This window comes from Peribacillus huizhouensis (assembly GCF_014138605.1).
Classification (GTDB): Bacteria; Bacillota; Bacilli; order Bacillales; family DSM-1321; genus Peribacillus; species Peribacillus huizhouensis.
Window position 1 is genome coordinate 1 of the sequence record NZ_JACJHX010000002.1, and the last position, 101,805, is coordinate 101,805.

The following is a 101,805-nucleotide window of genomic DNA, read 5'->3' on the forward strand; positions in this document are numbered from 1 at the left end:
TTTTCCCGCAGGAGTCTCGCACCTTCCACTACAATCAACATCTGTTCGAATTGGTTTCTTGCTAAAAACAACAATCTTTACGAAAAGAGCCTTTACTAATTAAATCTCTTCATCAATATTTCTTTGATACTTTGCAATTTGCTCATATTCTTTTTCTAATGTACGAGCAACATTGATAAAAATCGGCATTAAATCCCGGTATTCCTTCACATGATCAGGATTTGGTTTATGTTCATGTGTTTGACCTATTAATTGTTCTACGACATTGAAATCTTCAATCTTACCAAGTCCGTATAAACCTAAGATACAAGCACCTAAGCAAGAAGACTCATAACTTTCTGGAATAATTACTTTTTGATCAAAAATATCAGCCATCATTTGGCGCCATACTTCTGATCTAGCAAATCCGCCTGTGGCTTTAATACTAGTGACAGGCTCATCCATGGCCTCAACCAAAGCTAAAAATACAGAATAAAGATTGAAAATAACACCTTCTAAAGCTGCTCTAATCATATGTTCCTTTTTATGACTTAAAGTCAATCCGAAGAATGATCCACGAACATCTGAGTTCCATAATGGTGCACGTTCACCTGATAAAAACGGATGGAATAGCAAACCGTTTGCTCCAGGTCTCACTCTACTCGCAATGCGTGTAAGCACTTCATATGGGTCAATCCCGAGTCGTTTTGCCGTTTCAACTTCACTTGCGGCAAACTCATCTCTGATCCAACGTAAAATCATTCCACCATTATTGACTGGACCACCAATTACCCAATGATTTTCAGTTAATGCGTAGCAAAAAATTCTCCCTTTTGGATCGGTCTGTGGTTTAGGAATGACCGTACGAATTGCTCCACTCGTACCGATCGTAATTGCTACTTCACCTCCTTTAATAGCGTTTACACCGATATTCGATAAAACACCATCACTTGCTCCTAACACAAAAGGTGTTGATTCTAAAATACCTAATTCTTGCGCTAATTTCGGGTCACAACCTGTCATAACTTTTGTAGTCGAAACAAGTGTTGATAATTGATCAGCTGTAATTCCCGCAACTTCTAATGCTTCTTCATCCCATTCTAGCTTTTTAAGATTTAATAATCCCATTGATGATGCTAGAGAATGATCGACTACATATTCGCCAAAAAATTTGTGGAATAAGTATTCTTTAATCCCGATATATTTTTTTGTTTTACTTGCAATTTCCGGACGATCATGCGTTAACCAGGTAATTTTACTTAAAGGAGACATTGGATGAATAGGTGTCCCTGTTCGCAAATATATTTCATGGCCATTCAGTTCACGTTTAATTTTCTTTGCCCACTTTTCACTTTGATTATCTGCCCATGTAAAGCAACGTGTTAGAGGTTTATCGGATTCATCCATCGCGATAAGACCATGCATAGCAGTACTAAAAGAAAGAAATGATAAATCTTTTGGATCAATTTGTGATTTCTTCATTACATTCCGAATAGATAGAACGACAGCATCAAAAATCTCCTCTGGATCTTGTTCTGCTGTTGAAACATTAGGTGTATATAATTGATAACCATTATTTTCTTGAGCGATAATTTCTCCTGTTTCACGAAACAGCACTGCTTTTGTACTCGTTGTTCCTACATCTACACCAAGCATATACTTGTTAGTATCCATTTTTATTCTCACCTTTCCTAACAATCCTTTTGATTTAATTTTTAATGATTTTCTTGAATATCTAACGCTATTTTTGGATAATACTTCCTAATTAAAGTCTTCTTAGTTCATCAGTAAACCGTCGTATCATTTAATAGATTTATGCAAGCCAGCAGCGGCTGCCATTTTGACCCAGATGATTAGTAATCTATTATGTTTGATTATATGTCGGTTTAATAATTGAAAATATAATTCATAATTTTTATTATTCTAAAATATGGTAACGCTAACAACCTAGCCAGAAATAATTTATGCCAACCTTACCTCTTCGGAAGTTAACGCTTTTATAATATTATCTAGATAAAGTTAAACTTCAATCAGTGGGGCTTCTTCATCCCCCACTGATTGTTAGTTTAACCAATCGGGCTTTTACGGGATAAAACGATTTCATTTTCAAAATTAACTTGTATACAAGTATACTATAATACAATTTTGTAAATGTAAACCCTTTATTTCATAATTTTTTTACTAATTGATTAAATATAAAAGTCAAGCAATATTTCATAGATTTGATCCTTTTACAAAGATAGCTATGCTATGGATAGCCACTTTTAAGGTAAATCCTAAACACAAGTTTTTGTTCACCCACAACTTCTTCCCCGGTTTAAGTAATAAAGTTAAACTTCAATCAGTGGGGTTGTCTTCATCCCCATTGATTGTTAGTTTAACCAATCTGGCTTTTACGGGCAGTTATCCCCCACCTACGCTTCCTCGATTCCTATAGGGGGTACTGCCAGTTAAAGCGGGATAAATTAAAGCCTTCTGTTCTTTCAAATTTATTAAGCTTTGCTCAACTTAATCTTAGTTAAGCTAAACTACTTTAACTTGTGCATATCTTCACATTTATACAGTGTAAACCTAAAGGTAATAAAAAAAAGAAGCTGTCGAGGGATTCTCGACAGCTAGAGTAGTTTTAGCTTCCTTATTTCTTAGTCAAAAATAATGACAGCTTTCCTAACTTTCTCAGGATTTTTTTCGACGAATTCAAACGCTTCTTTTGCTTCACTTATATGAAATTTATGAGTGATTAAACCAGCATGGGTTAATTTCTTTTCATTAATCAATTGTACAACTTTACCAAATTGATTTGTTTGTAGTCTAGAACCCGTAATCGTTAATTCTTTTTTCGTAATTGGCAATAGAGCAATTGAAGATGGTTTTTCATTGAAACCTAATGTAACCACATTACCAGCAGCTGAGGCTACTTTAACACTTAATTCAAACGTTTGTGGTGTACCGACTGCATCAATAACAATATTTGCCCCTTCGTTGTTAGTAATTTCATAGATTTTACTTTCTAAATCAACTTCAGTAGGATTTATCGTGTAGTCGGCGCCATTTTCTTTAGCAAATTCCAATCGATTATTCGTAATATCTGAAATAATAACCGTTGCTCCATTTAGTTTAGCCATTTTCAAAACACAAATACCGATTGGTCCTGCACCTTGAATAAATACAGTATTTCCTTCTTTCACATTCCCTCTCCATACTGCTTGAGCACCAATTGTATACGGTTCAGCCATTACTGCTTCATCCCAGCTAATTTCTGGATCCACTTTATGTAGTTGTTTTTCTGGTAAAACTACAATTTCTCTCATACCGCCATCTTCATGGACACCGAAAACCGAAACCTCTTTACATACATTTGGTCTGCCACTTTTACATGCATAACATGTACCACAATAGCTAATTGGTTCAATGACCACATGATCACCTACTGTTAAACTACTAACATTGGAACCGATTTCGATAACTTCACCAGTCACTTCATGTCCAACAATCCTTGGGTATGTAGCAAGTGGATTCGTTCCGTGGTAAATATGCATATCTGAACCACAGATTCCAACCCGTTTAATTTTCACTAATACCTCATTGTCTTGTTTAATTTCTGGTTGAGGTACGTCCAATACTTCAATTTTATGTGCTTCGGGAATCATTACAGCTTTCATTATCTTCTCTCCTACTAAAAATTTTTTATACACATGTATCTTACATAACTAATCAGAAAATGGAAAGAACTCTTCAGTCACTTCTTTTTCAAGATGGTAACCCTTTCAAAGGACATTCCATTTAATTTGTTTAATAAACAAATTATTCATTTACACAATACCATTTAAGTTTTTTCTCGTCAATTGATAATTATCACGTGAAGGACGCCCCATTTATAAAAAAATGTTGGGTAAATTATGAAGCTAATGCATAGGTGATGTGTTTAGACTATTCAATGATGATTAGTATTGGAATAAGAACAACTTTTCTATTTTTCTTCGCTTTTATAGACAGAAAAACATATCAAAGTCAAAAAGTTCCGTTTTTTCTGATGCTCTTCTCGTAAAGATTGTTGTTATTAGCAAAAACAAATTTGAGCAGATGTTGATTGTAGTGGAAGGTGCGAGACTCCTGCGGGAAAAGCGTGTTGAGGGAGACCCCGCAAGTGCAAAGCACTGAGGAGGCTTCTGAGACCGCCCGCGGAAAGCGAGTACCTGCAACGGAAGTCAACCCAGGTTGTTAGTTTAAATATTATTGAAAAGTAACAAAGTATGTGAAAACAGCCTTAGTAAAAAACATATTTAGTGGGGAGAAAGAGATATGCCGTTATTAATTGTGATTTTGTTAAACTACCTCTTTATCATGAGACAGTACTACAAGAAATAGAGGCTACTTACAAATAAACATTAACACAATTACACTAATACCTTTGGTTAATTTTATGAAAATCCGAACTTTATACACTATACAGTCAGGGTTTAACACCAAAAGCTACGAGTAAGGCACCCAAATCTGCCTCTAAAAACATAAAAGGGTCAGTACCCCACATCTACTATCTATCGTTTATAACGTGAACATGACACGATAAACGGTGTATAGAGTGTGAGGTCTGACCCTCCTTTTTACAGTTATGATTGATAACGTAATATTGGTTTACGAGCTGCTAGTGTTTCATCTAGACGTTTAATTACTGTTGTATGTGGCGCTTCTTGAACGATTTCTGGATTCTCTTCCGCTTCCTTAGCAATTTGGATCATCGCCTCAATGAAAGAATCTAAGGTTTCTTTCGATTCTGTTTCAGTTGGTTCGATCATGATACATTCCTCAACATTCAATGGGAAATAAATCGTAGGCGGATGATAACCGAAATCAAGCAACCTTTTAGCAATATCAAGGGTCCGCACGCCTAGTTTCTTTTGGCGTCTGCCGCTTAATACGAATTCATGCTTACAGTGCTTATCGTATGGAAGGTCATAGTACTCAGCGAGCCTTCTCATCATATAATTTGCATTTAGAACCGCATTCTCTGTCACGGCCTTCAAGCCATCCGGCCCCATTGAGCGGATATATGTGTAGGCTCTAACATTAATGCCGAAATTGCCATAGAAAGGCTTAACGCGTCCAATCGATTGAGGTACATCATTTTCAAACATATATTGACCATCTTTTTTTACAAGAACAGGTTTAGGCAAGTATGGGATTAGGTCTTGCTTTACGCCAACTGGCCCAGATCCAGGGCCACCGCCGCCATGTGGCCCGGTGAACGTTTTGTGTAGATTTAAATGCACAACATCAAAGCCCATATCACCAGGACGTGCTTTGGAAAGTACAGCATTTAAGTTTGCTCCGTCATAATACAGTTTACCACCTGCATCATGGACAACTTTTGCCATTTCTAAAATATTCTCTTCGAACAATCCTAATGTATTAGGATTCGTTAACATTAACGCAGCTGTATCGTCACCTACTACGCGTTTTAAATCTTCAAGATCAACCAAACCGAATTCATCCGATTTGACTGTGATCGTTTCAAACCCAGCAACAGTTGCAGAAGCAGGATTCGTTCCATGGGCAGAGTCTGGGACAATGACCTTCGTACGTTTCGTATCTCCGTTTGCCTCATGGTAAGCACGAATCATCATTAATCCAGTCCACTCACCGTGTGCCCCTGCGGCAGGTTGTAGTGTGACTTGATCCATGCCCGTAATTTCCACAAGATGTTCTTGAAGATCATACATTAGCTCAAGTGCACCTTGCACAGTGCTGGCATCTTGAAGCGGGTGAATATGAGCGAAACCGGCAATTCGAGCTACATTTTCGTTAATTTTCGGATTATATTTCATCGTACAAGAACCGAGTGGATAAAAACCTGAATCCACACCATGGTTACGATTCGAAAGAGCCGTATAGTGACGCATAATATCAAGCTCAGATACTTCTGGTAATTCTGCTTCCTCAATGCGGATATAGTCAGTTGGAAGCAACTCTTCAAGCGAGATCGCTTCTACGTCCATTTCCGGTAGGCTATAACCGATGCGTCCTTCGGTACTCATTTCAAAAACTAATGGTTGATCCTGATTATTCATGGCTATCCCCCAATTCTTGTACAAATGCATCAATTTCTTCTTTTGTTCTCAACTCTGTTACGGCCACAAGCATATGATCTTGCAGTTCTGGGTAAGTTAAACCTAGATGATAGCCGCCAATCATATCTTGTGCAAACAATTGATCATTAATTTCCCGATATGATCTTGGAAGTTTTATCACGAATTCGTTAAAAGAAGGTCCTTCGAACACGACTTCCATTCCTTTAGCTTGTAAAGCTGTTTTCGCATAATGAGCTTTTTGAATATTTTGTATTGCCATTTCCTTTACACCCTTTTTGCCGAGTGCCGTCATAGCAACAGAGGCAGCGAGAGCATTTAACGCCTGGTTTGAACAAATATTAGAAGTCGCTTTATCACGCCGAATATGTTGTTCTCGAGCTTGAAGTGTCAATACAAAGCCACGTTTGCCATCTTCATCAACAGTCTGCCCGACAAGTCTACCTGGAACTTTACGCATTAATTTATTTGTAACTGCAAAATAGCCACAGTGTGGTCCGCCAAATGCCGCAGGAATTCCAAATGGCTGGGCATCACCAGTAACGATATCAGCACCTAGTTTTCCAGGTGGCGTTAGGGCACCTAACGCTAATGGGTTACTTGAAACAATAAACATCGACTTTTGTTCATGAACGATTTTTTCAATCTCTTTCAAAGGTTCAATGCGGCCAAAGAAATTTGGATATTGAATGATGACCCCCGCAATATCATCGCTGATTAACTCTTTTAGTGCATCCAAATCGGTTACGCCATCACGATGAGGTATTTCCACCACTTCAACTCGCTGGCCCTTCGCATATGACGCAACAACATCACGAGACTCAGGATGAACCGTGTTAGAAATCAAGATTTTCTTACGTCTTGTATGTCCGCTGCTTAACATCGCTGCCTCAGCAAGAGCAGTTCCACCATCATACATAGAAGAATTGGCAACATCCATGCCAGTCAATTCACAAATCATCGTTTGAAATTCAAAGATTGCTTGAAGCTCCCCTTGAGAAATTTCCGGCTGATATGGAGTATACGCTGTATAAAATTCAGATCGAGAAATCACATGGTCGACGATAATTGGTTGATAATGATCGTACACACCAGCACCTAGAAATGAAGCATACCGCTTTGCATCAGCGTTTTTCCCAGCCAATTTAGTAAGCTCTTTTAAAAGAGCGGGTTCTGATTTAGCAGGTTTAATCTTGTATTCACCTTGGAAACGTACACTCTGTGGAATATCACTGAATAGCTCATCTATACTAGAAACACCAATTGCATCTAACATTTCATTTTGATCTTTGTCAGTCATCGGTAGATAGCGATGTTTAGTCATGATTTTCTCCCCCTCATCCTCTTGGTCGTTTATAAAATGGTGTCTTAGCCACTACCGCTTTCACACGTTTGGAACGAATTTCAACTTCAACTTCTGTTCCAATCCCTGTATACTCTTTTTTCAATAAGGCAAGACCGACGTTTTTCTTCAATGTGGGCGATTGTGTCCCAGTTGTCACTTCGCCAATCAATTCAGAACCGTAGTAAACAGAATAGCCATGACGTGGTATGCCGCGTTCGATCATTTCGATGCCGACGAGCTTACGAGGTGCACCTTGTTCTTTTTGCTTAGAAAGAACAGACTTACCAATGAAATCAGCCTCTTTGTCAACTTTGACAGCAAAACCAATTCCCGCTTCAATCGGCGAAATATCAGGTGACAACTCTTGACCATATAACGGAAGCTTAGCCTCGAACCGGAGCGTATCACGAGCACCTAGACCGATTGGTAGAACGCCTTCATCCTTACCTGCTTCAAGAATCGCTTTCCAGAGAGTTTTTGCGTCTTCGTTTTTACAATACATTTCAAAGCCATCTTCCCCCGTATACCCTGTGCGTGAAACGAGAGCCAAGACTCCATTAAGTTCCACATTTTCTTTGAAAGTAAAAAAGTCAATCTCACTCAAATTCGTGTTTACAGCTAATTTCTGAAGGATTTTTTCAGCCGCAGGGCCTTGAAGAGCAAGCAAAGCTACTTCATTTGAGATATTTGTCAGTTCAACATCTTCAATCAAGTGATCGTGCAGCCAATTGTAATCCTTCTCGATATTGCCAGCATTCACAACTAATAAATAGTCATCTTCCGCTTTCTTATAAATAATTAAATCATCGACAACACCGCCATTTTCATAGCACAATGCGGCATATTGCGCATGCCCCACATCAAGCTTGAGAAGATCGTTCGTAATCATTCTTTGTAAAAAGTCAGTGCTTCCTTTTCCTTTTACAACAAACTCTCCCATATGAGAAACATCGAACAAGCCTGCCTTTGTTCGTACTGCTTCATGTTCTTCTTTAATGCCAGAAAACTGGACTGGCAGCTCCCAGCCACCAAAGTCAATCGTTTTACCACTATAATCTGCATAGATCGTAAATAATGGCGTCCTTTTTAATTCAGTCATACTACGCCTCCTCACATTTTTTAGGGCATAAAAAAAGACAGAGTAGCCCCTTAGAAGCTTTTTCTCTGTCCTGAAACCTGAAAGTTTACCTAAAAAGGCTTTCCCCTTTGGTGGTCTTAAAAGCTTCTGCTTCTAGACACTCTCCAGAGTTGCGTCCAACAAGGGTTCTTTTGCCTGAGAGATTCGCTGCTAAGCTTGCTCCTTCGGCGCTACAATTGTAGTCTCTCCCCCAGCCTTCATCCGCATATAATATTATCTTTTTTGCACATACTATGTAAATAAGGGTTGCACCATAAAAATGGTCTTTGCCGACTTTACACATTTTTTTAATTCGCAGTAAATGAGGCTACTTCCGCCAAACACTTAGAATACCGTTATTACTATAGTAATAAAACAGTGGGATTCTTTCAAATAAAAATTATATTTATTGATAGAAAATTTCAAAATTTAACACTTACGTTCATACTACCATTAATAATGCTTGAATCGCAATCATTTTTCGTAAAATCCTAACTTTTATTATATTTTAGCCTATTAACGTTCGTATTTAACCTTTAATTGTTTAGAAAGGAGCATTGTTTATGCAAATTCAAATCACATTTGATGATGAATGGTCAGAAGAATTTTTAGATAAAGTGGAGAATGATGGTCCCTGGGCGAATTGGGAACTGTATAAGCTTGCCGTTCAAGCGGAAAAACATCTGGCCATTCCAGAATTTGAAGGATTGCAAGCACCTAATCACCTTAATCAGCTAACACCACTTCCTCATCAGCTTGAAGCCGCCCGACAAGTTGTCGAGAATATGAATGGCAAAGCGATTTTGGCTGATGAAGTAGGGCTTGGGAAAACAATCGAGGCCGGTTTAATCATTAAAGAATATATGATTCGCGGTCTAGTAAAAAAAGTACTCATTCTCGTTCCAGCTTCACTCGTTTCACAATGGGCATTCGAGTTAAATACAAAGTTTCATATTCCCGCTGTTGTTCAGAGAAAGAGCTATGTATGGGATTCATGTGATTGCATCGTATCATCAATTGATACAGCAAAGCGTAACCCACATAGAGACATCATTTTTAAACAAGAATACGATTTAATCATTATTGACGAGGCTCATAAATTAAAAAATAATAAAACGAAAAACTATGAATTTGTTCAAAGTTTAAAAAAGAAATTCTGCCTATTGTTAACCGCAACACCCATTCAAAATAAGGTAGAAGAAATCTTCCATCTTGTTTCCCTTCTTAAGCCCGGACATTTAGGGAATGCTGCTCTTTTTTCAGAGAAGTATAAAGGAAAAGGTCGGACGATTTATGAAGATGAGCACCTAAAGAAGCTAGTGAACACGGTCATGATTCGAAATCGCCGTGCTGATACTGGAATCGAGTGGACAAAACGACATGTTGAAACAATTATTATTAAGTTTTCACCTACTGAGCAGGCATTATATGATGCTATAACTGCATTCCGACCGCATTCTGAAGGAGCAGGAAGTTCATTTTCCAGCCTAACCCTCCAAAGAGAAGCTTGCAGTAGCAAAGAAGCGGTCTTTACCACTTTAAAAAACATGTCTCAAAAACATGAAAATCCTGCACCTGAATTCATAGAAAAGTTGAATAGTCTCTTTGAAACAGCAAAGCAGGTTGAACGCAATTCAAAGGCAGAGAAGGCGTTGGAATTAATACAGAAAATCAATGATAAAGTCATTATTTTTACGGAATACCGAGCTACACAACTTTATTTACAATGGTTTTTACAGCAAAACGGCATAAGCTCAGTGCCTTTTCGCGGCGGATTTAAACGTGGTAAAAAAGATTGGATGAAAGAGCTTTTTCAAAATAAAATTCAAGTACTGATTGCCACAGAAGCCGGCGGTGAAGGAATCAACCTACAATTTTGTCATCATCTAATCAACTTTGACTTACCATGGAATCCGATGCGTCTCGAGCAACGAATAGGCAGGGTACATCGGCTCGGTCAAACGGAAGATGTCATGATTTATAATTTCGCTACAGAAAATACAGTGGAAGAACATATTTTGAAACTTCTCTATGAAAAAATTCATTTATTTGAAAAAGTAATTGGCGAGTTAGATGATATTTTAACAAAATTAGATATCGGCAATATTGAAGATTACTTAGTGGATGTAGTAGAAGGATCAAAATCAGAAGGGGAGATGAAAATCAAAATGGATAATCTTTCGTCCATAATTCAATTTGCCCAAGAAATGAAGGAGGGAAATCTTCATGCAGCAACAGGAAATTCATGATTTTTTGCTCACCTATTTCAAAGCGAATCATTGTGAAATCATAGAAAATCACCCTGCATATTTAACAATTCAGTTAACAATTGAACTCGATAAGGAATTGATGAATCGTCCCTTTTACTGGCACTACCTTGAAAAAACCGGTGGCGTTCCCAACCCATCTCAGCTCACTCTTATAACAGATCCGCAGCAGGCACCTGCTGACTTAAAAGGAGAATTGATCCATTTCGGTTCACAACGACTTCATCAGATTTTTGCGTCTACGAAAAAGCTTGCCGGATTTATCCGCTTATACGAGGAAATTATCCAGTCAGGTCCTGCTCAAAATCCTTTATATCCATGGCTTTCTATCAATGCAAAAATATCCTATCAAAGTGATCGCAAGAAGGATATCCTGTTGTCTGCAGGCCTAAATTTAATCACAGGAGAAATCGTTGAACAGTTTCATGAAAAACTTTTACAAATACAAGTAACTCCGAAAATTCCAGATTACTCATTTACCTTATCGCCGCTCATCAAACCAAAAAGCGGTCTGCTCAGACTTGATTCATATATTCGGCGAACATTTGAAGGAGATGATCATACTTGGGCTGAAAGAGCAATTGAGCGATGGGAAGATGATTTACGGTTACTTGAAAATTTTTATCAAGATATGGAAGACAAAGCTGAGAGCTACTATACCGAAAAGGAAGCATTACAAAATCGTTATGAACCGAATATTACCATTTCTATTGTCAATGGCGGATTATTTTACTTGTCCAACCAAGCGATTTAGTTTCCTTGAAACGAAAAGAGGTTGTACCATAAAGGTCAAGACTCCTCAACTACTATATATTGTTTATATGATAAATCCATAGCATGATAAACAATATATAGAGAATGAGAACAGACCCTAATAGGACAACCTTTTTCGTTTATTTTCTTTTTAATAGCATACTTATTGCAAAAGGGATAATTCCAAACCATTGACTCAGAAATGTTGGTCTATTTTCTTTTTTATGTTTGCGTTGTTCTTTTCGAACAGATTTCGGAACTTCGAAGTATGTGACGAATTGCTGGGTTAAATACTTAATATAATCATTTGTAGACATAGACATCACCTAGTTTTCAGTATGGACAGAGTCAGATTTAATTATGCAAGAGATCAAAATTACTTTATTCACATTAAGTAAATACTTCTACCCATTCCAATATCTTTGCTTCCTGTTTGTCATAAAGGATCGTCACTTTCCTTATTAGATCTTGCGTTGTTAATACCGATAATTTAATCGAAAGATAACGCTCTTCCCTGCTGATTACCACATATTCAACAGTCCCATTCAGATAATGAAGGACTCCCTCATCCATATGGTCATCTACGACCAAGCTTGGAACCTCATGAATGGCCAACAACAGAAGATGATCAAGTACTAAACCATTTTCAACATCTTTATAAAACATTTTTTCAATTTTGAATTTTTCTACGCCATAGAAAGTGAACACAATCAAAACCGTAGCTACAACTAGTGTGACAGGCAGCACTGCCCCTTTCTCATTCTTGAACATGTTCAAATCCACTTGTCACAAAGGGCCTCAGCACCTTTGTATACGTATCGCCTATTAAATCTGTTACAGATATAATCAGCTTAAATCCTTCTACCCTACAATGAAAACTAGAGACGTTTTGCAGCATGATTTGATGTCCCGTATGATTCACTCGCCTTCGTAAAATATGATTATATTTTTCTATACTGACAATATCTTCTCCTACAACAAGATAAATACTACCATTTGCTATCGTCTGACTGCTAGATCGCCAAAGTTCTTCCTTAATTTGATGCAGAAAAATTTCCCACTCCATTTGATTTAGCCGTTTATCTTGCTGAACTTCTTTCCCTACTACAACATAGAGCTGAACAATCATTGCAGCAATCAGGATAAACACTGACAAAGATAGCAGCATCTCGATGAGTGTAAACCCTCGATTATTCCACTGAATCACAAATCGCTTCATATGAACCCTCTACATTTTTATATTCTATACAACCCATTAGCTTTGCCGATCCGTCCGCATTCTTCCAATTGAAACGGTACTCGTCCGTTATTTCAGTTGACACTCCTTCATCACTGTCAAGATAGGAGGCCAATTTTTCATAAAGATGATGAAGAGCAACAGATCTATTTTTCAGATTTGCACGATCATTCTTGATTTCATGGACGATAGGCAAAATTGTACCGACGATTATTAAGCAAATAACAAAAGCAACCATTGTTTCTAGAAAGATATACCCGTTAGAGTTTCTCAATTTTCATCCTTCCTGACCCAAGATAAATAGTAAGTGTATGCACTGAGTGCTTTGTCCGAATCAGCCAAGTGCCTGACAAATTAGGTGCTCCTTTTTGATAAAAAGAAATTTCTAAATTCATACTCCCTTTTTCGATTTTAATATCATTTGGAATCGAGCGCTGAACAAGTCTTTTCTTTTTATACTCAGTACTTCCATAGTATTCTTTGTTTTTCAAATCAATCGAAAAAATCGTTTTCCTATTATGAGTCATTGCATAATGCTGAACATAATGCAAATCATCCATCAGCTGATCCATGAAGAGCCGATTCTCCATACTTTTTGAAAAGCCTGGGAGAAAGCCGACACTAAGCGAAACAATCAACATAAAAATGGACAAAACAAGCAACATCTCCGAAAGAGTATATCCCTGTTCGTTACTTGTACTCGGGAACTCATTCTTCATCTTTACTTCCAGTTACTAAGCTGACTTCTCCATCCGTATTCATCACGATATCTCCTTCTTTCTTGCAATAAGTCTCTTTCAGATATCCTTCATCTTTCAATTCTGCTAAACTATTCGGTAGTGTATTATGATCGATTTGATACGCCTGTACCTGACTTTGAGCCATTTTCACATAAGCATCACAGCCTTTCGACTGAATGGAGTTTTGATTTTTCAAAATGTTAGGGATGGTAATGATTAGTAAGATGGAAATAACAAATAGTACAATCAACATTTCAATAAGTGTAAAACCTTTTTCATTCATGCTTTCTTCCTCCTTAAAGTCCTTTCATAAGTGAAAACATTGGTAATAAAACCGCCAAATAAATGGAAACAATCACAAGACCAATGAGCGAAAATAAGGTTGGCTGAATGATCTGCATCAATCCCTTCATCTTCTCTTCCGCTTGATCTAAAATAAACCGGCTATACATATATAATTCTTGCTCAAGCCTTCCAGACTTCTGCCCATTTGCAGTAATGACCCCCAATCTCTTTTCAAAATAGGGCAGATCGCGAAAAATGGCGTCAAGTGGCTTCCCTTCTGTTAATTCATTTTTTATTAATCGACAAATATCATGATAAAAAGGCTGGACTCCACTTTTTGCGAATAGAGTAATACTTTCATTAATAGACAAACCACCTGCTAATAGGCCACTTAACTGGCTTGCGAAAAAATGGGTTTCATACAATTTTATAAAAGTGCCAACAAGGGGAATTCTTAATAGCAAATTTTGGCGTTTGAAGGGTGAGAGTTTCTTCAAATAGAAGGAGTGAAGTAGCAAATAGACAATAATCGCAAAAACGAGGAAGTAAGGAAGCAAATCTAAAAAAGTCACGAATACAAGGATGACTTGTAACAACAACGTTTCATCTGCATTCATCGTTTGAAAGAGTAGTTGAATTTTTGGTAGAAGCGCAGTTTTCATCATATAAAATACAAGCGTTACAAAGAAAATAAGGAAAAACGGGTACAGAAAGATTTTTTTTAGTTTCTCAATGTCATCATTTCTTTGTCCCCAATACAGCCCTGCTTCCTGAAGTGCTTTAGGTAGGTTTCCATATGCTTCAGAAAAATAAATAAAATGGACCAGTTGAGGATGAAAATTCATCATCGTTAAGACGCTGTGAAAGGGATTGCCACTTCGCAACGCTGAAATCGAACGCTGCAAATCCGTTTCTTTCTTTTTATTATGTTGAAGCATCAGAAATTGGATCGCCTCAGCAAGCGGGTAACCAAATTCTAAAAGCTCTCCTAATTTAAGTAGAAATTGTGATTGCTCCTTCATATTCCAATTACTTCGTTTCATATTCAAACACCAATCTTGTAAATTCTTCTTGATTGACATAACCAAATGCAACTGCTTTGCCGATTTCATTCCTCAATTTCCGATACGAAACATCATTACCTGCTCCTTTGGCTGCTTGCAATACTGCTGACAGCTCTTTCCCGGTAATTAGTTCGTAGGCACTCGCTCTTTTTCTTCTTTGAATACCACACTTACCTTTACATTCATTTCTTTCACAAATAGGACATTGAAGTTCTAATAATCTTTGAGCTGTCACAGCTAGTAGTGTTTGTTGAATTTCAATCCAACTAATTCCGAATTCTAGCAGTCGATAAACAGCACCTTGTGCATCCCTTGTATGCATCGTTGTTAAGATGAGATGGCCCGTCATAGCCGCCCTCACAGCGATTTCTGCCGTTTCTGCGTCACGAATTTCGCCAACCATTATCACATCAGGATCGTGCCTCAAAACTGCCTTTAAGCCTACGGAATACGTAATGCCGGCTTTTTCATTAATTTGTACTTGCAGGACTTGTTCTGATTCGTTTTCAATGGGGTCTTCTAAAGTGATGACATTGCGGTTCATCATAGCTTTTGCGTGGTGAAGTAGCGAGTATAAAGTAGTCGTTTTGCCGCTTCCGGTCGGTCCAGTTAGAATAATCATCCCGTGAGAGTGTTTTACTAGAGCTGAAAGTTTGTCAGCGGTGTTCTTAAAGATGGAAAGATGTTCGATAGGGAGAATGTTGTGCTTGGGAATGAGGCGAATCACAAGGCTTTCGGAAAAAGTGGCGGGTAAAGTAGATAATCTTAGACCAATCATTTTGTTTTCCATCTCAATTGTGATGGCACCGCTTTGTGGTCGTCTCTTTTCCCCAATATCCATCGAAGCAAGAAATTTCAAATGAGATATGAGGCGTTCACTTTCGTCTTTCGTTAATACTTCCTGAGGATATAGCTTGTTGTCGATACGGAATTGGATGAGAGGACCATCTTTTCTAGGTACAATATGAATATCAGATGCTCCTAGACGGACAGCGCGCGAAAGAATATCATCAGCTGTCTTCTCAATTGATTTCAATTACAAATCACCTCCTATTTTGGATACTTGTACAATTCGACGCCATTTGGCAAAATCCTTCTAAAAAATAAAACTTTTTTATTATTTTTAGCAAATGTTGTTGCTATGTAGCTTTATCTGATTGGGCTTGATTGAATTGTATGACTTGCTGACTCTTTTACTGCCAAAAGAATTTCCATATATAATAATGGGCAAATTAAATAAGACATTGGACCAAATGTTGAGAGAAAAATGACCCAAAAAGGAATATGCTAAACAGATTACATCAAATGATTGTAGCATTGGCAGAACAAGCGAGTAATTCCTATTTGTTGTAAACCTTCCAACCAACACATATTTGGTAGTGTTTACAAACTAAGCTTTACAGGTCGTGAGCAACTATTCTATAATTACGTTAGATGTAACCATCATTGGGAATTAAAGGGGGTATTAAAGTGGATCGTATGTATCGCGTTCTAGGTTTTTGGACAGCCATTATGGCAATCTTTTTCTACCTTGGAGACATGTATGGATTATCTTTACTTTTCTTCGGGCAAACTGGTTTTTTTGTACTTTTAAGTTATCTTCGTCTTTCAGAGCGTATGTATATCTATGTGTTTGGCGCTTATTTAACCGTTTTCTTCGTTGGATACAGCTATTACACAGTATTTTTACTGCCTGTGGGCGGGGCAGCACATTAAGTGCTACATAGCAAAGGGGCCAAGGGTCATACCTCACACTCTATACACCGTTTATTATGTCATTACACGACAAATAAACGTTATATAGTAAAAGTGGGGGGCTGACCCTTTTTTATTTGGGAACTCTTTTTTTTTAATCGCACTAGAGCAAAAAGCCCCCTATAGTTTGAAATTTCTCTTTATTTTAGGCTGTTTTCACATACTTTGTTGTTTTTCTATCATTTTTACACTAATAACCCGGGTTGATTTCCGTTGTAGAGGCGGTCTCAGAAGCCTCCTCAGTGCTTTGCACTTGCGGGGTCTCCCTCAACACGCTTTTCCCGCAGGAGTCTCGCACCTGTAACGAAGATCAACATCTGTTCGAATTGGTTTCTTGCTAAAAACAACAATCTTTACGAAAAGAGCCTTATTTTAAAATCCATTCAGAAATGGGTTTTGATCCATTTCATCAGCAATATTCGTAATCGGTCCATGTCCAGGCAAGACAATAGTATCTTCTGGCAAGGTTAGTAGCTTATCGTGAATGCTTCTCAGCAATTGCTGTTCATTGCCACCTCTTAGATCTGTTCGGCCTACGCTTTGTTGGAAAAGGACATCCCCTGAGAAAATCATCCCTTCATCTCGTAAATAATAGGAAACACTTCCTGGTGAATGTCCTGGCGTTTCCAATACAGTAAAATTGAATTCACCGAGCACTAAGTCAAATTCTTTAGTAATCATTTGATCTGCTGGTTTTATTTCGATTGGATGCGCTGGTGTAAATGATTGTGAGCCATTTAGTGATGCATCTGCAAGCCATTTTGCTTCTTTTTCATGTAAATATACGGGAATCTGGTAATATTCTCTGATAACATCCACAGCCCCGATATGGTCAAAATGAGCATGTGTTAATAAAATCGCAATGGGTTGCCATTGTTTCGTCTGGATGTACTGAATTAATTTATTGCCTTCTCCACCAGGATCAACAATCACACACTTTTCTGCTTTTTCCATTACATAACAATTTGTTTGTAACGGTCCTAAAGGAATCTGATTCCACTTCAATATCTTCCACTCCTATTCTAATCACAATACGTATTATTCATTTTACACAATTAATAGTAGATTCACGAGTAAGCTGTACCGTTTTAAACCTATCATTTTTGAAAAAATAAAACCATTTATTTAACTTACTGAAGGAATCAATTCAGAGATACAACAATCAAAACATACTGGAATTCTAATGGCTTAAAATAATTATAGGTATGAGTGTGATGTCATTTATAGTGCGCACTTAATTTATTGAAGAACATAAATGAAATAACAAATATAAATTAACCCGCAAATTAAGTGGTGAAAAACTTGCGATTGCGCCAAACAAATTGCCATGTTTTTTCCCCCACAAGTAAACCCGTTATGAACTTGCAAACAAGGTTCATTTTTTAACCTCGACAAACATCCAAAAAAACATTAAAATGTTAATATATGCAATCAAAATTACATATTCTAAAGTTCATTAGCTAATCTTTGGGTACATTTAGGTAAGCAAAGATTAAGAACAAAGGGGGCTAAAACATGGGATTAGTAATTATTTTCGCTCTAGTCGCGTTACTAGGACTAGCTGCTACACTTCGTGCATTTAAAGATAAAAACATTCTAGCAATTTTGTTTGCTGGAGGAAGTACTGCCGTATTTGGCTGGTTTGCCGTAATGACTCTAGTTAATAACGGCTTTCCAACACTTGTACACTGATCAATTAAAGCGTAAGAAAAAAGAGGCTGCCAATCCGGCGGTCTCTTTTTTCTTAGCTTATTTCAAATATAGTGAAACTTCAATCAGCAGAGGACTTACTGTCCGTTAATGCGGAATAAATGCTTTACTGTTTTATTATTCAAATTAATGATTTTTTCAAATTGATTCCCATATAGGCACCAATTGCCATTCGGTGAACAGCTTATTGGTTCATTCTTTGTTTTAGTGAGAATCACTTCTTCTTTTTCCGTTTTCCAGTTGAATACCTGTAAAGAAAATCCCCCAGCATATTGTCCAACATTCGCAGCTTTTTCCGGTATGAAAGATATAAACTGAGAAGATTCTTCTCTCATATCAAAGTAAGGAATCAGCCAATTTGAATAGTTCTTTAAATGAGGAGCTGAAAAACTAGATATAAGTTTGTTTTCATCATTAAAAAAGCTATACGTAGCTTTATCATAGTTCTCACTTTGATCTTGAATGGTCATTAATGTATGTGCTGTTCTAGAAAAGTAAATTACATCAAGCATGATACTTTCCCATTGCTTAGTATAGAGATTCTTCTTCATCAGCGGCGCTTTTAAATTGGGCTCATCTTCATTCCAATCAAGATACAGCAATTCTTCCTTACTTCCCCACTTCACAAAGGGCTGTGGAAACTCTATCGCTTCAATCTTTTGTTCTTTCGTATTGACGATGTATGTTCGAAATGACCAATCTTCAAAAAAACTAGAAAGAAACAATACACCTGGGTCATGAATATTCCATTCATACGCTAATTCAATGGATGGAACTGAAGCTGAAAAAGCTTTCGTGCCGTCATGATTCAAAACTTCAATTATTGCTTTATTGGCTAACGGAGCTAAACGAACGAGCACATATGAATGATCCGGACTAATACTAACGTCCACAATATCATCGGTAGGTAAATAAAAAACGAGCTTTTCCTGAGTCTTAAAATTCCAACTCATTAATTGCAACGAATCGCTTTCATCAAGTTTTGACGCATAAAGAATGGTGGAAGAATCCAGCCAACCATACACTTTTTCAATCTGTTCATGAGAGTCGATTAGAAATTCTGGTATCTCGTCATTGTCTTTAACGGCGATGGGGTTTTCTAAGTCTTTTTCCGGTTTCAGTGTTTCTTCATTATTCGTGGCCTCACAAGCCGATAGGAGAAGGAAAGTGGAGATGATACATAAGATTAAACGAATGTTTAAACGATTTGCCACAAATCTTGGCTGCAGCAATTGATAAGCTACTGGCCTAAAAAACTTTTCAACCTCCACACCTCCTATTTTTACTAATGGTATAGATATTCATTATAAAACAAAATATCTACGAAAGCCCCTAAAAACTGTCACAAAAATAAATTTTTATTAACTTACGTACAAAACTAATATTGCGTTAAAACGCCACCATTTACCATGAAGGACCAATCAAGTAGCACGCTACACTCACCTAATCACAATGGTGGCGGTGCGAAGCCAAATTTCAAGATGTTTTCTATAAAAATAAGTATACTTGCTAATTAGAAGGCTTATTAATAAGTTACGAAATCCTGAACCCCATGTCCTTCATACAAAAAGATGTCCCAAAATAAAATGCCAGCTCTTACAAGGACAACATCCAGTTTAAATGTCGATAAACTGGATAGTAAATGCTTGGACTGACCGTTTTGGAACATCCGTTTATTGTCATAATTTATCTAAAGTGTTTAATTAGCAAATTGTTTTTTCACAAGCCATGCGGCGCCGATGACACCTGCATCATTTCCAAGTGTAGCCAAACTAATGGTTGTCGATTTGCGAACACGTTTAAATGCGTACAGTTCGAAATATTCCCGTACTGGCTTAAGCAGTAAATCACCTGCTTTAGAAACACCTCCGCCAATTACAATCTTTTCTGGATTCAAGATATTACCTGCTTGTGCTAATGCAAGGCCTAAGTACTGACTAACTTGTTGAATAACCTTTAGTGATATCGCATCTCCTTGTTCCGCACATGTAAAAAGTAGCTTCGATGACAAGCTCTCACCACCAAATATCTTTTCTTGTAGTAAGGAAGGTTCGTCTGTTTTTTCCAAAGCTTCTTTTGCCAAACGAACGATTCCTGTGGCAGAAGCTACCGTTTCAAGACAGCCTGTTTTACCGCAGTTACAAGGAGCACCTGCGTCCGGCACAACTGTAATATGCCCCAATTCTCCGCCTGCACCGCTTACACCATGAACCATTAAACCGTTTGCAATGACGCCACCACCAACGCCCGTTCCAAGTGTCACACAGACGATATCTTTTGCCCCATTCCCAGCACCTTTCCACATTTCACCGAGAGCCGCGATATTCGCATCATTATCAATAACAGCTGGTAATAAGGTTTCCGCCTCCAACAAGTCCTTTAACGGGTAGTTGTTCCAACCAAGATTAATAGCTTCATAGATTGAGCCATTAGCAGCATTAACAGGGCCTGGTGCCCCCATACCAACGCCCAGCAACTTACTTTTAGACTCGCCTAATTCCGCTAATTTATCATCAATCGCTTTGGCTATATTAGTAGTAATACGTTGACCACTATCTGAAATATCAGTGGCAATTTCCCATTTATGAAGCATTTCTCCGTACATATTAATAATTGCGAGTTTTGTTGTAGTTCCACCCAAATCCACGCCCATTAACCATTTATCCATTTTAGTCACCTTCTATTTTTAATATTGAATATTTTTATGCATCAACTTGACTACTTCTCATTCTCAGCCTGAATCTCCTGCCTTAACAACAAAATAGCCATCTGAAATTCTTTAGGTTCCATCATACCTAACTTATACATTTCTCGAATTTCTACTTCCATTAATTCAAGATCTGCGATTCTGTCACCTGTATAGATGAACGTTCCAAATCTTTTTAAGTATGTTTTAATATCATATATTGTTTTCATGAATTCCCCTTTCTAAAGTTGCTTTACTTAGCTTTATTTAAATTCTATTAAAAGTATAGCGAATGCATGATTAACCAACAAGTGAAAGCGTTTTTTCGGAAAAGGGGCGGTACTTCGCAAATTCAACTCCACACCGCCACCTTCATAAAGTGATACAGTTTATAAAACTGGAACCTTTTTATCCTGCATTAATGAGCAGTAAGCCCCCACTGATTGAGGTTTCACTTTATCGATTGTTTTTAGAGCAGGCCCTCATGGATGTTTTATCTTTGAAAAACAAAATCTTTTTTCATAGTTGTCCATCTAAATTCATAAGATGGAGTACCGTGATCTTTTGGAGGTGAACGATGAAAATTGAATGGAAGCATACAGCCATTATATTAGTAACAGCTCTATTAGCTGCATTCTTTTCATTCGGATCAAAATCTGTCGAAGATACTATTATCTTTTTTCCGATAGATCCAGACCTCAGATTTAATACAGTTGCTACCAATTTACTTGCAAGGCAAGCAGGTACCTCTCAATATCAAGTATACTGGAAAATCGAATCAACTTTAGTTAAGCCGGTTTATTTACGCCAAGATATATCTTTATTATATAAAAACGGCCGATTAATAGGAATACTTAAGGATTGGAAACAAAATCAAGCAAATTTATTACAAACAAAATCTTTTACTGAACAAGAAAGTGGTCTCTTCGAAAGTGTTAGTTATCATTACGGAGAAGTGCATCCGAAAGCAAACACCTATACTAGTGTGCAAAAAATGAGTAAAGATCATCTTTATGCAATACTCACTCCCAAAAAGGACTTTCAAGCGTTTCACGATTCAAGCAATAATGAGCAAAGAGCATGGCAGCATACGTTTGACAAGTACACAAAATCGATTGTAGAAACAGCTTTTACTGACGCACTAAAACAATTTGGCATCCTAGAAAATCATTACATCGCTTTACCATTAACGGATCTGGCAAGTAGATTCGATGAACTGCTTAAAAGTTTTCCACCGGAACAGAGAGAAGAAATAATCGGTAAACTGTGGGAAGGGTTATATAAAAATTATGTTATGGGGATCAAAAAAGAAGACGGTAGCATTCTAAATCCAATTGGCAGTACCGTCCCTATTGTGCTTGTTGCAAAAAATCACAGCGAGCTTCTCATTCTATTTCAAACTAGTGACGGTACCCCTATTTTGCTTCGTCAAAGTTTATAAAAAATGGTTCAAAATCACAGAAGGGTCAAACACCGCAAAAATGAATGAAACGCTTCATACTGATTTAGAGTGTGTGGTCAGACCCTTCAGTGATACTATTGTGGCTTTTTAAAAGGATTAGCTTTTATACACGGACTAATAATTTTCAATCAGGTTTCCTCGTATTGCATACGTAGGACACTTTATGGCGCTTCGTTTAACAAATTCAATATTTTTTGATATTCTTCTTGATTTGGAGAAAGATCAACCGCTTTTTGAATCTGCTTCTTCGCTTCTTCAATGCGATTCAGTTTATAAAAGCATAAACCTAAATAATAATACGCTTCATGAAATTCTGGTTTTTGCTTTACAGACTCTTCATAGTTGATTGAGGCATCTTGATAATTTCCACGCTCAAATTCAATATTTCCTAAAACAAATGATGACCATGGATGATTTTCCATTTTATCAATACTAGCCTTTAACAAATCGTATGCTTTATCAGTCTCTCCAGCTGTCATATATTCTTGGGCTAGACTCGCTGTCGTTTCATCAAAATATATGGATTGATTCCTATCACTATAGGCGTATTGAAGTAATCCATAAGTAAGGATAATCGTAGCACCCGCAAATAACAGTTGTTTAATGTTTAGTCTATGTTTAGGCAGATGAACGATTCCTGCAGCCAAGAAACCGCCAATCAACCCGCCAATATGCCCGGCATTATCAATTCCTGACACTGAAAAGCCATAGCCTAAGTTAACAGCAATCAGAATAATGATATTCATACCCATCGTTCTAAAAAATAGCTTCGGGTATATCATTCCAAAATATAATAAAGCCCCAAAACAACCAAAAATCGCTCCACTTGCTCCTGCAGAAACGGACGGCGTGATGATCAAACTTGCTAACGATCCTCCAAAACCTGCAACGAGATAGATGATCAAGAAACGGATATTTCCATAAAGCCGTTCAACTTCCGTTCCAATAAAATAAAGAGACATCGTATTCATCAATAAATGCATAAAGCCAATATGTACAACAATCGGTGTAAAAAAGCGCCACCATTCCCCAGACATAATATAAGGAGAATATTTCGCTCCATAATCCACTAATGTTTTTGTATCCGTACTACCACCATTCATTTCCATAAGTAAAAAGATGATAAGCTGAATTGCCATAAAAAAATATGTAAATAGAGGTTTCCCTCTTTGGAATAGCTGTTGTTCTTCCTTTGCCTGTTGAACAGAACCCGCTAGTGCTTCCTGTTTTATCTTATTAATCTTTTGTTCGTCGATTTCCTCATCAGGAGATAATTCAATGAAAAGAGACTTAGTAAACATCGTATCAAGCTCATTTATTCTGGCAGAATAGGATGCTGTACTTACAATTTGTGAAGTGACAGTCGTTTTGTTTGCCGTCCTTTTCTTGTCAATAAATTCATAATCATCTACAGGTTCAAAAGCTGTAATATAAATATTCAAAACATCCAACGGCTTTTTAACCAGTTTCTTTCTTATTTGTTCACCTATTAGAGTAGCTCTTTCAATATCACGCTTTAACCAATTCGCCCAATCAAGATCGTGACGAATGATTCTAACAACAGGAAACACTTTGTCTTTATCTGTTTCAAGCCAGATTTCTTGATGATTGTCAGATATCGTAACCATTCGATAATGATATTGAACTGAAAGCTTTTTTACGATTGACCAATATAAATAGTCCTCCTTAAATCCCAATACTTTCCCCACTTTCTTACTGCTAATTTATGTAGTCTTGCTTACCCTTCCTCTTCACTATAGTAGATTTAATTGTAATTGTACAAACATAGATACATGAATTGTTATGCTTTTTATAAATCTAAAGACTTAGAAAAATCTAGATCGCAATCAGATTGATGGACTCTTACTCTCGAAAAGATGCAATTCATCCCGTTAGCCCCTAAAAAAGGGCTGATCCTCACTCCTCTAAATTAAGGAGATACAGAATCAGACCCAAAACTTTCCTTACGTATAATTGGAGCCATTCCCTTCACTAAATAGACTTTGCATCATCTTTTCACGCACAACACGTGATCCAAATGTTCCCGAAACGAGCAATTTACGCAAAAAAGAATTGGCTAATACTAGATTTATCAGGCGGTACCGATAATGATACCCAAAATACACAGCCGTGCCAATCATCGCAATTTTCATTATTGTTCGAAGCATAATAATCCCTCCTACTCCTAGTGTGGCGAAATCGGGATTTTTTATCCCGGTTTAACTGTTCGTATTAAATCTAACGGCTGTGTACTTCATTTATGCTTCCTAGTCATGTCCGTTATATCCACTTTAATGAAACATACGAGCATGATGTTAAAACAGTACAGCGCGACTACCTTTCAATAGAATGACACTCTTTTGATGGATGTGCCTCTGTACTAATGCTTCGTACTATACACATGATTTGGTGTGATAATTTGGGCAACAGGGATATCGTGACCTTCAATTGGCAAGTATTCCATTAACTGAAGTTCGAATGCAAGTGACAGTAGCTTACCTTTATAATCAGTAAGAAAACGGTCATAGTACCCGCCACCGAAGCCTAAACGGTACCCTTGTCTAGTAAACGCTAAACCCGGGACAACCAATAAAGAGAGGTCTTCCTTATTTGCATGCTCCGTCTGCAATACTGGCTCAAGCAAGCCAAAATAAACCGTCTCTAATTCCGAGAAGCTGGTTATGTACCTGAAATCTAATTGTTTACTGCTTGGTATACATTTCGGAACCGCTACGCGTTTTCCTTCGAGCCAAGCTTGTTCGATTATAAATTTAGTTTCAGGCTCCGGATGAACCGCTACAGTAATACCAATCGTTTCTGCCTGCTTCCATTCTTTTAACGCGAATACGTTCTGTGCAATATCACGTGAAAACTGGGTATGCTCAATCGTAGATAAACTTGATAATCTACGTTTCATTTCTTCACGGATTTTTCGCTTAATATCTGTCATGTATAACCCTGCCTTTCTATTGTTTCAACATGCAATCCTTAACATAAATAAAGTGAAACTTCAATCAGTGGGATGTTTCTACCTGTTAATGCGGGATAAAGATCGCTCGTTTTTGTCAGATCTATTCAAATTTTCAATTAATTAACTTCGTATTGTGCTACGTTTTGCATAGCAAAACCATTTACTTCATAAAAAAAACAACAGGAGAAAACCCTGTTGCTTACTTTGTTTCACGGTGTGTAGTTGAACGTTTTTCTCTTGAGCAGTACTTTTTAAGCTCAAGACGATCTGGATTGTTACGTTTATTTTTTTTAGAAATATAGTTACGATCTCCACATTCAGTGCAAGCTAATGTAATATTCACGCGCATGTGTATTTCCCTCCAAACATATTGACGTTTTCACATAGGACTTTTCTATAATAGCATTTTTTCTATGCAAATGCTAGTCTGTTTTTTGAGAAATATCATTATTAAATCCAACTATCCATCAGGAGATTTATAGGTTGTTTATCATCCACCTATTATTTCATTATTTCTCAAAACAAAAGCTGTTGTGTGGGATTATAGCCTGTAAAACCCGGGCAAAACACTATTATTAATCGGGAAGTGCAGAGAGTAGTTGATCATGCATAAACAATGCTTCCTCTTTCGTCTTTGTATGGATGACCCAAGCGACTGCTTCAATACATTCATCAGGTTGAATTTCCGGTTCCAAGGAAAAAATGCTGCTCACTTCTCCTTTTGCAAGCGGTGAATAGGAAAGAATTCCGTCTTTAAGCGATTTAAAACAGCCATACTGATACAAGCTTCCTTTCCCTTGAATACAATACTGCGAGATTCCCTTTCCTTTTACAAGCCCACCAAGCAAGGCGACTGACTTTTTGCCAATGTGTAAGATAGCCTTCTCACCTGGGCAATAAAAGGCAACATTTTGAGGATCCCGCATGTTTTCATAATGAAATACCATTTTAGGTGATTTTAAAAAAGCAGATGTATTTTTTATCGTACATCTCACAAATGAGATATGCTGTTTTGAAAAAGATTGGATCAACGAGCGCATTTTCCCCCCTGAATTGACAGCCATTTCTTCTTCAGAATACCAGTCAAATTCTCCGTCAATCCATATGCCGGTTTTTAATTGCTTCTGGAAACCATATGACTCATTTCCCTTTGGTAATGTTTCGTAAGCAGATAATGTGTTCATCATGATTCTCTCCTTTTCAATAAATGTAAGCGCTTCAATCTATCAGTACAAAATGAGACCTACAACCTTAAAGCTGTGCGTCCGTTCAATAGTTAGAATAATCAGTTTTTTATTACTCTAATGGTAGCACTGAATAGCATTCCGTACAATAAACGCATTTTGTCGAATTTCATGACTCCTTTTCCTTCTAAGTAAAATAGTAAAAAATTTTTTCTATAACAAAGCATTTTGTTTTATTTAAGTTGAATTCGACAACGTTTCAGACAAATACCGGTTTATTTTTTATTATTATGCTCAATGTTTCGGAAACTTGCCCAAATTTGCAAAAAAATGTGGTAAATTAAGAAAAGTGACTGAACGGTTAACGCCAATTCCCTTTGTTTTTACCGTCCTTGAACAGCATCCTTTGCTCAATGAATGGTCTATTTATCGAGATATCAGGATAATTAAACAAACAAATGACCCAATTAATAAATACAGAGGTGAACGTATGGAATATCTACTAATTGGTCTTTTTACATTTTCGATTATTCTTTTACTAATTTCCTTCTTCAAAAAAGATCATGTAAAACTTGAAGAAGAAATGGAACAAATGGCCATTACGCATATGCAAGAAATGTATCAAATTAAAAAGAAAATAAAAATATTGGAAGAAGAACTACTTATTCAAGAAACTCCTTCATCGTATGCAGTACAACAACCAACCAACACTGTATTACAGATCAATGAAATTCTTAAAAGCCAGGTGCTCTCACTATATCACCAAGGACTATCTCTTGAGCAAATAGCCAAACAATCTACCTTATCAATGGATACGGTCATCACTGTCATTGAAGAAGCAACAAAAGCGAGGATCAAAACATGAATAAATCTACAATTCGAGCATTTGCAGCAGGAATCATATTCACTTCTGCTTTTGTTGGAGGCTATTCATATGTACTCCCTGTTGAAAAGAATACCCATCTAACAGTTGATGAAGCTATAAGAATCGTCGAACAAAGCGGTTACAAAATCCAGACTGCTGAATCTGACCAAAAAGAACTTGTAAGCAAGCCCGAACAGGTTAGTAAGCCTATATCTGAAGCTAAACCTGAATCAATAGAGAAACCTTCCACTATTACTTATACGTTAATCGTAGAATCTGGGATGACACCTGAGAAAATAGCTGAAGTACTAGAAAAAGAGGGTATCCTTGAAAATGGTGTAGTGTTTCTCCAATACTTAAAAGAAAATCAATTAATCAAACGTATTCAAATCGGACAATATACATTTACACCTAATATGGAAATTACGGAAATTGTTAAAAAGCTGACTGAATAGTGAATACAAAAAAGAGGATGTCGTTACATCCTCTTTTTCATTAACCAAATCTTCCACTAATATAATCTTCTGTCCGTTTGTCAGTAGGGTTTGAAAAAATCGTTGTTGTATCACGATATTCGACAACCTCACCGCTTAAGAAAAAGGCCGTACGGTCTGAAATACGTGCAGCTTGCTGCATATTATGCGTAACGATGATAATACTAAAGTCCTTTTTTAGTTCCTGTATTAGTTCCTCTACTTTTAATGTCGAAATAGGATCCAAAGCGGAAGTAGGTTCATCCATCAAGATTACATCCGGTTCAATGGCAAGGCAACGTGCGATACAAAGACGCTGTTGTTGTCCCCCTGAAAGTCCATAGGCATTCTCTTTAAGACGATCTTTCACCTCATCCCAAATCGCTGCACCACGTAAACTTTTTTCAACAATTTCATCAAGAACCTTCTTATTTTTGATTCCATGGATTTTGGGTCCGTACGCAATATTTTCATAAATAGACTTTGGAAATGGATTTGGCTTTTGAAATACCATTCCTACTTGAGTACGTAAATCTTCCACTCCATATGATTTATCAAGAATATTACGTCCTCTATATTGAATTTCACCAGAAGTTTTTACCCCAGGAACCATCTCAATCATGCGATTTAGCGTTTTAATATACGTTGACTTACCACATCCTGATGGGCCAATGATAGCTGTAACTTCATTTTCATATAAATCCAAGTTGACGTTTTTTAGCGCATGTGTGCTTCCGTACCATAAATTCAAATCGGTTGTTTTATAGACAAATTCTTTTTCCATATGTGTCATTTGAGTTTTTTCATCCTGTTCACTTTGGGATCTTAATAATGTAACATTCATTTGCTGTTTCCTCCCTTAATATCTTTTCTGGAAATGATTTCGAATGAATACCGCTATCGAATTCATCAGGATTAATAAAACAAGCATAACAAGAATACCAGCCGCTGCTACATCTTGAAATTCTGTTTGAGGACGGGATGTCCAGTTGTAGATTTGCATAGGTAATACAGTGAATGTGTCCATGATTGTTTTAGGTAAAAAGGCGACGAACATCGGAATTCCAATAACGATAAGCGGCGCAGTTTCACCAATCGCTCTCGATAGAGCCAAAATCCCCCCCGTTAAGATTCCAGGAATCGCAGCAGGTAATACAACTTTTAAAACAGTTTGCCACTTCGTAGCTCCCATCGCAAAAGATGCTTCCCGTAGTTCTTTCGGCACAGATCGGATTGCTTCTTGTGAAGCTACAATAATGACAGGAAGAACGAGAAGGCTCATCGTTAATCCTGCTGCTAACACAGAACGCTCTAATGCTAATGCTCTAACGAAAATGGTAAGCCCCAGTAGTCCAAAGACAATCGAAGGGACACCAGCAAGATTGGAGATATTAAGTTTAATGAATGATGTGAATTTATTTTTTTTCGCATATTCTTCTAAATAAATCGCTGTTCCGACACCAAGTATTAACGAAACAGGAGCCACGACCACCATAAGCCAGATTGTACCAATGAAGGCAGCCTTAATTCCTGCATTTTCCGGTCTTCTTGATGCGAAATTTTGGAAGAAATCCAAATCTATATAGCCAATTCCTTGGGTAATAATTCTGTAGAACAATACTCCGAGTACTAACAATCCAAACAATGTAGAAAGGAAAAACAATCCTTTAAACATTTGGTTTCTGATAATTCTACTCGACATTTGTTTTGCAATGATTTCTTTATCTACTAACTTTTGCATTAATATTCCTCCTTAAACTTTCGTGTGATGAACTGTGCAAACAAGTTCATAAACAGTGTAAAGAGGAACAAAGTCATTCCTACTGCATATATACTATAATAAATGGTCGTTTGATACCCAGCATCACCTGTGCTCACCTGAACAATATACGCCGTCATCGTCTGAATGGAAGATGTGACGTCAAAACTAGCGTTCGGTGTTGAACCACCTGCTACTGAAACAATCATCGTTTCACCAATTGCTCGAGATAATGCAAGAACAACTGATGCAGTAATACCAGATACTGCTGCGGGTAAAATGACCTTAATTGTCGTCTCTAATTTAGTGGCTCCAAGCGCAAAGGCTCCTTCGCGAATTGAACGTGGTACAGACGACATGGCATCCTCTGATAAAGAAGCAACCATTGGTGTAATCATAATTCCCACGACAATCCCAGGGCTTAATGCATTAAATGTTTCAAGACTTGGAATCAACTGTTTTAATATTGGCGTAACAAATGTCAGTGCAAAAAATCCATACACGATAGTAGGGATACCAGCCAATACTTCTAAAATTGGTTTTATGATTCTACGTGCTTTTTCAGAAGCATATTCACTCAAATAAATGGCTGTTGCCAAACCAATCGGGACTGCAACAACCGCTGCAATTCCTGTTACTTTTAAAGTACCCACTACGAGCGGCATAATTCCAAATGATGCATCTGTCGCAGAAAATGGATACCATTTTTTATTCGTGAAAAATTCAATAATTGATACTCTGTCAAAAAAAATAAATGTTTCAAATATTAATGTGAACACAATGCCAATCGTTGTCAAAACCGATAGCACCGCTGTTAATAAAAGTAGTCCGGGAATTAACTTTTCAAAATTAAAGTGATTTTTTTTCTTTAATCGTTTCTCTGTTATCATTTGCTGCACTGAGTATTCTTTCTGGTTACCGCGTGGCAATCTGAAAACCCCTTTCATCATAGCCAAAAGGATGGCGGGTTCATCCAGGTTGTACCCGCCATCTTTTCATTTTTTGTTATTCTTATCTAACTAAACTTATTTTGTAAGTTCAGCAAGTTTTTCTAAATCTTTTTTATAATCTTCTTCAGGTAAGCTGATATAACCAACTTCTTCTGCCATTTTACCTGCATTTTCAATTGCGAATTTTGTGTAATCTGCAACTTGTTCTTTTTCAGCTACTGCTTTATTAGATACATATGTGAAAACTGTTCTTGAAAGTGGTGCATAGTCCCCATTTCCAATTGTTTCATGAGTTGGTTCAACTGGACCATTTCCATTATCAATGCTTACATCTTTAAGCTTGTCTTGGTTTTCTGCGTAATAAGCATATCCAAAGAAACCAATCGCATTTTTATCACCTGATACACCTTGAACAAGAATATTGTCATCTTCTGAAAGTGTTGCATTTGAAACAATTGGTGCATCCTCTAAAATTACTTCGTTGAAATAATCATATGTTCCTGAATCTGTACCTGGAGAATAGAATTTAATTTCTTCTTTCGGCCACTCTGGACGGATATCAGACCACATTTTTGCTTTGCCGTTATCTACCCATAGCGCTTTTAATTCTTCCACTGTCAAGTGGTCTACAAAATCATTATCAGGGTTAACTACAACTGTTATCCCGTCAAATGCTAATGGTAATTCAGTATATTCGATTCCGTTTTTATCAAGCTCTGCTTTTTCTTCATCTTTCACTGGGCGAGAAGCATTGCTTAAGTCTGTTTCTCCTGCAATGAATTTCTTAAATCCGCCACCAGTACCTGAAAAACCAACAGATACTCTTACATCTGGCTGAACTGCTCCGTATTCTTCAGAAACAGCTTCCATGATTGGGTATACAGTAGAAGAACCATCAATAATAACTTCTCCAGAAAGTTTTGCACTTGTGTCCCCAGTAGTACCAGAAGTACTTTCTTCTTTAGTAGTGTCTGAGCCGCATGCTGTTGCTACAGCCAATACTCCAGTTAACATTGCTGTTAAAGCGAAACCTTTAAACTTCTTCATTTACTTATTCCCCCTGATATCTTCATTGTTTGTTTCTACAAACTAAGATTACTATCTTACTGTTAACGAACATTAAACCATTTGTAAATTTTGCGTAAACTTCTGTACGAATTTTGTAAACAGCCAACAAGAATTGAGTCGAATTAGCGAGAAAAAACAATTCTATTCGTTATTTATGCCCGCTTTTACAGATAGATATTTATGTGCACGACAGTCTACTCCCAATCCAACGATGAAAAAAGTTCAGGTTCTCAAATTGGTCACCTTATGAAGGTGGCAGTCCGGAGCTAATTTTTGCGAAGTTCAGTCCCTTTTCCAAAGAAAAAAGGCCTGACACCACAGACTCTATAAATAGTACAATGTGTTCGATGTACTATCTATAGGTCGTGAAGTCAGACCCTTTTCAGATTCTCTTTTACCAAATGTTTATTCGTTATTTTGATTTATTTCCGCCTGCTCTTGTAGAACTTCCTTACTATTAGTCACCTTCGTCTCTGAAGTCGCCTCTGTTTGACCTGCCTGTTGGCGAGTTTTTTTCAAGTCGAAATAAGTATCTAGAGCAAATTCAGCCAATTTTCCATTCAAGCCATTACTAGCATGACCTTGATAAGCCCAAGGAACAACCACTGCAAAAGCAACTTCAGGATTCTCTGCTGGTGCAAAGCCAACCATGCTAAGGCTCATAGTCGCTTGAAGTTCTTTATATTTATCTTTGTTTGGTCCATCATAAAATGCTTGGGCCGTACCTGTTTTGGCACCTACCGTATAAGGTTTATGACCAAAGTATTTATATGCAGTTCCCCCCTGTTCCATGGCAACCAATTTAAAGCCATCCTGAACTCGCTTAATCCAGCTATCCTTCATATCTAGCTTATTAAGTACTTTTGGGGTTATTTCGCTAACTACTGCACCAAGTTCTGTATTATCATCAACAGGATCGTGTATTTCTTTCACCATATGTGGTTCCATTCGATAGCCGCCATTGGCAATCGTTGACACGTATTGGGCCAACTGCATCGGAGTATACGTGTCATACTGTCCAATTGATAAATCGAGCAATTTACCCGGAAGTACTTCTCCACCTTTGTACCCAACCATTTCATTTGGCAAATCAATACCTGTTCTCGCACCTAGCCCAAATTGGGCAAAAGAATTTCGCATCGTATCAAAAGTGCTTGGGGGAATATTCAGCCCCCTGCCTGGAACATATTCTGCTCCAGCTATGGCAATCGCTGTTCTAAACATATATACGTTAGAGGATTTTTTCAAAGCTGTTAAGTCATTTATATTCCCCATATTTGTATATGAACCTTTTGAAAGGTTTTTAATATTTAACCTTGTATCGTAGAAATACGTATTTGGATGAATAGCACCGGTTTTATATCCAGTCAATATCGTTGCACCTTTTACACTAGACCCAACTGTATAGGAAGATGATATATTACCAAGTGCATAATCATTGATCGTTGGTCTACCTGTTTCCTTATCAATAGCATATTGCTTCCCAGCCATTGTCAATATTTCACCCGTTTTCGGATCCATTAAAACAACAAAGGCCCGATCGAGGAATTTCGTATTACCTGCTTTTTTAGCCTGAAGTAATTGTTTCTCAATTTCATTATCAATTGCTTGCTGAAGATCCATATCAATAGTTAAGACTAAATCCTTCCCACGCTGTCCTTCAGATACAATTTGGGATTCAACAACATTCCCACCCTTATCTGTAATATTCTTCACTTTCGCTTTATTGCCTTGAAGCACGTCTTCATACTGTAATTCGAGATAGCTTTTACCTACTCGGTCGTTCCGGCTATACCCGCGAGAAAGGAAATAATCAAGACGTTCACTCGGTAAACCTTCGTCTGATGATGATACTTTACCGAGGACGGATTTCAATGTTTGACCAAAAGTATATGTTCGATCCCAGTCCGTTGTAATGTTTACACCTGGCAAAGAATCAAGATTTTCACTTACCCGTGCGAATTCTTCCTCGGTCACATCTTTGTTTTTAACAATTTGTGGTGTTAGTGCATAGCCGCTTGAGAATTCACGGTAAATGGCAAGCACTTCAAGCTCGGCATCTGTAAAAGAATTGATTTCTTCCTCGGTAATTCTCTCAATTTGAAGCTTGTATAAATCTTTTTGTTCAAGTTCGCCTTCGGTAACCTTTTTTCGATCGGCATCGGTAATTTTCGCTTCGGCTTCATCCGGATGTTTAAGGATCCAGAAATCTTTTCTATCTCGTAGCGTTATTTTATCCGTTTCTTTATTAATTAGTTTTGCTAGTTTTTCTGCAGTGTCTAGCATATCCGTTGCTCTTGTACCCTGGCTTCTCGTATAAGTAATAGCGTCCAATGGCTTATTGTCGACGATCACGTTTAAATTTCGATCATACATTTTCCCACGAGGAACTGGATTGTTCACTGTCACTTCTTCCGTTCTCTCAATTTCTCTTTTATAATCATCCCCATAAACAATTTGAACAAGTCCAAGACGGAGAATTAGTACTGAAAATAATAGAAAAACAGCAAAGAAAAGTAGATTTAATCGTAAAGGAACATGAGTCTTTTTCTTCTTTTCTTTTGACACGCTAAGCCACACATCCTCTTCTAAAAATAGTAATCTATCTTATTTTATATAACTTGAAAGAGAATATCTAGTTTATTTACTGCTTATTTATTTTGTCTTACAGGTGTTTTGGCTTCTCTCTAGAATTGATGTACTTATTAGTGCCAGAATGTTTTATTACGAGCTGAATTTCCTCGAGCAGGAACTAAAAATGCGTGGGGCCTACTTTCATTAGCAGTAAAAAGGGCGTAGACCTCGCGTTTTATGTTATTAAAACCTTATTTATTCGCGAGGTCTAACCCTTTCTCGTCATTCGTATATTAAGCAGGGTGGTCCATCTGAATTTTTCTAACAAATAAATAAATAATTGTATGTCCTGAACCAACGATCAATAAAAAGATAGGTAAGCTTTTTACCGGGTCAAAATAGATGACAGTGAGGATAAAGCTCGCAATAGAAACAATTCGACCAAGCAGGATGTAGAGTTCTCTTACTACAATATATTCAATCCTTAACTCTGCAGCCTGCCATGCACGACCAATAATATCGTAAGTTAAAGACATATACGGTACTAGTAGAATTGGATAAGCAATCGCGATCGTCGCCGCGTAAAAAAGCAGCTTGGCATAGGTAACATCGAAAGCAATTAAGAACACGCCTGCATATAAGAGTATTCCGCCAAGCAAGATTGATTTCTTCCTCATTTTTTGCTTAATATATCTTGCCGCGAAATAATAAGCGATAAACGAAAGGATTGAATTCACCATACTGTAATTTCCTAATGCTAGTTCACTTCCCGTTTGAATGAAAACAAAAATCGAGACGACAAACATAAATGTTCCTTCACGCAAACCTTGGAAAAAGTGTGCATACGTAATTTGACGCCAATTATCATTATTTTTCCTTTCTTTAAGTGTACGCAAAAATAAGTATTTCCCATGTGCTGGCCGTCTTTCTAAAGAAAAACTAAAATATACCGCTATCGCAAATAATAACAATGATACAGCGAAAATTATTGTGTACCCTGTAAATTTTTCCATCTTGGAAATGATAAAGCCCGCGAAAATAGGTCCGATTATTCCTCCTGCAGAAGTAAGCAGTCCTAAAAAACCATTGAAAAAATCACGTGTTTCTGGTTCTGTAATTTCAAATGTTAACACATTAAAAGCAAGCCAGTAAAACCCATACCCTATTCCAAGTAATCCACCTAATAAGATTAGAAAATGAGTGGCCTGTGTGCCAATTAAGAGAACAGCTAAATAAAAAGCAGCTAAAAATATTACACCAAGCCTCAAAACTATAACCCGGTCCACCTTTTTGGCAATTCTTCCAGCAAACACAAATGTGAACGGCTGAAAGAGTGCCACGGACAAATTATAAATGCCGATATCCACGTATTCTCCAGACTGCTTCCAAAGAAATACATTTACAAACGTATTTGAGAGCGCAATACTCATGCTGTATAGTCCGCCGATAATTAGCAAAATCCGTAAATCCCGATTAATCTCCAAGTCTCCAGTCCATTTTTTTATAATGCCCATATTTTAACTCTCCTTTAATTACTTTTATAGTGTTTGAAAAACAATGGACATTTATTTAAAGGAGAGGTTATTTCAAAATTTTTCCTCCAAGTACAAAAAAAAGAGGAGGTCCCGGGCCTGAACCACATCAACTATCTATCGTTTTAAGTCGTGAACATGACACGAAAAACGATGGATAGCGTGTGAGGTCAGACCCTTTTGGGACATCCTCTTTTTTTAATACCCAGCTTATTTTGCTGCGCTGTAACGACTTGCTACTTCATCCCAGTTTACAACGTTCCAAAATGCGTTGATGTATTCTGGACGACGGTTTTGGTAGTTCAAGTAGTAAGCGTGCTCCCAAACATCTAAACCAAGTAAAGGTGTTTTACCTTCCATGATTGGAGAGTCTTGGTTAGGAGTGCTTGAAACTTCTAGCTCACCATTGTTTACTGAAAGCCAAGCCCAACCAGATCCGAAACGAGTTGTAGCTGCTTTAGCGAATTCTTCTTTGAAGCTGTCAAAGCTACCGAATTTAGATGTGATTGCATCCGCTAATTCACCAGTTGGCTGTCCGCCACCGTTTGGTGAGATGATTTGCCAGAATAATGAGTGGTTAGCATGTCCACCACCATTGTTGCGTACTGCAGTACGTTTCGCTTCAGGAACTGCATCAAGGTTCGCGATTACTTCTTCAACACTTTTGCTCAAAAGTTCTTCATTGCCTTCAAGTGCAGCGTTTAAGTTTGTCACATACGTGTTATGATGTTTAGTGTGGTGAATGTTCATTGTTTCTTTGTCGATGTTTGGTTCTAACGCATCATATGCGTACGGTAATTGTGGAAGTTCGAATGCCATAATAAAATTCCTCCCTATGTAACTTAAGTTTTTTTACGATGTAGAATTGCTCATCTACTACTCGTTTAAATTAGAATATCAAAGTTTTGGTAACGTTTCAAACGTTATGCTTCAGCATTTACAAAATCTTAATCGGTTAGGCACTGTTAAACTTTCCTGTTGATTTTGCTCCAGGCGTTCGCTTCTAGTGAGCGGTCAAGAAGTATTCTCGGCATCGCGCCTGTGGGGTCTTCTTTGACTTGCTTCCCCCGCAGGAGTCTCACTCCTTTTTGGCTATTTTTTATTACAATAATTTAAATTAGCCATTTTTTTTGATTTAACTTGACAATCGGAAGATTAGTGCAAAACGTACCCACTCATTATAAAACAGTGAACAAGAAGTAAATGACCATAAACAGCTGGATAATACTCTTTGTTACAACACTACCAACAAAACCAATTACTGAACCAAATCCTATTTTTGCTGCTACGACTGGGTTTTTTTGATGTACAACCATCTCCGCAATGACCGCTCCTAAGAAGGGACCAATGATAATTCCTAAGAACGGGATCAGAAACGGGCCTACAAGGATACCGATTGTACTTCCCCATATGCCTGCCTTAGAACCCCCGAACTTTTTCACTCCTGCTAAATTAGCTACATAATCTGCGCCAAATAACAGGAGAACCAATAATATTTGTATAGTCCAGAACCCCCAATTATAAGGCTCAAAGGAGTAAAATATACCATACAACAAAATACCTCCCAATATAAACAGCACACTTGGGATAATCGGGTAGACTAGACCAATAAAGCCGATCATAAACACGATAGCTATTATGAGCCAAAATACGATATCCATTTTCATCCTACTTTCTAAAAACAATCTTTCTGGCTATATTTTCCCCATACCTGCTTATCATTGTAAAAATAATTCGTTCAAATTCATTCTATACCTATCTTTAAATGACTTTCAGTTGTGTTCTTTGTGACACCTCGCTAAAATGAAAAAGATATAAAGAAACCATTATATAAAAAGGGCTGTGAAGAATGAATATTTTCAAACAATTTATTTTAAGCTTATACTCACCGAAAAGCATTGCAAGTTTTCGAAACCAAGGAATCGGAAAAACGATCTTGTTCATCTTTTTCCTATCACTCGTTTCCATTATTCCCTCTGGCTATTATTTCAGTACGACAATCTCTTCAAGCATTCCTGCAATTAAGTCAACATTTACGGAAGTTTTGCCTGAATTTACAATAAAAAATGGAGTACTTTCTGATGCTAAGAAAGATCCCGTGATTATTGAGAAGGATAATATGACGATTTATATGGATGACAGTGGTGAAATAACTGCCCAGCAAATTGCTCGCGAATCCATTACTGCTATCGGATTTTTACAAAATGAATTAGTCTTCGCTACAGGTGGAGAATTCCAATCGGCGTCTTACTCCTTGCTTGAAGGACAAACTCTCTCAAATAAAGACATTGAAAAGATGCTAGATACAGCTTCATCCATTTTGCCTATAGCATTAACCGTTTTAGTTCTAGCAATGTTCCTGTTTACATCAGCACTGTTGTTCATAAAAGTATCCATCTTTGCTATGTTTAGTTTACTTTTCAACAATTCACTTAGGTTAGGTCTCTCCTATCGTCATCTCTGGAGAATTACAGCTTACAGTGTTACATTATCGACCGTCTTTTTTACAATCATGGCTGCCTTCCAAACGGTTGTTCCATTCGGTTCGATCATTAACTGGTTCGTTACTTTTGTCATGTTGTATTTATCTCTAAAAGAAGTACCGAAAAACAAAGATGGAATCGAAAGTATTCGATAAAGTGAAACTTTAATCAGTGGGGGGCTGCATCCCCCACCTATCTTTTTTTAGGGAGCTTACTCATTAATTGGAATTACTGCTTCTATACTTTATCTACATCATATGCATTATGATTTCCACCATTATGTTTGATTTAGCCATTGGGCTAAATGATTCTCTTCAAACCCTTCATACTAATAGATTTTTCCCTACATGCAATATTTCGGCAACTAATTCTTGTAAAAAAACTGCCCAATTTTAGGCATAGTACAAATGGTTTTACATATACATGAAATAAAGTAAAACTTCAATCAGTCGGTTTTTTCTTCATCCCCACTGGTGGTTAGTCCCGTTCTACTGTTGATTCCATGAATCACAGATTTAGTACGCAGAGTCCTCATATCTTCGTCTATGTGGCCCACTCTCTATAGGCGCAAACTATAATTCTGCGTAACTCTCAGTAAGATTCACTTTGTCATAGCAATCGAGCATTTATGGCAAAAAGCGAGGCGACCGACGTGGGAACGTCTCCTAAGATCGCTCACGTCCTGTGAGCAACGGAGACGCCATCACATTCTGTGATAGCCCGATAAGCATAGGATGGAATATGGCACAAAGTATTACAGCTTATAACCTCGAGGGGCTAGGAGCCGAAACTAGATTAGGCAGTTAATCCCCACCTACGCTTCTTCGATTACTCTTAGCCTTGAGGAGGGGACTTGACTTTTCGTTAATGCGGGATAAAGACAAGCTAGGGGGATATCCATGAAAAAAATGCTGCTCTTCTTATCGATATGTTTTACTGTTTTTATCATTTATTACGATCTGACAAATGGAACTCTCCCTACTAAGTCCACTGTGAAATCCATAGAAACTAGTTCCGCTCCTGCTTCAGAAATTATCCCGATTCCATATAAAGAAATTAAGATACGTGCAGGTGATTCATTATTATCTATTATTAAAAAGCAGGAAGGTACACTTCCTCTTTCCATCGAAACCATCATTTCGGATTTTGAGAATTTAAATGGGATTAAGCCTGAAGCCATGCAAATCGGCCATACGTATAAAATTCCTTTCTATAACGAATAATAGAAATTTCACTGAGTCGGCAACTTTTTCTCAAATGATTGTTAATCCGGTTTTACCGGCAGTAGTTTGTCCCCTACCTACCCTCTTTGTACCTCTCAGGCTTTTAGGTGTGGGTTTGATTTTCGTTAATGCGGTCTAAAAGATTCAATCCTTGTCAACTGACTCATAAGATTGTTACAATAGGTAAAGCGGTCATTAAGACGTACCGAAATATGATTTTTTCCTAAAGGAGAGAATTCCACGTGAGTGAAATAATACATCGAACGAAAACACGCCCAATTAAAGTTGGAAACTTAACAATTGGCGGAAACAATGAAGTAATCGTACAAAGTATGACAACAACAAAAACGCATGATGTTGAAGCAACAGTTGCGGAAATCCTGCGTCTCGAAGAAGCCGGATGCCAAGTTGTTCGTGTTGCCTGTCCTGATGAACGTGCAGCGAAAGCTATACCAGAAATTAAGAAAAAAATTAACATTCCACTTGTCGTGGACATTCATTTTGATTATAAGCTTGCTTTATTAGCTATAGAAGGCGGAGCAGATAAAATCCGGATCAATCCGGGTAATATCGGTCGTCGTGAGAAAGTAGAAGCTGTTGTAAATGCGGCAAAAGCAAAAGGGATTCCCATTCGAATTGGTGTAAACGCTGGGTCGCTTGAAAGACGGATTATTGAGAAATACGGCTACCCTACCGCTGATGGAATGGTAGAAAGTGCACTTCATCACATTAAAATTCTGGAAGACCTTGATTTCCATGATATCATCGTTTCCATGAAAGCATCTGATGTAAACTTAGCCATTGAAGCATATGATAAAGCTTCTAGAGCGTTTGATTACCCGCTTCACCTTGGAATCACTGAGTCAGGAACATTATTCTCTGGAACTGTAAAAAGTTCAGCAGGACTTGGTGCGATCTTAAGCAAAGGTATCGGTAATACGATGCGTGTTTCTTTAAGTGCTGATCCAGTTGAAGAAGTAAAAGTTGCTCGTGAGCTATTGAAAGTATTTGGTCTTGCCTCAAACATGGCAACACTTATTTCATGCCCAACTTGTGGCCGAATTGAAATTGATCTCATCAGTATTGCTAATGAGGTAGAAGAGTATATTTCAACCATTAAAGCACCGATTAAAGTATCGGTCCTTGGCTGTGCCGTAAACGGTCCAGGAGAAGCGAAAGAAGCGGATATCGGAATTGCTGGAGCACGTGGGGAAGGACTATTATTCCGTCATGGGAAAACTGTCCGTAAAGTACCTGAGGAAACAATGGTAGAAGAACTGAAAAAAGAAATCGATCTACTTGCAGAAGAATATTATGCAAAACAACGTGCTGAAGCTGAAGCCGAAGCTGCGAAATAATAAAAAGATAAGGCCTGGAATAATCCAGGCCTTTTTCTTTGCCCCTAATTTCATCCTTTAAAAGAACGGCATAATAAAGATTCCGACGATAATGGAAACAACTCCAACACCAATTGCCCATGCCCCAAGGGTTGATGCTCCTCTTCTACGAGCAATGAATCCAAGGATAATCCCGACAATTCCTAAGATTACTGGCATGAAGAACAGAGAGAGAATGGACACTATCAATGCAAATGCACCAAACCCTGTTCCTGTTTTTCCGTCATGGTCATCACGCTCTCTTACTGAGTAAGCACGGTTACCCATTGGTTCAGCAAATTCAGCGGATGTTTCCTCATCATACCGGTGGGAAGAAATGTCTTTCTTCTCAGTTACTACTGGCACCACTGTCTCAGTCGCTACTGGTATAGTCTCATAGCTACGATTTATGTCTGATATGACTACCTGATCTTCCTCATCCAGTGCCGTTGTATCTAAGTGATTCTCCACTGTCTCAAGCTTTTTGGATTTCCTCTTTTCATCATCCATGCTGGAATATCGATCTTCTTCCATTCGTGCATCCCTCACTTTCGTTTATAGGAGCATTTATAGTGTATGTGATAATCGTCAAAAACCTCATGAAAATTATTTCTTTGCATGGTTACATTTACTAGTGGTACACTTGAAGTTAAATGTAATAAGGAGGATAAATAGCTTGCGCAAACGACTAGGCATTGATATCGATGGAACAATTACTAGACCTGATACATTTGTTCCATATTTAAATAAGGCTTTTCAATTATCACTTACATATGAAGAAATGAATCAATATGATTTTAATCCTTTTGTTAATATTCCCGAAGAAGAATTTTCTAAATGGTTTATCGAGAATGAACCCATTATTTATGCCGAATCCATTCTTGTAGACGGTGCAAAAGATGTTTTGCATAAATGGGCTAATAGGCATGATCTTTACTTTATTAGTGCTAGAAATAATGCAATGTTGGATGTGACTGAAACTTGGTTTTCAAAGCAAGAATTACAATACAATCATATTGAATTGATTGGATCACACGATAAAGTAGCGACTGCGAAGAAATTTGAGGTCGATCTTTTTCTTGAAGACAAACATGACAATGCGGTAGCCATTGCAGAGGAATGCAATATTCCAGTATTATTATTCGATACACCGTACAATCAAGATCCCATTCCTAATGGTGTAATTCGTGTTTACCATTGGCATGAAGTGGAAAAATGGGTGGAGAATTGGTTAAAAGTTTCATTATAATTGCAAAGAGGATGTCTCACAAAGGTCGGACCTCGCACTCTAAATCAGTATTTCGTGTTTACTGAATTTAGTTGTTGCGCGGTCTGACCCTTTGATTTGGGACATCCTCTTATTGTGTAACACAGTTCGGACACTTACCATAAATTTCGAATTTATGACCTGAGATATCATAATCTTGCAGACTTTCGTTTAAGTCATTCATTGGACAAGTATCAATCTCTTTCGTTTTTCCACAATCTAAACAAATGAAATGATGATGGTGGGAATGATGGCCACAAGTAAAACGAAAATGCTTCTCACCTGCTAATTCTGTTGTTTCAAATACCCCTAAATCCACAAAAAGGGAAAGATTACGGTAAATCGTATCAAAGCTAAGTCCAGGGTAATCTGACTTCATATTCTCAAGAACATCTCGCGCCGTTAAATATTTATCACTTGAAGAAAATAATTGAAGCATTTCTTCTCGTTTCCCCGTGTGCTTATAGCCTTTATCTTTTAATAATTGCATTGCTGTTGTTACGTTCATAATAATCACCCTACCTTACGCAAATCGTGTTTTGATTTTTCCTATAAGAATCGAGAGAACTAATATTAATACAGTAAGCATAACAATAGTACCACCAGGTGCAAGGTCGAGATAATACGATAAAAACAATCCAGAAATGACGGAAATCTCTCCGAAGATCACCGAATAAAATATCATTTGCTTAAAGCCTTTAGCAAAACGAAGACTAGCCGCAACCGGTATCGTCATTAGAGATGAAACGAGCAAGATCCCCACAATCCGCATGGACGCAGCAATGACAAGTGCAACCATTACTATGAATATAAAGTGAATGGCTTTTGAAGGGATTCCTGATGCCTTTGCGTGCTCTTCATCAAAAGACAATAAGAAGAGCTCTTTATATAATAAGACTAATGTTAATACAACGAAGATAGCAACAATAATGATAAGTTGCAAGTCTGTTCGGCTGACGGCACTGACACTGCCAAATAAATAGCCATATAAATCTGTATTAAAGCCGTTTGCAAGCGAAATAAAAATCGCACTTAAACCGATTCCACTCGATAAAATAATCGGTATCGCGAGCTCCTTAAAATGTTTATATACATTTCTCAACTTTTCAATAAATAACGAACCGACAACGGAAAACGTCATGCCCATATACAATGGATTTAGTCCCGCTAATGCAATAAAGTTCTTTTCTAATAATAAGCTAAATGCAATTCCTGCTAGGGCGACATGGCTAAGAGAATCCGCGATCATCGACATTCTCCGTACCACAACGAAAACGCCGATTAAGGGCGCCAAAGCACCAATAATCAAGCCTGTTAGAAATGCATTTTGTAAAAATTCATACTGCAAAATACCCGAAATCATGGGTGACCTCCAACCTCTTAATGATTATGACTGAGTAGCTGCACTCCATGACCGTATATAGAGGAAAGCTCTTCTTCATTTAATTCATTGTATTCACATGCATCTCCATGGAAATGCAATGTTTTATTAATGCACGCGACATGGGTAACTTTATCCGTTACAGTTGCAACATCATGAGTAACTAAAATAAGTGTGATCCCTAATTGTTTATTCATCATATCAAGAATTTCATAAAATTGTTGGACGTTTTTTTGATCAACACCTACTGTTGGTTCATCCAAAATCATCAATTCCGGTTCACTGACGAGAGACCGAGCAATGAATACCCTTTGTTGCTGCCCTCCGGATAACTCCCCAATATTTCGATCTTTAAAGCTAAGCATGCCGACAGACTCCAGCGCTTTGACAACTTTCTTTTTATGTTCTTTGCGAGGAATTTTAAATAAACCGATTTTTTTCGTTAATCCACTTAGCACCACTTCAAATACCGTTGCCGGAAAGCCAGTATTAAAAGAATTAGCTTTCTGCGACACAAAGCCAATCTTCTGCCAATCTTTAAATTGACGGATCGGTTGTCCAAATAATTCAACTTCCCCTTTTTGTATCTTTAACACACCGAGAATTAATTTCAGCAATGTAGACTTTCCCGAACCATTCGGACCAACAATGGCTAAAAAGGCCCCTTGAGGTACTTGAAGTGAGACATCTTCTAAAACCAGATCTTTTGAATATTTGTAGGAAATATCCTCAACCTTGATAATCGGTATCCCTTTGTTATTTCCCAATCTAATCACCTATTTTATTTTTATAAGAATCGTTACGATTTACATAAAGTAGTATATAAGAAATACGGCTACTTGTAAAGGAACTAAGATTTTTAGCTAAGAAAATTGCCTGTATTATCTATAAAGTATGGTTCATTTCAGCTCACTTCCATCATATGTTAACCATATGTTAACAAAAAGGAGGTTCAATTGATGAAATTATTTGAAACGATGATTAACCACAAAATTAATAAAATTAAGGCCCATGAATTGCAATCCATTGCCAGTCAGCACGGAGTCAGACTTACTCAAAACGAAGCGAACAATATTAGCAAAATTCTGGCAGGGAGAAATATTAATGTTTTTAATCCCTCGGAGCGCCAACTTGTACTTAACGAAATTGCAGAAATTGCTGGTACAAAAACAGCTAATCAAATCGCAAGGCTATTTACCCAACTCACAGCGAATTTTTAAGAATATGGTCTTGAATTGAAATTCTATCAGGTGTACCTCACACCCTATACAATGTTTATTATACCTATTTATATAAACAATTGATAGCAGATGTGAGGTCACCCTTCTGTTCTCGTCCAGCCTCTTTATTCTCTATTCACTACAGAACGTACTGATTATAAGTACTTTACAAATTCAGCGACTGGTTTTCGGTACCCTCTTGGCTTTCTACTCTGAATTTTTTCTTTACCAATCGCAATCATTAGAACTGGTTCATATTGATCGGATATTGATAGCAACTTCTTTAACTGGTCTGGATCAAATCCGATCATTGGGCAAGTATCCCATCCCTTGCTTTTGGCCGCCAACATAAACAACATCGCTGATAAAGATGCATTTCGTATCGCTTCATCTCGTTGAAATACTTCTCCTCTACTTTCATAAAGAGACAAGACATCTTGAACTTCATGATCATATTCTTGCTTGCTTAACATGCCCAGCATAAGGAGGCCTTCATATATACGCTTAGCATCTTTAAACGCTTTTTTATCGCCCAATACGATCAAAACAGCTGATGCTGTACCTACTTTGTATTGTCCATTGGCTGCCTTTTTAACACCTTCCTTTAACTCCGGATCCATTACAACTAGATAATTCGTATGTTGCAAATTGAACGCTGATGGCCCCATTTTAACTAGCTCAAAAATTTCATTAAGTTCCTTCGCAGTAATCGAATGATTGTCTAAAAAATTATGTACCGAACGTCTCTCTTAACAACTGATCAAATAATTCCACTTCATTACCCCCGAATTATCCTTACTTTCTAAAAGGTTTATTAGTATAAATCGTGTTTTCTCTATCATCTACATTTACTTCAATTCATTTATCTTGAATTATTTTATTATTGCTTCATTTATTACCTGTCAACAAAAGTAAGTGAAAGCTGTAAAGGGATTAATAGTTGATAAAATCGTAAAAGGTCAGGATCCACCCAAATATACAGTTAACGTGTTAAACACACTTTTTAACACCTGCATATTATGGTGAATTCTGACCATTAGATTTTAAAATAGGTTATTGATTTTGTTTTTCAGCAGAAACGCTAAAATTGCAACATCATTAATTCTTTACTAATTTCGTTACAACCTTATTGCCAGATGGCTTTTTTTCGATTATATCTTCTGCTGGTTTAGCCCGTTTTATAAAGAAAGCTAAGATTAAAGCAACCCCAGCAATACCGACAGTCACTAAGAAAGCATCATTAATTCCTTCTAACATCGCTTGCATCGCAATTTGTTGTTTCATTTCTACTGCTTGTGCGGCTGTTGGCTGCCCAACCAAGTGTTTCATTGCATCGGCAGCTATTTCAGTCGCATGCGTTTCCGTACGATTCGACATAATCGTTACCAATAACGCTGTACCAATGGCGCCAGAAACTTGCTGCATAGTATTGTTCATTGCAGTACCATGTGGGTAATAACGCGCCGGCAATTGGTTTAAGCCATTAGTCGAAACTGGCATCATCACCATGGACATACCAAACATCCGGGCTGAATATAAAATGATTAAGAAAGTATAAGAAGTATCAAGAGTTAATTTACTGAAGTAATAACTTGTAATTGTCGTTATCGCTAAACCAATAACGGCTAGTATACGTCCACCAAATTTGTCAAATAATTTCCCATTAATTGGTGACATAACAGCCATTAATATTGCCCCCGGCAATAGCAATAATCCCGCATCCATAGGAGATATTCCGCGAATCGTTTGGACATAAATAGGAAGTAAAATCATAGCCGAAAACATAGCCATCGTGATTGTCATGGAAATAGCTGATGATAAAGCAAACATTGGATACTTATAGATTCTAAATTCAAGCATTGGTCTTTCTAACTTCAATTGACGTAAAATAAACCAAACCAATGCAATTACCCCAATGATCAATGTCCCATATACAAGCGGACTATCCCAGCCTTTCGTACCTGCAGAACTAAAGCCATATAGCAACCCGCCAAAACCTAAACTCGACAAAAGAACCGAAAATAGGTCAAGACGGATATCGACTTTTTCCTTTTTCCCTTTCAGCAAGAAGATGCCAACCAACAACACGACAATTGCAATGGGTGTTACAAAATGGAACAGCATTCTCCAGTCATAGTGTTCAATGATCCAGCCCGATAAAGTCGGACCAATCGCTGGGGCTCCCATTAGAACTAAACCAAAAATCCCCATCGCCGCTCCTCTCTTTTCCACAGGAAAGCTCGTTAACATGACATTCATTAACAATGGCATCAAAATGGCTGAACCTGATGCTTGAACCATTCGTCCAATTAATAAAAGCGGAAATGCATGTGCAAAACCAGCAAGAACCGTACCGAGCGTAAATAATAACATGGCTGTTAAAAAAAGGTTCCGTACAGAATATTTTTGAATTAAAAATGCCGTCGTTGGAATTAAGATCCCGTTTACTAACATAAAACCTGTAGTGAGCCATTGCACAGTCGATGTCCCTACATCTAAATCCTTCATAATTGACGGCAAAGCAATGTTTAGTAAAGTATTGTTTAAAAAAGCTATAAATGCACCAATCATCAAGACGGCAAGCATGCCGTACGGTGGACGATCAGTCTTTTGTATTGAATGATCCATTTGTGTTCCCCCTATGAACTCGCAGTTCATTTTTTTATACTCTTATTCCGATTCCACATTATATAATAACTATTTTAATTTTGCAATCCAAAAATATATAATCACTACTAGGTTAAACGGGAGTAGTGATTTTTATGCAGTTAGCTGGGAATGGACAGAATAATGGGATCATTCGAGGCTTGGATAGTAAAAAATTTAAGCTAAATGCCAAAAGAATATTTATACATTTATGTTGTTGATACCATTTTGACTACAAAAAAGGCGATAGATTCTTTACAATTACCTGGAGAAAATCATTCCAGGTATTTTGATAAAGAAACTATCGCCCGCTAGAAAACCAAACAAATGGTCTTACTTATATAAAATTAGTTTTTAGGAGCTTTTTCCCAATCAGCTGCAAATTTCTCAATGCCTTGATCTGTAAGCGGGTGCTTAGTAAGTTGCTCAATAACATTGTAAGGAATAGTCGCAATATGAGCACCAGCCATTGCTACACGAGTTACGTGATCTGGATGACGAACTGAAGCCGCAATGATTTGTGAATCTAATTGATGAACGCGGAATAGTTCAGCAATTTTTGATACCAATTGAACACCATCTTCAGAAATATCATCTAAACGACCTAAGAACGGTGATACATAAGCAGCACCTGCACGAGCTGCTAAAAGAGCTTGGTTCACAGTGAAAATAAGAGTCACGTTAACTTTAACTCCTTTTTCTGCAAGATAACGTGTTGTTTCTAGACCAGCTAATGTCATCGGAACTTTAATTGTTACCTTTTTATCTCCACCATTGATTTTAATTAGTTCCTCTGCCTCAGCAATCATTTCTTCTGCTGAAACAGCAGCAGGCGTAACTTCTGCAGATACAGATTCAACAGATGGTACAGCTTTTAGAATTTCTTCAATACGATCTTCAAATTTAACCCCTTCTTTAGCAACTAAGGAAGGATTTGTCGTTACACCAGAAAGAACGCCAATTTTATACGCTTTTTGAATATCCTCTAGGTTCGCAGTATCGATAAAAAATTTCATTATAAATTACCCCCGTATTTTCATTAATTTTTTTCTTGCTTACTTCTTCTCTACCGCATGTCCACCAAACTCATTGCGGAGTGCTGAGACAACTTTCCCTGTAAACGTATCTTCTTCTAATGAGCGATAACGCATTAACAAGGACATCGCAATAACCGGAGTTGCCATTTGAAGGTCTAATGCTGTTTCAAGCGTCCATTTCCCTTCACCTGAAGAATGCATGACCCCTTTAATATCGTCTAGTTTTGCATCTTTAGAGAAAGCATTTTCTGTCAATTCCATCAACCATGAACGAATAACAGATCCGTTGTTCCAAACTCTTGCAACTTTTTCATAATCATAGTCAAATTCACTTTTTTCTAGGAGTTCAAATCCTTCACCAATGGCAGCCATCATTCCGTATTCAATACCATTATGAACCATTTTTAGGAAATGACCCCCACCTGCTTTACCTGTAAAAATATAGCCATTTTCAACAGAGGTATCTCGGAAAATAGGTTCTACGATCGACCATGCTTCCGCATCCCCACCAACCATATAATTGGCACCATTACGCGCACCTTCCATACCGCCAGAAGTACCTGCGTCTAAGAAGTTTACCCCTATTTCTTTAAAGTAATTGTAGCGGCGAATGGATTCCTTATAATGGGAGTTACCTGCTTCAATCACAATATCTCCAGGTTCAAGGAAAGGTTTCACTTCATCAATCACTGAATCAACAACAGAATGAGGTACCATTATCCAAAGAACTCTTGGTTTGTCTAAATTTTCAACAAGTTCTTTATAACTTGATGTACCCGTTGCCCCAAAGTTTCTCATTTCTTGTACTGCAGTGGGATTTACATCAAATGCTACCACTTCATGGTTATGATCCAATAAATTTTGACCGATATTTAACCCCATTTTCCCTAAACCGATTAATCCGACTTTCATGATGACGCCTCCTATGATCGTAAAAGCATATATATATAAATTCCGCGTTTTCTAATTTCCTTCATTCACAATTAAACTGTCAATTAGAAAACGCAGATTTATTATCATTCAGGTGCAAATTCTTGATTAAGAATTTAATAATTCTTTAGAAATTTTGACAACATTTTCTGTCGTAAATCCGAAGTATTCCAGAACTGACGCTCCACTTCCTGAAGCTCCAAACGTTTCGATCGATAAAATTTTCCCTTCTTGGCCGACAAATCGTTCCCAACCTAGAGAAATACCCATTTCAATTGCTAAGCGCTTCGTAACTGAAGCAGGTAATACTTGTTCTTGATATTCTTTCGGTTGGTTTTTGAAAAGTTCCCAACTTGGAATAGCTACGACACGAACCGATACATTTTCTTTTTCTAGCTCTACTTTCGCACTTGCAGCAAGTGAGACTTCAGATCCTGTAGCCATTAAAATCATATCAGGATTTTCGTTTGTTTCAGTTAGAACGTAGGCACCTTTAGAAAGGTTTTCCAGATTACCTTTTGTTTCTTCAAACACTGGCAAGTTTTGGCGGCTAAGTACTAACACTACTGGACCATCCACGTTTTGTAATGCATAAGCCCATGCACTTGCTGTTTCATTTGCATCACTTGGACGGATCACTGTAAGACCAGGAATCGCACGAAGAGCAGTCAATTGTTCAATTGGCTCATGTGTTGGACCATCTTCACCTACAGCGATTGAGTCGTGTGTAAACACATACGTAACTGGTAGTTTTGATAAAGCCGCTAAACGGATCGCTGGACGTAAATAGTCATTGAAGACAAAGAATGTACTAACAAAAGGTTTTACTCCACCGTGTAGAGCCATTCCATTTCCAGCAGCACCCATTGCATGTTCACGAACACCAAAGTACACATTGCGACCAGCAAATGATTCAACAGCAAATTTCGCTTCGCCTTTAATATCCGTCATTGTAGATCCTGAAAGATCTGCGCTTCCTCCAAAAATAGATGGAACTGTTTTAACAAAGTGGTTAATTGCTTGACCGCTTGCCACTCGTGTTGATACTTCTTTATCCGTATCAAAAGTTAGAATGTCTTGCGCTTCAATTAATACTTTTCCATCAATCGCATCAGAAAGTTCACTTGCCAATTCAGGACAAGCTTCTTTGTACGCAGCAAATAATGTATTCCATTGCTCTTCTTTGTTGCCGCCAACCTGTTTTAATTCTGCAAAATGAGCTTTTACTTCTTCAGGTACATAGAAATCTTCTTCATAATTCCAGTCATAAGCTAATTTTGTTGCTTTCGCTTCTTCAACACCAAGTGGGTTACCATGTGCTTTATTCGTTCCAGCAACTTTCGGGCTACCAAAGCCAATGATTGTTCTAATTTCGATAAGAGTTGGTTGATCTAGATTTAGTTTCGCTTCTTCAATCGCCTTTGTGATTGCTTCAACATCGTTTCCGTCTTCCACTCGTAAATACTGCCAATTGACAGATTCCGCACGTTTTTTCGTATCTTCACCATATGAAAGGTTTAATTCACCATCTAGTGAAATATCATTAGAATCATATAACGCGATTAATTTTCCTAGTTTCATATGACCCGCCATAGACATTGCTTCATAAGCAACACCTTCCATTAAGTCACCATCGCCTACTAATGCATACGTAAAGTGATCTACTACCGGGAATTCTTTTTTATTGAATTTAGCCGCTAAGTGCGCTTCTGCCATAGCCATACCAACTGCAGTTGCGATACCTTGACCTAATGGACCTGTAGTTGCTTCAACACCATCTGTATGACCCACTTCTGGATGACCAGGTGTTTTACTGTTTAATTTACGGAAGTTTTTTAGATCCTCTAAAGAAACGTCATAGCCCGTTAAATGAAGCAAGCTGTATAATAAACTTGAACCATGTCCTGCAGACAAAACAAAGCGATCACGGTTAAACCATTTTGAATGAGCAGGATTATGAGATAAATGATTCGCCCATAAAGCGTACGCCATTGGTGCCGCACCCATTGGTAGACCAGGATGTCCTGAATTTGCACTATTAATTGCATCAATAGATAAAGTACGAATTGTATTAACAGCTAAAGTTTCAATATTATGTGTCATTTTAATATCCCCCTGAATGATCTTTTATTTGTTAAACAAGCACAGCTTCCTTTTTCGAGACTACAGTTTCTTCATCTAACCACCATTTAAAGCCTACATTTTGTAATAATTGATGGGCTTCCTTTGGCCCGTATGATCCGGACTCATATTGCATAAGTGGAACAGACCCTTCGGAAAAAGCATCAATAATAGGTTGCACCCATTCCCAAGCCAATTCAACTTCTTTCCAATGGGCAAAGAAGGTTGAATCGCCACGAAAAGCATCATAAATGAGTCTTTCATAGGCTTCAGGTACATCTTTTTGATTGGAAGTGAAATTCATTTTTATCGGTTCGATTTCCCCGTTTAATGGGTTTTTGCTATTTAATTGTAATGTAACATTTTCATTTGGATTGATTTCAATGATTAAGAGGTTCGGAGCCACTTTTACATTTTGATCCTTATACAGTTCATTTGCTGAGTCTTTAAATTCAATCACAATCCGCGTAGACTTTTCTTTCATTCGTTTGCCTGTTCTAATATAGAACGGCACTCCACTCCAAAATGAATTATCAATCCAAAGTTCAGCAGCGATGAAGGTGTCATTCATAGAAGTAGAATGAATTCCTGGTTCGTCTAGATAACCATTCACCTGCTTCCCATTCATTTCACCTGATGTATATTGACCGCGTATTACTTGTAAACCGACATCTTCTTTTTTTAATGGACGAAGTGATTCCATTACTTTTCTTTTTTCATTTCGTATGTCGTTTGCACTGATTTTGTTTGGTTTTTGCATCGCTGTCATCATTAGCATTTGTAACATATGATTTTGAAACATATCTCGAAGTGCACCAGACTTATCATAATAGCCTGCTCTCTCCTCAACCCCAACGGTTTCACTCGCTGTTATTTGTACATTTGCGATATTTTCGTTGTTCCAAAGCGCTTGCAATACTGGGTTTGCAAATGCTAACGCTTCTAGATTTTGAACCATTGGCTTACCAAGATAATGGTCAATTCGATATATTTCTTCTTCCTCAAACGCTTTCGTTAAATTTGCATTTAAAAGGCGTGCAGATTCTAAATCATGTCCAAAAGGTTTTTCAATAATCAGACGCTTCCATCCCTTTGTAGAACCTAATCCGCTTTCTTTTATATTTAAAGCAATGAGATCGAAAAACTCAGGACCAACAGAAAGATAAAACATTCTATTTTCTGGAATATGTAATTCCTTTTCTCTCTGTTCAACAAGGTCACGTAATGATTGATAGTCTTCAATCTTCGTTGCATCAAATCGGCTATAGCGAAAAGCATCAAGAAAGTCTGCTAATCTAGTTTCATCATCTATTATACTTCTAGAAAAGGTTTGCAAAGATTGTTTCACATAGGCTTGTAAGTCACTATCTGACATCTCTTTCCTTCCTACAGCGATGATGGAGATCTTTTGAGGCATTTTTTGATTTGCATATAAATTATACAAAGCAGGAAAAATTTTCCTCTTCGCCAAATCCCCCGTTGATCCGAATAAAACAAAGGTCATGGACTCCATCCCTTTATTCCCCCTTAATTAACAAAAACATGGTTGATTTCTTCGTACGAGGTTGTTATTCATTAAGAAGAATTTACCAGGTACTCTTTATTGTATGAGTTACTTTATATAACCATGTTATACCTTGGTTCATTTATAGTCAAGTAGTTTGTGTCTACTTTGTGAACTTTGTTTAAGCTGTTATATAATAAGTTTTTCAAATCTAACCCTAGAATATAACACAAAAGGAATTATATGAACCCTTTGTTATTATTAATAAACTACTAACAAAAAATTTAGTTTTTAATGCCGACTCCTTAATTTTTCATGATCGATTTTTAACCACGATTTGCTTATCGGCATTTAGAGTAATCACAGCATCTGCCATTTGATTAAACAAGCCATTTTCAACAACACCTGGAATCATATTAAGTTTTTGTTCTAATGTGACGGGATCTAGTATATTTGGAAACTTAGCATCAATAATGTAATTCCCATTGTCAGATTTATATGGACCATTGTTGGCAGAGCGAATTTTTGTTTCTGCCCCTAATAACCTAATCTGTTTGTTTGTCATTTCCACTCCAAATGGGACTACTTCAATCGGGAGGGGGAACGCTCCTAAATAGTCAACCATTTTAGCAGGATCAGCAACGACAATAAAACTCTTTGCAGCTCTCGCGATAATCTTCTCTCTTAAAAGAGCTCCGCCTCCTCCTTTTATTAGACTTAATTGCGGATCTACTTCGTCCGCTCCATCAATGGTTACATCAATATGATTAATCTCTTTAAAGGTCACGAGAGGAATTCCACATTCATTTGCTAGTTGTTCCGTCTGAATCGAGGTCGGGACCCCTTTTATTGAGAGACCTTCTTTCATTAATTGCCCAAGTTTCATAATCGTATAATAAACGGTCGAACCAGTACCCAGTCCAACAGTCATGCCATCTTTTATAAATTCAACTGCTTTTTCACCAACGATTTTTTTTTCAATCACCGTTCTCGCTCCTTATATCATGTTTTCAGCTATACCTTGTACAATGTAAGAATCTACTTCCGCTTACTATCTCATTTGACCAATATTGTATCGTTTTCTTATGGACATTTTCCACTATACATTTTTTCATTATATTTTTCAGCGTATTTCCGTGTTTAAAATTATAAAAAAAGAAATTGCATTTTTAGTTATCACATTAATTAGAATATAATAATTTCATTAATAATAACATAGTAATTTTATATAACCTATTTATTCGTTACTCAATATAACGAAATTCTATAATAATGGCATTAAACATACATTTTAAAAGTATTATGTGTTATTATATGTTTACATAGAATATTATTTATTATCGTTAAAAATATTATTAGTTACTATTTGTTCCCTATGTGATTTGGAATATACTGAAGATATGAGGTGAATAATATGATTGAGGAAAAACAGGAAGAGAAGCTATGTGAAAAGGTGGAACAGTCCTATCACTTATTGGGGAAAAAATGGATAGGCTTAATTCTCTATACGTTGAAGGATGAGCCAAAAAGATTTAGTGAGATTGCTACCTATATCCCTAATTTAAGTAAACGAGTCCTAAATGAACGAATCAAAGAGCTCGAGGATAGTGGCATTGTTATTCGTAATGTGATTGCTGATCGACCTATTCGTACCGAATACTCTTTAACTAAAAAAGGGACCGAATTATCGAAAGCGCTTTCTTATTTTGAGAATTGGGCTGATAAATGGCTATAATGAACGGACAGCATCTTCTTAACGGATAAGGAGATGTTTTTTTGCTGTAAAATCTACTCATACTTATTACTCAATTTAGCTCAGATTTGTTTCGTTTCTTCTACATCTGCATATTGACGATAAACAGCGAACAGCTAACCTCAGCCATTCGCTGTTTGAACTTAATTTAATGCAATTTTTTCTAAAAGGCTGCTATCAAAAGTATTCCCTTTTAACATCTCGATTTCGAATTTATATGGAGCTTTCTTATTTTTCTTGTCTTCACCAACGAATGGTGTTTCAAGAATCTTCGGAATCTCGGTTAACTGTGGATGATGAACAATATAACGCAACGCTTCAAAACCGATATGGCCAAAGCCAATGTTTTCATGGCGGTCTTTACGTGCGCCGCGCTCGTTTTTACTGTCATTTATGTGTAACACCTTCAACCGATCAAGTCCAACGATTTTATCGAATTCATTTAAAACACCATCAAAATCCTCGATAATATTATACCCAGCATCGTGGACATGGCAGGTATCAAGTGTAACAGACAGTTTATCATGAAGTGTAACACCATCGAATATCATCGCAAGTTCTTCAAAGCTTCTACCACACTCCGTACCTTTTCCAGCCATTGTTTCTAGTGCAATTTGCACTTCTTGATCGGAAACAAGTACTTCATTTAATCCTTCTATGATTTTCTTAATGCCTTCCTCCGGTCCAGCACCGACATGTGCACCAGGGTGAAGCACAATTTGTTTCGCACCAAGTGCTTGCGTTCGTTCAATTTCACTTCGCAAAAAATTGACCCCTAGTTCAAAGGTTGCTGGATTTTGTGAGTTGCCGATGTTGATGATATAAGGGGCATGAACGACAATATCAGTTATCCCATGCTCTGCCATATGTTGTTGCCCTGCTGCAATATTCAACTCTTCTATTTTTTTACGTCTCGTATTTTGCGGGGCGCCAGTATAAATCATAAACGTATTTGAACCATAAGAAACAGCTTCTTCACTCGCTCCAAGCAACATACTTTTTCCGCTCATCGAAACATGTGATCCTATTTTCAACCTCGTCTCCCCCTAACTTTTATCACGGTTTAACTAATCAGTGGGAATGAACTTCCCACTGAGGGTAGTTCCGCTTTATTTCTTCTTTTGTAAGCGACGCTCACGTTTTTTGAAACTTTCAACCTCGCGTTGAACTTTCTTTTTATAGCCTGGCTTTACTTTGCCCGGTTTCTTCACCATTTTCTTTGCTTTTTCGTCGATTTCATTTCCTTGTTTTTTACGTGTTTTTCGTTTATTACGAGCATCAATTTCCACCCAATCGCCATTTACTAAATCGCGATCATGGAATGTAATTCCTAATTTCTCCAATCGATTTAATGCATCCTCGTCAGATACGTCATAGATGGTGGCAGCTATTCCTGAATATCCAGCACGTGCCGTTCTACCAGTTCGGTGGATGTAGAAGTCAAGATCTGATGGTAGCTCATAATTAATAATATGAGAAACACCTTCAATATCAATTCCACGAGCTGCTAAATCAGTCGCTACAATGTATTGGTATTCCAAATCATTAATTTGCTTCATCATTTTCTTACGATCACGCGGTGACAAATCACCATGAATTCTACCGACTTTTAATCCCTTTTCAATAAGAGCATCGGCAACTGTATCTGCCATTTTCTTCGTGTTCGTAAAAATAATCGCTAAGTACGGATTATAGTTTACAACAACGTCATGCAATAACTGCGTCTTATTACGATGACGCAACGGAACAAGTACATGTTCAATCTTCACCGCGGCCGCTTGCTTTGGATCGACTTGGACATGCTTCGGATTATTCATATATTTTTTCATGAAAGGTTTTAATTTCTCAGGAATTGTTGCTGAGAAGAGCAACATTTGAAGATGTTGTGCCATTTTTGAGGCAAATTTGTCAACATCTTCTATGAAGCCCATGTCGAGCATTAAGTCGGCCTCATCGACAACAAGCATATCAGCCGAAAAAACACGAAGTGCTTGATCAGCTACCAAATCTTTAATTCTACCTGGTGTACCAATTACGAGATGCGGTTGTGTTTTTAACTTATCAATAGTCCGTTGCTTATCAGTCCCACCAATAAAAACACGAACTTGCAAAGGTGATTCCTCTGGAAAATGCTCAGCAATCTTAAGAGCTTCTTTGTAAATTTGGTTGGCAAGCTCACGTGTTGGGGCGGCAATAATCGCTTGCACTTCTTCTTTCGTGCTATCAAGTTTATTCATAATTGGTAGTAAATACGCGTGAGTTTTCCCCGTACCTGTTTGCGATTGACCAATTAGGCTTGTTCCTTTTAAAACGGCCGGAATGACACGTTCTTGTATTTCCGTCGGTTTATCAAAACCTAATGACTCTACGGCCTCTATCATATAGCTTTCCAACTTAAATCGTTCAAAATTGTTTTGCTTCATCTAAAAACTCCTTTAAATCGTCAGGCTTTCCAATCTTCATCAGAACCTTGACATATCTATTTATTATAGTTTAAGAATGGTGTAATACGCAAGTGCGCGTATATTTTCCATCATTATGATGCGTCGACAGAAAAGATTTAATGGATACAAAATACTTATTTGATACTTCACTATTAAAACAGATAACCTTTTTACTTACTAAGCATAATTTATATAGAAGAGGAAAATTTGTTAGAAAGGAGTGACAATATGCCTCCAAATAGAATGTTCGGGCAAGGCCCAGGATTCGGGCATAGCCGTGGAAACGGCAATCCACAACCATACAGAGGCCCTAATGGATTTTTGGGGCCAGCTAACTTCCCCCCACAGCAGGCTAGAAATGCGATGAGACCAGGGTCTGGCTTCGGGCAAGGTCAAGGAAACCGTCCACAGAAGCCACCTTCATCGGGTGGACTTTTATCCAAGCTATTAGGAAAAAATAAAAAACAACCGTCCATAAACCCATTCGCCCCCCCTTCTGCATCCAGTCAAGCAACTAGAGGAGCAGCAGCACAATCAGGAGCTGGAGGAATTTTGGAAACATTAAAAAATCCCGGCGCTCTTTCAGGTATGCTAGCTAACACACAAAAAGTCTTACAGGCCGCGGAACAAGTGACACCAATGATTCAACAATACGGTCCTATTGTTAAGAATATCCCGTCCATGTGGAAGATTTATCAAGGCTTAAAAAACTCAGGGTCAACTGATTCAACTGATTCAACGGATTCATCCGAAGAGACACCAAAGGAAGCGGTTGAAGATACTTCACCTAAAGAAGAGAACATAACTGTCACGGAGGAACTAGTGCCAGCAAAAAAACCTCGAAAAAAAAGAGCGACACAAGGTGATTCAAGTCCAAAATTATATATTTAATCCGAGGGTGTCAATGTGGCACTCTCTTTTTAAGATGGCTATGTTAAAGCTCATTGTTGATTTTGGCACTTTGTTGATTGGAGCGGAAGGCGTGAGCATCCTGCGAGAAAGACGAGTCATATTATAGGGAAGACCCCACAGGCTCACAGCGCCGAGGAGGCTCCCTGACCGGCCGCGGAAAGCGAACGCCTTTCCTTCAAATCAACAAGCAAGTTTAGCAGAGCCATTAAAATAAGAAAAGTTCAAAGTTCTAAAGAGCAATCTATTACCTTCCCTCATACTATTATTACGTGATGAATGAACTTGCTTAGGACACTCACCTTTTATCAGAAAGTCATGATTATTACCACATGGATTGAATAACCTCTTTTACATACGAACATTCTTTGTAAAATTTCGTAACCTCTTATATAATATAAGTGTATCTATGGATTTCTTTTTCCATATAAGGAGGAACCACATTGAAAGTAATTAAAATATCACCGCGCGGCTATTGCTATGGCGTTGTGGATGCCATGGTTATCGCTCGGAATGCGGCTTTAGATAAAACATTACCGCGTCCAATTTATATATTAGGAATGATTGTTCATAATAAACATGTGACAGATGCTTTTGAAGAGGATGGAATCATAACGCTTGACGGAAATAACCGGAAGGAAATTCTTGAGAAAGTGGATGGCGGTACCGTTATTTTCACTGCCCACGGCGTCTCACCTGAAATTAGAAAATTAGCTGAAGAAAAAGGCCTTGTTAGCATTGATGCGACTTGTCCAGACGTTACCGTTACCCATGATTTAATTCGAGAGAAGACGTCTGTTGGCTATCAAATCATCTATATCGGGAAGAAGAACCATCCAGAACCCGAAGGAGCACTTGGAGTAGCACCAGATATGGTTCATTTAGTTGAATCAGCTGCAGATGTAGAGAAACTAACACTAAAAGACGAAAAAATTATTGTAACGAACCAAACAACAATGAGCCAATGGGATGTTGTCGATATTATGGACAAAGTCAAAGAGAAATATCCACATTGTGAAGTACACAAAGAAATCTGTATGGCAACCCAAGTGCGTCAAGAGGCCGTTGCTCAGCAAGCTGGTGAAGCTGATGTACTGATTGTTGTTGGAGACCCTAAAAGTAATAACTCCAATCGCCTTGCACAAGTGTCTATTGAGATTGCTGGTACACAAGCGTATCGAATCGCGGACCTTTCTGAACTTCAATTAGACTGGTTAAAGGATGCAAAAACAGTTGGTGTAACTTCAGGTGCTTCCACACCAACACCAATTACGAAAGAAGTCATTACATTTTTAGAAAAATACGATCCAGAAGATGAATCCACTTGGGATACGACTAAGAAAGTACCTTTAACGAAAATCTTGCCGAAAATTAAGCAAAAATCTTAAAATAATTGTTAAAGTAAAAGGAATAGACCTCACATCTATTAAATATCGTTTTTAAATGTGTCATTGACACAATAAACGATAGATATAGTGTGAGGTTTTCTTTTTTGATTACGAGTCAATAATTTGTAGACATATGTAATAATTTGTTAAAGTGTTGAAAAAAGGTAAGTGCATTAAAGGTGAATATGAAATGAGTGTAACAAACATAGATTATTTATGGTTTAAATTTATCAATAACAAAGTCCTGCAATATCAATTAATCGATCATATCATGATTTTGTTTGCGGAATATGTTCAATATGCTTTTGTCTTATTGATTTTTATCTTTTGGCTACTAAGAGCAATTTCCGCGTAATCGCTGTTCAGGCTATGTTTGCATTTACTTTGGCCTATTCAATAACAAACTTATTGAATTATTCATTTATAAGGAACGCCCTTTCATCTCGCATAAAATTATTCAACTCGTAGAGCATTCTGCTAATTCCTCTTTTCCGAGTGACCATGCTACGTCTGCAACAGGAGTTGCTTTTTCAAGAATATGGGTGGGGGTACACTACCCCTTTGATGTACTTGCAGGGATTTTAAATGGAGTCATAATCGCATTTATTACACATTATTTTTTATTCAAACTGAAACCTATTACTTTAGTACTTGTAAGGTAACTGGTATTTAAATGAAAAAAATTAGAAAAGGGTGTCCCTAAAGGACCTGGCCTCGTACTATACATATAGTATCTAGTAGTAAAATACTAACTATAATCTGTATATAGTTGTTACGGGGTCTGATCCTTTCGTTTTGGGACAGCTCCTAAATGTGTTTATTGCACAAAATTAAACATATTATTGTTAACCTATACTTTTGGCAAACTCTTATTCATTAAATAAACGTAAATGGATCCGTATGGATGTCCGAGGCGATGAATTCAACAGCTAGCCCTTTGGCACGACAGCTCTCAGCCATGACATTTGCTACTCCTTTTTTCATAACTTTTTCTACGTTATGACCGGGATCAATAATGTTTAATCCCATCGCTTTTGCATCGTGCGCAATATGATAATACATATCACCCGTTACATACACATCAGCACCTTTAAATATCGCAGAGGTGAAATATTTATTCCCATCTCCACCTAAAACGGCTACTTTTTTCACCAAATCTTGACGGTCCCCGACCATGCGGACCATATCAACCTCGAGTGTTTTCTTCACATGGCTGGCGAATTGCTCAAGTGTCATTTCTTCTTTCAATGTACCAACTCTTCCAAGACCCAATACTTCCCCTGTGTTTTCTAACTCATAGAGATCAAAAGCAGGCTCTTCATAAGGATGTGCTTTGATCAGAGCCGAGAGAAGTTTTCGCTCAATTGTCTCAGGATAAATCGTTTCAATTCGTGCTTCAGCAACACTTTCAATGATTCCTTTAGAACCTATCGTCGGATTACTTCCCTCTTGCGGTAAAAATCTACCCGTTCCTTCCATCGAAAACGAACAATCACTATAGTTGCCAATCGCTCCTGCTCCAGCTTTTCCAATAGCTTCCCTCACTGAATCCGCAGCCTCAACTGGAACGTACACAACAAGTTTCTTTAACTTCACTTCATGTGTAGGAACGAGCACTTCAGTTTGTTGCAACTCTAACGCATCAGCTAATAAATCATTTACTCCACCTTTTGCCACATCTAAATTTGTATGAGCAGCATAGACCGTAATATCATGCTTAATTAACTTTTCAATCACTTGACCACTTGTTTCCGTCATATCGATTTTTTTCAATGGACGGAAAATGAATGGATGATGTGCAATGATGAGCTCAGCTCCAGCGTCGATAGCCTCATCAACCACTTCCGGAACTACATCAAGGGCAACCAATACTTTTGTCACAGGTCTTTTCAAACTGCCGATTTGGAGACCAATTGGATCGTTTTCCATAGCTGCATATCGCTTAGGTGAAAACTGTTCAAATAATTCAATGATTTGGTAACCATTTGCTGTTTTCATATCCCTAATACCACCTCCACTTGTTGAATTTGATTTATTAATTCCTGACGCTTACTACTTGTTGCAGCATTCTGACTCTTTACATCCATCTCTTGGATGATTCTTTGCCAATGTTCCTTTTCAAGCTGCCACTTTTTCAAAAATACTTCATGACGCTGCGCCATTAAAAATGGTCCAAAAAGCAGAGCGGATTCAGCATCATTTGCATATGGCTTGGTAGGTATTCCTCGTTCAGCAATTAGAATTTCGTAAATTTTCCCATCTTCTTCAAGAATTTCTTCATTTACTAATTCCCAATCATTTTCAAGTAACCACTTACGAACAATATTCGAACCGACATTCGGCTGTAGAACAAGCCTCTTTACAGCACCAAGCTTATCTTTCCCATTTTCAAGAATGGAGGAAATTAATAGACCACCCATCCCGGCAATCGTGATGCATGTCGCCTCATTAGGCAGCAATACATCAAGACCATTTCCTAACCGTACATCTATTGGGTCTTCTAATTCCGTCAGTTTCACTTGTTTTTTCGCCGACTGAAAGGGGCCTTCTACTACTTCTCCCGCAATCGCTTTTACGCTGATCCCTTTCTGAACTGCATAACAAGGCAAATACGCATGATCTGATCCAATATCAGCCAACACGCTTCCTTGTTGTATATATGTAGCAACTCGCTCTAATCTCATCGATAGTTTTTCATGGTTCATGTTATCATCTCTCTTTTCAATTTACGTCCAAGCTAGATTGGCATCGTACATAAATTATAACAAAAATCGATAAGAACTGCGATGATTAGAAAAACCGGCTCGATCCTGGACTTAATGAGAATAAATTTTTAGCATTCTTTAAGTCAAAGTAAGTAAATCAATTATCATATTCCTTTATTCATTATTATTTTTGACTTTTTTTACATAAAGCGAATATAATTGTTTTTATCAAACAAAGTTTCCTAAAGGAAACTTTAACAGGTAATCGAAAAAAGGAGGTTGCAAACATCATGGCTAATTCGAAGGGACTGACAAAATCCGCTTCTCATTTATTAAGAGGAGATACTAAAGGAATGAAACGATTGCTGCCTTTTTTAGGACCGGCTTTCATTGCTGCTGTCGCATATATTGACCCTGGTAATTACGCTACAAATATAGCAGCCGGTTCGAAATATGGATACACATTGCTATGGGTCATTTTTGCTTCTAATTTAATGGCTGCACTAATCCAAACGATGTCAGCTAAATTAGGAATAGCGACAGGAAAAAATCTTGCTGAGGTATCCCGTGAGCGATTTTCAAAAAAGACCTCGATCTTATTATGGATACAAGCAGAGATTGTTATTATGGCTACAGACTTAGCTGAATTTATCGGCGCTGCTCTCGGCCTATATTTACTATTTGATCTTCCACTTATAATGTCTGCAATTATTGCTGCTATAGGTTCATTTGCTATTTTAGAAATTCAAAGAAGAGGCGTACGTACATTAGAGGCAGTTATTACAGGAATGATATTGGTTGTTGTGATTGCTTTTGGTATTCAAGTGTTCTTTGCACAACCTGATAGTACCGCTATTCTATCTGGACTTTTTACGCCTAAATTTGAAAATGTAGACAGTATATTAATTTCTGCTGGAATGCTTGGGGCAACCGTTATGCCACATGCTATTTATTTACATTCTGCTTTAACACAAAATAGAATTGTCGGGAAAAACGATGTAGAACGGAAGAAAATTTTTCGTTTTGAGTTAGTTGATGTCATGATAGCAATGCTCATTGCTGGTGCAATTAATGCTAGTATGTTAATCGTAGCTGCTGCTCTTTTTCATAAAAATGGTTTATATGTCGAGGATTTAGATGTGGCATTTAACCAATTTAGCGTATTACTCGGTCCTTCTATCGCGGTATTTTTCGGTATTGGATTATTATCGGCAGGACTTTCAAGTTCTTCTGTTGGTACAATGACAGGTGATGTCGTTATGCAAGGTTTTATCAAAAGGAGAATTCCAATTTACTTAAGACGAATTATTACGATGATTCCGCCGTTAGCCATTATTATGATGGGGGTTAACCCATCTAAAGCTCTAGTAATGAGCCAAGTGGTTCTTTCGTTTGGAATCGCATTTGCTTTAGTACCGTTAATTATGTTTACGAGCAATAAAAAAATTATGGGGAATCTTACAAACTATAGAATGACGACGATAATTGCTTGGATTGTGACAATATTAATTATTTGTCTAAATTTATTCTTGCTTTACTCTACTGTGATTGGATAATTATTATAGCAATGACCTTATCTAAATTGAAACCGTCCATGCCACGTCAAAAGAGCAGTTTCCAAAATTATTTGGGATCTGCTCTTTTTAATTTGACGCATAATTACATTTTTAGTTTCAGAGTAAATCCCTAAAAAAACAGCAGCATTCTATCAAGAAATGCTGCTACGCGCTTACATTATTTTAAACCATGAATAAATTCTGCCATTGCATCAATACTACCCTCTGGAATTAATCCACCTGGCATTGGGCCTTTACCATTTTTAATGATGTCTTTGACTTCATCCACTGATAAATGTTCGCCTACCCCAGCTAATTTTGGACCCACTCCACCTTCATAGTTTCCTCCGTGGCAACCGATGCAACTTTTGGTTTTATACAGTTCCTCTGGTGAAGCAGCAACTTGCTCCCCTGTCTTTTCGCCGCCGCCTTCTTTTTCCTTAGCAATGTTTTTTGCATCACCAAGCCCCTTGAAAGAAAGCATGAACATCAAGCCAATTCCAAGAACCATAATAAGAATAAATGGAATAACTGGATTGCGTTTCATACAATTACCTCCCTATGTATTACTATTCTGTCCATATTAAATAAATATACAAGCATCTTTAGTTTACTAGAAAAAAGAAATAAGGAAAAGACCTAATCAAGAATAACTTATATAATTTCTTATTTTAGTCAAATTTATCCTGCCTTTCGTTAAATATTTGTAAACTTTTAGAAAAAAAAGCTTTGTTGAATATATTTTCTTTTTAAAAAATACTGTATAATTTAGCTATGAAGTAAATAATGGTTGTTAATCCCAAAAATCCCGAAACTAGGAAATAAATCAAATTTAGCTTTTTACCTAAAACAAGCCAAATTAAACAATTTACAATTAATAGGATATATAGAACGATTACTTGTTCAGAAGCTATGAAGTCGGCTGTTCGAATTGTTACTAACAATAAAACAATTGCAGAACCAATGAGCGGAAAATGATAATAAAATTTCTTCTTATAAAAAAATATAGTACAGCTAATTAGAGCAAAAAGTAAAAAATAGGTCAGACCCATTTGCAAACCAACGGCCAATTGAGTAAAATAATTCAAAAATAGAGTTAAAAGTAAAAGGAGTCCGATGATACTATACAGATAATTTGTTGTTTTCGTTAGGTTGGTACAAGACTTCACTTCTTCACCACCGCTGTAAAGAGCTAATAAATAGTCACAGTATTGATCTGGAAGCAGTCTATTCTTTTTCCAGTAAATAATTTCTTGTATAATAACTTTCTTTCGCATCTCGTTCATGGATCCACATCCTAAAACAATCGTTTATTTGCTATATCGTCAAAATGAATTCATTCTTTAGCGACTTTATATACTAGAAGACAAAAAATAGGGCCAGACCCTCTATCTATTATATATCGTTTAGATGATACATTAAACGGTATAAATAGTGTTAGGTCAGACCCTAGGTTTTAAAAAATCTACTTGAAGGGATATCTTATTCTAAGAAATCTTTCAAACGTTTGCTTCGACTTGGGTGTCGTAGTTTACGTAGCGCCTTAGCTTCAATTTGACGAATACGTTCTCGCGTAACGCCAAATACTTTACCAACTTCTTCAAGTGTGCGTGTACGGCCATCATCAAGACCAAAACGAAGTCGTAATACATTTTCTTCACGGTCTGTGAGTGTATCAAGAACATCCTCAAGTTGTTCTTTCAATAACTCATAGGCAGCATGCTCAGAAGGAGATGTTGCATCTTGATCTTCAATGAAGTCGCCTAAATGTGAGTCGTCTTCCTCACCAATTGGCGTTTCTAGTGATACTGGTTCTTGCGCTATTTTTAAGATTTCACGAACTTTCTCAGGAGTCAAATCCATATCTTCAGCAATTTCTTCAGGTGAAGGTTCGCGACCAAGATCTTGAAGCAATTGTCTTTGAACTCGAATTAACTTATTGATCGTCTCGACCATATGCACAGGAATCCGAATCGTACGAGCTTGGTCAGCAATGGCACGAGTAATCGCTTGACGGATCCACCAAGTTGCATATGTACTAAATTTGAATCCTTTACGGTAATCAAATTTCTCAACGGCTTTTATCAGACCCATGTTTCCTTCTTGAATAAGGTCTAGGAACAGCATTCCTCGGCCTACATAGCGTTTAGCAATACTTACAACAAGTCGGAGGTTAGCTTCAGCTAAACGACGTTTCGCTTCTTCATCGCCTTCCTCGATACGCTCAGCAAGGGAAACTTCTTCTTCCGCAGATAACAAATCAACTCGGCCGATTTCTTTCAAATACATCCGGACCGGGTCGTTTATTTTCACTCCAGGAGGTACACTTAGATCATTTAAATCAAACTCTTCTTCTTTTTCCAATTCTTGAACATTTGGATCGTCCTCGTCTTCTTCCTCACCATCAGTAAGTATTTCGACGCCATGCTCACCTAAAAATTCGTAGAACTCATCCATATGATCTGAATCTAGTTCAAAGCTTCCGAGTCGTGCTGCAATCTTCTCAAGGGATAAAGACCCTTTCTTCTTACCTAACTCAAGCAGTTGTTCTTTCACCTGATCAAGATTCAAGTCATTATTGTCAACCTCTTTGGAACGTGCTGATTTTTCAGCCATTTGTTCCCCTCCTTCCAAGACTTACACCCGTAACCAACTATAATAATTTTCGTAATTGAATAATTTCCATACCAATCTCTGCCGCTTTAAGATAGTCACTACGGCGTTCTGCTTCTTTTCGCTCTGCTTCTTTTTCTTTTATCATTAACATCTTTTCATATTTCAACACTTGATTTAGATAATCTGTCAGTTCTTTATCGGTAACTTCCTCATTCACTGGCATCATTTCTATTTCAGAAACAATTCTTCTCAAGTTTTGATCAGGCAAGTATGTTAAGAAAAAACTCGCATCTGGCTCGTGCCCATCTTCATAAAATGCATATAAATACGTAATGATCGCTTGATGTTCATCCACATGAAAAACGGTTGTTCCGAGCAGCGCTTGAATTTTTGCTGTGACTTCCCTGCTTTTTAACATATGGGCAATCATCATTCGTTCAGCGTTATAATGAGCGGGTCTAAGCTTTCGCTCATATTGTAAAGAATTCATTTTAGGAGGAGCAGGCGAAGTGATATTCCCTTTCTTTTTCTCCGAGAAAAAAACTTGCCTTTGCTGCTGCTCTAACGCATCTAGTGATAAGGAGAATTCAGAAGATAGTTGACGCAAATAATGATCTCTTTCAACCGGATTTGCAAGCCGTGAAATCTCCTGTAATATATCTTCAATATATTGAATGCGATCTCCTTCATTATTTAAGTTTTTTCCTTTACGGAGGAAAAGCATTTTAAAAGCCATATGTGTCAAACTGGCCCCTATTACTTCAGAATTAAAGCTTTTTTCGCCATATTTCTTTATGTAGTCATCGGGGTCGAGTTGATCTGGCATGACCGCTACCTTCACTTGAAATCCACTTTGAAGAAGCATATTTAGTGACCTGTTTGCCGCGTTCATTCCAGCTGCGTCTGAATCATAGCATATCAAAACATGGTCCGTATTCCGCTTAAGCATTTGAATATGCTGTTCAGTCAAGGAAGTTCCCATTGTTGCTACCGATTGTTCAACACCTGCACGGACAGCAGAGATACAATCAGCAAAACCTTCAAATATGACAACTTGTTCTTTCTTCCGAATATGTGGCCTTGCAGCATGAAAATTATACAAAACCTGGCTTTTATTAAATACCGGTGTTTCGGGACTATTTAAATATTTCGGCTCATCAGACCCGAGGGCTCTCCCTGAAAATGCAACCGTATTACTTTGATGATCCATGATTGGAAACATGATTCGATTCCGAAAACGATCAAAGTAGGTGCCATCTCTTTCTCTTAAAATGGTTAAACCTGCTTTTTCTAAAAGCTCCGGCTCATATCCCCTTTTCGTAAGGAATTTATAAACAAAGTCCCACGAATCCAAAGAATAGCCTATTTGGAATTTATCAATGGTTTCTTCCGTAAATCCCCGTTGAAGTAAATATTCTAATGCGTCTTGCCCTTCTTTTGTATTAACAAGGAGATGATGATAGAATTTTTTCAAAAGATCATGTGCTTCAATAATCTGTTTAGATTCAACAGGCATTTGAGGACGGGATGATTCTTGGTTTATTTCGACATCTAACGGGATATTTCCTTTTTCAGCAACCTTTTTGGCGGCTTCGATAAAGCTATAGCCTTCGATATCCATTAAAAAGGTAAATACATTGCCGCCTGCCCCACAGCCAAAGCAATGAAAGATTTGCTTATCTTGTGATACTGAAAAGGAAGGGGTGCTTTCACCATGAAACGGACAAAGGCCGAAATAATTTCGCCCTTGTTTTTTTAGCTGGACGTATTCGCCAATTAAATCGACGATATCCACAGCTTCTCGGATTTGATTTAATTTTTCATCTTCTATTCGGGCATTCGCCATATTTTCACCTTACAATTCGGTGATTGTTCTTAATTCGACATGGATCCGTTAATTCCTGCAAGGTTCGACAAAATCCCCATAAGTTTTTCAACGTATGCTTTTCTGTCTTCCTTTGTAAACGATTTAGGTCCTTTTGTATGCTTACCTTGCCTGCGAAGCTTGGCAGATTGATAACGCATATCAAGAAGTGACATAATTTTATCTTCTGTATATTCCTTCCCACGAGGAGATAATACATAAACTCGTTTAGCGAGCAGAGTTCCGGCTAATCCAATATCAGCAGTAATCACAATATCACCTTTTTTTACGGAATTTGCAATTTGAAGATCTGCTGCTTCTTTGTCTGCATCTACATAGATCCATTCGCCTTCAGGATCATTCATCATATTTTTATATGAAGCGACAAAAACAACTGATACATTGAAAGTTTTAGCACAATGCAATGTTTCAGTTTTTACGGGACATGCGTCAGCATCTACATAAATGATTGGTTTTTCTTTCACCATAGTATTAATTCTACATCTTTCTGCATAATCCTTTTTTTCTCCTTCGATTCTTTGCTGAAAAAGCACATCTGTCGAATTTTATCATGATGAAATCCTTGACATTCTAATATTTATAGTTTATTCCGTATTAATTAACTCTAAACCTAAAAATTCGTTTTTCTCACAATTTTTTATTATAGTACAATTGTTAAAAAGATGCTACCATTTCACCTTAAAATGCTTGGAATCACACAATTGAAATCTTTTTCGAATGGTTAAAATCCGATGTAGGAATAATCGGTGTTAAAATCCACTTTGTATTCATTACTTTTTTTGCAAAAAAATTCGCAAACCATAAAAAGGAGCCGCCATTTGACATAGCGGCAAACATATATTTCACTTATTTGCGATTATTTATTATATTAATGATCGTGTTAGCTGTTTCTTCCACCGCTTTATCTGTCACATCAATGATTGGACATTTCAATTTAGAAACGATGCTATCAAAATTCTTAAGCTCTTCTTTAATCCGTTCTATATTGGCATAAATTGCATGATCACCTAACCCTAACGATTTTAAACGTTCTTTACGAATGGTGTTCAGCTTTTCAGGACTGATTTTTAGACCGAAACATCGTTCTGGTGGAACGAGATACAATTCTTCCGGTGGATCAACTTCCGGAACAATTGGCACATTTGCAACTTTAAATCGCTTAAGCGCTAAATATTGTGATAATGGTGTTTTCGATGTTCTTGAGACACCAACAAGGACAATATCAGCTCGAAGAATGCCACGTGGATCACGTCCATCATCATATTTTACCGCAAATTCAATCGCTTCTACTTTTTTGAAGTAGTTGTCATCAAGTCTGCGTACAATCCCCGGCTCATTGAGGGGCGATGTTTCTGCTCTTTGCTGAAGCATGTCCATAAGTGGTCCAATGATATCATATGCTAATACGCTTTCCATTTCAGCCTGTTCTTTCATATATGCCCGAATATCTGGTTTTATGAGTGTATACGCAATAATTGCTTGATTTAATTTAGCAAGGGCAATCACTTCATCCACACCTTGTTCATCTTCAATATACGGAATTCGCTTTATTGAGAAATGATTAGCGGAAAACTGACTGGCTGCTGCTTTGGTGACAAGCTCTGCCGTTTCACCAATTGAATCGGAAACTACAAAAATTATCGAACCTTTCATTTCTAATTATTCCCCCTAAAGTCTCTAATAGCTTTCTTCAGCTAACGAAACGAATGCCTTAGCTATATTCGTTTTCGAGATTCTCCCTACCACTTCTACTCCACTTTCCACTTCTTTTACGACTGGGAGCGCATCAATCTGCTTTTCAATCAATTTCTTAGCAACATCGATCATTAAATCTTCCTTTGTACACATCGTTATGTTCGGCATTCTTGTCATAATAATATTGACAGGTATCGTTGATAATTCTTGCTTTCCGATGCTCGCCCTTAACAAATCTTTACGCGAAAGAACGCCGACAAGTAAAGCATGCTTATCGACAACGAATACCGTACCAACATCTTCAAGAAACATGGTTACAATCGCATCATAGACCGATATGCTTTCATCAATAACGACTGGAATCGATTGATATTCTTTCACATAAATATTATTTAAACTATCCGTTAGGAGCTGTGTGCTAGATTTACCTGTATAAAAATAACCGACCCTTGGCCTTGCATCGAGAAATCCAGCCATTGTTAATATGGCTAAATCTGGCCTTAATGTAGCTCGCGTCAAATTGAGCCTTTCTGCAATATGTTCCCCAGTAATCGGCCCATTTTCTTTTACAATTTCAACAATCAATTCTTGACGTTTATTTAATTCGATTTTAATCACCACCCTACTGTTTAGCAGAGAAACGTATTAGGCTATACTATTAGTCTTTATTATAACCTATTTAGATGAAAAGAGCACAGAAAACACTATGTAATAAGGGTTAAACATCAAGTCAAGTTTACCAAGCTAGATCAGTTCCGTTTCTTTTCCAGTAAAGTGATACTTCAATCAGTAAGGGTACTGCGGGATATAAAGATCCAAAATGCCCTTATATCCAAATTAAACCTGTTCCAAAAACAAAGGGTCAGACCCCGCAACAACTACATACTGATTTAGCGTGCGAGGTAAGACCCTTATAAGACATCCTCATTTTTTCGTTTTTATAAGGATAAAATTTTATTCATGCTCGCAAAACTTTCTGCTAGCTCACTAATTCCCTTCATGAGCGACAAGCGATTTTCGCGAATAGAATCTTGCTCTGCCATGACCATTGTATGTTCAAAGTATTGATCAATTTCCGGCTGAAGAGACACGAGTAATTGAAAGCGAGTTTCCTCATCAACTGTTTCACCGTATTTAGTAGCAACCGTTTGGTATTTTTCAAATAATGCTGCTTCTTCATTGTTTTCAAATAGCGATGGATCGATCGTTTGTTTCTGTTCACATTTACTTGCGATATTCATTACCCGGCTTATCGCTTCGATATTCTTTTTAAATTCCGAACTGTCTTTTTCTTTTTCTAGCACAAAAGCACGGTTTATTAGAGCTGATACGTTGCCAATCTCGTTTGTCAAAAGTGCATCAATCAAATCATAACGAATGCCTTTTTCAGTTAATAAATGCTTCACACGTGCTTTAAAGAATTGCAACAGATCCGCTAAAATTTCAGCGCTGTCTCGTTTAACAAGTCCGTTTGCTTCCATTTCATCTAAAGCGTATGTGAGTATTTTCTCTAGTGACACCGACCACTTTTTCTCTAATAAAATTTGAACAACACCGCTAGCTTGCCTGCGTAAAGCATATGGATCTTGGGAGCCCGTTGGAATGACGCCAATCGCAAAGAACGAAACGATTGTATCAATCTTTTCAGCGACACTTAATACTGCTCCAATTGACGATGGAGGAACGCTGTCCTCTGCATGTCTAGGCATATAATGCTCATTAATTGCAGCCGCTACTTCTTTTGGTTCTCCTTTTAATAATGCATATTTCTCGCCCATATAGCCTTGTAATTCAGGAAATTCGTAAACCATGTTACTCACTAAATCAAATTTGGCAATTTCCGCTGCACGTAATGCAAGTTCTTTCTGATCGAAAAGTTCTACCTGATCGACAAGTATTCCTGTGAGCTTCTGAACACGAGCAGTTTTTTCAGCCAATGTGCCAATTTCTTCATGGTATACTATTGATTTCAATTTTTCTAAAGCAGTTGCAATCTCTTTTTTCTTATCTTCGCGATAGAAGAAATCTGCATCAGATAAACGTGCACGCAAGACTTTTTCATTCCCCTTTGAAACATTGTCAAGATGGTCTGCGTTTCCATTACGAACGGTCACGAAATGGGGCAGCAATTTGCCGTCTTTACTTTTAACAGGGAAATAGCGTTGATGTTCTTTCATCGAAGTAATCAACACTTCTTGTGGAAGCTCCAAGAATTCTTCTTCAAAATTCCCGAATAAAGCAGTAGGATACTCCACTAAGTTATTAACCTCTTCAAGTAGGTCTGCGTCAACAGGGATTTGCCAACCGTTCTCTTCTTCAAGCTTTTGAATTTGATCGAGAATCAACTGCTTCCGTTTTTTCGGTTCAGCAATGACAAATTGTTGTTCTAGTACTTTTTCATATTGATCAGGTGTGATGACTTCTACAGTTTCTCCAAGAAAACGATGTCCTTTTGTCACGCGGCCTGTTTCTACTCCCGCAATATCAAATGGGATTACTTCACCACCGAACAGTGCTACCAGCCATTTAATCGGACGAACAAAGCGAAGTTCTTGATCTGCCCAACGCATATTTTTAGGAAATGAAAGACTGGTGATGATCTCCTTCAATTCTGTTAATAATTGAAGAGTCGGTTGTCCTTTAATAAACTTATTAACATGAACATACTCCACACCATTAATCTCTTTAAAATAAATATCATCGACCGACATTCCTTGACCTTTTGTAAATCCAATTGCTGCCTTTGACCAATTTCCTTCTGCATCTTGGGCAATTTTCTTAGCAGGACCTTTTGCTTCTTCCTCAATATCGGCTTGAGCCGTTGCCACATCTTGGATGTAAAAGGCTAAACGACGAGGTGTTGAGAATATAGAGACCTCTCCAAAAGGAATCGCTTTTTTTGTTAACCATTTTTGCACTTTATCAGACAATTGTTCCATCGACGTTGTAACAAATCTTGCAGGCATTTCTTCTAATCCAATTTCCACTAATAAATCTTGCTTACTCATGGCTTAGTTCTCTCCTTTCTGCTTTAAAATTGGGAAACCTAATTTTTCACGTTCATCATAGAAGGTTTTCGCGACTTTACGAGCTAAATTTCGACAGCGTGCAATATAACCCGTTCTTTCTGTAACAGAAATAGCTCCTTTGGCATCGAGCAAATTAAACACATGAGAACATTTCAATACATAATCATAAGCCGGGTGTACAAGTCCTGCTTCCATTTGCGCGTGTGCTTCTTTTTCATACATCGTAAATAATTGGAAAAGCATTTCAAGATTAGACGTTTCAAATGTATATTTGGAATGTTCATATTCCGGCTGACCGTATATATCACGAACGGTAAAGCCGTTTGTCCATTCAAGATCAAAGACATTTTCTTTTTCTTGAATATAAGATGCCAATCGTTCAATTCCATATGTGATTTCGACAGAAACCGGTTTGCATTCTAATCCACCGACTTGCTGGAAATAAGTAAATTGAGTGATTTCCATGCCATCCAACCAAACTTCCCAGCCTAATCCGGCACAGCCGAGTGATGGATTTTCCCAGTTATCTTCTACAAATCGAATATCATGCTGAAGTGGATCAATTCCAAGTGCTTTTAGGGAATCTAAATACAACTCTTGAATATTATCTGGTGATGGTTTCATGATCACTTGAAATTGGTGATGCTGATAAAGACGGTTAGGATTCTCACCATAGCGTCCATCTGCAGGACGTCTTGATGGCTCCACGTAAGCCACATTCCACGGCTCAGGCCCGATTGCCCGCAGGAATGTGTATGGGCTCATCGTCCCCGCCCCTTTCTCGACATCGTATGCTTGCATTAAAATACAGCCTTGCTCTGACCAATGCTTTTGCAGCGTTAAAATCATATTTTGGATATTCATACTGCTCCTCCATTTACATATTATTTTTTAACAAAACTCTTATGGTGTTAAATCTAAAAACCGTTTACTTTGAAGGATCCATCTTGTAGCACGCTAACTCGCCTAATCAAAAAGGTGGCGGTGCGGAGCTGGATTTTGGACTACTTTCTTAATAAAGGAAGTGTATCTACATTAGTAGACTGGCTGTTTCAGAAGTCGCGAAGCCTAAGTCCACATGTCCTTCATACATAAATACAAAAAACTCCCGTCTCTATGCCTATAGCATAGGGACGAGAGTTTACCCGCGGTTCCACCCTAATTGCCGTGTACATACACGACCTCTTTTATCTGCAAATGCAGCTAATATGCTCAGAAACGCCTTCCTTGAAAGTCCATAGCCTGGCTCACACCGTCCCAGGTTCGCTTTTTTTAGGTTGTTCAAAAGTCTGATAAAAAAGCTTGTGAATTTCTCAGCTCTCTTTATCCTCCTATTTGAACTCACACTTATATGGAGAAAATCAAGTACTCCTTTTCTTCAACGCATTAAATTCGATTATGTTTTGAATTTTAACGAAGAGTTGCTCGGTTGTCAATATTTCTAAAATAGTTCTTTCATCGAATCCATCTGTTTTAAAAACTTCTTCGACTTTAAATGCAAGCCAGAATATTCATCATAATATGCATCTATGATCGTCTGCAATTCTTTCTTCGTCTCTTGCTTAACAGATATATTCCCAAGTCGTGATAAATCGAAAAAATAAAATAAGCGCAGCAATTTAACAGTTGCAGCCGAAATTTTCATATGAAACGGATCTTTTCCGACACAGCGGTGACAAAGAAATCCCCCTTCTCGTATCGAAAAAGAGAATTCACCTTCACTATTGCCGCAACTGGCACATTGATTGAGTGTAGGACTAAGTCCATTCACTTGCAACATCTTCATTTCGAAAATGAATTTGAGAATTTCAGCATCATAGCCTTCATTTATGTAGTGTAGCGATTGATAGAGCAGTTCAAATAGAAACGGATTAGCCTTACGATCATCCACGCTTCGATCCAATAATTCTACCATATAAGATGCATAAGCTGTTGCGAAGATATCCTCTCTTATTTGCCGCATCGAATCGATTGTCTCACCTTGCTGAAGGCTCCCAAGACCACTCGAAGGAGTAAACACAAAATACCCGTAATAAAAAAGCTGGGTGGCGGCAGCGAGTCTGTTATTAGGCTTTTTGGCTCCTCTTGCCATTACGCCTATCTTACCGAATTCCCGCGTGTATAGGGTAATAATTTTATTATTCTCGCCATAATCTGTCCGCCGTATAACAATGCCTTCACATTTTTGTATCAAGCAATGCTCACCACCTTTCATACAAACCTGTATGGCGTTATACGCCACCATTTACCATGAAGAATCAATCTATACCTAATCACTTCAGTGACGGTGCGGAGCCTTTCTGGATGCTTTCTTGATAAAATAAGTATACCCTCTAGGTAGGTTGGCTATATTAATAAATCTCGAAGCCCTGACAGAGAGCGTTGTCGTACCGCAATTTATCCGTAATGCTTTTTACATTACCAAAAAAGCGCAAAGAACGCCTGACTCCCACGAGCCATGGCGCCTTTAGCTATTGAACATGTATATTTTGAATGCAAGACAAACATCAGGTAACAGGAAAATCAATTTCAGCTATCTCTTCGTCATCCTCGGCTCGACTGCGTTTTTCCACCTCTAATTCTTTAAAAAGAAGATAGGTATCAATATTACCGGTTTGACTAAACATTCCCCAGGTAAATTCTAACATCGTAAAGCCCACCTTTCGTGAGTAGCATGATTCTTTTTTTCTGACCTATTTATATCTTGACCCTTTAATCCATTTTCATAAGACGTAAATATTGTTAATTAATATTCATCTTCGTTAAATCCATAATCACGTAGTTGGGACATTTTATTGCGCCAATCTTTTTGAACTTTCACCCATAGTTCTAAGAACACTTTGGAACCTAACAGATTTTCAATATCAACACGCGCACGACTGCCTACTTCTTTCAGCATTTTCCCTTGCTTGCCAATGACGATCCCTTTTTGTGAGTCTCGTTCAACAACAATCGTTGCCATAACATTAATCGTTTCACTATTATCCATCTTTTTGATTGAATCAATTACAACGGCAACAGAATGCGGAATTTCTTCTCGTGTTAAGTGAAGTACTTTTTCACGAATTAATTCAGAAATGATAAAGCGCTCAGGATGATCCGTCACTTGATCTGCTGGATAAAATTGCGGACCTTCTGGCAAATGTTTCTTAATCTGTCCAAGTAATGTTTCGACGTTATTTCCTTCTAAGGCAGAAATCGGCACAACGCCTGTGAATGGGTATAGCGCTTGATATTTTTCAATCAGTGGCAACAGCTCATCCGGATGCAGTTGATCGATTTTATTTACAACTAGAAATACCGGCGTTTTAACATTTTTTAATTTCTCAATAATAAATTCATCGCCGCGGCCATATCCTTCAACAGCATTAATCATGAAAAGGATTAAGTCCACTTCCTTCAGCGTGTTCGTTGCAACCTTCATCATAAAGTCGCCTAACTTATGCTTCGGTTTATGAATACCAGGTGTATCGATGAAAATCATTTGTGAATCATTTTGCGTTAAAACACCTTGAACTTTATTTCTAGTCGTTTGCGGCTTATCGCTCATAATGGCAATCTTTTGTCCGATTACTCGGTTTAGGAACGTACTCTTCCCTACATTCGGTCTGCCGATGATTGAAATAAAGCCTGATTTATACCCTTTTTCTTGCGTATCTTCAAATAATTTATCCATTCAAATCCTCCGGTGTAAATGCTCCTGGCAGCAATTCTTCTACTGTTAGTTCTTGTATATCCCCATTTAGGTTCGTTAAAACCACTTTCATATCTTTTGGACATAATTCAGCAATCACTTGTCTGCATGCCCCACATGGTGGCACAGGTCTTTTAGTGTCTGCCACAACGGCAATCGCAGCGAACTTCGTATCTCCTTCTGAAACGGCTTTAAAAATAGCTGTACGTTCGGCACAGTTGGTCATGGAGTAAGCAGCATTTTCAATATTACAACCATGATACACTTTACCATCCGTAGTCAGCAATGCCGCACCTACATTAAATTTGGAATACGGTGTGTACGCTTTTTCCCTTGCTAATTTCGCTTCAGTGATTAGTTGAGAAGTTTTCATTTATAGTCTTCCTTTCAAACATGGAGTCATTTATTCGATACATAAAAGTAGCTCGATTTTTAAGCGACTATTTTTGGCAAAAAGATGATGATTCCTATAATGACAGAGAATATAGCATATATCAAAACGGCCCCTGCTGCAAAATCTTTTGCTTCTTTTGCCAATGGATGAATTTGATCTGTAGCCAAATCGATGGCCCTTTCGATGCTTGAATTCACCATTTCTAACGTAATCGTGCCGGAAATCGCGAGCAAGATGAACAGCCATTCGATTCCAGACAAAGAAAAGTAAAAGCCAAAACAGATGACAATAAGAGCAGTAACTACATGAATCTTCATATTACGTTCTGATTTAATCGCTTGAATAATACCGGAAAAAGCGTAACCAAAACTCTTATTCAATGGTGACTTTGGCTTAGTCTCTTTTAAGCCCATACGCTTCTAGAATGTCCGTTTGACGCGAGAACATTTCCTTTTCGTCTTCTTCGTTCATATGGTCATAGCCTAACAAATGCAAAAAACCATGCAACGCAAGAAACCCAAGCTCCCTATCGAAAGAATGACCATACTCCAAAGCTTGTTCTTTTGTTTTTTCAATCGAGATGATGATATCGCCTAGTACTCTTGGTAGATTGTCACCGACGATTTCCACCTCATCTTCCCCCATCTCTTCAAGCGCAAAGGAAATCACATCTGTAGCGTAATCTTTATTACGATATTCAGAATTGATTTCACGAATCCTTTCGTTACTTACAAATGTAACAGATAATTCGCTACCTACTTCAATTCCTTCTTTGCTTGCAGCAAATTGAATCACTTTCCCAACAAGTTCAACTGCCGCTTCGCTCACTTCATTTGTCTCATCCAAAAAATCGATGTCAATTGTCATACATTCACCTTCTGTTCAGTTTTATTCATTTCGGGATATTCTATTCTTGAGTGAAAGATACCGTGTAAAGACTCACAAAGAGCCTCTCTCACTACATTTAATTCGCGCATTGTAATATTACATTCATCAAATTGATTGTCATTCAAACGATCGGTAATGATCGCACGAACGAGCGCTTCTATTTTCTCCTGAGTCGGATGATTCATCGATCTGACTGCAGCTTCTACGCTATCGGCAATGCCGATGATGGCAACCTCTTTAGATTGTGATTTTGGACCTGGATATCGATAGGTTTCCTCAAGTGTTGACTCGTCTTCTTTTAGGGCCTTGTGATAAAAAAATTTCAGCAATGTCGTGCCATGATGTTGTTCTGCTATATCAATAATTTCCTGGGGAAACTTATGCTTCCTAAGCATCGCTGCTCCATCGACAGCATGGGCAATGATGATATTCTTACTCGTCTCAGGCGGCAACCTATCGTGCGGATTCTCACTATTCATTTGATTTTCGATGAAAAAATGCGGCCGTTTCGTTTTCCCAATATCATGATAATAACATCCTACTCTTGCAAGCAACCCATTTGCCCCAATCGCTTCACAAGCCGACTCTGCCAAATTCGCAACCATCACACTATGATGATATGTACCTGGTGCTTCCGTCAATATTTTCCTTATTAGAGGATGATTTGGATTAGCAAGTTCAAGTAATTTAATAGACGATAATATGCCAAAACCAGCTTCAAAAAATGGCAGTAAACCAATTGTTAATACAGCTGATCCTAAAGCAGATACGATGGCAGCTAGCGAATAAATCATAAACTCCATCTTCGTATAGTTGCCATTTGTAATAGACGTAATCGCAAACACGAGCATAATATTAATGACCGACGAAACGAGCCCAGCCTGTAAAATTTTCATTTGGAAGTTTTTTCGAGACATGATAACGATTGCGGCAATGCCACTAAATAATATGTATAACCCAACTGTATAATTCAGATTACCAGGAGTATCTGCATTAAATATAATCGAGCCAAACGCGCCAAGCATAATCATAATCGCTGCGGCAAATCGCTCATTTAGCAAGATTTTCAATAGCATAGCTGCCAGGGCAGCCGGAAAGAAATAGCCGATTTCCCCGTACTTTAGATCACCAAGCAAACTGAATATTTTCATCGTTCCGATACTCAAAATAAACACAAGGGCAAAAATCAACATTTGATTGGTTTTGCTTATCTCAAGATTATTGGAATGATAAAAATAATAATAAAATCCCGCTAGAGAAATGAACACAAGAAGAAATAATCCAGCAAACGGATAAATCGTATTTTCATTATTAAGAAAACCTGCTAGTTCAAGTTGTCGATATACTTCCCGATCTACAAGTTGTCCTTCTTCAACAATGATTTGTCCTTGCAGAATTTTTACAGGTTCAACGGTTTCGACTGCCTTCCGTCGTTGATCCTCCGTTTTATCTCTATCAAAGAAATAGTTCTGGATAATTGCATTTCGTGCTAAAGAAACGGATGCAGACTTTAGCTCTGAACTAATACTAGCATATCTTAGCTCTTCTTCAGCCCTTTTCTTCGCGTTTTCAACATCATTTGCGGCAATTTTTGCACTCATGACATTGTTAACCGCGGTAATTGTCAAGTCCTTCGTAATATTCAACTCATCTTCGTCGGCATTGACAAGCGAACTCAGCACGCTGTCACCAATTTCACGACTCACATCTTCTGTTAGTTTTTCCTTAAGTAAGGCTAATTGGTCCTCTACGGTAACCGGATTCGGTTTTCCAGTTTCACTTTTTCCGATCGGTTCTTCTGCTTCTTTTTTTACTTCTAATGCAGAATCGAAAATAGATGAAATTAAATCTACTTTATTTTGGGCATATTCCTTTTTTAACGTATATACATCTGATACTTGCTTTGTTGCTTCATCTTTTTCTTGTTCAGTTTTATATGTATCTTCAACGGTTTTTGTGGCTCGGATCGTTTGTTCAGATGGCTGAAACAATTGGATATTAATCTTTTCAGGTTTTACATTTGAAAACATAATAAAGCAGCAATACACACCGATTAGTACAAACAACAAAACCCGGACAAATCTATTGCCTAATAGTTCTCTTAATTTACGCACATAGTCTTGAACTCGTTTCAAAAATCGCCCCTCCTATTTTGTTTTTCATCCTAATTATATACACCTAAGAATTGGCAGTTGCTATTATGTAAAATCATAACAGTTTTCATTCTTCATTTCATCCACTTCTCATTGATTACGTCAGAAAATTGATCTTTTTTCCTTTTACCAGTATCGGTTATTGACAAAGAGTTAAACTCCTTTTAAAAATTTAACGCGAATAAATGTACGAGAGTCTTGAGCGATCTTAAGCTAGGTCTTTAGATGATCTGAGACACAAAGAAGAGTCAGACCTCGTATCACCTATACATAGTAAATCGTATAGATTGTACAAGTTCTAACCCTCATGTAATCCTTATTTATCCCGCTAACGGGCAGTAACCCCCACTGATTAAAGTTTCTACTTTACTCTTCAACCGTATCATAGGCGGAGATAATTTTCGCAACTAGTGGATGACGGACTACGTCACTCTGTTCAAGATAGATGAAAGAAAGACCCTTCACATCCTTCAATATCCCTTCTACTGAGATTAAGCCGGACTTCACTCCTTTTGGGAGATCAATCTGTGACCTGTCCCCCGTTATGACCATTTTTGACCCAAAGCCAAGTCTAGTTAAGAACATTTTCATTTGTGCCTGAGTCGTGTTTTGAGCCTCATCAAGAATGACAAATGCATCATCTAGAGTTCTCCCCCTCATATAGGCAAGTGGGGCAATCTCGATTGTACCGCGTTCCATCATTCTTTGCGTCTGTTCCACGCCAAGCATATCATGGAGAGCGTCATACAATGGCCTTAAGTATGGGTCAACCTTTTCCTTCAAGTCGCCGGGAAGAAAACCTAAGCTTTCGCCAGCTTCAACTGCAGGACGAGTTAAAACAATTCGCTTTACCTTCCCGTTTTTCAATGCATTGATGGCCATCACAACAGCTAAGTATGTTTTACCGGTACCCGCAGGACCAATCCCGAAAACAAGATCATGTTTCTTAATCGAATGGATGTAATGACGCTGTCCAAGCGTTTTAACACGGATGGATTTTCCTTTCGCATTTTTGCCAATTTCTTCTTCATATAAATCGGCGAAGTATTCAAGTGTTCCTTTTTTGGCAAGCTCGAGTGCATAGATTACATCTCGTCCACTTATATGAATGCCTTTTCGAATAATAACAAGTAGAGATCGTAAAACGTCTTCACAAAGCACAGCACGGTCAAGTTCGCCTGCAATCGTAATACCTTCACCACGTGTAATCACGGAAACTTGCAGTTCTTCTTCAAGTATCTTAATATGTACATCCCCATTACCAAACAGCGCTTGCGCTTCATGGGGAGATTCAAGCCTTACGTTAATCGCTTTTATATCTTCTGACATTCGTTAGTCTCCTTGAATAATTGGTTTCCCAATCGCAATGTTTTCGATAACTTGATAATGTATTGATAGTTTTACTTTACCATTGTCTATGCCTAGGTGCAAAACTTTTTCGCCAATGATTTCTCCATCTTCTGGGAGTTCTTTTTCTAAGCTTACTTTTGCCATTTTTTTCGCTTCTTTCATAGCTTCACTCTTTGTATATTCCCGAATCAAATCTTCTTTACTTCTTAACGTTTCCGTTTTATAGGATATTGGTAATTTCCATTGTAAAAAAAGGAAAGGCCTTGATGTTGTTTCGGTTTCGTATGCTGGATAATCCGGGTTCTTAAATCCCCAAATAGGGATAGAAAGATCGCCGATAGAAATATAGTGTTTTGTTGATTCATCGCCATTAAAAACAGAAAAATTCGTTTTTAGAGGAACTTCGACTGTTGCCTTATACCAAGTTTCCCCGAAAACTTCTCCAATTGCGGGTACCAATTGTGGCTGATCCTCTTTGCCAATTAGACCTGATACGAGTAACTGCCCTTTTGTAACATAATCATTAATACTAACAATAGGCTTCCCTTTTTCAACGAGCATTTTCTTAATAACGGCTTTTTTCTTCGCAACCAAATGCTGTGGCGAATATGTTTTCACTTCTTCCGGTGTCTCTTTCTCAACGACCCGGAAGTGATAGGTTGTACCTTTTAAATCTACACCTACCCACGTTAACACGTCTATTTTATCTCCTAACCGGCGCTGAATCTCATCCACGTCAAGCAGTAAGAACTGCAGCTTTCCTTTTTTTATCCCCATCTTATCTAATTCTTTACGAATCGCATGCTCTGTATCTGGACTTGCTTCGTGCACTTCTATTCCCCAAACCATATTAGATAATACGAAAATCGTAATCAGAAAAGCCAAAAATCCGATGACGAAGCCGCTATTTTTGATCAGTCTTTTAAGAAAAAAGGGACCTCCGCTTCCTTTTATAAAAGTAACTTTACATTCATTTTTTCGAACGGCTTTCCGCAGATTCGAAATCTCCTTTACATCCATACAAAAGATAAGAATACCAGGAGCAGTTCTCCTGATATCCCATACCGAAACCCCTTGTCTAATCAGTTCATTTATTAACCGCTCCGTTCCTTTCCCACTCGCTTTAACCTCTACAAATCCTGTGTACAAGTTTGTCCATTGATTCTTCATGGTTCTCCTCCCAAGCTTACTCGTTAATATACGAAACCTGATCAATTTTACCTTCTAGCATAATTTCTTCGGGCAAAATCGTTTTGATCACAAATGAACGTCCTTTAACGAGTAGCTGCCCATTTTTTAAAAGAAGCCGGACTTCTGTATCTGTAAAGTTTAGTAAGCCTCTATGATTTTCAATATAAATATGTAATTGACCAATCATCGTAATTCTTGGCAGGTCCATCATGACATCTTGCGGCAGATCCATTGTTTTAACAAGAAGTCTTCTAAATCGCTGCCCCCATTTTTGTGCCATAAAAAAGAACCCCCTTTCATCTCAATGTATGAAATGAATGGGGGTTCTAGCACCATTATTTTACACTCCTATATACTTACTTACGTCGTCCCAAACGACGTCTATTCTTAGCTCTTGGAGGACCAAGCACTTCAGCCATAATAATGCCATCAAGTACCTTCTGCTGACTAATGGTAAAGTTCGTTTGGTAAACTGGGCTGCTATCATCAGAAATCTCTTTCCTCACGGCTAAATCCTCTTTAAGTTGAATTTGTCGCTTTCGCTCAGCTTCCTGTTGTTTAAGCTCTTGCTCTTTTAGCCAGACTTCTGCATTTGGCTTTGTATCAGTTTCAATTTCAAGAGTATCAGGGCGCGATGGCTCCATCGCCTTCTTAGCTTCCTCATAAAATTGGCGAATCGTTTTCGACTGATCATGCTTAGGCAGATTTTGTTCACGCACCGGCTTCTGGTTAATAGGTGTAGTAGGTGTTCCCGTACTCTTAGGGTCACGCTGGGTTGCTTTCTTTTTACTAAACATACTAGAAATTATCCCAAAAATAATGGCGATAACCCAGATGTTCCCAAAGATCCAATCAAAGAGGGATTCCATAGTAAGCCTCCCTTCCCAATGTCTTACTTGTCATTATCCTTAGGTCCTTTAGACATTTTGCCAATGGAACCACGCATACCTGTATCTGCTTCAATATTTTGGATGTTCATGTAATCCATCACACCAAGATTGCCTGACTTCAATGCATCAGCCATTGCCAATGGAACTTCTGCCTCCGCTTCAACAACCTTCGCTCTCATTTCTTGTACGCGAGCAACCATTTCTTGTTCTTCTGCAACAGCCATCGCACGACGTTCTTCTGCTTTTGCTTGTGCGATTTTCTTATCTGCTTCCGCTTGGTCTGTTTGCAAAATCGCTCCAATGTTTTTCCCGATATCCACATCCATAATATCAATCGAGAGAATTTCAAATGCAGTACCAGCATCTAACCCTTTTGATAATACGGTACGGGAGATCAAATCAGGATTTTCAAGTACATCTGTATGGCTTTTGGAGCTACCAATCGTTGCGACAATCCCTTCACCGACACGAGCGATGATCGTTTCTTCACCAGCTCCCCCGACAAGACGTTCAATATTTGCACGCACTGTGATTCTTGCTTTCGCTTTTACTTCGATCCCGTTGATCGCTACACCTGAAATATAAGGAGTTTCAATCACCTTTGGATTAACGCTCATTTGTACTGCTTCTAATACATCACGGCCGGCTAGATCAATCGCCGCGCCTCTTTCAAAAGGAAGAGTAATGTTCGCTCGTTCTGCTGCAATTAACGCATTCACAACACGATCGACGTTCCCTCCTGCTAAGTAGTGACTTTCCAGTTGGTTCGTCTGTACGCTGAGGCCTGCTTTATGTGCTTTAATTAGTGGATTGACCACACGACTTGGAATAACTCGGCGTAACCTCATCCCAATTAATGTAAATATGCTGACTCTTACCCCAGCAGCTAATGCTGAAATCCAAAGTGTAACAGGGACAAATGTAAAAAATACTGACAGTACGATAATAATCGCTATCGCAGCCAAAATAATAAAAATAATATTTGCGTCCAAACTATTCATCCTTTCAAAAATAAAATGACAATCATTTAAATTTCACGAACGACAATTCGTGATCCTTCTGCTTTTACAACTTTAACTTTAGAGTTTTTAGAAATAAAGCTTCCTTCTGAAACAACATCTAAACGTTCACCGTTAATCTCAGCCGTTCCTGAAGGTCTCAAATCAACTAGAGTAATTCCTTCCATTCCAACCAATTCAATCCTGCTCACATTTGATATATAGCCTTGCTCAGAGCTCGTTGAGTCTTTCAACACAATTTTTCTAAAAAATTTCATCTCTTTTCCAAACACCTTTACAAGTAGGATAAACACAAGTATAGATACTGCCAATGCAACTAGTAGAGAAATCCCTAATTGGACCGGACTGTTAGATGCCAAGAACAGACTGACGATGACCGCTGCCATACCAAGTGCACCAACGATCCCACCAGGGATAAACAATTCGAGGATACATAATAAAACTCCTGAGATAAATAAAACTAAAACTTCATAGCCTGCAAGCCCTGCTACGAAATGGCCGTAAAAATAGAGCAATAAGGCAATAAGTCCAGTTGTACCAGGGATACCAAAGCCTGGGGTAAATAACTCCATCACAATCCCAATGCCAGCAATCAATAACAGTACTGGAATAACAAATGGATTAGTCAGAAAGCGGGCAATTTTTTCGGCGATGCTCTCATCAATGGACTGTATGCTAGCATCTTCTACGCCAAGAAACTTATATAACTCACTTTTGGTACTCACTGTTCCTTCACTATAACCCGCTTTTTTTGCTTGCCCAGCTGTGAACGTTAAGAGTTTGCCTTTTCCTGCATCATATTCAGGTAGATTAATATCTACGTCAGCCATCGCTTGTGCATAGATAGGATCACGACCATTTTGTTCAGCTGCTGTTTTCATTGCAGCAACCCAAGCTGATTGAGCCTTGAGACTCGCTGCATTACCTGCTGCATCAATAACAGCTGCTGATCCCATTGTCGCATTAGGCGCCATATAGATTTTATCTGTATTGAGCGAGATATAAGCGCCTGCCGATAGTGCTCGGTTATTCACATAAGCCACTGTCGCAACGGGCGTATTTTGCATACGTTTCCCAATCCTGGTCGCCGAATTAACCGCTCCCCCTGGTGTATCTACTTCGAAAATTACGACTTTAGCTCCGTTTTCCTCAGCAGTTGTCAATGCCCGATCAATAAATGCATACAAACCATCCTCTACCGTATCTTTAATCGGAACGAGATAAACAATCCCATCCTCAGCTTTTACGTTAGTAGGCTGAATGATCAACAAACTTGTTACTACTAAGAATAATAATCCAATTAGTACGGAACGCCATATTCTCAAAGGAGATGCCTCCTTTCTTTAATTTTTTCTTCTCCTCTTTATTACGTATGTATTGCCCAAAGGTTTCAGAATCTTTACAGCTATTTTGAGTATCGCCCATCAAGCTAAAATCAGCAAGGATAATCCCTTATAAAGTGAAACTTCCTTCAGTGGGGGTATTCCCTCATCTCCCACTGATGGTTAGTCCCGTTCTAGTGTCGCTAATTTCTCCGTTCCACTTCGATAAAGCGACGCTACGAACCCGAAATTGAATCACAAACTTAAGTACGCCGCTTCCTGCGACAACGTCTGTGTGACCCACATCCTTTGGTGTGGGCCTCAACTATACCTTTATTTTCACTGTATCTCACCAATCGGGCTTTTACAGGGGTTTGTTCCCCACCTCATCTACTTTGTTCCTCACAAGCTTGAGCTCGGGTCTTATTGCCTGGAATGCAGGACAAACTTATGTAATGCTTATACATTCATGAAGATATTGCATTTCTGTGCGCAAACAAAAAGCCATAGGCGCAATGCCTATGGCTTTGGGTTTTTGAGTTTAAGATAGATGTTGTTGCACTAACTTATTTACAAGAGAACCATCTGCTTTGCCTTTTACTTTCGGCATAAGCGCTCCCATTACTCGGCCCATATCTGTTTTAGATGATGCGTTGACTTCTTCGATTGTATTTTTTACAATCTCTGAAATCTCTTCTTCTGAAAGTTGCTCCGGCATATATGCCTCAACGTAATCTATTTCGGTACGGACTTTATCCACGAGATCGATACGACCTGCATTTTCAAACTCTTGGAGGGAGTCTTTGCGTTGTTTTAATTCGCGAGAGAGCACTGTCAATTCTTCATCATCTGTTAATGCTTCGCGCTTTTTCAACTCTTCGTTTTGAAGAGAAGATTTAAGCATACGAATAACAGATAGTTTGTCCTTTTCTTTGTTCTTCATCGCTTGTTTCATATCATTATTTAAACGCTCGAGAAGACTCATCTTTCCACCCTCTCTTAGAATTTACGTTTTCTTGCAGCTTCAGACTTTTTCTTACGTTTTACACTTGGCTTTTCATAAAATTCACGCTTCCTAGCTTCCTGAAGCGATCCTGCTTTAGATACAGTACGTTTGAAACGACGAAGAGCATCTTCAAGCGATTCGTTTTTACGAACGACGGTTTTAGACATCTCTTTCCCTCCCTCCGAAAACAACACACTAACTCAAGTTGTCAACATGTTATACATGTACTAAACCATTATAATATATGCCACTAATCAGGTCAACTGGTTAATTCAAACTAATTGTCGTTTACTGCGATATATTTTGAATATTTTTATGAAAAAATTATACATTCCATACATATTGTATCAAACAAGCATGTCCTATGGAACTTATCCATACAATTTAGCAGAGGTGAGCTACGTGAAGGATTTAGTCTTATTCGGATTGTTTATTATCATTTTTCTTACTGGTATGTTTGTTTTGCGAATCGGCTTATTTAATTTGTCTGGAGAAAAATTAAAAACCGTGCTTGGAAAAATAACGAATCGGCCTTGGAAAGGATTCTTGGCAGGCATCCTTTCTACAGGAATACTCCAGAGTAGCTCAGCGGTCATGGTCATGACAGTCGGACTGGTTTCTTCAGGAAGCATCGCGTTTCGGCAAACGATCGGCATTATTCTTGGCACGAATATTGGATCCACCTTCACAACAGAGTTCATGACCTTCTCACTTGACTCATATATTATTCCAGGTGTTATTAGTGGGGCATTATTATGGTTACTCCCATCGACACTTGCAAGGAGTTTTGGAACGGCATTAATTGGGATAAGCTCTATCTTTGCAGCTATGAGCGGCTTTAAATTTCTATCATCCTCATTAGCCAATTATCCATTTACCAAGCATTTGCTCGCCGAAATGGACAGTCATCTTTTTATTGCACTCTTAACAGGAATTATCATGACAGCCATCATTCACTCAAGCTCAGCGACCATCGGCATTACGATGAGTTTTTTGGCAGGGGGGGATATGGCTTTAGCAAGCGCAATCGCGATTATGCTTGGTTCAAATGTTGGAACGTGCATAACCGGTTGGATGGCAAGCATCGGCTCTGGTAAGGATGCATCCCTTACCGCGTACGCACATATTTGGTTGAATTTACTAGGGGTTTTGCTATTTATACCACTAATCCATTATTTAGGAACATTCGCACAAGCGTTAACTTCTTCAAAGGACATGCAGCTTGCTCATGCAAGCGTTTTGTTTAATGTCTTCACATCACTCGCCGTGTTGCCTTTCTCAAAGCAATTTGCGAGCTTTGTTTTAAAAATTCATACGAAAAAAACGCAAAAATTCTGAGATTCGACGTATAAATTTTCAATTAGTCGCATAGCCCGGAACTAGACGAATCTTTATACCAAGCTTTTGCCCAAAACGAAAGGGTCTGGCTCCACATCTATATACAATATAGTGTGTGAAGTCAGACCCTTTGCTATGAATACTAAGTTATTTCGACTTAATAATCAGAATCAGCCGTTAAACCATTCACAATCGCAATCCCTGCACTTGCACCAATTCTAGTTGCTCCTGCTTCGATTACTTTTACTGCATCTTCCGTATTACGAACACCGCCTGACGCTTTAACACCGATCGTTGGACCCACTGTTTTTCTCATAAGTGCAATATCCTCAGGAGTCGCTCCGCCTGTTGAGAAGCCAGTTGACGTTTTCACGTAATCAGCCCCCGCTTTTACAGCAAGTTCACATGCACGGATTTTTTCTTCTTCTGTCAATAAAGACGTTTCAATAATGACTTTGGATAATGCTTTTCCTTTTGAACTTTCGACAACCGCACGAATATCTCGTTCTACTAATTCATCATCTTTATCTTTTAAGGCGCCGATATTAATCACCATATCTACTTCGTTTGCACCATTTTCAATGGCATTCTTCGTTTCAAATGCTTTCGTTTCAGGAGTATTTGCTCCTAAAGGGAAGCCGATTACTGTACAAACGACTACATCAGAACCTGCAAGCAATTCACTCGCATATGCAACCCAAGTAGGGTTAACGCACACTGATGCGAAGTGGTGCTCTCTTGCTTCCTCACATAATTGTTTAACTTGTGCCTTCGTTGCATCTGCTTTTAATAACGTATGATCAATTAATTTTGCGATATTTTGTGTCATATATAAAATCTCCCTTCAAAACTAAGACGATTAGTTGTACGTACCTCTTTATCATATCATGTTTAATTGAATATGACGAGAAATAAGAAATAAACTTACATGTTTGAACTCATAGTTATTATTGTGTGCAAGTATCTGGATATTTATAAAAATAAAGAAGGGCCATACCCCACAACAACTAAATTCAGTATAAGTTAAGTGTATGACACACTACCTACTGATTTAGAGTGCGAGGTCAGACCCTTATTAGACACCCACTGCCCTTGGTTAGCCTACAATTCCAGCTGCTGCTTCAGAATCTTTCACAACTGTCACAAACTGTCCTTCATTATATGGGTAACCTGATTTTGTAATTTTCACTTTCACAATTTCGCCAACCATTTCTTCAGTAGCTTGGAAGACAACTTTTAAATAGTTATCTGTATAGCCTACGTATAAGCCGCTTTTTGGATCCTCTTTGTAAAGCTCCTCTGGAATAACTTCTAGCACTTCCCCTTCAAAAAGAGAAGCATATTCTTTTGAAAGTTGCTCAGAAAGCGAGATTAAACGGTGTACACGTTCATTCTTCACTTCTTCATCCACTTGATCTGCCATTCTAGCAGCTGGAGTGCCTGTTCGTTTAGAATACGGGAATACGTGCAATTCAGAGAATTTATGGTCTTTAATAAAATTATATGTTTCCATGAATTCTTCTTCCGTTTCACCTGGGAAGCCGACAATTACATCGGAAGTAACCGCTAGACCCGGTAAAGCTTGACGTAGCTTCACTAAACGATCTGCATAAAATTCCATGGAATATTTTCTTCTCATCCGTTTAAGAACGGTATCAGATCCAGATTGAATTGGAATGTGTAGGTGACGTACGACTTTATCGGAATTCGTCAACACCTCAATAACTTCATCGGTAATTTGGCTTGCCTCAATCGAAGAAATTCTGATTCGTTTTAATCCAACGATTTGCGTTTCTAAATCTCTAAGCAATCTCGCTAAATTATAATCTTTCATATCTTCACCATAGCCACCTGTATGAATACCAGTCAAAACGATTTCTTTGTAACCAGCGTCTACTAGTTGTTGCGCTTGATGAAGCACTTCTTTCGGGTCACGGGAACGCATTAAACCGCGAGCCCAAGGAATGATACAAAATGTACAGAAGTTGTTACATCCTTCTTGAATCTTCAAAGAAGCTCGTGTGCGATCGGTAAATGCCGGTACATCAAGTTCTTCGTATACACGGGATTTCATGATGTTACCAACACCATTAATCGGTTGTCTTTCTTGTTTGAATTGCTCAATATAGCCTAGCATCTTCGACCGGTCTTGCGTACCAACTACGATATCAACACCTGGAATAGCCATAATTTCAGCAGGTGACGTTTGAGCATAACACCCTGTTACTGCTATAACCGCATCAGGGTTTTTACGAATCGCCCGGCGAATAACTTGACGACTTTTTTTATCACCCGTATTTGTAACTGTACATGTATTGATTACATATACATCTGCATTCGTTTCATATTCAACACGTTCATAGCCATCGTTTTTAAATAATTGCCAAATGGCTTCCGTTTCATAATGGTTTACTTTACATCCTAATGTATGAAAAGCGACAGTTGCCATCTTCTTCACCTCAATAATTCTAATTGATAGGAAACAGCAGCCAATGCATAAAGTGGCGCTGTTTCAGTTCGTAATATTCTTGGTCCAAGGCCACAGAGAGTAAATCCTGCTTCAGTTAGTTGAGTGACTTCTCGCTCTGTTAAACCACCTTCTGGTCCGAATACAAAGAGCATGGATTGCCCTGTTTTCATGTTTTGCAAAGCAGAAACAAGAGCACCCTTCTCTCCCTGTTTTGCTGACTCTTCAAATGCAACCATTTTCACATCATACTCATCGGCATGCTTGATGAGACTTCCTAAGTTCAGTGGTTCTGTTACATGAGGAAGTACTGTGCGATGCGACTGCTCCGCCGCTTCCTTGGCAATTTTCTGCAGGCGTTCAATCTTTTTCCCCGCCTTTTTTTCGTCCCATTTTACCACCGAACGAGCCGCAATGAAAGGGATAAACTCATGCGCTCCCATTTCCGTTCCTTTTTGGACGATTACTTCCAGTTTATCCCCTTTAGGCAGACCGCTCGCAATTGCAAGTTTAATCGGCAGTTCTTTATCTTCTTTTAACCATTCAACAACAGTAGCTCGTACAGCTTCACTTGTCACGTCTACAATCTCAGCCAATGCCGCTTCTCCATCCGGCTTAACAGCAATCAACTGGTCTGCAATGCTCATTCTCATTACCCTTGTCATGTGATGAAAATCCGCCCCAGTGATTTGAATCGTTCCATCTACAAACGCATCCGCTTCTAAGAAATATCGTTGCAAACAATCACCTACTTTCATACAAAACAAATATGGCGTAAAAAACGCCACCATTTACTTTGAAGGATTCATCCTGAAGCACGCTACACTAGCATAATCACAATGGTAGTGGTGCTGGATTTGGGAGTATAATCTTAATAATGGAAGGATAACTTCATAGTAAATTGGCTAAATTAGTAAGTCGCAAAGCCTAAGTCCCCATGTCCTTCATACAAAACAGGTGGCAACTGCTTTTGCCACCTTCATGATCTCTTTAGTATGCAACATTTTATCCCGCATTAACGGGCAGTAACACCCACCTCTCTAGGATTAGAGGAATCGAAGAAGCGTAGGTGGGGGATAACTGCCCGTAAAAGCCCGATTGGTTCAACTATCAATCAGAGGGGGATGAAGCCCCCCCTCTGATTGAAGTTTCACTTTATTGGTTTCTTTTGGCGATAAACGCGACCCAATCTTCCATTAAAAGCGTCTCTTCAATTGTGAAACCTGCCGCAATTATCGCATCTTTTACTTCTTGTTTTTTCGGTTGAATAATTCCGGATGAAATAAAATAGCCTCCTGGTTTTACAACTTTTGCCACATCGTCGGTAAAGCGAAGGATAACTTCAGCTAAAATATTCGCTACGACCACATCTGTTTGTTCTTTGATCCCATCTAGTAAATTGCCTTGTGAAACAGTTACTCGTTCTTGAACTTTATTAAGTTTCACATTGATGTTCGCTGAACGGACTGCAACCTCATCTAAATCAAGACCCTGAACGTTTTTTGCATCAAGTAAAGCAGCAGCAATACTTAGAACACCAGAACCCGTACCTACATCCACCACGACATCTCCAGGCTTTACAGTACGCTCTAATGCTTGAATGCACATAACTGTCGTCGGATGGGTTCCTGTTCCAAAGGCCATTCCTGGATCTAATTCAATAATCAGCTCATCACTGTTCACTGGTGTATAGTCTTCCCAAGTTGGCACTATGGTAAAACGTTCGGAAATCTTAACAGGATGATAGTATTTCTTCCAGGCAGTCGCCCACTCTTCTTCATTCACTTCACTAATTGAAATGGCATTTAAGCCTAGATCAATATCAAAAACTAATAGATTATTAATGGATTCTTTAATCGCATCAACTGTCTCACCTAAGAAACTATTCACAGGAATATATGCTTTAACGACAACGCCTTCTTCGGGATAATCGGCAGGGTTGAGCTGGTAGATTTCTCCAAAGACGTTTTCTCGTTCTTTCAACAGTTCCAAAGGATCTTCAATAACAACTCCACTCGCACCCGCCTCATGTAGTATATTGGAAACAGGTTCGACCGCTTCATTCGTTGTATGGATTGCAATTTCAGACCATTTCATTTCTACCAACTCCCCTAATCAATTAATCACCTTTAAATGCGCGTTTTACTTTAGCAAAAAAACCATCTTCTTGTTCATCTGGAGCATTCTGCCCACTGATTTCAGAGAATTCACGGAGTAATTGCTTTTGTTTTTCAGTAAGTTTTCTCGGTGTTACTAGTAAAATAACTACATGCTGATCACCTTGACCATAGCCACGTACATTTTGAACACCTTTTCCTTTCAGACGGAAACGAGTACCTGTTTGTGTACCTGCTGGAACTTTCAGCTTCACTTTTCCGTGGACAGTAGGAACTTCTATTTCATCTCCCAATGCCGCTTGAGTAAATGTAATCGGCATTTCACAATAAATATCATCGCCTTCACGCTCAAAAAATTCATGTTCACGTACTCGGAACACTACATATAAGTCTCCAGCTGGACCGCCATTGAATCCTGGCTCACCTTGACCTGTAACGCGAAGTTGTTGACCGTCATCAATTCCTGCTGGAACTTTAACTTCAATCTTTTTACGTTTTTGAACTTTTCCAGTACCACTACATGTTGAACATTTCTCAGGAATGATTTTCCCTGTTCCTTGACAATGATGACAAGTACGACGGTTAACTATGCGGCCAAATGCTGTATTTTGCTCGACGTTCAATTGACCAGTACCATGACAATGTGAACAAGTGTTTACCTTTGTTCCTGGTTTAGCTCCCGAACCAGAACATGTGTCACATGTTTCTTCACGAGGAATTTCGATTACAGTCTCTTTACCAAACACTGCTTCTTCAAACGAAAGTGTCATCGTGTATTGTAAATCTGCTCCTTGTCTTGGGGCGTTCGGATCTCTTCTTCTTCCACCACCGCCACCAAAGAACGTACTGAAAATGTCTTCAAAACCACCAAAGCCGCCAAAGTCCTGACCACCAAAACCTTGATTCGGATCTGTGTGTCCAAATTGATCATAATGGGCTTTCTTCTGATCATCACTTAAAACTTCATACGCTTCTGTAATCTCTTTAAATTTATCAGCAGCGTCTTCTGCTTTATTAATATCTGGATGATATTGTTTAGAAAGCTTACGATATGCTTTTTTCACTTCATCTTTAGAAGCACCTTTGGAAACCCCAAGTACCTCATAATAATCTCGTTTACTCATTCCTCTTTCTCACTCCCGATCCTTTTCACATAAAGATTATTCTAACATTCATCGAAGATATAGTGCAATAAGAAAAGCTGAAGCACCCCTTAAAGAAGGCCGACTAAGATCGCCACATCCTGTGGCAACGTCGGCATGACCCACATCCTGTGGACCTAAGAAAAAGGGGGTTGACGCATGATGGCGCGCTTTTGGCCATCTTGTGGCAATCAACGTTTTCTAAAGCGAGCTAGGCGCTGTAGTTAGACAATAAGAAAAACATGCGTATTCATGGAAATCCAACCAAATCCACCGCATAAAGGAACGTAGTAAACATCCCAGCTTTTTTAAGCCTGCGCTGACAAATCTCATCTCAAAAAAGCCAAAGCCAAGATAACCTGACTTTGACTTTTCTTCAGAGTGTTGGCACTTTGTTAATCCATCGCCATATCTCGTTTATTATTTTTTATCGTCGTCTACTTCTGTGAATTCAGCGTCCACTACATCATCATTTGATGGTTGTGCTTGACCTTCTGCACCTTGAGCAGCTTGTTGTGCTTTTGCAGCTTCTTCATAAAGTTTCATTGTTAAAGCCTGAACGATTTCATTAAGCGCGTCTTTTTTCGTACGAATTTCTTCTAATTCGTTTTTCTCAATCGCAGCTTTCAGTTCGTCTTTCGCTTCGTTTGCTTTTGCAACTTCCGCTTCATCGACTTTACCTTCAAGTTCTTTTAACGTTTTTTCCGTTTGGAAAACAAGTTGATCTGCTTCGTTGCGAAGTTCAACTTCTTCTTTACGTTGTTTATCTGCATCAGCATTTTCTTCTGCTTCACGTACCATACGATCGATTTCTTCATCAGATAGACCTGAAGATGATTTAATTGTGATCGCTTGTTCTTTGTTTGTACCAAGGTCTTTCGCACGAACGTTTACGATACCGTTTTTGTCAATATCAAACGTTACTTCAACTTGTGGAATTCCACGTGGTGCTGGTGGAATGTCGCTTAATTGGAAACGACCAAGCGTTTTGTTATCCGCAGACATTGGACGCTCACCTTGAAGAACATGGATATCTACCGCTGTTTGATTATCAGCAGCCGTTGAGAATACTTGTGATTTACTTGTCGGAATTGTTGTATTACGGTCAATCAATTTCGTAAATACGCCGCCCATTGTTTCGATACCAAGAGAAAGTGGAGTTACGTCAAGTAGAACAACGTCTTTCACATCTCCAGTCAGAACGCCACCTTGAATTGCTGCACCCATTGCTACTACTTCATCCGGGTTTACACCTTTTGATGGTTCTTGACCTAATTCTTTTTTGATTGCTTCAACAACAGCAGGAATACGTGTTGATCCACCAACAAGAATGACTTTGTCAATTTCAGATGCAGAAAGTCCTGAATCTTTCAATGCTTGACGAGTTGGTCCCATTGTGCGCTCTACAAGTCCAGCTGTGATTTCATCAAATTTTGCTCTTGTTAACGTAACGTCTAAGTGAAGCGGGCCTGCTTCTCCAGCTGTAATAAATGGCAATGAAACTTGAGTAGACGTAACACCAGAAAGGTCTTTTTTCGCTTTTTCAGCTGCGTCTTTCAAACGTTGTAGCGCCATCTTATCTTTTCCTAAGTCAATGCCGTTTTCTTTTTTAAATTCAGCGACTAAATAGTCAATAACCGCTTGGTCGAAATCATCTCCACCAAGTTTGTTATCACCAGCCGTTGCTTTTACTTCGAAAACGCCGTCTCCCAATTCCATTACAGAAACGTCGAACGTACCGCCACCAAGGTCAAAAACAAGAATCGTTTGATCTTGATCTGTTTTATCTAAACCGTAAGCTAAAGCTGCAGCAGTTGGTTCGTTAATAATACGTTCTACTTCAAGACCAGCGATTTGACCAGCATCTTTTGTCGCTTGACGTTCTGCATCATTAAAGTATGCAGGAACCGTGATAACTGCTTTCGTTACTTTTTCACCAAGGTATTCTTCTGCATATGATTTCAAGTATTGAAGAATAATAGCTGAAACTTCTTGAGGTGAATAATCTTTACCTTCAATTGTTTCTTTGTGATCTGTTCCCATATGACGTTTAACAGAGATAATTGTATTAGGGTTAGTAATTGCTTGACGTTTTGCTACTTCCCCAACTTGTCTTTCACCATTTTTAAAAGCAACAACAGATGGTGTTGTACGATTTCCTTCCGGATTCGGAATTACTTTCGGTTCTCCACCTTCAAGTACAGATACACATGAGTTCGTTGTTCCTAAGTCAATACCAATTATTTTACTCATAGTCACTTACCTCCTGCTATTTATGTAGTATTATTCGCTTACTTTGACCATTGACGGACGAATGACTCTATCCTTCAATTTATAGCCTTTTTGGAATTCTTCCACAACAATATTTGATTCAACGCTATCATCTTGTACTTGCATAACAGCTTGATGCATATGTGGATCAAATTCTTTTCCTACAGCTTCAATCGCTTCTACGCCTTCTTTTTTCAATGCCTCTACAATACCTTTGTAGATCATATCCATTCCGGCAATTACCGATTTGGTTTCTTCATTATCGCTTTCGATTTTCATCGCTCTTTCAAAATTATCTAGAGACTGAATTAAATCGCCAGCAAGGCTTTGAGCTCTATATTTCAATGCAGCTTCCATATCAAGCTTCGCACGTCTTCTTGAATTATCAAAATCAGCTTGTAAACGTAAATATTTATTATCCATTTCTTCTAGCTTTGCTTCCAATTCTTCAATTTTCGCAGTAGCCGTTTGAAGTTCGTCCATAGGAGTAACAGCTTCTTCATTCGCCTGCTCAACTTGAACATCTTCTTCAGCAAAAATAGCTTCAACAGTTTCTTCGTTTACTGGCTGTTCATTCTTTCTCTCTTCTGTCACAATCTCACCTCCTAAAAATGGGTGCTTTATATATGTAAGACATAGAGAACGGCAGAATTACTTCCTGCGCATCCCCAAATATTGCCTTTACTAATAATTTTGATACAGCTTTGTAAGCAGAGCTGTCATATCTTTTGAGAAAAATTCCAGCAAACTGATTACGCGTGAGTATTCCATTCTTGTAGGTCCAAGAATCGCAATGGTGCCTACTTGTTGCTCCCCGACAGAATACGTCGCGGTAATCAAACTGCAATCTTCGAGTAATACATTATTGTTTTCTCTGCCGATTTTCACGTGAATACCAGCTGGATTTTGCTTCATAATTTCATAAAGTCCCTGTTCTTGGTCAATCAATGAAAGCAGTGAAGATACTTTATCAATATCATGAAACTCAGGTTGCTTCAACATATTCGTTTTGCCACCAAAAAATAATTTTGGCGGGTTAGAGATATCTAGTGTTTCTGCAAGAGAAGACACGAGCGTACCATAATTTTGAATATGCTGACTAAGCAAGACAGCTACTTCTTTATAAATCTTATCACGTAGTTCAGCAAGAGGGACCCCAACAAGTCGATCATTTAAAATATTCGCCATTTTCTCGATTTCATTCATATCAAAAGACGGTGGAAGCGAAATCACCTTATTCTCAACATGTCCAGTGTCAGTAATAATAATCGCAATCGCCGTTTCTTTAGTAAGCGAGATAATTTGAATCTTCTTTAGCTTGTTATCTTTGACTTTTGGGCCTAAAACGATAGATGTGTAATTCGTTAGTTCTGAAAGAATTTTGGCCGATTTTTGAACGATTTTCTCAAGTTCATAAATCCGATCTGCAAAAATCGAGCGTATAATACGCCGATCATCTGTTTTTATTCTTTCCGGCGCTAACAAATGATCCACATAATATCTATACCCTTTTTCTGAAGGAATTCGCCCTGAAGAGGTATGTGTTTTTTCTAAAAAACCAAATTCCTCTAAATCCGACATTTCATTTCGAATGGTCGCAGAACTAAAGGTAATTCCTTCTTTTTTCGACAAACTCCGCGATCCAATTGGTTGGGCATTTCGAATAAAGTCATCAATAATAGCTTGAAGGATTAATAATTGACGATCAGTTATCATCTATGATCCCCCCTGTTAGCACTCTGTACTTGTGAGTGCTAATATACTAATAAATTATCAAAAGCGCGTAGTGATGTCAACGGTTAAGACCTAGAACTTTCTTCATTTTTTTGAGAATGTATTTCATTTTTCTAAACCAAGGAATTCCTGGAATACTTCATTACCAAGTAGTTTACCTTGCTTCGTTAATCGGACGTACCCGTCCTTCTCGAAAAGCAAGCCTTTACCTATATGCTTTTCGAGCGGTTTTGCAAAAACATCTGTCATTTCCACCCGAAATTTATCGAAAAATCCAGCGTAAGAAACTCCGGCTGTTTTTCTTAACCCTAAAAACATTTCCTCTTCCATTTGTTCATGAATGGGGACAAGATGATTTTCTATGACAGGTAGCTCGTTATCTACAAGCGGTGCCATATACTTCTTCACAGGTCCATGATTAGCAATTCGTCGGCCCGCCGTATAGCCATGGGCGCCAGCACCGATGCCATAATACTCATCATTATTCCAGTATGTTAGGTTATGGCGACTTTCATAGCCTACTTTGGCAAAATTGCTGATTTCATATTGATAGAGACCATGTCGATCCATCGTTTCCATGAGCAACTCATACATCCTTGCTTCTAAATCTTGAGGTGGCAAGTTTAGTTTTCCTTTTTGCATCAAATTATAAAAAACCGTTTTTGGCTCCACTATGAGCGAATAACTAGAATAATGGGGCAAATCAAGCGCAAGCGCTGTATCAAGCGTTTCAATGAAATCATCCATTGTTTGACCTGGAAGCCCATAAATTAAGTCGATGCTTATATTTGTAAAGCCAACTGATTGTGCTTTTTCAATCGTTTCATACACTTCTTTCGCTCGGTGTGTCCGACCAATTCTCTTTAATAACTCATCATTAAAGCTCTGTACCCCAAAACTAAGTCGATTTACACCTGATTGAAACATGATATCCAATTTTTCACGAGAGAGATCACCAGGATTCGCTTCAAAGGAATATTCTGCTCCTGCATTCATTGGCATCCATTCAGAAATTGAATCACAAAGGTAAGCAAGCTGTTTTTCGTCTAAAGATGTCGGAGTTCCACCACCGACAAAAATAGTATCAAGCCCTGCTGTTGGATACTTATCAAGCTGTAATTGCATTTCTCTTGTCATCATCGCTAAATAATCATCAACCGGCTGCCCTTTTAAAAAAACTTTATTGAAATCACAATAGTGGCAAATATGCTCACAAAACGGGATATGGATATAAGCGCTTTTTATCATATTGTTCACAACCTTTGTTATTTATCCTTTTTTGTACTACAGGATAGGTCCTTCCTGGTAAATGGTGACGTTTTAACGCCATATTTGTTTCGTATAAAGTGAAACTTCCATCAGCGGGGGTCCTTGTCCTTCATCCCCCACTGATGGTTAGTCCCGTTCTACTGTCGCGTCGTAGCACACGCTTCGATCAATCGACAGTACGAACCCGATTGGGCTTTTACGGGCAATTTTTGTCCCCCACCTACCATCTTTGTCCCTAATAGGCTTGAGGTGGGGGGTCTTGACTTTCCGTTAATGCGGGATAAAAAATCAAAAAGAGGCTAGACACCGAAAATACCATGGCCTACCCTCTTTTTGAATCTCACTTTATTTTTTTGGCGTTGTGTCGTCCATTTTTAGTACAGCCATAAATGCTTCCTGAGGCACTTCAACAGATCCAACTTGCTTCATCCGTTTTTTACCTTCTTTTTGCTTATCAAGAAGCTTACGTTTACGTGAAATGTCACCGCCATAACATTTTGCAAGAACGTTTTTCCGCATCGCACTTATCGTAGAACGAGCAACGATTTTTTGACCGATTGCCGCTTGGATCGGTACTTCAAATTGCTGCCTTGGGATTAGCTTCTTTAATTTTTCAACAATGACTTTCCCGCGGTCATAAGCAAAATCATTGTGAACGATAAAGCTTAATGCATCCACAGTCTCTGCATTCAATAGAATATCCATCTTCACTAGTTTAGACGGTTTATAGCCGATTAATTCATAATCAAATGAAGCATAGCCTCTCGTATTTGATTTCAATTGATCAAAGAAATCATAAACAATTTCAGAAAGTGGAATTTCATAATTGATGCTGACACGCGTTTCATCTAAATACTGCATGTCGATGAAATTCCCTCGTTTGTTTTGACAAAGCTCCATAATAGCGCCGACAAATTCCGTTGGAGCCATCATCGATGCTTTAACATAAGGTTCTTCAACATGCTCAATTTTTTGTGCTTCCGGCATATTAGACGGGTTATCAATTTTTAGCTGTGTACCATCTGTCATAATGACATCATAAATAACGCTTGGCGCTGTCGTAATTAAATCGATTTTAAATTCACGTTCAATCCGTTCTTGAATAATTTCCATATGTAGTAGTCCTAAAAAACCACATCGGAAACCAAACCCGAGTGCTTGTGATGACTCAGGTTCAAACTGCAAAGCGGAATCATTTAATTCAAGCTTTTCAAGAGCGTCACGCAAGTCATTAAATTTCGACGAATCAATTGGATATAGTCCGCAATACACCATTGGATTAAGTTTTCGGTAACCAGGTAGCGCTTCAGTCGCACCATTTTTGGCATTCGTAATCGTATCCCCGACACGTGTATCCCCAACATGTTTAATAGATGCTGATAAAAAGCCAACATCGCCGACATTAAGTTCATCAACAAGTTGAGCTTTCGGTGAGAAGACCCCAACTTCTGTGACATCGAACTCCTTGCCAGTCGCCATCATTTTTACTCGATCGCCTACTTTAACTGAACCGTCAATCACACGGATATAAGCAACAACACCGCGATACGCATCATACACGGAGTCAAAGATAAGCGCTTTTAAAGGAGCTTCTGGATCTCCTTGTGGTGCTGGAACTAATTCAACAACCTGTTCTAGAATATCCTCAATTCCAATACCAGCTTTAGCAGAAGCAAGAACTGCATCTGATGCATCCAGGCCGATGACTTCTTCAATTTCATTTCTTACCCGTTCAGGATCAGCACTCGGAAGATCAATTTTATTAATAACAGGAATAATTTCAAGATCATTATCTAATGCCAAATACACATTAGCTAGCGTCTGCGCTTCAATTCCTTGCGCAGCATCAACTACGAGCACAGCACCTTCACATGCTGCTAAGCTTCGAGAAACTTCATACGTAAAGTCGACGTGTCCCGGTGTGTCGATTAAATGGAAAATATATTCTTCTCCATCTTTCGCTAGATACTTTAATTGTACCGCATTCAATTTAATCGTAATTCCACGTTCACGCTCTAAATCCATTGAATCGAGCAGCTGATTCTTCATTTCACGTTGCTGCAAGGCATTCGTCTTTTCTAAAATCCGATCTGCCAACGTCGATTTCCCATGGTCAATATGAGCAATGATGGAAAAATTTCTAATTTTAGATTGTCTTTTTAATTTTTCTTCTCTATTCATCGCGTTCACTCCTACTTCTCGACACAAATGCACTGTTTTACATTATAACAAGAGAAAAAGCAAGATTCAAGAAAAAGCGGAAGGTGCCTGCTTATGTTCGAGCCGATGGCGTCTGGAGCTGGACAGTAGGAAAAGCGGAAGTGCCTTGGTCAGCTTGCGAAGAAAATAGGGATTGACCTTGGGAGGCGCCCTTTGCCTCTTGAGGGCAATCATCTTTTTCACAGCAAGCTAGGCACTGGAGCTGGACAGTAAGAAAAGCGGAAGTGCCTTGGTCAGCTTGCGAAGAAAATAGGGATTGACCTTGGGAGGCGCCCTTTGCCTCTTGAGGGCAATCATCTTTTTCACAGCA

The 101,805-nt window shown here is 38.2% G+C and carries 96 protein-coding genes, 2 pseudogenes and 2 riboswitches; of the genes and pseudogenes, 19 read left to right on the forward strand and 79 right to left on the reverse strand.

The window, feature by feature from the left end:
• Window positions 1–99 precede the first annotated feature (99 nt).
• The 5 genes from gntK to gcvT all read right to left on the reverse strand — a co-directional run bounded on the left by gntK (window position 100) and on the right by gcvT (window position 8,509).
• Window positions 100–1,635, reverse strand: a complete 1,536-nt coding sequence (gene gntK / locus HNP81_RS03265) for a gluconokinase (RefSeq protein WP_182501864.1) — start codon at window positions 1,633–1,635, stop codon at window positions 100–102.
• Window positions 1,636–2,621: 986 nt separating this feature from the next.
• A complete protein-coding gene (locus tag HNP81_RS03270; protein ID WP_182501557.1) occupies window positions 2,622–3,641 on the reverse strand; it encodes a zinc-binding alcohol dehydrogenase family protein in 1,020 nt (339 codons plus the stop codon).
• Between the two features lie 948 nt (window positions 3,642–4,589).
• Window positions 4,590–6,047 (reverse strand): aminomethyl-transferring glycine dehydrogenase subunit GcvPB, encoded by a 1,458-nt coding sequence (gene gcvPB / locus HNP81_RS03275; protein WP_028391775.1) that lies wholly within the window; start codon window positions 6,045–6,047, stop codon window positions 4,590–4,592.
• Complete coding sequence (gene gcvPA / locus HNP81_RS03280; protein WP_182501558.1) at window positions 6,040–7,389, reverse strand: aminomethyl-transferring glycine dehydrogenase subunit GcvPA; 1,350 nt, start codon at window positions 7,387–7,389, stop codon at window positions 6,040–6,042. The genes gcvPB and gcvPA overlap by 8 nt, the downstream gene beginning before the upstream one ends.
• Window positions 7,390–7,402: 13 nt before the next feature.
• The gene (gcvT, locus tag HNP81_RS03285) at window positions 7,403–8,509 is read right to left on the reverse strand and encodes a glycine cleavage system aminomethyltransferase GcvT (RefSeq protein ID WP_182501559.1); all 1,107 of its coding nucleotides are present in this window, start codon (window positions 8,507–8,509) and stop codon (window positions 7,403–7,405) included.
• A gap of 63 nt (window positions 8,510–8,572) precedes the next feature.
• Window positions 8,573–8,658, reverse strand: a riboswitch (glycine riboswitch).
• A 3-nt stretch (window positions 8,659–8,661) separates the two neighbouring features.
• A riboswitch (glycine riboswitch) is annotated at window positions 8,662–8,749 on the reverse strand.
• A gap of 341 nt (window positions 8,750–9,090) precedes the next feature.
• On the opposite strand from gcvT, the gene HNP81_RS03290 reads away from it, so the two are divergent.
• Complete coding sequence (locus HNP81_RS03290) at window positions 9,091–10,776, forward strand: DEAD/DEAH box helicase (protein ID WP_182501560.1); 1,686 nt, start codon at window positions 9,091–9,093, stop codon at window positions 10,774–10,776.
• The gene (locus HNP81_RS03295) at window positions 10,754–11,548 is read left to right on the forward strand and encodes a YqhG family protein (protein ID WP_028391780.1); all 795 of its coding nucleotides are present in this window, start codon (window positions 10,754–10,756) and stop codon (window positions 11,546–11,548) included. Before HNP81_RS03290 ends, HNP81_RS03295 begins: the two co-directional genes overlap by 23 nt.
• Before the next feature lie 139 nt (window positions 11,549–11,687).
• Here the strand turns inward: HNP81_RS03295 and HNP81_RS03300 are convergent, their stop codons facing one another.
• The 8 genes from HNP81_RS03300 to comGA all read right to left on the reverse strand — a co-directional run bounded on the left by HNP81_RS03300 (window position 11,688) and on the right by comGA (window position 15,909).
• A complete protein-coding gene (locus HNP81_RS03300; RefSeq protein WP_084552337.1) occupies window positions 11,688–11,864 on the reverse strand; it encodes a YqzE family protein in 177 nt (58 codons plus the stop codon).
• A 73-nt stretch (window positions 11,865–11,937) separates the two neighbouring features.
• Window positions 11,938–12,318, reverse strand: a complete 381-nt coding sequence (gene comGG / locus HNP81_RS03305; RefSeq protein WP_182501561.1) for a competence type IV pilus minor pilin ComGG — start codon at window positions 12,316–12,318, stop codon at window positions 11,938–11,940.
• Complete coding sequence (comGF, locus tag HNP81_RS03310) at window positions 12,305–12,766, reverse strand: competence type IV pilus minor pilin ComGF (RefSeq protein WP_182501865.1); 462 nt, start codon at window positions 12,764–12,766, stop codon at window positions 12,305–12,307. Before comGF ends, comGG begins: the two co-directional genes overlap by 14 nt.
• Window positions 12,738–13,058 carry a hypothetical protein gene (locus HNP81_RS03315; RefSeq protein ID WP_028391782.1) on the reverse strand — a complete coding sequence of 107 codons (321 nt, stop codon included), beginning with the start codon at window positions 13,056–13,058 and terminating at the stop codon, window positions 12,738–12,740. The genes comGF and HNP81_RS03315 overlap by 29 nt, the downstream gene beginning before the upstream one ends.
• The gene (gene comGD, locus HNP81_RS03320; RefSeq protein WP_028391783.1) at window positions 13,045–13,503 is read right to left on the reverse strand and encodes a competence type IV pilus minor pilin ComGD; all 459 of its coding nucleotides are present in this window, start codon (window positions 13,501–13,503) and stop codon (window positions 13,045–13,047) included. Before comGD ends, HNP81_RS03315 begins: the two co-directional genes overlap by 14 nt.
• A complete protein-coding gene (gene comGC, locus HNP81_RS03325) occupies window positions 13,493–13,807 on the reverse strand; it encodes a competence type IV pilus major pilin ComGC (RefSeq protein WP_182501562.1) in 315 nt (104 codons plus the stop codon). The genes comGD and comGC overlap by 11 nt, the downstream gene beginning before the upstream one ends.
• A 13-nt stretch (window positions 13,808–13,820) precedes the next feature.
• Window positions 13,821–14,852, reverse strand: coding sequence for a competence type IV pilus assembly protein ComGB (gene comGB, locus HNP81_RS03330; protein ID WP_182501563.1), 1,032 nt, complete (start codon window positions 14,850–14,852; stop codon window positions 13,821–13,823).
• A complete protein-coding gene (comGA, locus tag HNP81_RS03335) occupies window positions 14,839–15,909 on the reverse strand; it encodes a competence type IV pilus ATPase ComGA (RefSeq protein ID WP_182501564.1) in 1,071 nt (356 codons plus the stop codon). The genes comGB and comGA overlap by 14 nt, the downstream gene beginning before the upstream one ends.
• Window positions 15,910–16,343: 434 nt before the next feature.
• Here comGA and HNP81_RS03340 point away from each other — a divergent pair, with 434 nt between their 5' ends.
• Window positions 16,344–16,589 (forward strand): DUF2626 domain-containing protein, encoded by a 246-nt coding sequence (locus tag HNP81_RS03340; RefSeq protein ID WP_028391787.1) that lies wholly within the window; start codon window positions 16,344–16,346, stop codon window positions 16,587–16,589.
• Between the two features lie 411 nt (window positions 16,590–17,000).
• Here the strand turns inward: HNP81_RS03340 and HNP81_RS03345 are convergent, their stop codons facing one another.
• Window positions 17,001–17,633: an MBL fold metallo-hydrolase gene (locus HNP81_RS03345; protein ID WP_182501565.1), complete on the reverse strand. Its 633-nt coding sequence runs from the start codon at window positions 17,631–17,633 to the stop codon at window positions 17,001–17,003.
• Window positions 17,634–18,143: 510 nt separating this feature from the next.
• Here HNP81_RS03345 and HNP81_RS03350 point away from each other — a divergent pair.
• Entirely contained in the window at window positions 18,144–18,320 is a 177-nt protein-coding gene (locus HNP81_RS03350; protein ID WP_028391789.1) for a DUF2759 family protein, read from the forward strand.
• 95 nt (window positions 18,321–18,415) lie between these two features.
• On the opposite strand, the gene HNP81_RS03355 is transcribed toward HNP81_RS03350, so the two are convergent.
• From HNP81_RS03355 to HNP81_RS03365, 3 genes are all read right to left on the reverse strand, one after another.
• Entirely contained in the window at window positions 18,416–19,609 is a 1,194-nt protein-coding gene (locus HNP81_RS03355) for a YqgU-like beta propeller domain-containing protein (RefSeq protein ID WP_182501566.1), read from the reverse strand.
• A gap of 428 nt (window positions 19,610–20,037) precedes the next feature.
• A complete protein-coding gene (locus HNP81_RS03360) occupies window positions 20,038–21,006 on the reverse strand; it encodes an ROK family glucokinase (protein WP_034301116.1) in 969 nt (322 codons plus the stop codon).
• Between the two features lie 50 nt (window positions 21,007–21,056).
• The gene (locus HNP81_RS03365) at window positions 21,057–21,254 is read right to left on the reverse strand and encodes a YqgQ family protein (protein ID WP_028391792.1); all 198 of its coding nucleotides are present in this window, start codon (window positions 21,252–21,254) and stop codon (window positions 21,057–21,059) included.
• 347 nt (window positions 21,255–21,601) lie between these two features.
• Here HNP81_RS03365 and HNP81_RS03370 point away from each other — a divergent pair, with 347 nt between their 5' ends.
• Complete coding sequence (locus HNP81_RS03370) at window positions 21,602–22,465, forward strand: hypothetical protein (RefSeq protein WP_182501567.1); 864 nt, start codon at window positions 21,602–21,604, stop codon at window positions 22,463–22,465.
• Window positions 22,466–22,647: 182 nt separating this feature from the next.
• On the opposite strand, the gene HNP81_RS24430 is transcribed toward HNP81_RS03370, so the two are convergent.
• The 5 genes from HNP81_RS24430 to HNP81_RS03395 form a co-directional block, all read right to left on the reverse strand.
• Window positions 22,648–24,195, reverse strand: coding sequence for a rhomboid family protein (locus tag HNP81_RS24430; RefSeq protein ID WP_182501568.1), 1,548 nt, complete (start codon window positions 24,193–24,195; stop codon window positions 22,648–22,650).
• A 255-nt stretch (window positions 24,196–24,450) separates the two neighbouring features.
• Window positions 24,451–24,654, reverse strand: a complete 204-nt coding sequence (yqgO, locus tag HNP81_RS03380; RefSeq protein WP_028391795.1) for a protein YqgO — start codon at window positions 24,652–24,654, stop codon at window positions 24,451–24,453.
• A gap of 212 nt (window positions 24,655–24,866) precedes the next feature.
• Complete coding sequence (locus HNP81_RS03385; protein WP_182501569.1) at window positions 24,867–25,436, reverse strand: 5-formyltetrahydrofolate cyclo-ligase; 570 nt, start codon at window positions 25,434–25,436, stop codon at window positions 24,867–24,869.
• A 220-nt stretch (window positions 25,437–25,656) separates the two neighbouring features.
• Window positions 25,657–25,806 (reverse strand): 50S ribosomal protein L33, encoded by a 150-nt coding sequence (gene rpmG / locus HNP81_RS03390; protein ID WP_028391797.1) that lies wholly within the window; start codon window positions 25,804–25,806, stop codon window positions 25,657–25,659.
• A gap of 226 nt (window positions 25,807–26,032) precedes the next feature.
• Window positions 26,033–26,644, reverse strand: coding sequence for a hypothetical protein (locus HNP81_RS03395; RefSeq protein ID WP_152534730.1), 612 nt, complete (start codon window positions 26,642–26,644; stop codon window positions 26,033–26,035).
• 346 nt (window positions 26,645–26,990) lie between these two features.
• On the opposite strand from HNP81_RS03395, the gene HNP81_RS03400 reads away from it, so the two are divergent.
• Together HNP81_RS03400 and HNP81_RS03405 are read left to right on the forward strand one after the other, a co-directional pair.
• Complete coding sequence (locus HNP81_RS03400; protein WP_246399230.1) at window positions 26,991–27,506, forward strand: hypothetical protein; 516 nt, start codon at window positions 26,991–26,993, stop codon at window positions 27,504–27,506.
• Window positions 27,503–27,961, forward strand: coding sequence for an endolytic transglycosylase MltG (locus tag HNP81_RS03405; protein WP_182501570.1), 459 nt, complete (start codon window positions 27,503–27,505; stop codon window positions 27,959–27,961). Before HNP81_RS03400 ends, HNP81_RS03405 begins: the two co-directional genes overlap by 4 nt.
• Window positions 27,962–28,001: 40 nt before the next feature.
• Here HNP81_RS03405 and pstB read toward each other — a convergent pair whose 3' ends face one another.
• From pstB to HNP81_RS03445, 8 genes are all read right to left on the reverse strand, one after another.
• Entirely contained in the window at window positions 28,002–28,772 is a 771-nt protein-coding gene (pstB, locus tag HNP81_RS03410; RefSeq protein ID WP_376766717.1) for a phosphate ABC transporter ATP-binding protein PstB, read from the reverse strand.
• Between the two features lie 66 nt (window positions 28,773–28,838).
• Window positions 28,839–29,720, reverse strand: coding sequence for a phosphate ABC transporter permease PstA (gene pstA / locus HNP81_RS03415; protein WP_182501572.1), 882 nt, complete (start codon window positions 29,718–29,720; stop codon window positions 28,839–28,841).
• A complete protein-coding gene (gene pstC, locus HNP81_RS03420; protein ID WP_034301603.1) occupies window positions 29,720–30,685 on the reverse strand; it encodes a phosphate ABC transporter permease subunit PstC in 966 nt (321 codons plus the stop codon). Before pstC ends, pstA begins: the two co-directional genes overlap by 1 nt.
• A gap of 78 nt (window positions 30,686–30,763) precedes the next feature.
• The gene (locus tag HNP81_RS03425; protein WP_182501573.1) at window positions 30,764–31,735 is read right to left on the reverse strand and encodes a PstS family phosphate ABC transporter substrate-binding protein; all 972 of its coding nucleotides are present in this window, start codon (window positions 31,733–31,735) and stop codon (window positions 30,764–30,766) included.
• Window positions 31,736–32,161: 426 nt separating this feature from the next.
• A complete protein-coding gene (locus tag HNP81_RS03430; RefSeq protein WP_182501574.1) occupies window positions 32,162–34,324 on the reverse strand; it encodes a peptidoglycan D,D-transpeptidase FtsI family protein in 2,163 nt (720 codons plus the stop codon).
• Between the two features lie 299 nt (window positions 34,325–34,623).
• The gene (locus tag HNP81_RS03435) at window positions 34,624–35,844 is read right to left on the reverse strand and encodes an MFS transporter (protein WP_028391805.1); all 1,221 of its coding nucleotides are present in this window, start codon (window positions 35,842–35,844) and stop codon (window positions 34,624–34,626) included.
• Between the two features lie 228 nt (window positions 35,845–36,072).
• Complete coding sequence (locus HNP81_RS03440) at window positions 36,073–36,681, reverse strand: superoxide dismutase (RefSeq protein WP_028391806.1); 609 nt, start codon at window positions 36,679–36,681, stop codon at window positions 36,073–36,075.
• A gap of 359 nt (window positions 36,682–37,040) precedes the next feature.
• On the reverse strand, window positions 37,041–37,523 hold the full coding sequence (locus HNP81_RS03445; RefSeq protein ID WP_028391807.1) for a DUF456 domain-containing protein: 483 nt from the start codon (window positions 37,521–37,523) through the stop codon (window positions 37,041–37,043).
• A gap of 188 nt (window positions 37,524–37,711) precedes the next feature.
• On the opposite strand from HNP81_RS03445, the gene HNP81_RS03450 reads away from it, so the two are divergent.
• From HNP81_RS03450 to ispG, 3 genes are all read left to right on the forward strand, one after another.
• Entirely contained in the window at window positions 37,712–38,500 is a 789-nt protein-coding gene (locus HNP81_RS03450; protein WP_182501575.1) for a DUF1189 domain-containing protein, read from the forward strand.
• Window positions 38,501–39,244: 744 nt separating this feature from the next.
• Window positions 39,245–39,568 carry a protein YqfZ gene (gene yqfZ / locus HNP81_RS03455; protein ID WP_182501576.1) on the forward strand — a complete coding sequence of 108 codons (324 nt, stop codon included), beginning with the start codon at window positions 39,245–39,247 and terminating at the stop codon, window positions 39,566–39,568.
• Between the two features lie 251 nt (window positions 39,569–39,819).
• Complete coding sequence (ispG, locus tag HNP81_RS03460; protein WP_182501868.1) at window positions 39,820–40,926, forward strand: flavodoxin-dependent (E)-4-hydroxy-3-methylbut-2-enyl-diphosphate synthase; 1,107 nt, start codon at window positions 39,820–39,822, stop codon at window positions 40,924–40,926.
• A 57-nt stretch (window positions 40,927–40,983) separates the two neighbouring features.
• Here the strand turns inward: ispG and HNP81_RS03465 are convergent, their stop codons facing one another.
• Window positions 40,984–41,313, reverse strand: a complete 330-nt coding sequence (locus HNP81_RS03465; RefSeq protein WP_034301606.1) for a DUF4190 domain-containing protein — start codon at window positions 41,311–41,313, stop codon at window positions 40,984–40,986.
• 307 nt (window positions 41,314–41,620) lie between these two features.
• Between HNP81_RS03465 and HNP81_RS03470 the strand changes: the two genes are divergently transcribed.
• Window positions 41,621–42,193, forward strand: a complete 573-nt coding sequence (locus HNP81_RS03470; RefSeq protein ID WP_182501577.1) for a 5' nucleotidase, NT5C type — start codon at window positions 41,621–41,623, stop codon at window positions 42,191–42,193.
• Window positions 42,194–42,302: 109 nt separating this feature from the next.
• On the opposite strand, the gene HNP81_RS03475 is transcribed toward HNP81_RS03470, so the two are convergent.
• Genes HNP81_RS03475 through HNP81_RS03485 form a run of 3 tightly spaced genes read right to left on the reverse strand, consistent with a single transcriptional unit; the run spans window position 42,303 to window position 44,359 of the window.
• Window positions 42,303–42,719 (reverse strand): Fur family transcriptional regulator, encoded by a 417-nt coding sequence (locus HNP81_RS03475; protein ID WP_028391813.1) that lies wholly within the window; start codon window positions 42,717–42,719, stop codon window positions 42,303–42,305.
• A 15-nt stretch (window positions 42,720–42,734) separates the two neighbouring features.
• On the reverse strand, window positions 42,735–43,574 hold the full coding sequence (locus HNP81_RS03480) for a metal ABC transporter permease (RefSeq protein ID WP_182501578.1): 840 nt from the start codon (window positions 43,572–43,574) through the stop codon (window positions 42,735–42,737).
• A gap of 17 nt (window positions 43,575–43,591) precedes the next feature.
• Window positions 43,592–44,359 carry a metal ABC transporter ATP-binding protein gene (locus HNP81_RS03485; RefSeq protein WP_220478486.1) on the reverse strand — a complete coding sequence of 256 codons (768 nt, stop codon included), beginning with the start codon at window positions 44,357–44,359 and terminating at the stop codon, window positions 43,592–43,594.
• 192 nt (window positions 44,360–44,551) lie between these two features.
• On the opposite strand from HNP81_RS03485, the gene HNP81_RS03490 reads away from it, so the two are divergent.
• Window positions 44,552–44,812, forward strand: coding sequence for a DUF2624 family protein (locus HNP81_RS03490; protein ID WP_028391816.1), 261 nt, complete (start codon window positions 44,552–44,554; stop codon window positions 44,810–44,812).
• Window positions 44,813–44,967: 155 nt separating this feature from the next.
• Here the strand turns inward: HNP81_RS03490 and HNP81_RS03495 are convergent.
• The 7 genes and pseudogenes from HNP81_RS03495 to rpiA form a co-directional block, all read right to left on the reverse strand.
• Window positions 44,968–45,561: pseudogene (locus HNP81_RS03495) on the reverse strand (nitroreductase family protein); the annotation flags it as partial.
• 349 nt (window positions 45,562–45,910) lie between these two features.
• Window positions 45,911–47,440, reverse strand: a complete 1,530-nt coding sequence (locus HNP81_RS03500; RefSeq protein WP_182501579.1) for a DHA2 family efflux MFS transporter permease subunit — start codon at window positions 47,438–47,440, stop codon at window positions 45,911–45,913.
• A gap of 365 nt (window positions 47,441–47,805) precedes the next feature.
• Window positions 47,806–48,474 carry a fructose-6-phosphate aldolase gene (gene fsa, locus HNP81_RS03505; protein ID WP_028391819.1) on the reverse strand — a complete coding sequence of 223 codons (669 nt, stop codon included), beginning with the start codon at window positions 48,472–48,474 and terminating at the stop codon, window positions 47,806–47,808.
• 39 nt (window positions 48,475–48,513) lie between these two features.
• Window positions 48,514–49,407 (reverse strand): phosphogluconate dehydrogenase (NAD(+)-dependent, decarboxylating), encoded by an 894-nt coding sequence (gnd, locus tag HNP81_RS03510; protein ID WP_028391820.1) that lies wholly within the window; start codon window positions 49,405–49,407, stop codon window positions 48,514–48,516.
• A 126-nt stretch (window positions 49,408–49,533) separates the two neighbouring features.
• The gene (gene tkt / locus HNP81_RS03515) at window positions 49,534–51,528 is read right to left on the reverse strand and encodes a transketolase (RefSeq protein WP_182501580.1); all 1,995 of its coding nucleotides are present in this window, start codon (window positions 51,526–51,528) and stop codon (window positions 49,534–49,536) included.
• 31 nt (window positions 51,529–51,559) lie between these two features.
• Complete coding sequence (gene zwf, locus HNP81_RS03520) at window positions 51,560–53,059, reverse strand: glucose-6-phosphate dehydrogenase (RefSeq protein ID WP_028391822.1); 1,500 nt, start codon at window positions 53,057–53,059, stop codon at window positions 51,560–51,562.
• A 304-nt stretch (window positions 53,060–53,363) separates the two neighbouring features.
• Window positions 53,364–54,035 (reverse strand): ribose-5-phosphate isomerase RpiA, encoded by a 672-nt coding sequence (rpiA, locus tag HNP81_RS03525; protein ID WP_182501581.1) that lies wholly within the window; start codon window positions 54,033–54,035, stop codon window positions 53,364–53,366.
• A gap of 429 nt (window positions 54,036–54,464) precedes the next feature.
• On the opposite strand from rpiA, the gene HNP81_RS03530 reads away from it, so the two are divergent.
• On the forward strand, window positions 54,465–54,785 hold the full coding sequence (locus HNP81_RS03530) for a winged helix-turn-helix transcriptional regulator (protein ID WP_028391824.1): 321 nt from the start codon (window positions 54,465–54,467) through the stop codon (window positions 54,783–54,785).
• Window positions 54,786–54,946: 161 nt separating this feature from the next.
• On the opposite strand, the gene HNP81_RS03535 is transcribed toward HNP81_RS03530, so the two are convergent.
• Together HNP81_RS03535 and HNP81_RS03540 are read right to left on the reverse strand one after the other, a co-directional pair.
• Window positions 54,947–55,837, reverse strand: a complete 891-nt coding sequence (locus HNP81_RS03535) for a deoxyribonuclease IV (protein WP_182501582.1) — start codon at window positions 55,835–55,837, stop codon at window positions 54,947–54,949.
• Between the two features lie 75 nt (window positions 55,838–55,912).
• The gene (locus tag HNP81_RS03540) at window positions 55,913–57,226 is read right to left on the reverse strand and encodes a DEAD/DEAH box helicase (RefSeq protein ID WP_182501583.1); all 1,314 of its coding nucleotides are present in this window, start codon (window positions 57,224–57,226) and stop codon (window positions 55,913–55,915) included.
• Between the two features lie 249 nt (window positions 57,227–57,475).
• On the opposite strand from HNP81_RS03540, the gene vrrA reads away from it, so the two are divergent.
• The 4 genes and pseudogenes from vrrA to HNP81_RS24535 all read left to right on the forward strand — a co-directional run.
• Window positions 57,476–58,138 (forward strand): VrrA/YqfQ family protein, encoded by a 663-nt coding sequence (gene vrrA, locus HNP81_RS03545; RefSeq protein WP_051404946.1) that lies wholly within the window; start codon window positions 57,476–57,478, stop codon window positions 58,136–58,138.
• A gap of 461 nt (window positions 58,139–58,599) precedes the next feature.
• Entirely contained in the window at window positions 58,600–59,544 is a 945-nt protein-coding gene (locus tag HNP81_RS03550; RefSeq protein ID WP_182501584.1) for a 4-hydroxy-3-methylbut-2-enyl diphosphate reductase, read from the forward strand.
• Between the two features lie 190 nt (window positions 59,545–59,734).
• The gene (locus tag HNP81_RS24530) at window positions 59,735–59,899 is read left to right on the forward strand and encodes a hypothetical protein (RefSeq protein WP_376766713.1); all 165 of its coding nucleotides are present in this window, start codon (window positions 59,735–59,737) and stop codon (window positions 59,897–59,899) included.
• Between the two features lie 49 nt (window positions 59,900–59,948).
• Window positions 59,949–60,206, forward strand: a pseudogene (locus HNP81_RS24535) (phosphatase PAP2 family protein); the annotation flags it as partial.
• Between the two features lie 214 nt (window positions 60,207–60,420).
• On the opposite strand, the gene HNP81_RS03560 reads toward HNP81_RS24535, so the two are convergent.
• Together HNP81_RS03560 and HNP81_RS03565 are read right to left on the reverse strand one after the other, a co-directional pair.
• Window positions 60,421–61,542, reverse strand: a complete 1,122-nt coding sequence (locus HNP81_RS03560) for a Nif3-like dinuclear metal center hexameric protein (RefSeq protein WP_028391828.1) — start codon at window positions 61,540–61,542, stop codon at window positions 60,421–60,423.
• Window positions 61,539–62,249, reverse strand: coding sequence for a tRNA (adenine(22)-N(1))-methyltransferase (locus tag HNP81_RS03565; protein ID WP_182501585.1), 711 nt, complete (start codon window positions 62,247–62,249; stop codon window positions 61,539–61,541). Before HNP81_RS03565 ends, HNP81_RS03560 begins: the two co-directional genes overlap by 4 nt.
• A gap of 290 nt (window positions 62,250–62,539) precedes the next feature.
• On the opposite strand from HNP81_RS03565, the gene HNP81_RS03570 reads away from it, so the two are divergent.
• Window positions 62,540–63,805 carry an Nramp family divalent metal transporter gene (locus tag HNP81_RS03570; RefSeq protein WP_182501586.1) on the forward strand — a complete coding sequence of 422 codons (1,266 nt, stop codon included), beginning with the start codon at window positions 62,540–62,542 and terminating at the stop codon, window positions 63,803–63,805.
• Window positions 63,806–63,983: 178 nt separating this feature from the next.
• Here the strand turns inward: HNP81_RS03570 and cccA are convergent, their stop codons facing one another.
• The 24 genes from cccA to rpsU all read right to left on the reverse strand — a co-directional run bounded on the left by cccA (window position 63,984) and on the right by rpsU (window position 87,104).
• Window positions 63,984–64,352 (reverse strand): cytochrome c550, encoded by a 369-nt coding sequence (gene cccA, locus HNP81_RS03575; RefSeq protein ID WP_028391831.1) that lies wholly within the window; start codon window positions 64,350–64,352, stop codon window positions 63,984–63,986.
• 202 nt (window positions 64,353–64,554) lie between these two features.
• Window positions 64,555–65,091: a hypothetical protein gene (locus HNP81_RS03580; RefSeq protein ID WP_182501587.1), complete on the reverse strand. Its 537-nt coding sequence runs from the start codon at window positions 65,089–65,091 to the stop codon at window positions 64,555–64,557.
• 196 nt (window positions 65,092–65,287) lie between these two features.
• Window positions 65,288–66,421: an RNA polymerase sigma factor RpoD gene (gene rpoD / locus HNP81_RS03585; protein WP_028391833.1), complete on the reverse strand. Its 1,134-nt coding sequence runs from the start codon at window positions 66,419–66,421 to the stop codon at window positions 65,288–65,290.
• A 37-nt stretch (window positions 66,422–66,458) separates the two neighbouring features.
• Window positions 66,459–68,267 (reverse strand): DNA primase, encoded by a 1,809-nt coding sequence (gene dnaG / locus HNP81_RS03590; RefSeq protein ID WP_182501588.1) that lies wholly within the window; start codon window positions 68,265–68,267, stop codon window positions 66,459–66,461.
• 29 nt (window positions 68,268–68,296) lie between these two features.
• Window positions 68,297–68,773 (reverse strand): YaiI/YqxD family protein, encoded by a 477-nt coding sequence (locus HNP81_RS03595; RefSeq protein WP_182501589.1) that lies wholly within the window; start codon window positions 68,771–68,773, stop codon window positions 68,297–68,299.
• 379 nt (window positions 68,774–69,152) lie between these two features.
• Window positions 69,153–69,959 carry a pyruvate, water dikinase regulatory protein gene (locus HNP81_RS03600; protein ID WP_028391836.1) on the reverse strand — a complete coding sequence of 269 codons (807 nt, stop codon included), beginning with the start codon at window positions 69,957–69,959 and terminating at the stop codon, window positions 69,153–69,155.
• A 24-nt stretch (window positions 69,960–69,983) separates the two neighbouring features.
• Window positions 69,984–70,622 carry a transcriptional regulator CcpN gene (gene ccpN, locus HNP81_RS03605; RefSeq protein ID WP_312859642.1) on the reverse strand — a complete coding sequence of 213 codons (639 nt, stop codon included), beginning with the start codon at window positions 70,620–70,622 and terminating at the stop codon, window positions 69,984–69,986.
• A gap of 317 nt (window positions 70,623–70,939) precedes the next feature.
• Window positions 70,940–73,009 (reverse strand): glycine--tRNA ligase subunit beta, encoded by a 2,070-nt coding sequence (glyS, locus tag HNP81_RS03610; protein ID WP_182501591.1) that lies wholly within the window; start codon window positions 73,007–73,009, stop codon window positions 70,940–70,942.
• Window positions 73,010–73,012: 3 nt separating this feature from the next.
• Complete coding sequence (glyQ, locus tag HNP81_RS03615; protein WP_028391839.1) at window positions 73,013–73,894, reverse strand: glycine--tRNA ligase subunit alpha; 882 nt, start codon at window positions 73,892–73,894, stop codon at window positions 73,013–73,015.
• Between the two features lie 577 nt (window positions 73,895–74,471).
• Window positions 74,472–75,224: a DNA repair protein RecO gene (gene recO, locus HNP81_RS03620; protein ID WP_028391840.1), complete on the reverse strand. Its 753-nt coding sequence runs from the start codon at window positions 75,222–75,224 to the stop codon at window positions 74,472–74,474.
• Window positions 75,225–75,537: 313 nt separating this feature from the next.
• Window positions 75,538–75,678, reverse strand: coding sequence for a YqzL family protein (locus HNP81_RS03625; RefSeq protein ID WP_084552340.1), 141 nt, complete (start codon window positions 75,676–75,678; stop codon window positions 75,538–75,540).
• A gap of 98 nt (window positions 75,679–75,776) precedes the next feature.
• Entirely contained in the window at window positions 75,777–76,706 is a 930-nt protein-coding gene (era, locus tag HNP81_RS03630) for a GTPase Era (RefSeq protein WP_182501592.1), read from the reverse strand.
• Window positions 76,699–77,097, reverse strand: a complete 399-nt coding sequence (locus HNP81_RS03635) for a cytidine deaminase (RefSeq protein ID WP_028391842.1) — start codon at window positions 77,095–77,097, stop codon at window positions 76,699–76,701. Before HNP81_RS03635 ends, era begins: the two co-directional genes overlap by 8 nt.
• 59 nt (window positions 77,098–77,156) lie before the next feature.
• The gene (locus HNP81_RS03640) at window positions 77,157–77,531 is read right to left on the reverse strand and encodes a diacylglycerol kinase family protein (RefSeq protein WP_051404947.1); all 375 of its coding nucleotides are present in this window, start codon (window positions 77,529–77,531) and stop codon (window positions 77,157–77,159) included.
• Window positions 77,512–77,985, reverse strand: coding sequence for an rRNA maturation RNase YbeY (ybeY, locus tag HNP81_RS03645; RefSeq protein WP_028391844.1), 474 nt, complete (start codon window positions 77,983–77,985; stop codon window positions 77,512–77,514). The genes HNP81_RS03640 and ybeY overlap by 20 nt, the downstream gene beginning before the upstream one ends.
• A complete protein-coding gene (locus HNP81_RS03650; RefSeq protein WP_028391845.1) occupies window positions 77,982–80,141 on the reverse strand; it encodes an HD family phosphohydrolase in 2,160 nt (719 codons plus the stop codon). The genes ybeY and HNP81_RS03650 overlap by 4 nt, the downstream gene beginning before the upstream one ends.
• A 384-nt stretch (window positions 80,142–80,525) precedes the next feature.
• Complete coding sequence (locus HNP81_RS03655; RefSeq protein ID WP_182501593.1) at window positions 80,526–81,488, reverse strand: PhoH family protein; 963 nt, start codon at window positions 81,486–81,488, stop codon at window positions 80,526–80,528.
• Between the two features lie 3 nt (window positions 81,489–81,491).
• Window positions 81,492–82,679, reverse strand: coding sequence for a sporulation protein YqfD (yqfD, locus tag HNP81_RS03660; protein WP_028391847.1), 1,188 nt, complete (start codon window positions 82,677–82,679; stop codon window positions 81,492–81,494).
• Between the two features lie 16 nt (window positions 82,680–82,695).
• Window positions 82,696–82,980 carry a sporulation protein YqfC gene (gene yqfC / locus HNP81_RS03665; protein ID WP_028391848.1) on the reverse strand — a complete coding sequence of 95 codons (285 nt, stop codon included), beginning with the start codon at window positions 82,978–82,980 and terminating at the stop codon, window positions 82,696–82,698.
• 76 nt (window positions 82,981–83,056) lie between these two features.
• A complete protein-coding gene (locus tag HNP81_RS03670; RefSeq protein ID WP_028391849.1) occupies window positions 83,057–83,569 on the reverse strand; it encodes a YqfB family membrane protein in 513 nt (170 codons plus the stop codon).
• Window positions 83,570–83,592: 23 nt separating this feature from the next.
• Entirely contained in the window at window positions 83,593–84,591 is a 999-nt protein-coding gene (gene floA / locus HNP81_RS03675) for a flotillin-like protein FloA (protein ID WP_084552342.1), read from the reverse strand.
• Between the two features lie 26 nt (window positions 84,592–84,617).
• Window positions 84,618–85,934: an NfeD family protein gene (locus HNP81_RS03680; RefSeq protein WP_182501594.1), complete on the reverse strand. Its 1,317-nt coding sequence runs from the start codon at window positions 85,932–85,934 to the stop codon at window positions 84,618–84,620.
• 538 nt (window positions 85,935–86,472) lie between these two features.
• Window positions 86,473–86,916 (reverse strand): GatB/YqeY domain-containing protein, encoded by a 444-nt coding sequence (locus HNP81_RS03685; protein WP_182501595.1) that lies wholly within the window; start codon window positions 86,914–86,916, stop codon window positions 86,473–86,475.
• Between the two features lie 14 nt (window positions 86,917–86,930).
• Complete coding sequence (gene rpsU / locus HNP81_RS03690; RefSeq protein ID WP_028391853.1) at window positions 86,931–87,104, reverse strand: 30S ribosomal protein S21; 174 nt, start codon at window positions 87,102–87,104, stop codon at window positions 86,931–86,933.
• A 235-nt stretch (window positions 87,105–87,339) separates the two neighbouring features.
• Between rpsU and HNP81_RS03695 the strand changes: the two genes are divergently transcribed.
• A complete protein-coding gene (locus tag HNP81_RS03695) occupies window positions 87,340–88,275 on the forward strand; it encodes a Na/Pi symporter (protein WP_182501596.1) in 936 nt (311 codons plus the stop codon).
• Window positions 88,276–88,432: 157 nt separating this feature from the next.
• On the opposite strand, the gene deoC is transcribed toward HNP81_RS03695, so the two are convergent.
• From deoC to lepA, 10 genes are all read right to left on the reverse strand, one after another.
• Window positions 88,433–89,104 (reverse strand): deoxyribose-phosphate aldolase, encoded by a 672-nt coding sequence (gene deoC, locus HNP81_RS03700; protein WP_182501597.1) that lies wholly within the window; start codon window positions 89,102–89,104, stop codon window positions 88,433–88,435.
• Between the two features lie 267 nt (window positions 89,105–89,371).
• Window positions 89,372–90,724 carry a tRNA (N(6)-L-threonylcarbamoyladenosine(37)-C(2))-methylthiotransferase MtaB gene (gene mtaB / locus HNP81_RS03705; RefSeq protein ID WP_182501598.1) on the reverse strand — a complete coding sequence of 451 codons (1,353 nt, stop codon included), beginning with the start codon at window positions 90,722–90,724 and terminating at the stop codon, window positions 89,372–89,374.
• Between the two features lie 5 nt (window positions 90,725–90,729).
• Window positions 90,730–91,482 carry a 16S rRNA (uracil(1498)-N(3))-methyltransferase gene (locus HNP81_RS03710; protein WP_182501599.1) on the reverse strand — a complete coding sequence of 251 codons (753 nt, stop codon included), beginning with the start codon at window positions 91,480–91,482 and terminating at the stop codon, window positions 90,730–90,732.
• Between the two features lie 415 nt (window positions 91,483–91,897).
• Window positions 91,898–92,839 (reverse strand): 50S ribosomal protein L11 methyltransferase, encoded by a 942-nt coding sequence (gene prmA / locus HNP81_RS03715; RefSeq protein ID WP_028391858.1) that lies wholly within the window; start codon window positions 92,837–92,839, stop codon window positions 91,898–91,900.
• Window positions 92,840–92,861: 22 nt separating this feature from the next.
• Window positions 92,862–93,983, reverse strand: coding sequence for a molecular chaperone DnaJ (gene dnaJ / locus HNP81_RS03720; RefSeq protein WP_028391859.1), 1,122 nt, complete (start codon window positions 93,981–93,983; stop codon window positions 92,862–92,864).
• 438 nt (window positions 93,984–94,421) lie between these two features.
• The gene (gene dnaK / locus HNP81_RS03725; RefSeq protein WP_182501600.1) at window positions 94,422–96,254 is read right to left on the reverse strand and encodes a molecular chaperone DnaK; all 1,833 of its coding nucleotides are present in this window, start codon (window positions 96,252–96,254) and stop codon (window positions 94,422–94,424) included.
• Window positions 96,255–96,284: 30 nt separating this feature from the next.
• Window positions 96,285–96,866, reverse strand: coding sequence for a nucleotide exchange factor GrpE (gene grpE / locus HNP81_RS03730; RefSeq protein WP_376766714.1), 582 nt, complete (start codon window positions 96,864–96,866; stop codon window positions 96,285–96,287).
• A gap of 90 nt (window positions 96,867–96,956) precedes the next feature.
• Entirely contained in the window at window positions 96,957–97,988 is a 1,032-nt protein-coding gene (gene hrcA, locus HNP81_RS03735; RefSeq protein WP_028391862.1) for a heat-inducible transcriptional repressor HrcA, read from the reverse strand.
• 123 nt (window positions 97,989–98,111) lie between these two features.
• Window positions 98,112–99,254 carry a radical SAM family heme chaperone HemW gene (gene hemW, locus HNP81_RS03740; protein WP_182501601.1) on the reverse strand — a complete coding sequence of 381 codons (1,143 nt, stop codon included), beginning with the start codon at window positions 99,252–99,254 and terminating at the stop codon, window positions 98,112–98,114.
• Window positions 99,255–99,620: 366 nt separating this feature from the next.
• Window positions 99,621–101,456, reverse strand: coding sequence for a translation elongation factor 4 (gene lepA / locus HNP81_RS03745; protein ID WP_182501602.1), 1,836 nt, complete (start codon window positions 101,454–101,456; stop codon window positions 99,621–99,623).
• Window positions 101,457–101,805 lie beyond the last annotated feature (349 nt).

Bases quoted from the DNA above. Each gene is read 5' to 3' on its own strand.
- gntK (WP_182501864.1), bottom strand. From the start codon at position 1,635: ATGCTTGGTGTAGATGTAGGAACAACGAGTACAAAAGCAGTGCTGTTT.
- HNP81_RS03270 (WP_182501557.1), bottom strand. From the start codon at position 3,641: ATGAAAGCTGTAATGATTCCCGAAGCACATAAAATTGAAGTATTGGAC.
- gcvPB (WP_028391775.1), bottom strand. From the start codon at position 6,047: ATGAATAATCAGGATCAACCATTAGTTTTTGAAATGAGTACCGAAGGA.
- gcvPA (WP_182501558.1), bottom strand. From the start codon at position 7,389: ATGACTAAACATCGCTATCTACCGATGACTGACAAAGATCAAAATGAA.
- gcvT (WP_182501559.1), bottom strand. From the start codon at position 8,509: ATGACTGAATTAAAAAGGACGCCATTATTTACGATCTATGCAGATTAT.
- HNP81_RS03290 (WP_182501560.1), top strand. From the start codon at position 9,091: ATGCAAATTCAAATCACATTTGATGATGAATGGTCAGAAGAATTTTTA.
- HNP81_RS03295 (WP_028391780.1), top strand. From the start codon at position 10,754: ATGCAGCAACAGGAAATTCATGATTTTTTGCTCACCTATTTCAAAGCG.
- HNP81_RS03300 (WP_084552337.1), bottom strand. From the start codon at position 11,864: ATGTCTACAAATGATTATATTAAGTATTTAACCCAGCAATTCGTCACA.
- comGG (WP_182501561.1), bottom strand. From the start codon at position 12,318: ATGTTCAAGAATGAGAAAGGGGCAGTGCTGCCTGTCACACTAGTTGTA.
- comGF (WP_182501865.1), bottom strand. From the start codon at position 12,766: ATGAAGCGATTTGTGATTCAGTGGAATAATCGAGGGTTTACACTCATC.
- comGD (WP_028391783.1), bottom strand. From the start codon at position 13,503: ATGAAGAATGAGTTCCCGAGTACAAGTAACGAACAGGGATATACTCTT.
- comGC (WP_182501562.1), bottom strand. From the start codon at position 13,807: ATGAATGAAAAAGGTTTTACACTTATTGAAATGTTGATTGTACTATTT.
- comGB (WP_182501563.1), bottom strand. From the start codon at position 14,852: ATGAAACGAAGTAATTGGAATATGAAGGAGCAATCACAATTTCTACTT.
- HNP81_RS03350 (WP_028391789.1), top strand. From the start codon at position 18,144: ATGGGATTAGTAATTATTTTCGCTCTAGTCGCGTTACTAGGACTAGCT.
- HNP81_RS03360 (WP_034301116.1), bottom strand. From the start codon at position 21,006: ATGGATAAATGGTTAATGGGCGTGGATTTGGGTGGAACTACAACAAAA.
- HNP81_RS03365 (WP_028391792.1), bottom strand. From the start codon at position 21,254: ATGAAAACAATATATGATATTAAAACATACTTAAAAAGATTTGGAACG.
- HNP81_RS03370 (WP_182501567.1), top strand. From the start codon at position 21,602: ATGAAAATTGAATGGAAGCATACAGCCATTATATTAGTAACAGCTCTA.
- yqgO (WP_028391795.1), bottom strand. From the start codon at position 24,654: ATGCTTCGAACAATAATGAAAATTGCGATGATTGGCACGGCTGTGTAT.
- HNP81_RS03385 (WP_182501569.1), bottom strand. From the start codon at position 25,436: ATGACAGATATTAAGCGAAAAATCCGTGAAGAAATGAAACGTAGATTA.
- rpmG (WP_028391797.1), bottom strand. From the start codon at position 25,806: ATGCGCGTGAATATTACATTAGCTTGCACTGAATGTGGAGATCGTAAC.
- HNP81_RS03395 (WP_152534730.1), bottom strand. From the start codon at position 26,644: ATGATGAACACATTATCTGCTTACGAAACATTACCAAAGGGAAATGAG.
- HNP81_RS03405 (WP_182501570.1), top strand. From the start codon at position 27,503: ATGAATAAATCTACAATTCGAGCATTTGCAGCAGGAATCATATTCACT.
- pstB (WP_376766717.1), bottom strand. From the start codon at position 28,772: ATGACACATATGGAAAAAGAATTTGTCTATAAAACAACCGATTTGAAT.
- pstA (WP_182501572.1), bottom strand. From the start codon at position 29,720: ATGCAAAAGTTAGTAGATAAAGAAATCATTGCAAAACAAATGTCGAGT.
- pstC (WP_034301603.1), bottom strand. From the start codon at position 30,685: ATGAAAGGGGTTTTCAGATTGCCACGCGGTAACCAGAAAGAATACTCA.
- HNP81_RS03425 (WP_182501573.1), bottom strand. From the start codon at position 31,735: ATGAAGAAGTTTAAAGGTTTCGCTTTAACAGCAATGTTAACTGGAGTA.
- HNP81_RS03435 (WP_028391805.1), bottom strand. From the start codon at position 35,844: ATGGGCATTATAAAAAAATGGACTGGAGACTTGGAGATTAATCGGGAT.
- HNP81_RS03440 (WP_028391806.1), bottom strand. From the start codon at position 36,681: ATGGCATTCGAACTTCCACAATTACCGTACGCATATGATGCGTTAGAA.
- HNP81_RS03445 (WP_028391807.1), bottom strand. From the start codon at position 37,523: ATGGATATCGTATTTTGGCTCATAATAGCTATCGTGTTTATGATCGGC.
- HNP81_RS03450 (WP_182501575.1), top strand. From the start codon at position 37,712: ATGAATATTTTCAAACAATTTATTTTAAGCTTATACTCACCGAAAAGC.
- yqfZ (WP_182501576.1), top strand. From the start codon at position 39,245: ATGAAAAAAATGCTGCTCTTCTTATCGATATGTTTTACTGTTTTTATC.
- HNP81_RS03475 (WP_028391813.1), bottom strand. From the start codon at position 42,719: ATGAACGTAACAACAGCAATGCAATTATTAAAAGATAAAGGCTATAAG.
- HNP81_RS03480 (WP_182501578.1), bottom strand. From the start codon at position 43,574: ATGATTTCGGGTATTTTGCAGTATGAATTTTTACAAAATGCATTTCTA.
- HNP81_RS03490 (WP_028391816.1), top strand. From the start codon at position 44,552: ATGAAATTATTTGAAACGATGATTAACCACAAAATTAATAAAATTAAG.
- HNP81_RS03500 (WP_182501579.1), bottom strand. From the start codon at position 47,440: ATGGATCATTCAATACAAAAGACTGATCGTCCACCGTACGGCATGCTT.
- fsa (WP_028391819.1), bottom strand. From the start codon at position 48,474: ATGAAATTTTTTATCGATACTGCGAACCTAGAGGATATTCAAAAAGCG.
- gnd (WP_028391820.1), bottom strand. From the start codon at position 49,407: ATGAAAGTCGGATTAATCGGTTTAGGGAAAATGGGGTTAAATATCGGT.
- tkt (WP_182501580.1), bottom strand. From the start codon at position 51,528: ATGACACATAATATTGAAACTTTAGCTGTTAATACAATTCGTACTTTA.
- zwf (WP_028391822.1), bottom strand. From the start codon at position 53,059: ATGGAGTCCATGACCTTTGTTTTATTCGGATCAACGGGGGATTTGGCG.
- HNP81_RS03530 (WP_028391824.1), top strand. From the start codon at position 54,465: ATGATTGAGGAAAAACAGGAAGAGAAGCTATGTGAAAAGGTGGAACAG.
- HNP81_RS03540 (WP_182501583.1), bottom strand. From the start codon at position 57,226: ATGAAGCAAAACAATTTTGAACGATTTAAGTTGGAAAGCTATATGATA.
- vrrA (WP_051404946.1), top strand. From the start codon at position 57,476: ATGCCTCCAAATAGAATGTTCGGGCAAGGCCCAGGATTCGGGCATAGC.
- HNP81_RS24530 (WP_376766713.1), top strand. From the start codon at position 59,735: ATGAGTGTAACAAACATAGATTATTTATGGTTTAAATTTATCAATAAC.
- HNP81_RS03560 (WP_028391828.1), bottom strand. From the start codon at position 61,542: ATGAAAACAGCAAATGGTTACCAAATCATTGAATTATTTGAACAGTTT.
- HNP81_RS03565 (WP_182501585.1), bottom strand. From the start codon at position 62,249: ATGAACCATGAAAAACTATCGATGAGATTAGAGCGAGTTGCTACATAT.
- HNP81_RS03570 (WP_182501586.1), top strand. From the start codon at position 62,540: ATGGCTAATTCGAAGGGACTGACAAAATCCGCTTCTCATTTATTAAGA.
- cccA (WP_028391831.1), bottom strand. From the start codon at position 64,352: ATGAAACGCAATCCAGTTATTCCATTTATTCTTATTATGGTTCTTGGA.
- HNP81_RS03580 (WP_182501587.1), bottom strand. From the start codon at position 65,091: ATGAACGAGATGCGAAAGAAAGTTATTATACAAGAAATTATTTACTGG.
- rpoD (WP_028391833.1), bottom strand. From the start codon at position 66,421: ATGGCTGAAAAATCAGCACGTTCCAAAGAGGTTGACAATAATGACTTG.
- dnaG (WP_182501588.1), bottom strand. From the start codon at position 68,267: ATGGCGAATGCCCGAATAGAAGATGAAAAATTAAATCAAATCCGAGAA.
- HNP81_RS03595 (WP_182501589.1), bottom strand. From the start codon at position 68,773: ATGGTGAAAGAAAAACCAATCATTTATGTAGATGCTGACGCATGTCCC.
- HNP81_RS03600 (WP_028391836.1), bottom strand. From the start codon at position 69,959: ATGAAAGGTTCGATAATTTTTGTAGTTTCCGATTCAATTGGTGAAACG.
- glyS (WP_182501591.1), bottom strand. From the start codon at position 73,009: ATGAGTAAGCAAGATTTATTAGTGGAAATTGGATTAGAAGAAATGCCT.
- glyQ (WP_028391839.1), bottom strand. From the start codon at position 73,894: ATGAATATCCAAAATATGATTTTAACGCTGCAAAAGCATTGGTCAGAG.
- HNP81_RS03625 (WP_084552340.1), bottom strand. From the start codon at position 75,678: ATGTTAGAATTTACCTGGGGAATGTTTAGTCAAACCGGTAATATTGAT.
- era (WP_182501592.1), bottom strand. From the start codon at position 76,706: ATGGATAAATTATTTGAAGATACGCAAGAAAAAGGGTATAAATCAGGC.
- HNP81_RS03635 (WP_028391842.1), bottom strand. From the start codon at position 77,097: ATGAAAACTTCTCAACTAATCACTGAAGCGAAATTAGCAAGGGAAAAA.
- HNP81_RS03640 (WP_051404947.1), bottom strand. From the start codon at position 77,531: ATGGGCTTAAAAGAGACTAAGCCAAAGTCACCATTGAATAAGAGTTTT.
- ybeY (WP_028391844.1), bottom strand. From the start codon at position 77,985: ATGACAATTGACATCGATTTTTTGGATGAGACAAATGAAGTGAGCGAA.
- HNP81_RS03655 (WP_182501593.1), bottom strand. From the start codon at position 81,488: ATGTCAGAAGATATAAAAGCGATTAACGTAAGGCTTGAATCTCCCCAT.
- yqfD (WP_028391847.1), bottom strand. From the start codon at position 82,679: ATGAAGAATCAATGGACAAACTTGTACACAGGATTTGTAGAGGTTAAA.
- yqfC (WP_028391848.1), bottom strand. From the start codon at position 82,980: ATGGCACAAAAATGGGGGCAGCGATTTAGAAGACTTCTTGTTAAAACA.
- HNP81_RS03670 (WP_028391849.1), bottom strand. From the start codon at position 83,569: ATGGAATCCCTCTTTGATTGGATCTTTGGGAACATCTGGGTTATCGCC.
- floA (WP_084552342.1), bottom strand. From the start codon at position 84,591: ATGAATAGTTTGGACGCAAATATTATTTTTATTATTTTGGCTGCGATA.
- HNP81_RS03685 (WP_182501595.1), bottom strand. From the start codon at position 86,916: ATGAGTCTTCTCGAGCGTTTAAATAATGATATGAAACAAGCGATGAAG.
- rpsU (WP_028391853.1), bottom strand. From the start codon at position 87,104: ATGTCTAAAACCGTCGTTCGTAAAAACGAATCGCTTGAAGATGCTCTT.
- deoC (WP_182501597.1), bottom strand. From the start codon at position 89,104: ATGACACAAAATATCGCAAAATTAATTGATCATACGTTATTAAAAGCA.
- mtaB (WP_182501598.1), bottom strand. From the start codon at position 90,724: ATGGCAACTGTCGCTTTTCATACATTAGGATGTAAAGTAAACCATTAT.
- prmA (WP_028391858.1), bottom strand. From the start codon at position 92,839: ATGAAATGGTCTGAAATTGCAATCCATACAACGAATGAAGCGGTCGAA.
- dnaJ (WP_028391859.1), bottom strand. From the start codon at position 93,983: ATGAGTAAACGAGATTATTATGAGGTACTTGGGGTTTCCAAAGGTGCT.
- dnaK (WP_182501600.1), bottom strand. From the start codon at position 96,254: ATGAGTAAAATAATTGGTATTGACTTAGGAACAACGAACTCATGTGTA.
- hrcA (WP_028391862.1), bottom strand. From the start codon at position 97,988: ATGATAACTGATCGTCAATTATTAATCCTTCAAGCTATTATTGATGAC.
- hemW (WP_182501601.1), bottom strand. From the start codon at position 99,254: ATGATAAAAAGCGCTTATATCCATATCCCGTTTTGTGAGCATATTTGC.
- lepA (WP_182501602.1), bottom strand. From the start codon at position 101,456: ATGAATAGAGAAGAAAAATTAAAAAGACAATCTAAAATTAGAAATTTT.